The following is a 113,001-nucleotide window of genomic DNA, read 5'->3' as shown; positions in this document are numbered from 1 at the left end:
GGATGGTCGCCCTGCCCATCCCGGACGGGAACTCGATCATCCGCTACCGGGACATCGCCCATGACGGAGGCTCGCTCGGCGATCTGGTCGGCCAGCTCTCCCGGGGCAGGGTGACGCCGGACGACCGCGCCCATCTCGATCCTGACCTGATCGGCGCTATGCTGCCCCGGAAGCCCGGCTGGCGGCCCCTCTTCGGGCAAGCGGGCCAGGCCCAGGGGCATCTGCGCAACCAGGAGGTCGGGCCGGGGGATCTTTTCCTGTTCTTCGGGCTCTTCCGGCGCGTCGAGCCTCACAACGGAGCCTGGCGCTGGACCCCCGACTCCCGGCCCTGCCATGTCATCTGGGGCTGGCTGCAAGTGGCGAAGGTAGTGCCGGTGGACGAGGCCCGGTCGGGAGACTACGAGTGGGCGGCCTATCACCCCCACTTCCAGCGGGAGGGCGATCCCCACAACGTGGTCTACCTGGCGAGCCGGCGACTACGCCTCGACGGGCTGGACGAGGCGCTGCCAGGTGCCGGCGTCTTCCCGCACTTCTCGCCGGGTCGTCGGTTGACCGCTCCAGATGCCGCCAACACCTCCACCTGGCGGCTGCCCGCCTGGTGCTATCCAGAGGATGGCCGCACGCCGCTGACCTACCATGCGAACCGGCAGCGCTGGCACAGGCACGCCGATCACACCGAGTTGACCGCGGCGGCGCGCGGCCAGGAGTTCATCCTGGACGGCGAGGAGTATCCGGAAGCGGCGCCCTGGGCAGGCGACTTGATTCGCCATCGGTAGCCTCGTTTCCGGTCGGTGATCAGGCCGCCACCTCCCCTTCCATTGCGGCCTATGCCCTGCCCATCACCATGGCCGATTTCGGCGAGACACCCTGCGCCGCCGTTATCAGCCAGCGTCTGCAGGCCGACGCCACCGGTTGCGCCACGCTGACGGCTGCGTCGCGTTAGTCGTGCATATCGCGAAACGCCTCGATCACATACCCTCCCAGAGCCTCGCTGGCCTGGCCCGCGCCGCCCCGCTTCACCAGCTCCAGCTGGTAATCGCCGAGTGGCGGCAGCAGCTTCTTGTCGATCCGGCGCAGCGGCGGCCGGATCAGGGCCAGCGGGAAGGGCGATACCGCCAGGTCGGCAAGCATGGCGGCTTCCTGCCCGGCGCAGTGTTCGCAGGTGTAGGCGATCCGGTAGCTCACCCCGGCACGGTCGAGGGCGTCGAGGGCCATCCCGCGCCAGGCACAACCGTGGTGGGCCAACGCCACCGGTAGCGGCGAGCGCTGGGCGGCGATGCCGCCTTCGCGCCCGGCCCAGACCAGCGGCTCGCTGTGCACGACCTCGCCACGCACGCCTTGCCCCGGGTTGCCGGCGGTGACCAGCACCAGGTCGAGCTCGCCGGCATCCAGACGCGCCAACATCCCCGCGCTGCTGCCCACCACCACGTCGACCTGGACCGCGGGGTGCGAGCGGGCGAACTGCGCCAGTACACCGGGCAGGATGCGTGTGCCCACGTCGTCGGTGGTCCCGATGCCCACCCGCCCCTCCAGCGACGGCGCCAGGAACTGGGTCACCGCCTCCTCGTTGAGCTTGAGCAGCCGTCGCCCGTAGCCCAGCAGCACCTCGCCCTCCGGCGTGAGCCGTACCCGACGCGCCTCGCGTACGAACAGCGGCTGGCCGAGGGTCTCTTCCAGGCGCTTGATCTGCATGCTCAGGGCCGACGGCGTGCGGAACACCTGCCGGGCGGCGCGGGTGAAGCTGCCGCTCTCGGCGATCGCCACGAAGGTGCGCAGCACCTCGGTATCCAGCAGCGGCAGGGCCGCCCCGCCGGTCGGTAAGGATAGCTGTGTCATGGCCGAAACCTTTCAGAAATTCTTAATGCACAATGTAGACCTTTTCGTTTGATTGATCAAAAGACCGGGACCATGCTGTCCCCCAGAGGTCGCGACCCTCCCATCAACCCGACGCCATTACCGGTAGCCGCCCGCGCGGCGGCCCGTTGGGAGGTGCCAGATGAGCCAGTACGAACCGATTCGCCGCCCGAGAGTCGTCGCCGACAAGCCGGCGCCACCGCCAGCACCGGACTTCTATATGCCGGCCATGCCGCCCCTGGGGCTGATCACTGCCCTCGAGCACTGGTGGCACGTCTACCGCCGCCGGCGGCAATTCCGGCAACGTTTCCTGCCGCTGCTCGCCCACGACGACCATATCCTCGAGGACATGGGCCACCGCCGCGACGACATCCTGTGGACATCGCGCCTGCCGCTGCAGGTCGATGCGCTGAAGGCCCTCGAGGAGTGCCGGGTGCTACGCAAGGCCCAGCAGGGCCCTTTCTCCTTGCTCGACCTCAAGCGGAGTTGAGGCTTCAGGCCCCTGGCGAACCGCCGCCAGGGGCCTTGCCGCGGCCGCGAACCGGCCGCTATTCCATTTCCAGGCCATCGAGCAGCTTGCCGAGCAGCCTGCCCAGTGTCTCCTGCTCTTCCCGACTGAGGGCGGAGAGCAGGCGTGCCTCGTTCTCGACATGCAGCGGGACGAGCCGGTTCATCAGTTCCAGCCCCTTCTCCGTCAGCGAGACCAGGGTGCCGCGCCGGTCCTCGGGGTTGGGCGAGCGCTGGATCAGCCCGGCCTTCTCCAGGCGATCCAGCCGGTTGGTCATGCCCCCGGAGGAGATCATCAGCGCCTCGAACAGCTGCGTGGGCGTCAGCGCATGGGGCGTGCCGGCGCGGCGCAGGGTGGCCAGCACGTCGAACTCCCCCGCCTGCAGGCCGTGCTGCTTGAACAAGGCGTCTACTCGCCCCTTGGTGAGCAGCTGGCTGGTCTTCAGGTAGCCGACCACCTCCATGGGCAGCAGGTCGAGGTCCGGCAGCTCGCGCTGCCATTGGCTCACCGCCAGTTTCACTCTATTCATTGCCAACCACTTATCTCGATGCTAAGATACTTTTATCTTGATACGAAGATACTTGACGTAAAGATACTTTCCGACAAGCTATGGGAGAAGGGATGATGTCGAACGCAACACTGTCGCGCAAGGGTACGGATCGGGCCGGGATTTACGCCCTGGGCTGCCTGCTGCTGGTCGGCACCTTCCTGGCGCTGTCGCTGGTGGTGGCCAAGCTGGCGGACGGCGCGGGGGCGCCGCGGCTGACCTTCCTGATGACGGCCATGGCCGGGGCCGGGATCGTGCTGGGTACCATCGGGGCGCTGCAACATCGGTCGATGGCGCTCAACCGCCGTACCCTGGAGTACGCCGCCGTGGCTGGGGCGCTGTTCGCCGTGCCCAATGCCCTGGCCTTCCTCGCGGTACGTCATGTCGGCGCGGGCTTCATCTCGCTCAGCTTCGCCTTCCCGATCCTCGTCACCTGGCTGCTGGCCGTCTGGCTGAGCCTGGAGCGCCTGCGCGCCCTGCGGTTGCTGGGCGTGCTGCTGGGGCTCTCCGGCGGGCTGGTGCTGGCCGCGGCCAAGGCCGGCGGCGCAGGCGGTGCCCAGGGGTGGGTCCTGCTGGTGCTGGCCATGCCGCTGGTGATCGCGCTGGGCAACATCTACCGCACGCTGCGCTGGCCCGAAGGCAGCTCGCCGATCTTCCTGGCCGCGCTGATGATGCTCGGCGGCGCCGTGACGCTGGTGCCTTTCGTGCTGCTGCTCGAGCCGGATCAGCTGCCGGCGCTGTTCACCACGGGGGCCGTGTTGCGGCTGCTCGCGGTGGAGGTCACGGTGTTCTCGGTGCTCTACCTCTTCTACTTCGTGCTGCAGAAACTCGCCGGCCCCGTCTACCTGAGCCAGATCGGCACGGTGGCGGCGCTGGTCGGCACCCTGATCGCTGTGCTGGCACTCGGCGAGGCCCCGCCCCCCAACCTGGGCCTGGCCGCGCTGCTGGTAGCACTCGGCACCGTGCTCTTCCATCGCGGCGCCCGCGCCGCCTCCGTCCCAGGTGGCGCAACGACCACCTGATGGCGTCACGTCCCCCCGACCAAGGAGTCATCATGAGCCTTATCGAAGCCCTGACCTGGCGCTACGCCACCAAACGCATGAACGGCAAGCAAGTGCCCAGGGCACAGGTCGACAGGATCCTGGAAGCGGTGCGCCTGGCGCCCTCCTCCTACGGCCTGCAGCCCTACTCCGTGCTGGTGATCGAGGATCGGGCGCTGCGCGAGCGGATCAGTCCGGTGGCTTTCGACCAGCCGCAGATCACCCAATCCTCGCACCTGCTGGTGTTCGCCGCCTGGGATCCCGTCGAGGAGGCCCACGTCGACGACCTGATCCGGCTCACCGCCGAGACACGCGGCCAACACCCGGACGACCTGGCGGCATATGGGAGCACCATCAAGGGGGCCGTCGGCGGCTTTGCGTCGGCCCACGAGAAATTCCAGTGGGCGGCCAAGCAGGCCTATCTGGCGCTGGGAACAGCGCTGGCCGCGGCTGCCGCGGAGCGCGTGGACGCCTCGCCCATGGAGGGTTTCGACCCGGCGGGGCTGGATGACCTGCTGGGGCTCAGGGAGCAGAACCTGCGCAGCGTCGTGCTGATGGCGCTAGGCTATCGTGACAACGAAGCCGACCGGCATGCCGGCCTCGAGAAGGTGCGCTGGCCCCGGGAGAAGCTGTTCATCCACTTGCCACCTGCGTAGCGGTGGCGAGCCAACCACGAGGAGCGAGCGTGACGGAGGAAGAGTCACTGCAGCGGGCCATCGAGGAAGAGGTCGCCCTGGTGGTGTGGGGTGAGCGCCTGTGGCGGGAGCGCCTCCAGTTTCGCGATGCCCTGCGTGCCGACCCGGCGCTTGCCCGCCGCTACGCCGAGCTCAAGCGGTCGCTGGTCGATCGACATCGCCGGGACAGAGAGGCCTATACCGCGGCCAAGGGCGACTTCGTGCATGCGATACTCCATGGCTCACCGCCGCCCTCGGCACAGGCGTCATGCGGCGACTGAGAGCCAGGCACAAAGGGAGAAAGCGATGAGCCAACACCAGCACGACTACCGGGTGCGGGTCACCTGGACCGGCAACCAAGGCAGCGGCACCCGTGGCTACCGCGCCTATTCGCGCGACCACGAGATCGAGGTGGCCGGCAAGGCCACGCTGCAAGGCTCGGCCGACCCCGCCTTCCTGGGCGACGCCGCGCGGCACAACCCCGAGGACATGCTGGTCGCCTCCCTCGCGGCCTGCCACATGCTGTGGTACCTGCACCTGTGTGCCGATGCCGGCGTCATCGTCGAGCGCTACACCGACCAGGCCGAGGGCAGCATGGCCCTGACCGGCAACGGCGGCGGTCACTTCACCCGGGTGACGCTGCGCCCGCAGGTCGGTATCGCCGCCGGCAGCGACCCGGCGCTGGCCGAACAGCTGCACGAGCGTGCCCACCGGCTCTGCTTCATCGCCAACTCGGTCAACTTCCCGGTGCACTGCGAGCCGACCATGGAGCGGGCGCCGGCGCCTCGAGTGGCTGATGGCGACCCGTCACGGTGCTATCGTAAGCCCACCCTTGAGCCGTGATGGAAGGAAACGCTGCATGAAATATCTCGGAGCCCACGTCAGTGCCGCCGGTGGCCCCGATCAGGCCGTGCTGCGCGCCGTGGAGATCGGTGCCGACGCCTTTGCGCTGTTCACCAAGAACCAGCGCCAGTGGCACGCCAAGCCGCTGACCGACGAGGCCATCGAGGCCTTCCACGCGGCCTGCCGCGAGCACGGCTTCGGCCCGGGGCAGATCCTTCCCCACGACAGCTACCTGATCAACCTCGGCCACCCGGATGCCGCCGGGCTCGAGAAGTCCCGCGCGGCCTTTCTCGACGAATTCCAGCGCTGCGAACAGCTCGGGCTCACCCTGCTCAACTTCCACCCCGGCAGCCACCTGAAGAAGATCAGCGAAAGCGAGTGCCTGACCCGTATCGCCGACTCGATCAACCATGTGCTCTCCGAGACCCGGGGCGTCACGGCGGTGATCGAGAACACCGCCGGCCAGGGCACCAACCTGGGGTGGCGCTTCGAGCACCTCGCCGAGATCATCGACCAGGTCGACGACAGGTCGCGGGTCGGGGTGTGCATCGACACCTGCCACGCCTTCGCCGCCGGCTACGACCTGCGCACGCCGGAGGCCTGCACCGCCACGCTGGACGAATTCGCTGCCGTGGTCGGCTTCGAGTATCTGCGCGGCATGCACCTCAACGACGCCAAGAGCGAATTCGCCAGCCGCGTCGACCGCCATCACAGCCTGGGGCAGGGCAACATCGGGCTGGACGCCTTCACCACCCTCATGTGCGACCCGCGCATCGATGATATCCCCATGGTGCTGGAGACCATCGAGCCGGCGATCTGGGCCGAGGAGATCGCCTGGTTGCGGGCCCAACAGCTCGACGCCGCCTAGGCCTCCAGGCCTGATATCCCCTTCCCCGCGTAGATGCCCACCCAATGCTCAACCAGACGGTTGACAAGCCTTCGTCGGCGATCTATCTAAACCATATGGTTGAACAACAGACGATCGTCCTGGATCGGGTCTTCCATGCCCTGGCCGACCCGACCCGACGGGCAATGCTCAAGAGCCTCGCCTCGGGCGAGCGCAGGATCGGCGAGTTGGCCTCGCCCTTCTCGATGTCGCTCGCGGCCGCCTCCAAGCATGTGCGCGTGCTGGAACAGGCAGGCTTGATCCATCGCCGCGTGGAGGGTCGGGCCCACCTCTGCCGACTCAATCCGGACCCGCTCGCCGCGGCCGACGAGTGGCTGCACTTCTACGAGCGCTTCTGGAGCAAGCGCCTCGATGCGCTGGAGGAGGCCCTGAAAGCCGAGGATACCCACCAAGGAGCACCATATGGCGGACGATAACCACCACATCTCGGTCAGTGTCAGTCGGGATTTCGCCACCTCGCCAGAAAAAGTCTTCGACGCCTGGCTCGACCCGGTGATGGTCCAACACTGGTTCGCCCCCGGGCTCGGCGAGATGGTGCGCGTCGAGATCGATCCCCGCGTGGGCGGCGCCTTCCACCTCGACCAGCAGCGCGGCGATGAACTCGCCCGGCACTGGGGCACCTATGTCGAGTTCGAGCGGCCCAGGCGGCTGGTCTTCACCTGGTGCGTCGACGGCGTGGATGGCGAGGACCTGGTGACGATCGATATCGCCCCCCTGGAGGCGGGATGCCGCCTCACCATCACCCATCGCATGGATACCGGCTTCGCCGAGTATGCCGACCTCACCCGGCAGGGCTGGGGCATGATGCTGGAAGGCATGGCCCAGGGCCTGGCCAGCCAGTCGCAGCACGGCCAGCTGTTCGCGCCGGACAGCATCCGTTTCGAGCGCCTGCTGCCCGGCCCCATCGAGCGGGTCTGGGCCTATCTCACCGAATCCGACAAGCGTGCCCAGTGGCTCGCCGCCGGCAGCATGGAGCCTCGACCGGGCAGCGCCTTCGCCCTGCATTTCGACCACGCCGGTCTCTCGCCTCACCAGTCGCCGATCCCTGAGCGCTTCCGCCAATTCGAGGGCGGCTGCACCACCCACCACGAGGTCCTGCGCTACGAACCACCTCACCGACTGATGCTGAGCTGGGGAGGCGGCGAGGAACCGCCGTCCGAGGTGACCTTCGAACTCAGCGAGGAAGGCGACCGGGTGCGGCTGACACTGACCCATCGCCGGCTGGGCGATATCGATACCCTGGTCGACGTGGCCGGCGGCTGGCATACCCATCTCGCCATCCTGGCCGAGGTACTGGTGGGGCGTACGCCACCGCCCTTCTGGCCGTTGTTCGAACGCATGGAGGAGGAGTACCGATGGCGCATCACGTCACGACCCACCTGATGTTCGAGGGGACCGCCGAGGAGGCCATGACGCTCTATGTCGCCCTGTTCGACGACGCCGAGATCGCCCGGATCCGCGCGCTATGGCCCTCACCTTCACCCCGTCGATGTCGCTGTTCGTCGAGAGCGAAAGCGAAGCCGAGCTGGACGAGGCATTCGCGCAATTATCGTCAGGTGGAGAGGTGCTGATGCCGCCCGATGACTACGGCTTCAGCGCCCGCTTCACCTGGCTCAACGACCGCTTTGGCGTGTCGTGGCAGCTCAACCTGACCTGAATCGCCAGAGGAGGTCTCCCATGTCTGTCCCCCATCCACTACCAGCCATCGTCTCGATGGACGAGTGGCAGGCTGCACTCGAGCGCCAGATCGCCAAGGAAAAAGAGCTTACCCGCGCTCGTGACAGATTGAACGCCGAGCGCCGACGACTGCCGATGGTCGAGGTAACGAAGGCGTACACCTTCGAGGGGCCGTCGGGCCCGGCGACCCTGCTCGACCTGTTCGAAGGGCGTCGCCAGCTGATCGTCTATCACTTCATGTTCGGGCCCGACTGGGAGGCCGGTTGCGACGGCTGCTCCTGGATGGTGGATGCCATGAGCCATCCCGCCCACCTGCACGCCCGCGACACCTCGCTGGTGCTGGTCTCGCGGGCGCCCCTGGCAAAGCTGGAACGCTACCGGGCGCGGGCGCGCATGGGCTGGCGGCACCCGCCCTGGTACTCCTCCCAGGGCAGCGACTTCAACGTCGACATGGGGGTCACCACCGGCGACCGCGACGCCCCCGATGCCGACCGGGGCGAACGGCACGGGGTCAGCGTCTTCCTGCGCGATGGCGAGCGGGTCTACCGCACCTACTTCACCGGCAAGCGCGGCGTCGAGTACCTGGGCAGTCACTGGACCTACCTGGACCTGACGCCCTATGGCCGCCAGGAGACCTGGGAGGACTCGCCCGAGGGCTGGCCCCAGTCGGCGCCGTATGCGTGGAACCGACGCCACGACGAGTACGAGTCGTGAACGAACGCCCCAAGCACTACCCGCGGAGACAACTTGATCTACCCTGAATTTCACCTCACCGGGGTTTGCCCGGGGATGATTTGTCACGAACAGGGGTAGCATCACATGCAACCGCGTATCACGCTGATCACGTTAGGCGTCGATGACCTGGAGCGCGCGCTGCGCTTCTATCGCGATGGCCTCGGCCTGGAAACGCCCGGCATCGTCGGCGAGGAGTTCGAGGAAGGCGACGGGGCCGTGGCGTTCTTCGAGCTGCAGGGCGGGCTGAAGCTCGGGGTCTGGCCGCGCCGCTGTATCGCCAATGACGCGAACCTGCCGATGGGCGCGCCGAGCGCGACCGAGTTCACCCTGGCGCACAATGTCGCCTCCCGGGAAGAGGTCGATAGCGTCATGGAGCAGGCGAGAAGCGCCGGCGCCACGATCACCAAGCCCGCTCACGAGACCTTCTGGGGCGGCTATGCCGGCTACTTCCAGGATCCCGACGGCCATCTGTGGGAAGTGGCCTGGAACCCTGTCTGGGAAATCGAGGAGTGACGAGGAGCACGGAATCTCCATGAAGACCATTGGCTTGCTTGGCGGCATGAGCTGGGAGTCCACCGTCAGCTACTACCGGGCGCTCAACGAGGGGGTCAAGGCCAGCGAGTGACGGACACGCTGCGGATCACGTGGATCGACCAGATGGTCCCCAAGCGCGGCGATGACGCCGCTGCTGTCGAGGGCTTCACGCAGGAGCAAGGCACCGCTGTCGCTGGTGGTGCGCTGGCCGCTCAGCTCGACGCGGACAGAGCCATTGAAGGAGGGCGTCATGGTGGATACAGTTTCACCCCTAGCGGATGGTCCTCTTGAATCAGGTTCTTGGCGGAACGCACTGATTTCTCAAGAGAATACCATCCGCTATCTTCGTTTTCAGGCCACCCTCATGAAGGGGTGAGGGCACGACCACTGGCGCGGAATTTGACGTTGGGCATGGCGCAGTACGGGTGAATGGCTGTTTTGGCTACGTTACCATGCACGTCAGTGGGTTAGCAGCATTCCGGGGTGCCGGGTTCACGGATTCAGGATTTCATACAGCGAGCCAGAAAATACTGGCACTAATTTGTTAGTCGATAAAATCAGCACAAACCTTACATAACATTTCATCCACTCCATAGACCATAACATTATTTACAATCCGAAAGCTTTTGTAAGATAGCCCCACCTCCCTCTACTAAGCTGTATAGAGCACACACTGTGCTCCTGACTATTTTTCCTGAACTGCAACGCAGCGGGAGGTGCAGCATGATTTCCCCGAATCTTATCAAGAAGTTTGGCATACTCGGCGTTTCCATGGGCCTCATGATCAGTCCGCTGGCGTTGTCCGATGAGGTGGCCCTGCCGGCGGTGATCGTTATCGGCGAGGACATGATCACCCCCAGCTTCCAGAGCAATCCGGTCAATGATCCTCGAGACATAACCCAAGCGGCCTTTCGGGGTCCTGTGACGGCGAACGGTTTCGCTACGGCAGATCTTAGCCCAAGCTTCCGGAGCAATCCGGTCAATGATTTCCGATACATAACCCAAGCGGCCTTTCGGGGTCCTGTGACCGCGAGCGGTTTAGCTACGGAAGATCTTAGCCCAAGCTTCCAGAGTAATCCGGCCAATGATCCGCTCATGAATGGCTACGACTATTAAAAAAGACTCCATTTCACTTGATGACCTTCAGGGCCCCTACCTCTCGCAGGGGCTCTTTCATTGGGTATGTTCTGCTCTCACTCGGGATCGCTTTCCATCGCTTCGCGTCATCATCATGCGCTAGGTGTGATCTCTCGGTAGGTTGTTCATCCGAAGCCTACCCGGAAACTGGAGGAGCGACCCAAATCGAGGGCGATAAGCGTAGCATCCAGGATGGTTTCATTACCGATCTGGACGGTTCGCCGCCGGACGGCTGGCGATACTCGCTCACGGTGCAGGAAGACGGCTCGCCAGCGCCTCGGTGGAATGATCCCCTGGTTTCTGCACACCCTACGCCGCTGGCTGGGCGAGGAGGCCGGACGCTACGGACAGGTGTGAAGCCGACCAGCCCGTCGGTCGTTCGCCCAGTCGGCAGTCGATCCTCGGAGTGGGAGTCGCGGGCGACGAAACCAGCACGAACCTTACATAACATTTTACCCACCCCATAGAATACAATGTTATTTATAATACGAGAATTTTTTGTAAGATTCACTTCACCTCCCTCTACCAAGCTACATGGAACACACTCCGTGCTCCTGACCATTATCCTGAACTGAAACGAAGTGGGAGGTGCATCATGATTTCCACGAATCTTATCAAGAAGTTTGGCATTCTCGGCTTTTCCATGGGCCTCATGATCAGTCCGCTGGCGTTGTCCGATGAGGTGGCCCTGCCGGCGGTGATCGTTATCGGCGAGGACATGATCAGCCCCAGCTTCCGGAGCAATCCGGTCAATGATCCTCGAGACATAACCCAAGCGGCCTTTCGGGGTCCTGTGACGGAGAACGGTCTCGTTACGAAAGATCTTAGCCCAAGCTTCCGGAGTGATCCGGTCAATGATCCCCGAGACATAACCCAGCCTGCCTTTAGGGGGCATATAACCACCACTCCCGTCATGCTGAATAGCCCGAGCCAGCGGAATGACCCGATCAATGATCCGTTCATGAATGGCTACGACTATTAAAAAAGACTCCATTTTACTTGATGACCTTCAGGGCCCCTACCTCTCGCAGGGGCTCTTTCATTGGGTATGTTCTGCTCTCACTCGGAATCGCTTTCCATCGCGTCGCGTCATCATCATGCCTAGGTGTGATCTCTCGGTAGGTTGTTCATCCGAAGCCTACCCGGAAACTGGAGGAGCGACCCAAATCGAGGGCGATAAGCGTAGCATCCAGGATGGTTTCATTACCGATCTGGACGGTTCGCCGCCGGACGACTGGCGATACTCGATCACGGTGCAGGAAGACGGCTCGCCAGCGCCTCGGCGACGAACGCCAGGAAGGCGCGGATACGCGCCACCCGGCGCAGGTCGGGGTGGGTCAGCAGCCACAGCTCGGTGGCGAGCTCGGGAATCGGCTCGCCGAGGCGCGTCAGCGACGGCTCGGCGTCGGCCAGGTAGCAGGGCAGCACGGCGCGGCCCAGGCCGTCGCGCACGGCGGCCAGCATGCCGAGCAGGGTATCGACGCGGTAGCGGCAGTGGGCGTCGGCCCCCTTGTCGGCCATCCAGGCCTCCAGCGGCGCATAGCCCAGGTGGCGATCCGGCCCGATCCAGGCGGCGGCGTCCCCCGCCCCGTCGGCCCGGGCATAGATCGCCTGGGCGATGCTGCCGACCCGCCGCCCCACCAGATGCTCGGGTGGCGACGACGAGGGCCGCACCGCCACGTCGGCGTCGCGCTGGGAGAGGTTGAACAGCTGGTTGGAAACCGCGACCTCGAGCACGATGTCCGGATGGGCCCGACGGAAGTCGGCCAGGATCGGCGACAGCAGGCCGATCAGCAGGGTATCCGTGGTGGTCACCCGCACCGTTCCCGATAGCCGAAGGTCGCGCCCCACCAGGCGCCGTTCGGCACGCAGGACCTCGGCTTCCACCCGCGCGGCCGTCGCCGCGAGCTCCTCCCCCGCCACCGTCGGCGAATAGCCGGTTCGTGCCCGCTCGAACAGCCTGACCCCCAGGCGTCGCTCGATGGCATTGAGACGCCGGAACAGCGTGGCATGACTCAGCCCCAGCCGGCGTCCGGCCCCCGACAGCGACCCCGCCTCGGCGATCGCCAGCGCCACGCGCAGGTCATCCCAGCCGAGATGTTGTTCATTCATGCAAGCTCCACTTTCATGAATAGGGAATTACTGTTCCATATCGCAGAAGCTAGCCTGCGGGTTCAACCCCTGCGACAAGGAGATGACTCGCCATGCATGCCCTGATCGTCTACTGCCATCCCGAGCCCCGCTCCTTCAACGGCGCCCTGAAGGACGTGGCGGTGGAGGCTCTCGAGCGCCTCGGCCACAGCGTCGAGGTATCGGACCTCTACGCCGAGGGGTTCGACCCCGTCGAGCACCCGGCCCACTTCGCCGAGCGCGCCGAGTCGGAGACGTTCCTGCCACTGACCGAGCAGCGCCACGCCTTCAACGCCGGCACCCTGCCCGACGACGTGCGGCGCGAGATCGCCCGTCTGGAGCGTGCCGACCTGGTGATCCTGCAGTTTCCCCTCTGGTGGCACGGCCTGCCGGCGATGCTCAAGGGCTGGTTCGATCGGGTCTGCGTCTATGGCGGGGTCTACTCCGGGAGCATGCGCTACGATCGCGGGCGCTTTCGTGGCAAGCGTGCGATCTGTTCGGTGACCACCGGTTCGCCGGCGCCGGCCTTCACGCGGCACGGCCGCGGCGGCGACGTGGCGACCCTGATGTGGCCCATGCACTGCTCGCTCTACTACCTGGGCATGAGCGTGCTGGCGCCACAGGCCACCTACGGCGTCCAGGGCGGCGGGCTCAGCTACCAGGCGGAAGAGGACTTCCGCGCCCACCTCGAGACCGCGAAGGCGAACTGGGCCCGGCGGCTGGCCACCCTCGAGGAGGCCGCCCCGATTCCCTTCAGCGGCTGGGACGACTGGGACGAGCACGGCATGCTCAGGGACGAGCATCCGGCCCGGTGGCGCCCCTGAGCGGCACCGACCCACTGGCGGCAACGCATGGCGTCAGGTATGCAGCCAGACCCAGGGTGATGGCAGCAGCTGGGCCTGGTAGAACCGCTGAAGCTCCGCGAGGGTCAGGTCGGCGACGGCCTGCCGCAGCTGCCGGGGCCCCTGGAAACGGGTATCGCCCGCGGCCAGGCAGGACCAGTACAGCTCCACCCGATGGGCAGGCTGCCGCTGTTGCGCCCCCAGGGTCTGCAGCAGGCCCTCGCGGTAGTGAGCGAAGCGTTCGGGATCGAGCCCGAGCGGCGACCGGTCGGGCGCCGTCAGGAAGTGGCGTATCTGCCGTTGCAGCTCGGTGACCGACAGCGAGGGCGACTGCACCAGCAGGATCAGCCCCGGGCGGTCGTGCAGGGGCAGGTAGCGGGCCAACACCACATAGCCCAGCTGCTGTTCGACGCGCAGCCGGTGGAAGAAGGCATCGTGCAGCAGCGTGGACAGCAGACGATAACGGGCCTCCTGCAGCGGCGAGGCATCGGGGGCCGGCAGGTACAGCGCCACCGCGCTGTCGGGATGGCTCGCCTCGAGCCGATAGTGGTAGGCCTGCCCCGCCTGCAGCGGCATGACCGCCGGTGGCTGGCGCCTTGCCGGTGGCCGGTCACCGATCAACAGGCGCTCCTCCAGCACCGCGGCCAACTGCTGCGCTTGCGACCGGTCCAGGTTGCCCGCCATCAGGCCGTCGAGGCCCGCGGCGTCCAGCAGCTCGTGTCGGAAGCCCTGCAACTGCTCCGGCTGAACCGTTGCCAGCGTGGCCAGGCGCTCCTCTTCGCTGAAGCCGTAGCCCAGTCGTGCCGCGGGCAGTTGCAGCAGGCGACGGAACGCATAGTCGTGCCGCTGCTGGCGCCAGCGTGCCTGCAGCACCTGCCGGGCCTGGCCGAAGCGGACCGCCGTGATCGGGGTGCGGGTCAGGCAGCCCGCCAGCCGTTGCAGCAGCCTCTCGAGCTGCGCGGGCAACCCGCTGGCTTTCAGCGTGATGCCCTGGTGATGGCGACTCAGCGTCGCCTGCAGGCCGGCAAGCCGTGCCTGCTGCAGCTCGCCGGCCAGCTCCCGTTCCAGCCAGGCGATCAGCAGCTCGGTCAGGACGCTGGCGCTCAGGGTGGTCGCCGGCTGGGCCGCCACCAGGTTCAGGTACAGATCGGTTCGGGCGTCCACCTCCCGGGCGAGCGGCTGGTACCAGATCCGGCACGGCCCGGTGTCGCGAAGCAGGCGGGGCACGGGCGAGGCGTTCGTGTCCGGCGCGATAGGGGGTATCGCCATGACGAAGGGGTTGGGCGGCGGCAGCGTGAAGTCGGCAGTCTCTTCCCCCTCGACGCCCCCGGGGTCGGGCCTTCCCACGATCCGGTAGGGCGCCGGGAACCAGGGGCTCGTGCGCTCGGCCGGGGCCGCGGGATCGATCGTCAGCGCCAGCAGGTTGTCCGGGACCAGGTGGGCCAGGCAATCGTGGATCACGCGGGGCTGGAAGTCATCCAGCCGGTAGGGGCCGCGCAGGGCTTCCGCGACGGGATAGCGGTGGAGCTGGTGGGCCAGCGACTTGACGAACTCCATGCCAGACGCCGTTGCCACGCGCCGGAAGCCCTGGTCGGCCAGTACCTGTCGTTCCCGATGGCGCCAGGCGGCGATGCCGTCCGCCTCGATGCGCCGCAAGCAGGTGAACACCGCCGCCGTGATGGCCTGGGCGTGGCCCATGCCATCGGGGGTGAGGCTCAGCCTGATCTGGAAGAGCGCCTGTGGGCGGGTATCCAGCAGCACCGAACAGTCGATGTCCGTGAGCCACCCCCGCTCCATGAGCCGGTCATGCAGGCTGCCGGGGCCGCGGAACGCGAGCAGCTGCCCCAGGGACTCCCAGGGTTGCTGGTAATCGTCGGGCCGTGGGGCGGGCACCGGAAAGCACAGGCGCAGTTCATGGCAGCGATGCGTCGGCTGCAGCTCCAGCCCCAGGGGGAGACTCCCCGGCGGCAGCAGGGGCGGAGGGGCCGCCGGCTCCGGCATCGTCCCGGACGGAATGTCGGCGAAATAGCGACGTACCTGCCGCTCCAGGCTGTCCAGCGACGCCGGCCCGGCGACCACCAGTTGCAGGTTGGCGGCCGTGTAATGGCGTTCCCGGAAGGCCACCAGGGCCCGACGCAGCACCTCGGGGGCCGCCCCCAGGGTGTCCCGGTTGCCGGCGAGAAAACGGCTGGCGGGATGCGCCGGATCGAGCACCTGCTTGATGACGCCCAGGGTCCGCTGCTCGTCGTCCTGTAAGCGTGCCCGATACTCCGCATCGATCACCTCACGTTCCTGCTCGATGGCCGACATGCTCAGGCGCGGGGCGATGAAGAACTGGGCGAACCGGTCCAGGGCATCGGCCAGCCGCGCCGGCGGGATCTCGAAGAAGTAGCGGGTCTGATCGAGCTCCGTCGTGGCGTTATAGCGCCCGCCATGCCCCTGGATATAGGCCGGGAAATCCTCCGGCGCCGGGTACCTTTCCGTGCCCAGGAACAGCATGTGCTCCAGCAGGTGGGCCAGCCCCGCACAATCGGGAGGCTCCTGGCCGCTCCCGGCGCCGACGCTCATGGCGGCCGCCGCCTGGTCGGCGGCAGGATCGGCAAGCAGCAGGATCCTGAGCCCGTTTGGCAAGGTGAGGGATCGGCACTGGCGACGGTCGCCGGGTGGGGTATGGATCATCGAGGGCGGTTCCGGGTGAGGGGCTGGCGGCAGGCGATCGGCCGACGCTGTCGCTACCATCAACGGTACCACAGCCCCGGGAAGTGCTCGAACAGGGGCAGGAGCCCGTTCAGCGGCAGGATCGATCGCCGATGACCGCTGCCCATTCGCGCGCCAGCCAGCTTCCGGCACGCTCGATCTCGTCCTCGCATGCTCCGGCATAGCCCAGCACCAGGCCGGGGCGCCCCGGCCGGCGCAGGTAATAGCGCGACAGCGGCGAGAGCGTGACGCCCTGCCCGGCGGCCCTGGCGACCAGCGTCCGCTCGGTTTCCGGATCGTCGAGCCAGGCCACCAGGTGCATGCCGGCCTGGCCCTCGGAGAGCCTCAGGCCATGCGCCACCGCCGGCGCCAGGGCCTCGCGCAGCCGTGCCTGTCGCCGGCGATAGCAGTCACGCATGCGCCGCACATGGCGCGAGAAGTGCCCTTGGGCGATGAACTCGGCCAGTGCCGCCTGCATCGGATACTGCCCCTCGCGATGCAGGCGCGCATTGGCACGCCGGAACGGCACCACCAAGGGGTCGGGCAGCACCAGGTAGCCCAGCCGCAGCCCCGGATAGAGCACCTTGCTGAAGGTCCCGACATAGATCACCCGGGCCCCGTCGACCAGCCCCTGCAGGGCGGCGATCGGTCGCTGGCCATAGCGGAACTCGCTGTCGTAGTCGTCCTCGACGATCCAGGCGCGGTGGCGCTCGGCGACCTCGAGCAGCGCCAGGCGCCGCGCCAGGCTCATCGTGACACCGCTGGGATATTGATGGGAGGGCGTGACATGGATCAGGCGGGGCGAGGCGCCTCCGACGGGAGCACGTTCGACGCTCATGCCCTCGGCATCCACCGGCACCGCTTCCACCTCGAAACCGGCCGCACTGAAGCAGGCCTGGGCCCCATTGTAGCCGGGTTCCTCGACCCAGACCCGGTCGCCGACATCGCCGAGCATCCGCGCGATCAGTTCGAAGCCCTGCTGCGCCCCCTGGAGGATCAGCACCTGATCGGGGCGACAACGCACTGAGCGCGACAGCCGCAGATAGTCGCACAGCGCCTCGCGCAGCGCCGGCACGCCGCCCTGAGCCTGGTAATCCAGCCACTGGGTGGGTGTCGCATGCAGATGGCGTCGCAACAGCCGCTGCCAGAGCGCATGGGGAAAGCGATCGAGCGCCGGCACGCCGGGCGCGAAGGCCCCGAAGCGGTCGTCCAGGCTGGCGCAGAACTCGAGCAGGCGCACGCCACGCGACGACAGCACGGCCTCGCCCACGAGGGTCCGATCGGCCAGCGGACGCGTCTCGCCGGACTGGCTCGTCACGGACTCGAACGCCACATCCGCCACGAAGGTGCCGGCACCGGGACGGCTCTCCAGGAAACCTTCGGCGATCAACTGGTCGATGGCCGCCAGCACGGTATTGCGGCCCAGGCTCAGTTCGCGTGCCAGGCGGCGCGAGGACGGCAGCCGCTGACCGCTGACCAGTCGGCCTTCCTGCACCCAGCGGCGCAGCGTCTGGTAAAGCCGTTGCGCCAGCGGCGCCGAGGTCGGGCTGGCCAGTTCGAGCCCCAGCGCCTCGCTTACCCAGTCCGCTTCGTCACCGACAACCGGTTCCATGATTTTCCCGAAAATTGGTTCTTATCGAGGAACCAATATGCCGCCAGACTGAGCGACTGTCACCCCTCAGGAGGACCTTTCCATGTCGGTGCGTCATGCCAAGCTGCGCGATATCGAAGCCCTCGGCGAACTGCTCGACGGTTACCGGGTGTTCTACGACCAACCTTCGGACCCGGCCGGTGCCCGGAACTTCCTGGCGCACCGCCTGGGCCTGGGCGATTCCCACCTGCTGGTCTACGAAGGCGAGGACGGCGAGTTGCTCGGCTTCGTGCAGCTCTACCCGCTGATTTCCACCGTGTGCCTGGCCCCGCTGTGGCTGCTCAACGATCTCTTCGTCGCCCCCCGGGCGCGCCAGCGCGGTATCGGCCGAGCGCTGATGAACGCCGCCCGCGACCTGGCCCAGGCTAACGGCGTCAGGCACCTGAAGCTGGCCACCCAGATCGAGAACCGGGGCGCCCAGAGGCTGTACGAGTCGCTGGGCTGGCAGCGCGATACGGTGTTTCATCACTATGCACTGATGGTGGACGATCAGGTCCTCGAGGAGAATTGTTCATGACGGAGACGAACGCCTACGGCCAACCGGTAGGCCTCCCGGTAGCGGGCTGGCGAGGCGCCGCCTTTCCTGGTCCCGAGCCCATGAGGGGGCGCCTGGTACGGGTCGAGCCGCTGGACGTCGACCGCCACGCCAACGACCTGCATGCGGCGTTTCTCGATCCGAGCGACATCCCCGGCGAGGACCTGGAAGAGCGTTGGACCTATCTGGGCGGTCGCCCTTTCGAGAACATCGCCCAATACCGCGACTGGCTGGGCGGACGTGCGGCCAGCCGCGACCCGAGCTTCCATGCCATCGTCGAGAATGCCAGCGGCGAGGCGCTGGGCATGGCCGCCTACCTGCGTATCGAACCCGAGCAGGGTTCGATCGAGGTCGGCCACCTGCACTTCACGCCGCGCCTCAAGCGCACACCGGCCGCCACCGAGGCGATGATGCTGATGATGCGTCGCGCCTTCGCGCTCGGCTACCGGCGCTACGAGTGGAAGTGCGACGCGCTCAACGCCCCCTCGCGGCGCGCCGCCGAGCGCCTGGGCTTTCGCTTCGAAGGCGTCTTTCGTCAACACCGCGTGGTGGCTGGCCGCAATCGCGATACCGCCTGGTTCTCGATCCTCGACGGCGAATGGCCCGCGCTGGAGAGCGCCTTCACGCGCTGGCTGTCGCCGGACAACTTCGATGACCAAGGGCATCAGCGCACGGCGCTCTCCCGCCTGACCCGGGAGGCGCTGGCATGATGCATCTTCCTTCTTCCATGCAGATGCCCCTGGAGCAGGCCCACGCCCTTATCGAAGCATTCAGTCTTGGTGTCATATGCAGGCCATTCCACCGACTACCGAGGAGGAGTAGGGCTTAGTGCGCCATGCGTACCCTCAGCGGTGCCAGCGCCACGGCGCGCGGCTCGCCATCGAAGTCGTCCTGGACCAGCACCCGGGAACGCGCCTCCAGGTAACGGCCCGCGCCCTCGACCCGGGCGATCCGCTGCATGTCGCTCAACGCATCGATGAGCTGCGGGGTCAGGCGATCGAGCACCGGCCGGACCTCCTCGGCGAGATCCGGCGGATTGGCGAATGGTCCCCGTCCTTCCTGCACCCACCGAAGCTGAAGCCGACGCTGGATCTGCTTGCTGGCGTCGAACTGCTTCTCGAAGAACTCCCGGGCGAAGGCCTCGTCGACCCCGGCCTCGCTCGCCTCGTCCGCGACCCGGTCGAGGAGCTGCGCCTCGCGCTCCGGGGCATTGATGGCGGCCCCGGAGTTCCACTTGGCCCTGGCCACGACAGGCGCGACGTCGAGCCGCGCATCGATCAACGACAGCATCCGGTCAATGGCCACCTTGTCCTCGTCGACGGGCTCCGGCGGCTGCATCTGGCAACCCGCGAGGAGGATCAGGACGACCAGGGCGAGGGCATGGAGGGGAGAGAGCGACGAGGGACGCCTTCCTGTGCGGTAACGGAACATCGGGGCAACTCCCTTGCGAGTGGATTCAGAGCCATTGTGGCAAGAAATCACCGAGCCGGCCTCCTCCTCACCCGGGGTTGCATATCGGGTCGCCCAGCCCCGAAACGAGTGGTACCGCTCCCCCCATTTGACACCCCTACCCCCCCTTGCCCACCTTTCGGGTGATCGTCCCGCAACCACGACACGAGCTGCTGCCCCCGGCAGACAGCGAGGGGAGGATAGTGTCATGAGTCACTGGCTCGGTGTGGGTGACCGGCCCGTGCCGGTCTTGTCACTGCTGGTGTCATGGGCCGTTGCCGGCGCGGCATCGGCGGCATCGCCACCCCAGATGCCCCCGGGCGAAGGGACGCCGGGGCACCCCAATGAAAAGAGCCTCGGCATCTACGTCGGTAACGCCCTGACCGAGGACGGCGCCACCCTGCTGGCCGGCTTCGGCCATGAACCCTCGAGCCACTGGATCGAGATCGTGCCGCGCCAGACGCATCCGCAGGGGGCAACCTGGCGGGTCGGCGTAACCGATCAGGCGCGCATCCCGGGCGAGCTGATCGAGATCCCCCAGGCCGATACCACCTACAAGTACATCACCTCGCACTACTCGGAGTTCGCCGGCTTCCCGCCCCCGCTGACCAATGGCGGACTGAACGAGCATGGCGTGGCGGCGCGGGACATCTGGTCGCCGTCGCGTCCCGAACTGGTGGAAATGTCGGAAGCCGCGGCCGAGGAGACCCCGCAGCGCGGCCCGCAGTACAGCGACCTGGCCCGGGCGGCGATGGAGCGCGCCACCACCGCGCGCGAGGCGGTGGAGATCATCGGCGGCCTGATCGATGCGCACGGGTTCTCGACCTACGGCGGCAACTCGCACCTCATCGCCGATGCCGACGAGGGGTGGGTATTCATCAACTATGCCGGCGGCGAGGGGCTGTGGGCGGCAGAACGCCTGGGAGCCGAGACGATACGGGTGCTGTACCCGGGCTATATTCACGATTTTCCGGTCGACCATGAACGGCACGACGACTACCTGGCCTCCGACAACTTCATCGACTTTGCCCGCGAGCAGGGCTGGTGGGACGGCGAGGGCGAGACCCTCGACCTGCAGGAGGTCTACGGCCAGCCGTTCCCGGCGGAGGATCCGGGCGACACCTATCCGGCCTTCTATACCGAGGCGCGCCATCCGCCGGCACGGGAAGCGGAACTACGCAAGATGGCGCCGCTGAGCCTGGCCGACATGCTGGCCTACGTACGCGACCCGCGCTGGTCGACTGACTTCGCGGGCTACGGCCAGGTCGCCCACCTGCGTCCCGATGTCCACCCCGAGCTGCAGACCCTGTGGGTAGCCGTGACCAGTGCCATCACCACGCCCTTCGTGGCGATTCCCGTCGGCGCGGAAGACGTGCCACCGGAGTTCAAGCAGCACCGCTACATGACCAAGGACGCCGACTCGCACTTCATCGACCCGGACTACAGGCCGCTGGAGGCGACGCGCTATGCCACGCGCACCTTCAAGCGGCTGCTCTACCATACCTGCGAGCATCCGAGCGACTTCCTGCGTCCGGTGACCGGCGAGATCGAGGCCTTCAAACAGGGCCTGATCGAGGAGCGAGGCGGCGTCGAGCAGCATGCCGCAGGCCTGTTTGACGCGGGCCAGGATGAGCAGGCGCGGGGCCACCTGACCGACGACGTGGAGCGGCGGTTGCTGGAAAGCCTGGCGCTCGGCGAAGCCCTGGTCCGCACGGTCGAGCGCGCGACCCGCGCCCGGTACGGCATCCGCATGCCCGAAGGCGAACGGCCCGAGGGCGAGACGACTCCCGCCACCAGTCAGCCCATGGCCCGCCACGGCTGGGGCGCCATGATCCACTGCCATGACGCAACGCTCGACGACTACCCACGAGCCCATGGGGTCCATGACGAATATCGTGGGCCGACCCAGTGACCGCGACGGGGCCCGTCGCGGTGCCTGGCCCGCCCACGACTCGACGCCCCCTTACCCGCGCTGGCCGGTCTCCTCCCAGCCGCCGGCCAGCGCCTTGTAGAGCCCGACCAGGGCCGTGGCGGAGCGGGTATGGCTGCGCGCCAGGCTGTCCTCGGCCTCGAGCCGCGAGCGCTCGGCGTCGATGACCTCCAGGAAGTCGATGACCCCCACCTCGAAGCGCACCCGGGCCTGGCGCGCCGCCTCGGCGCTGGCCTCGGCGGCGTCGCTCAGGTGCTCGCGCTCGCGCAGCGCCTGGGCGTAGCGGGCCAGGGCGGTCTCGGTCTCCTCGAGCGCCGCCAGGACCGTCTGCTCGTAACGGGCCAGGTTGGCGGCGGCGTCGGCATCGGCGGCCGCCATCCGGGCGCGCACCCGCCCCGCATCGAGGAACGACCAGTCGATGCCGAGCGCGATCAGCCGCGTCTCGCTGTCGCGAGCGAACAGGCCGCCGCTGCTGGCCGCCTGGGTCCCCAGCAGCCCACCCAGGGTGAAGCGCGGATAGAGGTCGGCGGTGGCGACGCCGATGCGGGCGCTAGCGGCCTCCAGGCGGCGTTCGGCGGCGGCGATGTCCGGGCGCCGGCGCAACAGCTCGCTGGGCAGGCCGGTGGCCACCCGGCTCGGCAGGACCGGCGGCTCGGTCGGTGCCTCCAGCACCGCGACCAGTGCCGCGGGCTCCTTGCCCGCCAGCACGGCGATGCGGTGCATCGTCGCGGCGATCTCTCCCTCGAGGGCCGGAAGACGCGACAGCGTGCTCTCCAGCTGGGCCCGGGCGCGCACGCTGTCGAACTCGGTGCCGCGACCCGCCTCGAGGCGTGCGTCCACCAGCGCCAGCGACTCGCGCTGGTTGTCGGCGTTGGCCCGCGCGACCCGGAGCTGCGCCTGCAGCCCGCGTAGCCGGAAGTAGTTGTCCACCAGTTCGGCGACCACCACCACCTGCAGCGCGCGCAGGTCGGCGGCCGAGGCCTCGGCGTCGGCGCGCTGGGCCTCGACGCTGCGGCGCACGCGGCCGAAGAAATCCAGCTCCCAGAAGGCCGCCACGCCGGCATCGAAGCTGTCGCTGTCGCGGTCGGCGCGTGAGACACCCGGCATCTGGTCGGCGCTCAGGCGCTGATTCGCCACACCGCCTTCGGCGGTGACCGTCGGCCCCAGGTCGCGGCGGGATTGCCGCAGCAGGGCCCGACTCCTGTCATAGCGCGCCAGGCCGATACGCAGGTCGTGGTTGGCGGCCAGGGCCTCCTCCACCAGTTGCGTCAGCAAGGGATCCTCGAAGCGCGGCCAGAACTCGGCCTCGACCGGGTCGGCCGAATAGAGCGCCTCGTCGGCACGCACCAGCGCCTCGGGCGCCGGCAACTCGGGCGATCGATAGTCGGGGCCCACGGCGCAGGCCGTGAGCGTCAACAGCACGGGCATCAGCAGCTGGTTACGCACGGTATTCGCCCTCCGCTGGCAGGGATTCCCGGGACGGGGAAGCGTCACGCGTCACCAGCTTGCGCAGGGCGACGTAGAACACCGGGGTCAGGAAGAGGCCGAACAGGGTGACGCCGAGCATGCCGGCGAACACCGCCGTGCCCAGCGCCTGGCGCACCTCGGCGCCGGCCCCGCCGGCCAGCATCAGCGGCACCACCGCCGCGGTGAAGGTGATCGAGGTCATGATGATCGGCCGCAGGCGCAGGCGGCAGGCCTCCAGCGCCGCCTCGACGATGCCCCGGCCCTGCAGCTCGAGTTCGCGGGCGAACTCGACGATCAGGATGGCGTTCTTGCACGCCAGGCCGATCAGCACCACCAGGCCGACCTGCACGAAGATGTTGTTGTCGCCGCCGGTGAGCTTCACCCCGATCAGCGCCGAGAACATGCACATCGGCACGATCAGGATCACCGCCAGCGGCAGGGTCCAGCTCTCGTAGAGCGCGGCCAGCGCCAGGAACACCAGCAGGATCGCCAGCGGGAAGACCACCAGGGCGGCGCCGCCCTGGTTGACCTGCTGGTAGCTCAAATCACTCCATTCGAAGGTCATGCCGGCCGGCAACACCGACGGCGCCAGGCCCTCGACCACCGCCAGTGCCTGGCTGGACGAGAGCAGGCGCGGATCGGACTCGCCCATCAGGTCGGCCGCCGGGTAGCCGTTGTAGCGGATCACCGGATCCGGCCCGAAGGTCTCGCTGACATGGATCATGCTGCCGATCGGCACCATCTCGCCGTTGACGTTGCGGGTGCGCAGGCGATCGATGTTCTCGGCGTCCAGGCGGAAGCCGCCATCGGCCTGGGCGATCACCTGCCAGGTCCGGCCGAAGCGATTGAAGTCGTTGACGTAGGCCGACCCCAGGTAGACCTGCAGCGTCTCGAACAGGTCGGTCAGCGGCACCCCCTGGGTCTTGGCCTTGATCCGGTCCACGTGCAGGTCGAGTTGCGGCACATTGGACTGGTAGGAGGTGATCGGATAGCCCATCCCCGGCGTCTGCGCCAGGGCACCGCTGAGGCCGTCGACGGCATCCTGCAAGGCACCGTAGCCGAGGCCGGCGCGGTCCTGGACGAACAGCGAGAACCCCGAACCGGAACCGAGGCCGAGAATCGCCGGCGGCATGAAGGCGAAGGTGAAGGCCTCCTGCAGGGCGGCGAACTTGCCGTTGAGCTCGGCGTTGATCTCCTCGGCGCTGCGCTGGCGATCGCCGAACGGTTCCAGGCCGAAGAACACCGTGCCGGAGTTGGGCGTATTGGTGAACTGCAACGGGTTGAGGCCGGGGAACGCCACTGCCGCCTCGACCCCTTCCGTCTCCAGGGCGATCTCGGTCATGCGCCGGATCACCGCCTCGGTGCGGTCCAGCGACGCGCCCTCGGGCAGCTTGGTGCCGCCGATCAGGTACATCTTGTCCTGGGTGGGGATGAACCCCCCCGGCACCGCCTGGAACATCAGCCCGGTGGCCGCCAGCAGGACGACATAGACGCCAAACACCACGCCACGCCGGCGCAGGCTGCGCGAGACCCCGCCCTGGTAGCGTTCGGAGCTGGCGTGGAAGAAGCGGTTGAAGGGGCGGAACAGCCAGCCGAAGAGGAAGTCGATGAGCCGCGAGAAGCGATCCCGGGGGGCATCGTGGGGCTTGAGCAGCATCGCCGCCAGCGCCGGTGACAGCGACAGCGAGTTGATCGCCGAGATCACCGTGGAGATGGCGATGGTCACCGCGAACTGGCGGTAGAACTGGCCGGTGACGCCCTCGAGGAAGGCCATGGGCACGAACACCGCGCACAGCACCACCGAGATGGCGATGATCGGCCCGCTCACCTCGCGCATCGCCTGATGCGCCGCCGCCAGCGGCGCCAACCCTTCGGCAATGTTGCGCTCGACGTTCTCGACCACCACGATGGCGTCGTCGACCACGATGCCGATCGCCAGCACCAGGCCGAACAGCGTCAGGGTATTGATCGAGAACCCCAGCAGGTAGAGCACCGCAAAGGTACCGACGATCGACACCGGCACCGCCAGCAGCGGGATGATCGAGGCACGCCAGGTCTGCAGGAACAGCGTCACCACCAGCACCACCAGCAGCACCGCCTCGAGCAGGGTCTTGATCACCGACTCGATGGAGTCGCGCACGAACACCGTCGGATCATAGACGATCTCGTGTTCCACCCCTTCGGGAAAGCGTTCGGCCAGCTCCTCCATCTTCTCGCGCACCGCGTCGGACAACGCGATGGCGTTCGAGCCCGGCGCCTGGAAGATGCCGATCGCCACGGCCGGATCGTTGTCGAGCAGCGAGCGCAGCGAGTACTCGGCGGCGCCGAGCTCGAGCCGGGCCACATCGGAGAGGTAGGTGAGCTGGCCGTCACTGCCGGCCCGGACGATGATGTCGCCGAACTCCTCCTCGGTGGTCAACCGCCCCTGGGCGTTGATCGAGATCAGGAAGTCCGAGGCCTCCGGCGTCGGCGGCGCGCCGAGCTGGCCCGCCGAGACCTGCACGTTCTGCTCGCGGATCGCCGCCAGGATATCACCGGCGGTCAGCCCCCTCGCGGCGGCCCGGTCGGGATCGATCCACACCCGCATGGCGTAGTCGCCGGCGCCGAACAGCATCGCCTGGCCGACGCCGGGCAGGCGCGCCAGCTCGTCGCGCACGTGCAGCGCCGCGTAGTTGCGCAGATAGGTGCTGTCGTAGCGGCCATCCGGCGAGGTCAGCTGCGGCACCATCGTCAGGTCGGGCGACTGCTTGTCGGTGGTCACCCCCTGGCGCCGCACCTCCTCCGGTAGCCGGGCCAGCGCCTGGCTGACCCGGTTCTGCACCTGCACCTGGGCCGCGTCCGGGTCGGTGCCGGGACGGAAGGTCAAGGTCATCGCCAGCACACCGTCGGAGCCGGCCACCGACTTCATGTACATCAGGTTCTCGACCCCGGTGATCGCCTCCTCCAGCGGCGTGGCCACCGTCTCGGCAATCTCCTTGGGGTTGGCGCCGGGATAGACCGCCCGCACCTGGACGGTGGGCGGCACCACGTCGGGGTACTCGCTGACCGGCAGCAGCGGGATGGTGATCGCCCCGGCGATGAAGATCAGGATCGACAGCACCGCGGCGAAGATCGGGCGGTCGACGAAGAATTTCGCAAAATCCATGGCAGGACTCCCTCCCGGGGCGGACACAGGGGTTAGGGTGATCGCTGGAATCGTGACACTCAGCGCGTGGCGGCCAGCTCTCCGGCGGCGCCGGTCGGCCCGCGCATGTCGACGCTCTCGGCCGCCACCTGCATCCCCGGGAAGAAGATCCGCTGGGCACCGCGCACGACCACCCGGTCACCGAGCTCGAGGCCGGACGCCACCACCCGCAGTCCCTCGGCCATGCGCCCGAGCTCCACGTCGCGGCGCTGTGCCCGGCCCTCCTCGTCGACCACGTAGACGTACTTGCGGTCCTGGTCGGTCAGCACCGCCTTGTCGTCGATCAGGATGGCGTCGTCGGCACCGTTGCCGAGCAGCTGCACCCGGGCGAACATGCCGGGCGCGAAACGCCCGTCGCCGTTGTCGAGCACGGCCCGCGTCAGGATCGTCCCCGCCGCGGCGTCCAGTCGGTTGTCGACGAAGTCCACCTCGCCCTCGTAGGGATAGCCCACATCGGTGGCCAGCCCGACCCGCACCGGCGTGCGCTCGTCGCGGGAGCTCGTACGCTCGCCGCTGCGCGCCATGGCGTCGTACTGCAGGTAGGTCTGCTCGTCGCTGAAGAAGTGCACGTGGACCTTGTCCAGGGAGACGATGCTGGTCAGCGGCGTGGCCTCCGAGACCAGGTTGCCGACGGTCACCAGGGCCCGGCCGGTGCGCCCGGCGATGGGGGCCCGGACCTCGGTGAACGCCATGTTCAGGCTCGCCGTGTCGACCGCCGCCCGCGACGCCAGGATATCGGCCTCGGCCTGGGCCGCCGCCGCCCGGCGCTGGTCCAGCTCTTCGCGGGAGATGGCGCGGGTCTGGGCCAGGGTTTCCGCCCTGGCGGCCTCGCTGCGGGCGAGTTCGGCCCTGGCTCGCGCCCGTTCGAGATCGGCCTCGGCCCGTGCCAGCTCGGCCCGGTAGGGGCGCTGGTCGATCACGAACAGCACCTCGCCCGCCTCGACGCTCTGGCCCTCGGTGTAGTGGATGCTCTCGATGTACCCCGTCACCCGCGGGCGCAGCTCCACCGTCTCCACCGCCTCGATGCGGCCAGTGAACTCGTCCCAGAAACGCACGTCCTCGACCACCACATCGGCCACGCTGACCTGGGGGGGAGGCGGCGCCTGCTGCGCACTGTCCGCCTGACTGTCACAACCGGTCAGGAACAGGAGTCCCGAAAACATGGCGGTAACCATGAAAGTTCGCCCGGGACTCACGCGATGAAACATCTTGTGGACGTTCATGAGTGACCTCTATCGACTCGGAATAGCGGAATACTCCGCCGTTTATCATTGGGCCTGGCAGTTGAATTGCCGTGGACTCTATCCAGTCGATTGATGGGGTGGGAAATCGACAACCGGCAACCTGATGCAGTGCGTCACCATAAAGCCATATCGATAACTTGATTAGTCGGGTCGTCAGGGAAATACTGTCCCGTTGACGGAACAGTCACCGTGCAGCCGTTCCCCCACTCCTTTATTCCCTCCCCTGAATCTCCGAGCACGGCACAGGACAACGACGATGTTGCAGGATCTCAACGACGCCTTGATATTCGCCAAGGTCGTGGAACAGGGCAGTTTCATCGCGGCGGCCAATCAGTTGCACCTTTCCAAGACGACGGTCAGTCGCAAGGTACAGGGCCTCGAGCAGCGTCTGGGAGCCCGTCTCCTGAACCGTACCACCCGCAAGCTGAGCCTGACCGAGGCCGGTGCCGTCTACTTCGACTACTGCAATCGTATCGCCCAGGATCTCGGCGAGGCGGAGAGCGCCGTCCAGCGGCTCGAGGGCAGTCCGCGGGGCTGGCTGCGGATCACCGCGCCCTTCACCATGTGTACCGAGTTCACCTCGGTCCTGGTGCGGGAGTTTCGCGCGCAGCACCCCCAGGTGCGCATCGAGATGGTGCTCTCCAACGATCGCCTCGACCTGGTGGCCAACCAGATCGACGTCGCACTGCGGGTCGGCCCGCTGCCGGATTCCACCCTGGTCGCCCGTCCCCTGGCGCGCTACCGCTCCTTCGTCTACGCCAGCGACCGCTACATCGCCATGCATGGCGAGCCACGGGAGCCCGCGGAGCTGGCCCACCACCCTGCCCTGGCCAAGTCCACCGACCAGCGCGGCCAGCGCTACCTGTGGCAACTGCGCAAGGAGACGCGCCAGGAGGAGGTCGAGATCGACCCGATCGCCATCGCCAACGACCCCTTCGTGCTGCGCGGGCTGCTGGTCGAGGGTCAGGGGCTGATGCTGACCAGCGAGATCGTCGCCTGCCTGGGCCCGGAGGAGCAGCGACTACGCCGGGTGCTCGATGGCTGGGAGGGGCCCGAGGTGGAGCTCAATGCGGTATTCCCCGGCGGACGCCTCATCTCCCCCAAGGTGCGCACCTTCGTCGACTTCGTCGTGGAGCGCATGCGCATCGAGAGCCTGCCACCCGCCGAGCTGTGGCAACCGCCTGTCCGTCCCGAACCCGAGGTGTCGGCCGCCGCCGCAGACGAGACGGCCTGATCCGTACGGGCCCGCCACCTCTCATGCCCCCTTTCAGGCACGGGGCAGGGTGACGCTCACCTCAGTACCCTCCCCCGGCGAGCTGACGATCTTCCATGCCGCCCCGTGGCGCTCGCAGATCTCGCGTACGATCGACAGCCCCAACCCCGAGCCCTCGCCCCTGGCGAGACTGGCCCGGGTGCGGTAGAAGCGCTGGGTCACCAGCGGCAGCTCCTCCGCAGCGATGCCGACACCGCTGTCGATGACCGCCAGCCGCACGCCCTCCGGCCGCACATCGGTTTCGATGCGCACCCACTTCCCGGCCGGGGTGGCGCGCAGGGCATTGTCGATCAGATTCGATAGCACTCGGTCGATCAGGCCCAGGTCGGCGTCGACCCGGGGCAGCGAGGGATCGCAGTCCACCGTCAGCAAGATGCCCGCCTCGTGGGCCTGATGCTGGAACTTGCCGACGATGTCGTGGGCCAGCTCGGCCAGCGAGAACGGCTCGCGTAGCAGCGGTTTGTCGTAGGCATCCAGCAGCGCCAGGGTCGAGAGCTGCTGCGCCAGGCGGGTCAGGCGATCGGCATTGTCGAGGATCGCCGTCAGCATCCGCCGACGGCCCTCCTCCTCGACGGTTACCATGGCCAGCAACTGTTCGGCATAGCCGCGCAGTGAGGTCAGCGGGGTGCGGAAATCATGCGAGAGGTTGGCGACCAGTTCACGGCGCTGGCGATCGGTCTCGTGCAGTGCCTGGAGCTGGGCCTCGATGGTCCCGGCCATGTCGTTGAAGGCCCGGGCCAGGCGCCCCAATTCGTCGTCGCGGGGGGCGGCGATGCGCTGTCCGAAGTCACCGTCGGCGAAACGCTGTACCGCTGCGGTCAACCGCGAGAAGCGCCGGGTCAACAGGGCGAACCACACCAGGCCGAAGACTCCGGACACCAGCAGCGCCATCAGGCCGGCGACCACCAGGGTGCGGAGGATGGAACTGGTGCGCAGCATGGCGAACATCGAGGCGTGGCCGGCGTTGTCGAGGTCGGCGTACAGAAAGCCCGGGGAGTCACCAGAGCCGCCCTGCTCGCCGTGGCGAATGCGCGCCACGGAAAACACCCCGGGCTGCTGTCCGCAGGGCGACATCGCCAGCACCGGCAGCATCGGCTCGTCACCGAGCAGGGTCTCCAGCGCCCGGGTGTCCACCCGTCGCCCCAGGCCGCAGGTCGGCTCGGCGTAGTCGGCGATCACCCGTCCCCGCTCGTCGAGCACATACAGCGACAGCGAGGGGTTGATCGAGACGATATGCCGGGCCATGTCCCGGGCGGCGGCGCTGTCGGCGCCCTGATGCAGCGCTGGCTGCATGACCTCGGCGAGGTTCTCGGCCAGGTCGATCTCCAGGCGCTGCTGGAGCTCGCGGCCAAGCTGGTTGAACTGGCTGATGGCGATCCAGGCGGTGGCCACCGACAGCAGCAGCAGGCTGGTCAGATAGACCAGCGCGATGCGCGCATAGAGGCTGCGACTCAGGCGGCCGATGCGGCGTATCAGTGCCTTCATGGACGCTCGGCACCCGACGGGCCCTGGCCTTCCGGTGTCTCGCTGAAGCGATAGCCCACCCCCCAGACGGTCTCGATGAAGCGCGGCCTGGCCGGGTCGGCCTCGATCTTGTTGCGCAGGCGGTTGATATGGGTGTTCACGGTATGGTCATAGCCGTCGAATTCCTCACCCCAGACGTGGTCGAGCAGCTCGCCGCGGCTGAAGCTGTACCCGGGATGGCGGGCGAAGAGCGAAAGGAGCGCGAACTCCTTGGCGGTGAGCTGGATCGGCTTGCCATCGAGGTATACCCGATGCTCGCCGGCATCGATCACCAGCGGGCCGCAGACCAGCGGCGGGGTGGCAACGATGCCGTCACCGGTGGGCGCCTGGCGCTGGCCGCGGCGCAACAGGGCCTGCACCCGGGCCAGCAGGATCGGCATGGCGAAGGGCTTGGTGATGTAATCGTCGGCGCCGATCTCGAGCCCCACCACCACGTCGCGGATCGCGGCCTTGGCGGTCACCATCAGCACCGGCGTCAGGCTGTCGCGACTGCGCAGCCGGCGGCATACCTCCAGGCCGTCCATCCCGGGCAGCATCAGGTCCAGCGTCACCAGGTCATAGCGTACTCCCGCGGCCTCGGCGCCCAGCAGCGCCAGCGCCGCCTCGCCGTCGCGGACCCAGTCGCAGGCATACCCCGCCGCCGCCAACGATTCGGTAAGCAGCCTGCCGATCTCGGGATTGTCCTCGACACAGAGGATTCGATAGCTCATCGCCGACTCCCGCCCGTTGCCCCTGCCCACTCTAGAGCCACGCCCGCGCTCGAGCATCACGAAACCATCACGAAAAAAGATACCACGTCGTGATGGTTCCGTGATGAACCGCCGGCGGCGCCTGGCTAGCGTGAGCCTTGCCGCTGCGACATGACCGGTGGCGGCCCATCCCCGACTGGAGGAACAAACCGATGAATCATCCCAGGACCACACTGTTCGCCGCCCTGCTCGGCGCCGCCCTGCTGCTGCCGACCACCGCCCTGGCAGACGACCCCATGGAAGAGGACGGCATGGCGCAGGAGACCATGGAGGAAGAGACCATGGAGCACGACGCCATGGACGAGGAGGAGCCCATGATGGAAGAAGAATCCATGATGGAGGAAGACGACGAGATGATGGAAGACGACGACGCCATGTGAGACTCGGCCCCTGCCGGCCGGTGCATCCCGAATGATCGCCGGCCGGCCTCGCCCCGGGGAGGTACCCCATGCGATTCCTGACCATGCAATTCCTGAAACGCTCCTCCAGCTCCTCCGCGCCTGGTGCCGGCCAGGCGCCGGTGGTCATCCGGCGACACGGCGCCTTCACCCGCCTCTGGCACTGGGTCAATGCGGCCTGTCTGGTGGTGTTGCTGATGAGCGGCCTGCAGATCTTCAATGCCCACCCGGCCCTGTACTGGGGCAAGGATTCCTCGTTCGACGCCCCGGCGCTATCGATCCGTGCCGTGAGCGGCGGCGACGGCGAGCTGCGCGGTATCACCCGGGTCGGCGGCCATCGCTTCGATACCACCGGGGTGCTGGGCGTCTCCGGCCCCGCCGAGGCGCGCGAGCGGCGCGCCTTCCCCGCCTGGGCCACCCTGCCCGGCCCGCGCTGGCTGGCCGCGGGGCGCCAGTGGCACTTCCTGGCCGGCTGGATCTTCGCCCCCCTGCTGATCGCCTACCTGCTGTATCTGGTACTCAGCGGCCAATTGCGCCGTCGCCTGCTGCCGCGCCGGCACGAATGGCGAACCCTCGGTCATGTCGTGACCGAGCACCTGCGGCTGCGCTTTCCGCGGGGTGAGGAAGCACGCCACTACAACCTGCTGCAGAAGCTCGCCTACCTGCTGGTGCTGTTCGTCGTCATGCCGCTGGTCGTGCTGACCGGATTGACCATGTCACCGACCATGGATGCCGCCTGGCCCTGGCTGCTGGACGTCTTCGGCGGCCGCCAGAGCGCGCGTACGATCCATTTCCTGTGCGCCCTGGCGTTGGTCGGCTTCTTTCTGATCCATATCGTGCTGGTGCTCGTCTCCGGCGTCGTCAACAACCTGCGTTCGATGATCACCGGGCGCTATGTGCTGCCCACCGAGAAGGAGGCCCAGGATGACTAGTCCCACCGACCCGGCGCGCCGCCGCTTCCTGGCACGGGCCGCCCTGGCCGGCAGCGCCCTGCTGCTGACCGGTTGCGACCGGCTGTCGCGCAGCGACACCATGCGTCAACTGTCCGATGCCACCGGCTCGCTGACCCAGCGGGCCCAGCGCCTGCTGGCCTCCCGCGAGGCGCTGGCGCGGGAGTATTCGCCCGCCGACATCGCCCCGACCTTCCGCGCCAACGGCACCACGAATCCCCGCGACGAGGCGTACCGACGCCTGGCGGCCAACGGCTTTCGCGACTGGCGCCTCGCGATCGGCGGCCTGGTCGACACGCCGCAGACCTTCTCCCTCGACGACCTCAAGGCCATGCCATCGCGGACCCAGATCACCCGACACGACTGCGTCGAGGGCTGGAGCTGCATCGGCCAGTGGACCGGCGTGGTGCTCGGCGACCTGCTGGAGCGGGTGGGCGTTCGCGACGAAGCGCGCTTCGTGGTCTTTCACTGCGCGGACCGCTACCGCGGCGGAGATCCCTACTACGAGAGCCTGGACATGCGCGAGGCCTATCATCCGCAGACGCTGCTGGCCTATGGCCTGAACGGCGCCGATCTGCCCATCGCCAATGGCGCCCCGCTACGGCTGCGGGCCGAGCGTCAGCTCGGCTACAAGATGGCCAAGTACGTGATGCGCGTCGAACTGGTCGAGGGCTTCGCCCACCTCGGCCGGGGCCGAGGGGGCTACTGGGAGGATCGTGGCTATCAGTGGTGGGCGGGGATCTAGGTGGCTGCACCGGCCAGGCTCAGGATCCCACCCCCACCGCATCGTCTTGCTGCTCGACCGCCTCGCCGTTGATATCGAGCCCCAGGAAGCCGCCGGACTGGCGCCGCCACAGGGCGGCGTAGAGGCCATCGCGAGCCAGCAGCTCCTGATGGGTGCCACTCTCGACGATGCACCCCTCGTCGATCACCACCAGGCGGTCGAGCATGGCGATGGTCGACAGCCGGTGGGCGATGGCGATCACCGTCTTGCCCTCCATCAGCGTATAGAGCTGTTCCTGGATCGCCGCCTCCACTTCGGAATCGAGTGCCGAGGTGGCCTCGTCCAGCACCAGAATCGGCGCATTCTTGAGCAGCACCCGCGCGATGGCAATGCGCTGGCGCTGGCCGCCGGAGAGCTTGACCCCGCGCTCCCCCACATGGGCATCCAGCCCTCGACGCCCCTTGAGGTCCACCAGATCGTCGATGAAGGTATCGGCATGGGCCCGGCGCACCGCCTCCTGGACCTGCTCCTCGCTGGCTTCCGGGCTGCCGTAGCGGATGTTGTCGCGCACCGAGCGGTGCAGCAGCGAGGTATCCTGGGTGACCATGCCGATCTGCTGGCGCAGTGACTCCTGGGCCACCTCGGCGATGTCCTGGCCGTCGATCAGGATGCGCCCGCCTTCCAGGTCATAGAAGCGCAGCAGCAGGTTGGCCAGGGTCGACTTGCCGGCCCCGGAGCGGCCGATCACCCCCACCTTCTCGCCGGGAGCGATGCTCAGCGATAGACCGTCGAAGACACGCACCCCCTGACCATCGGGGCGTTCATAGCCGAACTGCAGTGTCTCGAAGCGGATCTCGCCATGCGGCACGACGAGTTCCTCCGCCCCGATGCGATCCTTGACCGCCGGCTCCCGGGCGATGGTGTTGATGCCGTCCTGCACCGTGCCGATATTCTCGAACAGCCCCGCCACCTCCCACAGGATCCAGTCGGACATGAAGCGGATACGCATCACCAGGGCGATGGCCACGGCGATGGCACCCAGCGAGATGGCCTGGAAATACCAGGCACCGATGGCCATGGTGGCGACACTCGTCAGCAGCAGCGAATTGAGCAGCGTCAGGCTCACCGACAGCAGGGTCGCCAGGCGCATCTGACGGTGCACGGTGGCCATGAACTGCTCCATGGCGTCGCGGGCGTAGGCCTGCTCGCGGCGGGTGTCGGCGAACAGCTTGATGGTCTGGATGTTGCTGTAGCTGTCGACGATGCGGCCGGTCATCCTCGCCCGGGCGTCGGCCTGGGCCATGGAGACCTCGCGCAGCCGCGGCACGAAGACCCACATGATGGCGATATAACCGGCCAGCCAGGCCACCAGGGGCAGCATCAGCCAGGGTTCGGCGTTACCCATCAGCAGCATGGCACCGGCGAAGTAGATGACCACATAGACCAGCAGGCCCAGCAGCTTCATTACCGTCTCGCGGATCGCCAGCGCCGTCTGCATCACCTTCTGCGACACCCGCCCGGCGAACTCGTCCTGATAGAACGCCATGCTCTGGCCGAGCATGTGGCGGTGCGCCAGCCAGCGGCCAATCATCGGGTAGTTGCCGAAGATGCTCTGGTGGGTGAGCAGTGACTGCAGCAGTACCAGCAGCGGCAGGCCGATCACCACCAGGGCCGCCATGCCTCCCAGGCGCCAGCCGTACTCGGCGAAGAAGCCCTCGCGCTCGGCGCCGGACAGCCAGTCCACCAACTCCCCCAGGTAGCTGAAGAACAGCACTTCGGCGGCCGACACCAGCGCCGTGAGCAGCGACATGGCCAGCAGCAGCGGCAGCACCGGGCGCGAGAAGTGCAGGATGAAGGCGAGCAGCCCCCGGGGGGGCGTCTCGGGTTTCCCCGCGGGATAGGGGTTCACCAGGGTTTCGAAGTAACGGAACATGACATCACCGATCATCAGGTCAGGCATTCACTCCGCCTTTCTCCCTATCACACGCCGCCGGGGAGACAGGCTCTTCTCTGCGCTACGAACCCAGCGGGCATGCTCGCTGGAGACATGCTCCTCCACCCGCTCGGCGAGCAATCGCAGCGCCTCCGCACGGCCCAGGTCGCGGTAGGGACCGGCGGCCGCGAGCAGCAGGAATTTCTCGTGTTTCAGATGTTCGGCGGTGGCACGGTACTGAATCCACAGCGGGCCGAACTGATTGATCTGTTCGGTGGCTTCGAGCACCGCGATCGAGGCACCGAGCAGAGCGGTCAGCCAACGGGCCAGCGGCGGATCCGCCAGCGAGAGCACCGGAATGGTGGCGGCGAATGCCACCTGCACCAGGCGCAGGATCTTGTGCCAGCGGCGACAATATCGGCTGCGCTGCCCGTACCAGGCGAGCTGGTCTTCCAGTCGGCACCACTCGGCGCGCCGCCGCAAGGCCTCGTCCGGCAAGGGCCCGTCGATGGCTGGCGAATCGCTGTGATCAGCGGGTTCGGTGTCGTCCACGGCCCCCTCCGGCGGCAATGGCCCCTGGGCGTAGAGGGGCAGAGGCACCCTCATCCGGCTAACGAGCCCCCTCTTCGGCTAAAGATAGCAGCCCGGTGTCCGCGGCATGGAGTAAGTGCAGGCGGGGTGCAATACTGGGTGGAAGAGAGTTCGCAAGCACGCCTCGAGCAGGATCTCCGCACTCCTCCACGATGGCGGCGGCGATTCGTCGCAGACGGGGCCCACCACCCAATGGGAGGCCGACCATGGCGGCTTTGCTACCGGGGATCTTACGCCGGCTGTCCGTGCTGCTGCTGGGGCTGTTCCTGCTCGGCGGCTGCCAGACCACCAGTACCGGCGAGGGAGTAGGCACAGGCCTGGGGGCCCTCATCGGTGCCGGGCTGGGTTCACAGGTAGGTAGCGGTTCCGGGCGGACCGCCGCCATGTTGATCGGTGCGGGGCTGGGCGCATGGCTCGGCAGGGAGATCGGCATCCGGCTGACCCGTGAGGATCAGCGGGCCATGAGCGCCGCGCTCGATCGCACACCAGACGGCACATCGGAGAAGTGGCGCAATCCCCAGACCGGTAACGAGTTCACCATGACGCCACAGGAGACCTTCGAGCGGGGCGACCAGCAGTGCCGCCACTTCGAGATGCAGGTCGTCGTCGACGGTGAGCCCCGCCGTACCGATGGCACGGCCTGCCGTCGGCCGGACGACCAGGAGTGGTCCACGGTCTAGCCGCCTGTCGGACTCAACGCTGAGCTACTCCGACAGGCCAGGTGAGTGCTAATGAACAGGGTCGATGCAGGACATCACCGGTGGAAGCGGTTTCTCGCCTGCCTGCTTGCCGCCGTGCTGGCGGTATCACCGCTGGCCGTGGCGCAGGACGACGTCTTCCCCGACGGCGACGGCCAGGACGATACCGGCACCACCGGGGAACCGTCGGGTAACGGCGGTAGCGACTGGACGGTACCGGCCATCGTGGCCGGCGCCGCGGCGTCCGCGCTGTTGATTCGCTGGCTGCGGGAGCGCCGCCAGGCCGTGCAGCCACCCAAGCCCACCAAAGGCGAGCGTGACATGCTGGTGCAGCTGCAGCAGCAAGGCCCGGAGTTCGCGCCCCGGTACAACACCAGTGCCTTCGCCGCCATCGGCATGGTGCGGGGCGGTTGGCCGTTCGTACTGGACTTCGCCCACCTGCAGCCGGTCATGGTCACCCTGCGCATCAGCGCCCGGGGGGTCCCCGATGTCTACACCCTGCGGATCCCCTTCGGTGCGGACGAGACGGGGCGCCATCGCCTGCAGTTCCAATTGCCGCCGGCGTTCGGCGACAGCGAGCGCCCCGCCGCCATCGCCGTGACCGCGACCGACATGAGCGGCGAGCGCATGGAGCCCTCGTTCCGGGTCCTGGCGCTCGGCTGCGGCCCCCGCGCCGTGGGCTCGGTGGCCATCGAGGAGGTGTCGTTCCTGCCCCGCCTGATTCGCGCCCAGGCGCGTGAGCAGGCCTCCTACCGCTTCTTCTCGCACTCCGAGTTTCCCAGTGCCGTGGCCGAGTTCATGCGCGTGGAGCCGGCCGATGACGGCGAGCGCCACTTCTTCGTCAACGAGGCACCGATCCCCGGTGGCGTGGCCGCCGGGCGCAGCATCGATCCACGGCAATGGGACGGACGCGACGCCGGCCAGCGCATCTCCACGGGGACGCATCGGCTCAAGATACGCGCCTGGGCGCCGACGGAAGGCTGGATCACCGCCTGGTCGGATTCGCGCGTCAAAGTGTCACCCTGATCCGCCCGCTGCGCTACTCCCCCGACCCGGCGAGGTCGGTCGCGAGCCGCCGCCAGGCCGCTGCCGACAGGACCTCCACTTCGCCGGGTGACGTCAGGCGGGTGCCGGTCAGCACCTGCTGTCGGCGGACCGGCCGGGACGGCGAGGCGTGGAAGGGGGGCAGGCGCCACAGGGTGGCACGATCGCCTGCGGTGACCAGCAGCCGGATCGCCGATGTCCCGAAGTCACTGTCGATCCCGGCCGGGGCAGGGCCGACCCCACGCAGGGCGGGGGTCAGCGGATGGCCGCTGACCGTGTCCCAGAGTTGCACGCGGCCCTCGGTCTGCCAGCTGAGCACCCGCTCCCCGCCCGGCACGAAGGCCGCGCCGGCAATATCGTCCCCGGGAGCCAGGGAGGCGAGCAGCGCGGCGCCGTCGGCCTCCCAGATGCGCACACTGCCGCCCCCCCAGCTCAGGACCCTGCCGGTGTCGGCATGCCGCCGGGCCCCCTGGGCTGCCTCGTGATGGAAGGCCCTATCGGCTTCGTCGCCGTCCTGCCCGGAAGTCTCCTGCACGGAAGAAAGATGAACGCCACCGTCGCCGGTGGTGACCAGCAGGCGTCCACCGTCGAACTCGGCATGGCGGACCAGCGCCCCCTCGAACAGGGTCCGCAGCAACACCGGCTCGCGTGCCTCGACATCCCAGAGACGCAGCCGCCGGTCCTCTCCCCAGGTGAGCAACCGCGCGCGCTCGTCGTTGACGAAGGCCGCGCCGCGCAGGCGGCACTCCGCCCCCTCAGCGTCTGGTTCGATCGGCACCGTGCGGGCACTGCCGACGCGCCACAGCCAGGCGGTACACCCCCGCTCCCCCCAGAACAGCAGGCGATCGGCATCGGGGCTCCACACCACCCCGGCCACGGGGCCGTCGCCCGCGGTCCCGCCCGGCGCCGCCAGGGCCCGGAAGGCGTCGTCCTCCCAGCTCCAGAGCCGCACGTCGCCGTGTACGCCCGCGGTCAACAGGCGGCGGCCTTGGGGGGCGAATACCGCGAGGACGGCCTCGGGATCCAGCCGCTGTCGATCCGGCACGGTATCGTCGATCGCTGACCATGAGTGGACATGCCCGTCGAGGGTGACGGCCCGGACCAGGGGCTCGTCCGCCACCAGGACGGCATCGAGCACCTCGGCCGGAAACCGCCGCGTCGCCGCCGCCTCGGTGGGCGGCGTCTGCCACCACCTCAGGCTGCCGTCGCTGCCTCGACTGAGCAGGCGCCGCCCATCCTCGCTGGCCACCACCTCCCTGACCGTCGCCGCATGGCGCAACGGAAGGCCCAGCGGCTCTCCGGTGAGGCTCGACCAGAGCCGGGCATCGCTGCCGCTCCAGGTCAGCAAGCGGTTGCCCCCGGCGAAGCGAGCGCCCGTCACGGGGGCCTCGAGGGTGGCCACCGGCTCACCGGTCGCGCCGTCCCAGAGGCGGGCCGACCCGCCGCCCGGATGCCAGGTAAGGAAGCGACTGCCCTGGACCAGGGGTGGGGCGAGTTCGTCCTCATGGCGCACCACCGCACCGACGGGGCGCTGCGTCTCGAGATCCCACAATCGCGCGGTGCCACAGGCGCCATGGTTCCAGACCAGCAGGCGACGCGCGTCGTCGAGAAAGCGTGCGCCGATGGCCCGCGGGCTGCAGCGCCCGCCCTCCGCCGCTGCCGGCTCGAAGGCCGGCAGCGCAGGCAGCCACAGGCGGCCCTCCCGGTTCCAGAGCACCACCTCGTGCGCCTGCCGACCGAGGGCGCCACCGAGGATATCGCCGGCATGGCGTGCCACCACCTCGGCGGCATCGACGCTCCAGACCACCGCCTCGCCACTGCGGGTCCACAGCAGCAGGCGCGCCCCGCCCGGCGAGATGGCCACCCCGGCCACCCCCGCGGCATGGCGCCATTCGCCCAGGGAGTCGCCACTCGTCAGGTCCCATACCCGCGCGTCACCGCCGCGGTGCACACTCACCGCCGTGACTTCGTCGACGCCACCGATCCAGACGCCTTCCACCGCCGGCGGGAGCGTGACCAGCAGGGCTCCGCTGCGCCGATCGCGAATCTCGGTGCCGCGCTCGCCACCCCGGAGGACGATTTGCCGCGTCCAGGGCTGCCCCCCGGGCGAGAAGGTCTGCACCGTGCGCCCGCCCGGGCCAAGGAGCGGCGGGGCGGCGCCGTCACTCCAGGACCAGGCCTGGTGGCCGCCGTCGCTGCCCCAGAGTCGCACCCTGTCACCGGCGTCATCGTCGCCATCGAAGGCGGCCAGCATCAGCACCGGACCGAGGTCCATCGCGCCCGCCAGGACCGGTCCGCTCCCCAGCCGTACGCCGGCCCAGTGGGCGCTCGCGGCGCGCGCCGGGTCGAGCGCCAGCTCCGCGGCCTGCATGAAGTGGTGGCTCGCCTTGAGGGGACGACCATCGCGATCGCGGGCGCTCACCCCATTGGCCCAGTGCAGGTCGGCCAGGCCCTGCCGGGTGATGCGTTCCTGCTGATGCAGCGACCAGGCGAACCATGACAGACCGATGACGCCCAGCAGCAGTGCCAGCCACGCGGCCGTGATCCAGCCACGTCTCATCCATTCCCGCCAGCGGCACGCCTGCAGGTAGTCCCTCTCCATGGCGTCGAGCCTGAAGGCCCCGGCCCCGGTGAGCGCCCGCGCCGCTTCCAGCCGGTTGCCACGGTGGACCAGCAGCTCGGCGGAACGGCCGCCGACGTCCCACTCGCTGGCGGCACGCCGCAGTCCGTCGCGAACCCGCAGTGCCTCGCGGTTGTCCTCCAGCCAGCGGTTGAGCCGCCGCCAGACCCGGAACAGCGATTCGTGGGCCACCTCCAGGGTGCGCACCCCGTGATGGCTGCCGGCGATCAGCAGGCGTGCCTGGATGAAACGCTCGAGCAGCGGGTGGCTCATGGCGGGCAGTGCCTCCCAGCGCACCGCCTGACGCGTATAGCGCCCCTCCTCGTCGAGTCGCACCAGATCGAACAGGGCGATGCGCAGCGCCTGCCACTGCTCCCGGGAAGGCGCGGCGGCGTCGAGGACCGCCTCGGCCGACCTGGCCACCGAGCCGTGCAGCCCGCCGAGGCGGTCGCGGTACTCGGCCAGGGTGAGACGCCCGTCCTCGCCACCGGCTTCCCACAGCTCACGCAGGGTGAAGGCCAGCAGGGGCAGGGCATCCTGGGTAGCGGTATCCGCCACCATGGCACGCACCAGGCCGGGCTCGAGCTCGAGCCCGGCGAGTTCCGCCGGCCCCTCGATGACCGCCGCGAAGCCCTCCACCGACAGGGGTTCCACGGTCAGCGGCTGCAGGGGGACGTCACGCCAGGCCGGGTGGTCCTGGAGGGCACCGAGGAAGTCGGAGCGCAGGGTGGCAATGACGAGCACGGGCGTGCCGGTATCCCGCAGGACGGGGTGCAGCACCCGCATGAGCTGCTCGGCCTGGGGCGAATCCGACAGCAACTCCTCGAGCTGATCGAGGACCAGCACCAGGGTCGAGTTCGCCCGCCCGGGCCGCCGCCGCAGCTCCCGCTGCACCCTCGGCAGCAGCTGGGACGCCGTCTCGGCACCGGGCGCCAGGGCCAGCACCTCCTCGGATACCCCACCGTCGTCGGCGAGCCCGGAGCGCAGTTGCGCCGTGAACTCATCCAGGGGGCGGTCGCGGGGCCGGATCGGACCGATCACCGTCCAGGCGTCGGGGACGGCCCGCAGCCGCGGCATGATGCCGGCACGCACCAGCGACGACTTGCCGCTGCCCGAGGCGCCCAGGAACAGCAACAGGCGCGGGCCGCCGAAGTGTCGCAACTGCTGGAGTCGATCCAGGGCCTGCTGGGTCTCGGCGTCGCGGCCGAAGAAGATGGCGGCATCGACCTCCTCGAAGGCCATCAGGCCGGGATAGGGGGGACGATGGCGATCCCAGTCGAAGACGCTGATCAAGCCCTGGCGCAACCGCTCATAGCCCGCTTCCGGCTCCTTGACCAGGTCGATCACCTGCAGCTCCGCGAGCTGGGGACGCAGCTTGCAGGGCGCGATGCGTACCGGGAAGATCCGCTTGCCGAGGGCACGGGCGTGACTCAGTTCGGCGAGACACCAGCACGACGCCATGGCGGGTTCGCTGCACAACACGATCAGGGCCTGGCAGGCACGCAAACGACGGTAAAGCTCTGCCTCCCAGTCGCGCCCGGGGGGAATGCCGTGCTCGGGATCGAAGTCCAGGAACAGCGAATGATGGCCGTGCCGTTGCAGCCAGTCGGCCATCTCGCGGGCCGCCGCGATGTCGGTGCTGCTGTGGCTGATGAAAAGCGTGCTCATCACCCAGCCCCCGTGTTCCGTCGCGATGCCGAAGGCGGCCTGCGCCAGCTGTCCCATCCCGTGGCAACCCCTCCGGCGGCAAGCGGGACAGGTCCTCCCTCAGCCCTCGAACGGTCGCGCCCAGACCTCGCTCGGCTCATGGCGCCGGAGAATCTCCTCCGCTTCGGGCTTCGAGGCGTCCGGAATGATCACCTTCACCTGGTTGGTCTCCTTGTCGAGAAACAGCTTCTCGCGTGGAAAGCCCTCGGACACCAGTTCATCGTACGCATTGGTGGCCTTCATGGAGCTGCCATAGGCAGCCGTGACGGTCTGAGTCATGACGTCCTCCAACAGACGGGCTGAGGCGTCGCAGGCGCCAACCGGCGCCGCGGCAAGAGGCGGGAGGGCCGGCCCCCCGCTTCGAACCCTCAGTATAGTGACTCCCGCTCTACCAGCCGGGTCTGCTCGCGCCGCCAGGTGGCCGGGGGCAGGCCGGTTTCCCGCCGGAAGGCGCGGCTGAACGCGGCCTCCGACTCGTAGCCGACCTCCAGGGCGATCGCGGCCACCGAGGCGCTCGATTGGCGCAGCAGCCCGGCGGCCACCTGCATGCGCCACTTGGCCAGGTAGTGCATCGGCGCATGGCCGGTAAAGCGCGCGAAGCGCTCGTGCAGGGCCGAGCGCGACAGGCCGATGTCGTCGGTGAGCTTGTCGATCGTCCAGGCATCGCCCGGCCGTTGATGCAGCAGCGCCAGGGCGCGGCCCACGTGGCGATCCCGCAGCCCGGCGAACCAGTTCGACTGTTCCTCCGTCATCTCCTCGAGATAGCGACGCATCATCTCGACGAACATCGCCTCGCTGAGCCGCTCGAGCAGCGCTTCGCCGCCGGGCCGCTTGTGGGTCGACTCCGACAGGGCAAAGCGGATGAAGTGAGCGATCCAGTCGTCATCGGCGCCGGCCCCGGCGCGCACATGGAGCAGGCGCGGCAGGCTGGCGAGCAGCGGGTTGAAGGGATTCGCATCGCAGCCGAAGAAGCCGCACACCAGGGTCGCACCGTGCCGCTCGCTCCCGCGATCCAGGCGCGACATCGACAGGGAATCGCCCTGCCGGCTGGCGAAGAACGGCAACTGCTCCGGTCGCGGCAACCCGTAAGGCGTCAGGTCCACCGTGCCGCGCATGCCCGGTTCGCTCGACATGACGTGTGGGTCGCCCCGCGGAAAGATCACTACGTCACCCTCGCGCAGGGCCACCGGCGACGCGCCGATCACCGAGGCCCAGCACTCCCCGTGGGTGAGGACATGGAAGGCCATCACGTGCTCGACCCCCGGCATGATCAGCGTGGCGACCTCGGCCGCCGGGGGCGACTCGCTCACCCAGCGGGCACTGCCCTCGACGTGATAGAACACCGCCCCTCGCAAGCGGACGCTGCGCAGCACCTGAGACAAGGTGTCCTGGCTCATGGCCGCCTCGCGGGTGGTGGGAAAGGGATAACGACTACCTGAACCAGTATTGCGGACGATCCACCGTGCCGCCATGACAAACCGGACTCCCGGTCAAGTGCCGAGGAGTTCCGGTCAGTCAGGCTGACGCGCGGCTCTTCATACTTTACTTCGCAACATCGCTCCTCTGCCCGTTGCGAGCGTGATCAACCAGGAGAACAACCATGCAACACCTGACCTACCAGACCCTCGACGGCAGCCGTGCCTCGCTATCGCCCGATGAGCTCGACGCCCTGACCCAGGGCATTCGTGGCGGGGTACTAACCGCCGCCGATGCGGACTACGAGCCGGCACGTCGCGTCTGGAACGGCATGGTCGACCGCCACCCGGCGCTCATCGCCCGCTGCCTCGGAGCCCAGGACGTGCGTAATGCGGTCGACTTCGCCCGCACCCACCGCATGCTGCTGAGCGTGCGCAGTGGCGGCCACCACATCGCCGGCAACGCCGTCGCCGACGGCGCCCTGATGATCGACCTGTCGCCGATGCGTACCGTGCGCGTCGATCCGGAGAGTCGCACGGCGCGGGTCGGCGCCGGCGCGCTGCTCGGCGACTTCGACCACGAGGCCCAGGCCTTCGGACTGGCGACGCCGCTCGGCATCAATTCCACCACGGGAGTGGCCGGTCTGTGCCTGGGCGGTGGCTTCGGTTGGCTGACCCGCAAGTACGGCATGACCATCGACAACCTGCTCTCCGCCGATGTGGTGACCGCCGATGGCCAACTGCGAGTCGTCTCGGCCACCCAGGAGCCCGAGCTGTTCTGGGCCATTCGCGGCGGCGGCGGCAACTTCGGCGTGGTGACCTCCTTCGAGTTCCGGCTCCACCCCGTCGGCCCCCAGGTGTACGCCGGCCTGGTCGTCTACCCCTTTGCCCAGGCGCAACGGGTCTTGCGGGCCTGGCGCGACTTCACCGCCGGCACGCCACGGGAGCTCAGCGTCTGGGCGGTACTGCGCCAGGCACCGCCCCTGCCCTTCCTGCCCGAATCGATCCATGGCAAGGAGGTCGTGGTCTTCGCCCTGGTCCACAACGGCGACCCCGCGGAGGGCGAGCGCCTGGCCGCCAGGGTGCTCGAATTCGGCGAACCGGTCGGCAGCATGCTCGGCACGCAGCCCTATGCCGGCTTCCAGACCGCCTTCGATCCCCTGCTGGCCCCCGGCGCACGCAACTACTGGAAGTCCCATAACTTCGCCGAGATCGGCGATGAGCTGATCGACGCGGTGATCCACGGCGCCTCGACCCTGCCCGGCCCCGAGTGCGAGGCCTTCATCGCCCAGCTCGGCGGTGCAATGGGCGAGGTCGCGGAGACGGACACCGCCTACGCCGGACGCGACGCCAACTTCGTGATGAACGTGCACGGCCGGTGGCAGGATGCCGCCGAGGATGACAAGGTGCGCGACTGGGCGCGCCGGGTATTCCGCGACACCGCGCCGTTCGCCACCGGCGGCGGCTACGTCAACTTCCTGACCGAGGACGAGGAGGGCCGCGTCGACAGCGCCTATGCCCAGAACTACACCAGGCTCCAGCAGCTCAAGCAGCAGTTCGATCCCGACAACCTGTTCCGCATGAACCCCAACATCACCCCCGCAGCGCTGGCCAGGACGGCATGACCCAGGGCCCGGGGCCCGCCCCCGTCGCGGGCGGGCCCCTTAGCCGGCCGGCAGCAGGGCCAGTGTCGCCCCTCCCCAGGCGATCAGTACGACACCCAGGGCGCGGCCGAGCCAGTGGCCGTGCGCCACGACCTTCTCCACCAGCACCAGCAGGGTGAGCCCGGCGATCCACAGCACGTTCATCACCCCGGCGACGAACAGCAGCAGCATGAGCATCCAGCAGCACCCCAGGCAATACAGGCCGTGCCGGAGCCCCATGCGGAAAGCCCCCCTCACCCCATCGCGCCAATGTCGCATCACGAAGCCGAGTGGCGACCGACACCAGCGCAGGCAGGCCTGCTTGAGCAGGGTCCACTGATAGACACCGGCGGCGATCAGGACCAGGCCGGCGACCGTGGCGCTCGTCGTCTGCATCATCGGTGACAGCAAGGCCGTCCTGTCGAGGGCCCATTGCAGGGTCGTGGCGCCGAGACTGAAGACCGTCCAGATGACCACATAGCCGAGCACGAACAGGCCGGTGGCGCCGAGGGCGCCGCCTCTCGCCTGGCGACGTCGGGCGATGGCCGCATAGAGCAGGATCATCGGCGCGGCGCTCGGCAACATCATGGCGAGCATCATCACCGCCCACATGAGCAGGACGAGCCCGAAATAGCCCGCTGACCAGGATGGCATCGGCTTCGCCATGTCGCCCATCGCCTGCATCTCGAGGCCCGCCCCCACCAGCAGATAGGCCCAGGCGAGCACGACCATCCCGACGAGGCCCGAGACGACGATGGCACACTCGCGGTGGAGCACGGCCTCGAGCGCCGTATCGCTCCTCCCGGATTCGTTGCGTTGGCGCATATCGCTACCCGCCCGCGGGCTTGACGGCCGCGGCGCCAAGCCCGACTGATCGTTGGCGACGTCACCCAGCGGTGGTTCACCCCCGGGCGTGGATCACCCCCGTCCCCGAGTGGCGGATCACGTTGAACTGTCCGTAGCTGTCATCCAGTTCCAGCTCGACGGCCCCGGTCGCCCGGGTCGAGGCACTGCCGATCTCGGCGATCTCGAACTCGATCCCGGCCGGGATGTCGATGCGGACGCGATGCTCCTCACCGGTCGCCGGGCTGATGATGGGCCGCCCGGTCGATTCCAGCACGCCGGGGATCGCGACCCTCGCGGTCCGCCGCTCGATGTCGATCTCGAGGTCGATCGGCTTGAAGAGCGGCTCGTGGATGCTGCTCGACATGGCATGGAATACCCACCAGTGGGTCTTGGCCTCCTCGGTTTCCTCGCCGTGAAGCACCGCGATCAGCGCCTGGCGCTGACGCTCGTCGGCGCGCTCGTCGATGATCGCCTGCATGGTGCCGTTGCCCTCGAAGATCGCCCCCGGCCATGCATAGAGCAGGGCCCAGCGCAGGCCGTCGAGGCTGGTGTCGCCGAAATGGCCCTGCTCGATCTGCCCCACTTCGAAGCCTCGGCAGTGGCCATGGGTAGGGCGCAACTCGAACTGGCAGGGGCAGTTGTAGTCGCAGTTGCAGTTGCCGAACGTGACGGATTCGATGCTCCAGTCGATCATGGCGTTGACCTCCCGACTCTGGACCCTGGGGGCATGGGGCGCGCCCGTGCCGATGTCGAAAGTGACCCGGTATGGAACGGGCACAGCGCTGCCCGGGCTTCCAGTATAGCGTCCCGTTCGGTGTCGCGAGTCACCGCGAAGCGAGCCCGGAGCGGTGCTGTCCCCGGCACGGCATAAACCCTGAATGCAAGTGAATAAGTACAGCCCCACAGCAACATCATGGGCTGAGGCAATAGACATCATCCGGGGTCCGACAGTGATCGGCCTATTGTCGTTGTCCGGAGACCTTCTTTTCAGTCGTATGCATCTGATACGGAAATCAGGAAGGGATGAACCCACGGGTAGGGTATGCCTTACAGGAATAGCATGACCACTGACCTTGCTGCTGTAAAACAGCTGGCCAAGAATCTTTCTCCCACAAAAACAATCAGATACTAGTTGAAGCAATTGATGTAAGTCATGAAATGGCTACCTTGCAGAGAATCCGCCCGTGGAAAGGTTACCATTAAGTTACACTTCGCCTAAGCCACCCCCCCAAGGGCGATACGGCTCACGACAGAATTTTCTCTCACATAAACAATCAGATACCAGTTGAGGCAATTGCCGTAAGTCATGAATTGGATATCTTGCAAAGAATCCGCTTGTGGAAAGGTTACCCTTCAGTCACACTTCGCTTAAGCCAACCCACCCAAGGGTGATATGGCTCCCGACAGCCCGGTGCCTGCACCGATTTGTCGGAAAATGAAAAAGGCAAACCCGTCGAAAGGCGGGGACGCAAAGTCACCGGTCTACCGGGCGTAACAGCCCCACGACAGCGGGACCGCCGACATCTCCTTTGGCTCCGAGCATGCTGTTTTCCATGCCCGCCCCCATCGCAGTGTTAACGGGTCCCCTGCCTGGTGTTAACTCAAGCCATCGTCGACGGTAAACAGCCGTGGCAATGGCTTACAGGGAATTGATCAATGAGCTCATCTGCTTTCATTCGCAAGAATTTTCGCCGTACCGCGCTGGCTTCCGTCGTTGCGCTTGGGGCTTTCGGGGCATCCAACAGCTTCGCCGCGGACGCTACAGCCACGGCGACGGGCACCGTCATCGAGCCCATCGCCATCACCAATGCTGGCAATCTCAACTTTGGCCAATTCGCCCGCGGCGACGGCGGTAGCGTGACCGTGGCCACCGATGGAACTCGAAGCACTACGGGACCGATTCTATCCACCACAGGTGATACCCCCGCCGCCGCCCAGTTCGATGTGACGGGTGCTGCTGATGCCACCTACAGCATTGCCTGGTCAGGTGATACATTGCTGACCGACTCGGTGAGTACTGAAACCATGGCGCTGGAAAAAATCAGTGATCTTACCGCTGGCGGTGCCACCACGGGTGAAGTGGCGGTGGGTGTCCTCGGCACCGGGGGCACCCAGTCCATCTATTTGGGTGGCACGCTGACAGTGGCTGCACTTCAGGCTGCCGGGACCTATACCGGCAGTGTGACGGCAACGGTAGAGTACAACTAACCGTTCACTGGCATGTCGAGCCGGGTGCCAGACCGGCGAAGACCAGGGTGGAGCCATGCAAAGCGCTTTCAGAGGCTCGACCGCTGGTTTGGCACTGACATTGGTTAGCGCCTGCGTCATTTCCGCCAACGTCGACGCACGCAGCGCGACCGGTCGTGTCAGTGCTTCCGTCACGGCTCCCGTCACCATCGGCGGTACCCTCCAGGTCGTCTCCACTAGCGCCTTCGTCAGCGGCACGACGGGGGATCTGATCATACGCCTTCCGGGAGCAGGCCCATCCGGGGTGGATGGGGAGGATGGTGGTCCTCGTCCCTCTGAAACATCCGTCTCCGTGGCCGTCGTGCCTGAGGGCTGCACTAAAGCCATCGGAAGCCTGGCCGACTGCCTCATGGCCAGGGCCGATGATGGGATGCTCGAGGGAGACCCGGTCAGCGGTCTTGGCGTCGAGGCTGTCGAGAGTGACCAATCCGGAATGACCGATGTCAGCGTCACTGTGCTCTACAACTAGACAACTAGGCCAACATCACCAGAAACCGGGGGCATTGCGATGAGACATGGTTGTCCAAGGATCACGGCTGGTGTTGTCCTGGCAATTCTTCTTTTGGCTGGCAAAAGCTGGGCGGTGGATATCGAGATCCAGAATACCCGGGGATTGTCGTTCGGCAGCTTCGTGGCCGGCAGTGGCGGTTCGGTCGCGGTCAGCCCCAGCGGCGTGCGCAGCGCGGGCGGCGATGTATGGCTGATCCCCTCGAGCGAGGGCCTTGCCGCCGAGTTTACGGTGTCGGGCGATGCCGAGGCGACCTATACGATCCAGTTGCCCGGCAACGATTTCGTGAAACTGACGGGCCCGGGCAGCGACATGGTCATCAACGACTTTACCAGTGCCCCTTCCGGGGCCGGCGGCCAGCTGAGTGCGGGCGGGTCCCAGGCCCTGACGGTCGGGGGAACACTCAACGTCGGCAGCGCCCAGGCACCGGGCGATTACGCCGGTACCTTCAGCGTGACCGTGAACTACAACTGATGCATCGCGAGCAACACCTCTGGATGGCGCCCATCATGCCTTGTGCCGTCCGGTGCTCCCGAAAAAAGCGATAAATGGATTCCGCAATGATCCCCGAGACCTTGCCCCAGAAAGCCCCAGCCATGACATTCCTGTGCCGCTTCACCCTGTGCGCCCTGCTGCTCGTGTTGCCGGCGAGCCAAGCGCTGGCCCAGTTGATGCTTTATCCGACCCGAATCGTCTTCGAGGGCAACCAGCGTTCGGCCCAGCTGGAACTGATCAACAATGGCAACGAGAGTGCCACCTATCGCATTTCCCTGGTCAACCGACGCATGAGTGCCACCGGCGGTTTCTCCGAAGTTGACGAGCCTTTGCCGGGTGAACAGTTTGCCGATACTCTGCTGCGTTACTCGCCGCGCCAGGTGACCCTCGAGCCCGGCGCCGGGCAGACGGTCCGCATCATGGTGCGCAAGCCTGCCGATCTGGCGGCCGGCGAGTATCGCTCGCACCTGCTGTTCGCACAACAGCCCGAGACCCGGGGCCGTCGTAGCATCGAGACCCGTGGCTCTGCCGCCGATGATGAGATAGGCATCCAGCTGACGGCGCTGATCGGCGCCTCCATCCCGGTGATCGTGCGTCATGGCGGCACAGACGTTAGCGTCTCGCTGACCCAGCTCGAGCTTCAGCGATCATCGAACGGGGCGCCGCTGCTTGCGCTGCAGATGGAGCGTAGCGGTACGCAGTCTGTCTACGGCGATCTGACCGTCAGCTTCACCTCGAGAAATGGTGCCGAACAGGTCATCGGCCGCGCCAATGGGGTGGCGGTCTATACCCCCAACCCCCTGCGCCGAGCGCGCATTGCCCTGCAACCGCCGAGTGGCCTACCCCTCAGCAATGGCACCCTGCGCGTCACCTACCGGGAACAGGCGGAGGACGGCGGCAGGCTGCTGGCCGAGGCGGTGCTATCGCTATAGTTTCCTGGCGCTATGCCGCACGGATATGAGATCCGCTACCGCCCACCGGGCCAGTCAGTTGGCCGTGCTGGCGTTATGGCTCGTGCTGCTGGCCTACGCCTCAGTCCTGCCGGCCCAGGAGCCGGCCAGGGAGCCGGAGTTCCTGCTGCTGGAAGTGCGCCTGGACCAGTCCGTACTGTCCGGCGCCATCCCTGCCTATGAGGCCGGTGAGCATACCCTGCTGCCACTGGGCGAGCTGGCAAGATTGCTGACCATCGCCATCCAGACCCAGCCCCGGGAAGGCTCCGCCAGCGGCTTTATCCTCAGCGAGGATCGCGGGTTCAGCCTGAACCTGGACAACGCCAGCGTTACCCGGGCCGGGAATACCGAGACCTTCGATCCGGCGCTGGTGCTGGCGGAACCGGACGATATCTACGTTGCGGTGTCCCTGCTCGAACACTGGCTACCGCTGGCACTCGAGATCGACCGTGCCAGCCTCTCCCTGCGCGTTCATGCCCTCGAGGCATTGCCCCTGCAGGCCCGCCTCGCTCGGGAACGCCTCGGGGATCGTGCCGGAACGCGTGGCGGCTATGAGGATCCCGGCTATCCCCGCCACGAGCAGCCGTACCGGCTGCTGAGCATGCCGTTCGTCGATCAGACGTTGACCACCGAACTGCGGCGCACCAATGGCAGCCCCCAGAGCGACGCGGCCTATACCGCTTACCTCACGGGGGATCTGCTGGGCATGGAGTCCTCGCTCTACTTTTCCAGCCGCCAACAGGACCCTTCGCCGGAAGTGCGGGCCACGCTCGGGCGCCACGACCCCGACGGAAACCTGCTGGGCCCGCTGCATGCCCGATCTTTCCGATTCGGTAGTCACTCGACCTCCAGCGTAGAAAATATCACCCGCGGTATCAGGGGCGAGGGGGTGACGTTGAGCAATCGCCCCCTGACACGGCCCACCAGCTTCGACCGCCAGGCGTTCGAGGGCGACTTGCCGCCGGGGTGGGACGTGGAACTCTATTACAATGATGCCCTGGTGGGCTTTGCGCGGCCCGATGCCGAGGGCCGCTATCGTTTCGACGACCAGCCCCTGAGCTATGGCCGCAATGACTTCCGGCTGATCTTCAACGGCCCCCTGGGCCAGACACGGGTAGAGCAGTACAGTTTCCCTCTGGATCAATCCATGGTTCGCCCCGGAGACTTCCAGTACAGCGTGACCGAGCACCGGGACGACGACGGGCAATCCCGAACCATCGCCCAGTTCGACCTGGGTCTCGCGCGCTCGCTGACCGCCTCGGCCGGGCTGATCCGGGCACCGGCGGGCGGGGACGAGGAACTCTATACCACCCTGGGGGTACGGACCTTCTGGCAGTCGCTGAGTCTCGGCGGGGGCGTTGTCCAGGCGAAGGACGGTGGTTCACTGGCCGAGCTCGGTGTCCAGACCCGTATCGGCGGCGTGGCCGTGGACGCGAGTCGCATCCACCTGACCGATTTCACCAGCGAGGTGTTTCCCGCCGACAGCGATCCCATTCGCAGCCATGATGAGCTTCGACTCAGCGGCTCCCTTCCGCTGACGTCTCGCTCGCGCATGCCCGTAACCCTCGCGGCCACGCGGGACGAGCGGGAGTCCGGCAGGGCCAATACCGAGGTCAGCGCCCGTGTTTCCGCTTATGTGCATCGCACGGCCCTCACCAACACCCTTCGCTGGCGCGCCTCCGGTGACATCGAGCACGCCACCGGCAGCCTGCAGGTCAGCCGCCGTGTTCGCGATATGAGTTTGCGCAGTCAGATCGATTACCTGCTGGGCTCTGAGCGTGACATCTCCTCGTTGGCGCTCTCCGCCGATAAGTATCTGGCAGACGGCTATCGCGGGACCCTGGGCATCGCCCACACCTTCGCGTCCCCCGAAACCCGTTATACCGCCGGCTTTACCAAAAGCCTGGGCCGCTTCGGGCTGGGCGTTAATGCCAGCTACGTCGACACGGGAGAGATCGCTCTAGGTGCGCAATTGTTTATTGCCATGGGCCGGGATCACCGGCGCTCCGACTGGCGATTCGATGCCCGGCCCATGGCGAACAGCGGCGCCGCTTCCGTGCGCGTGTTCATGGACGACGATCACAATGGCGTAATGGACGCCGATGAGGAGCCGCTGCAGGGTGCTGGATTCATGGTCAACGGCGGCAGGCACCAGGCCCGCACGGATGCGGCGGGCATTGCCCATATCGACCACTTGCCGGTGAAACAGCATGTCGACATCGGGATAGACACCTCGACGCTGATAGACCCGCAATGGGCGCCAGCGATCGAAGGATTGAGGCTGGTGCCGCGCCCGGGCAGCGTGGCCAGCCTGGAGTTCCCGGTGCGCATGACCACAGAAATCGATGGCACGGTCTATCTGCTGGAGGATGGTGTCGAGCGCGGTATCGGTGATCTGAAGCTGGAACTGCTGAACGACCAGCAAGAGGTAGTGGCCCGGACAACAAGCAGCTGGGACGGTTTCTATATTGTGCCAGGGGTAATCGCCGGCGATTACCGGTTGAGGCTCTCACCGCAGCAACTGCAACGCCTGGGCCTGACGGATACTGGCACAAGGGAGCTGACCGTGTCAGGCGATGGCTCCTTCATCAGCGGTGTCGATCTGAGGGTATTGCCATCATCGCCAACGGCGTCGACTCAGTACTCGAGGCAGGTCTTGCCGAAGTGACGGCCGGACTCCTGGTGGCGAAAGGCATCGGCGATCTCGTCGAGCCCGCCGGGGACCTTCAGTGTCACGACTTTCATTCATCGCCTCCTTGTCGTCCGGGAAGCGTCACCGTCTGCGCCTCGCCACCGTAGCCGTGTTCCTGGTCGCGCCCCTGGACGGTCACGCTGTCAATCTCGGCGGGAATCTCCACGCCGGCGAGCCGCCGGGTGAAGGGCTGCTCGCCGGCATGGTGGTGCAGCAGCTCGCGCACGCCGAGCTCCTCGTCGCCGGGCCCCAGCACGCGGAAGGCATCCGCGTAGCGCGACGGCGAGTCGTAGGGCGACGAGAGGGTCACGTCGAAGTCGAAGCTGTTCTCGCCGGCCTCGGTCACCTCGACCCCGACCACGTCGGGAAAACGCTGGGCCTCGTCGGCCGGGGCAAGGCCCGCCACCGAGAGCGCCAGGCCGGCCAGCATCACCTTCGCGGCTCGCATGGTGTCACCTCCTGATGGTGTGGTTCGTCTACCCTGCTCAGCGGTCGTCGCGCGCGTCAGGCTCCGCCCCCTGCCCACTCGTGCAGCTGCCAGTCGTTGTCGGTGATCGCCTCCCCGCCGTTCGGCGTGACCCGCACGGTGTCGCTCAGGCCGATGCCCCACTCGCCCGGCAGGCGCAGGCAGAGCGGCAGGTGGAAGACCATGTCGGCCGCGAACTCGCGGTGCTGGCCCCGGGCGATATAGCCGGTGCCCTCGACCCAGCTGGGCGGGAACTGGGCCCCCACCGCGTAGCCGAATACCCCGGAGTGGAACACCCGGTCGGCGTGGGGCGCCAGCACCGCCTCGGCGGCCCGGGCGGCGGCGTCGAAGCTATGGCCCGGGCGCATCTCGGCGCACAGGGCCTCGTAGATGGCGCGGCAGACATCGCGCAGCGCCTGCATCTCCGGGCTCGCCCGGCCGGCCACGGCGGTACGCATCATCGGCGCGGTGTAGCGCTGGAAGGCGGCGCCGAACTCCAGGAACACCGGCTCGTTCTCGGCGATCACGTTGCGCTTGTGGTTGACGTGGATGACGCTGATGCGGCGGCCGGCGGTGACGATGGGCTGCAGGCTCATGAACTCGCTGCCCGCGGCCAGCAGCGCCCGGCTGCCTTCCGCCGCCACGGCGTCGTCGGTGATGCCGGGTTCGATGATCGCGATCGCCGCCCGCAGCCCTTCGGAAGTGAGCCGCGCGCTCTCGCGCAGGCAGTCGAGCTCCGCCGGCGACTTGACGATACGGATGCGGTCGAGCAGTTCGCCGCCGTCATCGCGGAAGCGCCCGGCGCCGAGGCGCGCCTGCAGCTCGCGGATCAGCCCATGGCGCAAGCCGGTACCGAAGGCATCCAGGCCGATGGCATGAAACGGCGCCAGCGTCTCGGTCAGCGGCTCGATCACCTCCTCGATGCCCTCCCAGCGGTAGCCGAGGATCTCGTCCACCGAGGCGGTGACCACCGCCGGACCGGTCTCGATGGAGGGCACCTGCAGCACCAGGCGATCGGAGGAGACCACCAGGCAGGTGTGCACCGAGACCTCGAAGGTGTGGTAGCCGGTCAGGTAGAAGATGTCGGCGGGATCGGTGAGCAGCAGTGCCTCGAGCCCCGCCGCCCGCATGGCCTGGCGCACGCGCCGGCGGCGAGCCTCGAACTCGGCGGGGGAAAAGGGCAGCTCGCTTTCGGCGAGCTGCTCGGCGAGGGCGTGGCGATAGGCATGATGATCCATGACGCGCTCCGGCAAGGGGGAAGCCATCTCGGGAAGACTCTCGCCAGTGTAGCCATGACTCGCCCCATGCCGCCCGGACAGGGAGCAAAATATCCCTGTTCGCGTCCGGTGCGGTTTCGTAGAATCCAGCCTCGTGTTAGACGCAACAGGACAACGATATGGGTAGGGCCTTCCAGAACCGCAAGGAATCCATGGCCAAGACGGCCGCCGCCAAGACCAAGGTGTACAGCAAGTACGGCCGCGAGATCTATGTGGTCGCCAAGCAGGGCGGCACCGATCCCGCCGGCAACCTGAGCCTGCGCGGCCTGATCGAGCGCGCCAAGAAGGACCAGGTGCCCAGCCACGTGATCGACAAGGCGCTGGACAAGGCCAGCGGCGTCGGCGGCGAGGACTTCTCCCCGGCCCGCTACGAGGGCTTCGGTCCCGGCAACTGCATGGTCATCGTCGACTGCCTGACCGACAACCCCAACCGCACCTTCGGCGACGTGCGCGCCTGCTTCAACAAGGCCAAGAGCAAGCTCGGCACGCCGGGCAGCGTCAGCCACATGTTCGACCACTGCGCCATCCTCGCCTTCGCCGGCAACGACGAGGAAGCCACCCTCGAGGCGCTGATGGAGGCCGATGTCGACGTGACCGACATCGAGAACGAGGACGGCCTCATCACCGTCTTCGCCCCCCACACCGAGTACGCCAAGGCCAAGCAGGCGCTGCTCGACGCCTTCGGCGAGCTCGACTTCGAAATCGACGAGATCCAGTTCGTGCCCCAGACCATGACCCCGGTCGAGGGCGACGACGTGGCCATGTTCGAGAAGCTGCTCGACAGCCTCAACGACCTCGACGACGTGCAGAACGTCTTCCACAACGCCGAGTGCTAAGGCGACAACCGCTCGCCTTCCCGGCGGCCCGCCATCGGGCGCCGGGAAGGGTCTTCGAGGCCGCGGATGCGCCGGCCGAGGTCTACTCCCGGGCGGCCACGGGAATCATCAGGTGCTGATAGTCCGTCCCCTTCCACATCACATAGGGGCCGCCGCTGTGCGGATCGGTGGGGAAATTCTCCAGCAGTTCCGCCGGGGCAATCAGCATCAGGTGCGGTCCCTCCTCGATCCACTCGTTGTCATCGGTGGGCCCCTCGGCATAGGGATCGACATTGCTGGCGCCCTCATCACCCGACAGCATGTACGCCACGCCGATCGACTCGGCGGTGAACGGTTCCTCGTTCTGCCAAGCCTGCGCCCACTCCATCCATAGCTCGTCGAGACACATCGGCGCGGTGCCCGAAAGCACCGGCGGTGTCGGCATGCAGGTAAAACCGTTGGAGCCCTCCTGCAGGACATTGCCCTCCCAGTCGACCACCCTTGCCCCTTCCTGCATGCCCGGCCAGGCGGCACTCAGGGCATCTGCCTTCAGGTCCGTCTCGGCCAGCACAGTACCGGAACCGGCCAAGCTCATCAGCAGGATAGCCAGGGTGCCTGTGCCCGTGCCCACCCGTCCTTTCATACCCGTGTAAGTTTTCACCGCCTTCCCCTTCTCGTTGGTGGAGTGCCTGTCCACGAGTCCCTTCCGACCTAAGCGGCATCACCGCCCCGGTTCCCGACAAGCCCTCCTCGACCCTCCGGATGCCCGCCTGACCAACCCGCCGGGCAGGCAACATAGTACAGCCCCATCCCGCCGGCGCCTCCAGGAAAAGCGACGAAACGCGCCGGGTTCATGGGAAAAATCAGGCACGAGCATGAGGCGCTCGATGCACCGGAGCTCGGGCAATACCAGGTCCCGCGTCTGCACATCCGGTTCACCGCAGCCCCGCCTCCTCGCGCAGGAAGGCATCGATCCCCGCCGAGTAGTCCGGTTCGCTGTCGAGGGAACCTGTGTTGTGGCCGCCGCGGATCTCCAGCAGCCGCTTGGGCTCGCCGGCCGCCGAGAACACCGCCAGGCCCTCGCCGAAGGGAATGATCTCGTCCTCGCGGCTATGGATCACCAGCAGCGGCGCCGCGATGCGTGTGACGTAGGCTTCGGTGTCGTAGTAGAAGCGCACCAGCCAGCGCGCCGGGAGGAAGGGGTAGAGCCGCTGGGCAAGCTTGGGCACCGAGCGAAACGGCGATTCGAGGATCACCGCGGCCGGCGATGTCTCGCCGGCCAGGGTGCTGGCCAGTTCCGCCGCCACCGCCGCCCCCAGTGAACGGCCGAACAGCACGATCTCGCCGGGGTCATGGCCGGCCTCCATCAGCCAGCGCCAGCCGGCGCGGGCATCCAGCGCCGTGCCCGCCTCGGAGGGGCGGCCCTCGCTGCGCCCGTAGCCGCGGTAGTCGAGGATCAGCACCGAGAGGCCCAGCCGGTGGAACTGCCGGATCGACGCCAGCCGGTGGGAAATATTGCCGGCATTGCCGTGGAAGAACAGCAGGCCGCCGCGGGGCTCGTCCGCCGGTATCCACCAGGCGTCCAGGCCCACGCCATCCTCGGTCGACAGCGTCACCGGCTCCCAGGCCAGCCCCAGGTCCGCCGGGGTGCCGACATGCTCGCGCCCCATGTGCGGCAGGTAGAGCAACCGGCTCTGGAAGCCCCAGGCCAGCGACACCACCAGGGCATAGACCAGCACCAGCCCGACAAGAAAACGCAGCAGCATGGGACCTCCACTGGGGGCATGCCCTCAAGCTAGGAGCCGGAGGGGGCCGACAGGCGCCACGGTCAGCGCGGCCCGGCGTCCCGGTCGCAGCCCATCACCCCGCCCTTGGCCCAGTTCTCGCCGTCGACCTCGCTGAAGAACACCTGCACCGACTCCTCACTGGCACCATAGACCTCGGCGAAGGCCTCGGTGATACGCCGTGCGAGCTCGCGCTTCTTCTCGACGCTGCGGGGAAACTGCTGGATGGTGACGATGGGCACGCTCGGCTCCTCTCGTGAACGGTATGTCTGGAATCCGCCACGATAGCAGGAAACCCGCCGAGGGGGCGGATCTCCGAGGCGCCGGGGTGCGGCAACGCTCAGGGCTGGCCGATAAAGGCCCGGTAGGCCTCCCAGGCGTCCTCCACCCCCGCCTCCAGGAAGCGGGCGCCGTGCTCGATGCTGGCCAGCGACGGGTCCGAGCCCATTCGGCCGTCTGGGAAGCGGCGGCGGAACTCGTCGGCATCGCACTGGGCGCTGCCCGTCGGGGCGACCTGCGGCGACATCGGCACCTGCTTCACCGCTTCCGGCCTGGCGAACCAGGAGAGCGACACCTCCGAGGCGGTGGCGTGGCTGCCCTCGGCGTCGCCGTACAGCGACTCGGCCAGCTCGCGTCCCCGCCGCCCGGCGAACCAGTTGAACAGGGCCAGCTCGAGCTCGCCACTCTGGCCCTGCAGGCTGCGCTCCGCCTGGACCTCGGCGAAGGCCGCGTTCACGGTGGCGATGTTGCCGCCATGGCCGTTGAGGAAGAACACATGGGTGAAGCCGTGGCGCGCCAGCGAGACGATGGTGTCGCGCAGCACCGCGATCAGGGTGCTCGGCCGCAGGGTGAGGCTCCCCGGGAAGGCCAGGTGATGCTGCGCCATGCCGATGGCCTGGGTCGGCCCCACCAGCACGTCGTGCCGCTCGCCCAGCGACCAGGCGATCGCCTCGGGGCAGATCGCATCGGTGCCCACCAGGCCGTTCGGTCCGTGCTGCTCGGTGGAGCCGATGGGCACGATGATGCCCTTCGCGCGTTGGAGATAGGCCTCCACCTCCGGCCAGGTGGCGTGTTGCAGTCTCATGGGGCGGCTCCTCGATTGTCCGTCAAGCGATCCACCGATGATGCCAGATAGATGGACGCCGTGCCGGGTGCCGGCACGATGGCGCTACTCCGGAGCCTCCTCGTCGGGGGCGTCGCGGTACTCCATGCGCGACCAGAGGGGCCCCCGCAGGAGATCACACCCCTGCTGGCGCAGGTAATCGGCCTGCCCCCGGGTCGCCACGCCGCCGGCGATGACCTGCTGCCCCAGCTGGTGGGCCATGCCGATCATCGACCCGATGATCGCCTGGTGGTGGGGGGTGTCGAGGCAGCCGGCGATGAACGGCTTGTGGATCTTGATGGTATCGATCGGGAAGCGGTTGAGGTGCCCGAGGATCGAGTGTCCGCTGCCGAACTCGTCGACGGTCAGCCGCACGCCGAGCGCCTTGAGCCGCTCGAGCATGGCCGCGGCCCGTTGGGGAGCACGCATCAGGCCGCTCTCGCTCAGCTCGAGCTCGAGCATCTCGCCCGGCAAGCCGCTATGGTCCAGGACCTCGCCGACCCGGTCGACGATCTCGCCATCCAGCAGCTCGGCGGTCGAGACCTGCACCGCCACCCGCAGGTCGATGCCCGCCTCGATCCAGGCCTTGGCATGGCGACACGCCCTCGCCAGCACCCACTGGCCGATGATGGCCGCCTGCCCCGCCTCCTCGGCAACCGACATCCAGCGCGCGGATTCCATCGTGCCGAACTGGCTCGACTGCCAGCGCGGCTGTGCCGAGATGGCCACGACCTGGCCACTGCGTGCACTCAGCGTGGGCAGGTAGTAGAGCTCCAGCTCACCGAGCGGCAGGGCCTCGCGGAGTTCGCTACGCAGGGCGAGGCGATCGAAGTCGTCGTCGCGCAACTCGGGGGTGAAGACATGGTAGCGGCGACGACCGAGACGCTGGGCATGGCGCCGGGCGCGATTGGCATGACGCATCAGTTCGTCGACCGTACGCCCATGCTCGGGAAACAGGCTGATGCCGATACAGCAGCTCGCGACCACCTTGTGGCCACCCAGTTCGACGGGCTTGCTGGTCCAGTCGAGCAGGCGCTCGACGACCTTGAGCACCTCGTCCAGCGGCTCGATGCCCGGCAGCACCGCCATCATCTCATCGCTGCCGAGGCGACTGACGATCCCGCTGCCGCCCAGACAGCGCTTGATGCGCTGGGCGGTCTCGTGCAGGTAGTAGTCGCCCATCTCCAGGCCCAACGACTCGTTGATGGCCTGGAGCTGGTCGATGTCGACATGCAACACGGCCACCCTGCCCCGCTGGCCGGGAAGATCGGCGATGAGCTCCGCCAACCGCTGCTGGGCATGGCGGCGGTTCGTCAGGCCGGTCACCCCATCGTGAAGGGCGTGGTCGGCCAGCTCCATCAGCATCTCGCCGCACAACTCCTGCACCGCGGCCAGGTTCTGCTCGGCCTGCCGGCGGGAGGCGCGTTCGTGGTGGAGCGCCTGGACCTGCTGCTGCAGGCGGGAGACCTCGCGCAGCTGCTGCCGCGACTCCAGCCGGCTGTAGTGCTCGGCCGGCAAGACATGGGAGTGATGATCGCAGATGGCGTCGAAGGCCGCCTGATCCTCGGGCCGATCGAAATGCTGCATGGCATAGCCGCACAGCAAGGTCATCGGCAGGCGATGGCAGGCCGCGTGCCAGAGCGCCTCCAGCCGCACCGCCGCCTCGGCGTTGCCCCGGGCACACAGCAGGTTGACCAATTCGCCGAAGGCGCGGGTGGGCACGGGGCTGGCGGCCTCGATGCCGGCAAGCAGGTGCCGCTCGAACAGCGCCTCGACCGGCATGCCGTCGCGCATGATGGTCTCGAGGATGAGGTCGGCATCATATGCCTCGAGTTGCCCGCTCGACATGGCGGCGCCGGTGTCCAGGCCCGCGGCTTCCAGCCGTTGCAGCACGGCCGCCAGATGGGGTGGCGTCAACAGCACCAGCAGGCGTTCGCCGGCGTCGGCACCGGCCCGGAGGTAGTCGGCCACGACATCGGCAAGGAAGGTCTCGTCCGCGTAGAACTGGACGACATGATCATGAGGCTGGCACTGGGTCGCGACTTGCATGGGGTACTCTCACGGTGGCGAATCCCGCGCGATCAATCCAGCCGCCCTTTATTAGTGCTGACCATGCGACCTTGACCGATGCTGACGCGGAATCATTGCGACTCTCGTCAATAGCACGCCCCCTCGCCGGCGTCAAAAGCTGAATCGAGAATGCAATTTACATCAGGATCGGCGGGATGAGGCGTTGCCCTCGATCGGCGGGGAACGCACGACGAAGAGAAGGGGGGCACTTGCCCCCCTTCCCCGGTTTTGTCATGACATCATGGGCGTGACGGACTCAGGCGGTCTTCTTGCCCTCCTGGTGGGTCAGCACGAACAGCGACCAGGCGGCATCGCCACCCACCAGCAGACCCATGATGACGCTGTTCCACATCGCCAGCGTGACGCCGGCATACCCGAGCAGGAAGGGTGCGACGATCAGCGCAGCCCCCAGGGCAAGCAGGATCCACTCTTCCCACACCTGGGTCTTCCTGAGCACGGCGACGGCAAACACGATCACCGCGACGCCGATCAGCACCGGAACCCACATCACCATCCCGGCGTCGGTCATGGCATGCCCGAAGGCGAAGGGAGACGCCACCAACCAGGCACCGAACAACAACATCAGCCAATCACGCCAATGCTCCTTGATCTGCAAGGGTCTCATCTCGCCTACCTCCCAACCGATCACGCGGTTGACATCATCACGGGGCAGTCCGGGGGACTACGCAATTGTCATGGGGACGACCGCACGATTTTCAATCCCCCGGGGCAGATGCCGCCCCCTACCACCTGCCCGTTTGGCCCATGACGACGTCGAGCCCGGCAGCCGGAAGGACAAGCCAAAGGAGACTCACGAGCCGAAGGCGACACACCGGCCGCTGCCCGACCGGTGTGGCAAGGCTCACTCGGCGATGACGCTCAACCGGTAGTTGCCACTCTCGCTGTTGCCGTAGGTGCGGGCAACTGCCCGGTAGTCACCGGCCTCGAGGTGCGCCTGGATGCGCGCATCGAAGCCATCGCCACCATCGTCGTCGCTGAGGACGGTGCCATTCCCCTCCAGTTCGAGGTAGGCATCCAGCTCGCCGGACATCATGTCGAGGCGGTAGCGTCCCGCCTGCTCCACACGGAAGGCATAGGCATCCCGGACACCGGGCGCCAACCAGGCGCTGACCGGCTCGCCGATCTCCAGCTGCCCCTCGCTGGCCGGCTCGCCGGCGTCACCCAGGCTCGCCTCGAGCTCGAACAGGCCGCTGCCGTCCTGGCTGTAGCCGCGGGCGGTGACGGTATAGCGGCCCGGGGCCAGGTGCTGGTAGAGGCGGGCGTCGGTACCACCACCACCATCATCATCGCTGACCGATACGCCATCGCCGTGCAGTTCCAGGAAGGCATCGAAATCCGACGATCGCATGTCGAGGGTGACGGTGGCGGCGCTCTCCAGGATCAATTCGTACTCCAGCCCCTGGCCACTGAACCAGCCATGCAGCGGTTCATCGTGACTCAGTTCGCCGCCATTGCGCAGGGCACCGGCATCGGGCAGCTCCCGGGGTTCCACCGCGAGGGTGTACAGACCGCTGCCCTCGCCATAGGCGGCGCGCGCCGTCAGCCGGTACTCCCCGGGCTCGAGGAAGTCGGCGAGGCGTGCGTCCAGGTCGTCGGCGCCGTCGTCGTCCTCGCGCCGGTAGCCGTTCGGCCCCTCCAGCTCCAGGTAGGCATCCAGGTCAGTGGAGCGCATCTCGATCTGGTAGAGGCCGGTCTCCTCGATGGTCAGGGTGTAGGTGTCGGGCGCGTCCTGCAGCCAGCCGTCGTGGCGCGACGGCGCCGCCAGGGTGCTGATGTCGTCGAGCTCGAGGCGCCGACTGGTGACCTCGAAGGGGCCATAGCTATGGGCGTCGTTGCCGCTGACCACCAGGGTGTAGTCGCCGCTTTCGTCGATGCGGTGGCGCAGCGTGGGGGCCGCCTTGAGCAGTTGCTCCTGGTCGTCGTAGAGCGCCAGCACGCCCTGCAGGGCCCCGCCCAGCGCGATCTCGACCAGGGTGTCTTCCTCGAGCGGCAGCACGTAGCGCGCGAAGCGACTGCCATCCTTGCCGTTGAGCTCACTGCGCGAGGTGATCTCGCCGCGCTGGCGTTCCCCCAGTTGCAGCGGCGCCTCGACGGCGGCGGAGGTCGTGTCATCGCTCGGTGACGGGGAGTTCAGTTGCCAGCCGGCGAGCGCGCCGATGGCGACACCGCCCAGGGCGGTCAGAATCAGGGGAGAGACGGGAGTGGCCATGGAATCATCCTTGTTCGATGGCAAGCATCGTGAGGTTGACGAAGTGCCCGGTCTCGGGCGTAAGGATCATACAACCTCAATATTATAATAGGCTTTTGTACCGGTGTGACGAGAATCCTCCCACGGTCCTTGCGCACCGGCCCTACCCTTCATCCTCCTCGCTGCGCGCCAGCGCCGCCAGCCGCTCGGCCTGCTCTTCCCGGGCATCCTCGATCACCGCCAGCAGGTCATCGACATCCACCAGGCGGGTGTCATGGGCGAAGCAGCCGGTCAGCCGGCTCTCCGGGTGCAGCTCGCCCGACTCGTACAGCGCCCAGATCTCCTTGGCGTAGTCGGTCTCGAGCAGCTCCGGCGCGAAGCGGCCGAAGTAGGCGCGCATGTTGTCGACGTCGCGCTCGAGCATCATCGCCGCGCTGTTGTTGCCCGCGGCGTCCACCGCCTGGGGCAGGTCGATGATCACCGGGCCCCGGGCATCGAGCAGCACATTGAACTCGGACAGGTCGCCGTGCACCAGGCCGGCGCACAGCATGCGCACCACCTCGCCGATCACCCGGGTGTGGTGTTCGCGGGCCTCTTCGGCACCGAGGGTGACGTCATCCAGCCGCGGTGCCGCATAGCCCTCCGCATCATGGATCATCTCCATCAGCAGCACGCCGTCGACGAAGCCATGGGGCCGGGGCACCCGCACCCCGGCGCCTGCCAGCCGGTAGAGGGCGTCCACCTCGGCATTCAGCCAGGCCTGCTCCTGCTCCTTCTGGCCATAGCGGGACTTCTTGGCCATCGCCCGGCCCTGGCGGCTGTTGCGCACCTTGCGGCCTTCCTGGTACTGCACCGCCTGCTTGAAACTGCGCTGCTTGGCCTCCTTGAAGACCTTGGCACAGCGCAGCTCGCCGCCCGAGCGCACCACATAGACCTGCGCTTCCTTGCCGCTCATCAACTGGGCCACGACCTCGTCGATCAGGCCGTCATCGACCAGCGGCTGCAATCTCTTGGGTATCTTCATGCTCCCCCTTTCCCGTCAGCGGCTGACGCGCCGGGCGCGAAACGAGCGCCCCTTGAGTTTGCCCGTGCTCAGCTGGGCGAGGGCCGCCTTGGCGACCCCGCGCTGCACGGCCACGTAGGCGCTGCGCTCGAGCACCTTGATCCTGCCCACCTGGTCGCCACGCAGCCCCGCCTCGCCGGTCAGGGCGCCGAGGATGTCGCCGGGGCGTACCTTCTGCTTCTTGCCGCCGTCGAGCTGCAGCGTGGCCATGGGCGGGGTGAGCGGGTCCCGCTCGAGCACGGCGCGACCCGGCAGTGGCCCCTCCTCGAGGGCCTCGCCCAGGAACTCGCCGAGCCGCACCAGCCGGTACCCCTCCTGCTCGGTGACCAGGGTACAGGCCACCCCCGAGCCGCCGGCCCGGCCGGTGCGCCCGACGCGGTGCACGTGTACCTCGAGGTCGCGGGCGATCTGGTAGTTGAACACCGCGTCCAGGGCCTCGATGTCCAGCCCGCGCGCGGCCACGTCGGTGGCCACCAGGATCGACGCGCTGCGGTTGGCGAACAGTACCAGGATGCGGTCGCGGTCGCGCTGCTCGAGGTCGCCATGCAGTGCCAGGGCACTGAAGCCCGCCTCGCCGAGGGCCTCGGCGACCTCACGGGTCTCGCGCCGGGTGTTGCAGAACACCACGCTGGACTCGGGCCGATGGTGCAGCAGCAGCCGGCACAGGGCCTCGAAGCGCGCCGGCTCGTCCGCCACCCGGTAGACGTGCTGGCGAATGCTGGTCGCGTCGTGGACCTCGGCGATCTCCACCGTGGCCGGCTCGCGCATCAGGCCCTCGGCGATCGGCTTGATGCCGTCCGTGTAGGTCGCGCTGAACAGCCAGGTCTGCCGGCTGGCCGGCGTCTCGGCGACGATCGCCTCCATCGACGCCTGGAACCCCATGTCGAGCATGCGGTCGGCCTCGTCGAGCACCAGGGTCTCGAGCGCCGCCAGCGTCAGCGAACCCTTGCGCAGGTGCTCCTCCACCCGGCCCGGGGTGCCGACCACCACATGCGCCCCATGGGCCAGCGAGGCGAGCTGCGGGCCGAAGGGCGCCCCGCCGCACAGGGCCAGCACCTTGACGTTGGGCAGGGTACGCGCCAGCCGGCGGATCTCGCCGGCCACCTGGTCCGCCAGCTCGCGGGTCGGGCAGAGCACCAGCGCCTGCACCCGGAAGGTCGTCACCGACAGCCGCGAGAGCAGCCCCAGGCCGAAGGCCGCGGTCTTGCCCGAACCGGTCTTGGCCCGGGCGATCACGTCGCGCCCCGCCAGCATCAGCGGCAGGCTCTCGGCCTGGATCGGCGTCATGGCGTGGTAGCCGAGCGAGTCGAGGTTGGCCAGCAGCTCCGGCGCTAGCGGCAGGGAATCAAAGGAGGAATCGGACACGGAAATAGACCTGCGATAGAGGGCGGGAGCCGGGCGACAAGCGAGCGGTGGCGGGAGCCAGGAGGCGAGAGTCGGGGGAATGGCAAGGGAAGGCGGGCATGATAACAGAAAGGGCCGGAGAATACCGAGATATCGGTCAGGCAGCAGGGCTATCGCCGCTAGTTCGACGCTCGGGGCTGATCCGTCGACGGACGGCGACGAGGCGCTGCAAAGGCAGCGTCCCGTCGCCGCTAGAGCGCCACCGCCGTGCCCGTCACCACGATGCCGCCGGCCTGAGCCGCGACGACCCCGCCACCGGGGCGGGCTCGTCGCACGTCACTGGCTACAGGCGTCGCAGCCAGCCGTAGGTGGCCCCCAGCACCAGCCCGAACACGATATGCCCCAGCAGGGTGGAAATGGGCGCTATCAGGCCGAACCCCAGGCCGAAGAAGCCCGAGCCGGCCAGGGGGAAGACCGTGACCATCACCACCAGCCAGGCGATCACGCCGAACGCCAGCCCACGACGCGTATCGGTGCCGCCGGGCAGGTCGGACTCGAACAGGCCGAACAGCGTGCCCCAGATCAGCGTGCCGACCACGAAGTGAATGGTCCAACCCACGTAGATGCTGCTTGGCGTGCCCAGCGCGCGCTGGGCCGTCAGGTTCATGATCTCGATGGGGTTGTACCAGGGCATGAGCCCTGCCGACAGGCGCAGGATCAGGAACATCGAGATGACCAGCGTGGCCACCAGCCCCGCTACCATCCCATAACCCAGACGAGCAAGCATGGAACACCTCCCTGGAGGTCACAGTGTGATCACAGTATAGGCGGCTCACGCGAGCCGCCACGCCAGGCAACTACACTGCTTTCAGCAGCATGTGCAGGAGATGACCATGACCCATCATCCACACCCCCTGTCGCGTCGCACGCTGCTGGGCGGGATGCTGTCGGTGGCGGCCGCCGCGTCGCTGCCACCGCTCGGGGCGCTGGCACGGCAGCCGGGACCCCAGATGCGCGAGGTGCCGTCCACCGGCGAGCCGCTGCCACTGGTCGGGCTGGGGAGCTGGATCACCTTCAACGTGGGCGAGGACCCGCTGCTGCTCGAGGAGTGCACCGCGGTGATGGCGCAGTTCTTCGCCATGGGCGGGCGCATGATCGACTCCTCGCCGATGTACGGCTCGTCGCAGGCGACCATCGGCCACGGGCTGGAGGCGCTCGATGCCGTCGCCCAAGTCTACGCAGCGGACAAGATCTGGACCTCGAACCCCGCCGGCGGGCCGGCCCAGGTCGAGGCGTCGCGCCGTGACTGGGGCGTGCCGCGCTTCGACCTGCTGCAGGTCCACAACCTGGTCGCCTGGGAGGCGAATCTCGAGACCCTCCTCGGGATGAAGGCGGCCGGCAAGGTGCGCCATGTGGGCATCACCACCTCCCACGGCCGGCGCCACGACGGCGTCGAGCACATCATGCGCGACGCACCGCTGGATTTCGTCCAGTTGACCTACAACGTGGTCGACCGCGAGGCCGAGCAGCGCCTGCTGCCCCTGGCCAGGGAGCGCGGCATCGGCGTGATCGTCAATCGCCCCTTCCGGCAGGGGCGGCTGACCGAACGCCTGGCGAGGGAGCCACTGCCGGCGTGGGCAGCGGAGATCGGCGCCGAGAGCTGGGCGCAGTTCATCCTCAAGTTCATCATCTCCCACCCGGCGGTGAGCTGCGCCATTCCCGCCACCACCCGCGTGGACCACGTGCGGGAGAACATGGCCGCCGCCGGCACGCCGCTGCCCGACGACGCCTTGCGCCGACGCATGGCCGACCACGTGCGGGCGCTGTGAGTGACGCCAGGGTAAGGAGGGCGAGATGGGGTTGAGCGAGTGGCTGAGCTACCGCCCCGAGGACCTCCTGATGTTCTCCCTGCGGGTCTATGAGCGGCTCTTCGAGCTGCACAACCAGGCGCTGTGGCCCATGCAGCTGCTGGCCCTGGGGCTGGGCGGTGCGATGCTGTTCGCCCTGCTGCGCCCGCGCCCCTGGGGCACCCGCCTGATCGCCGCCCTGCTCGCCGTGGCCTGGGTGTTCGTGGCCTGGGCCTTCCTGTGGCAGCGCTATGCCCCCATCAACTGGGGGATCCGCTATGTCGTCCCGCTGTTCGTGTTGCAGGCGCTGCTGCTGATCGCCCTCGGCATGTTGAAGGGCGGGCTCGGCCTGCCGGCACGGTGGAGCGTGCCGCGCGGCCTGGGGCTCGCCCTCTTCCTCCATGCGTTGATCCTGCACCCGCTCATGGCCCTGCCCGCCGGGCGCGGGCTCCAGGGTGCCGAGGTCCTGGGACTCACCCCCGACCCGCTCGCCATCGCCACTCTGGGGATGGCGGCCATGGCCTCCCCGGCGCAGCGGGCCTGGCCGCTGCTGGTCATTCCCGCCCTGTGGTGCCTGGTGAGCGGGACCACCCTCGCGACCCTGGGTGCAGCGGGCGCCTGGCCGCCGCTGCTGGCCGTGGGCCTGGCGCTGGTGGCCCGGCTATGGCCGCGAGGCTCTCCCACGGCATAGGGCAGGCCGGCGGGGCGCGATCATGCCAACCGGAACAGCGGCCACAGCCCGAACCACAGCACATAGCCGAGCGAGGCGCCCATCAGGCCGTCGATGCGCCCGGCCGGGCGGTCGTCCCGGAGGTGCCGGGTCAGCAGCCAGGCCAGCCAGGCGCCATGGGGAACGACCACCCAGGCGATGCCGGCGAAGGCCCCCGCCGCCAGCCCCATCGCCTGCCAGGCCAGGGCGCAGGCGGCGGCGAGCAGCGTGCCGGCGAGCGCCACCCGCAGCGCTCCTTGCTTCCCCAGGCGTACCGCCAGGGTACGCTTGCCGGCGCCGGCATCGGCCTCGAGGTCCGGAATACCCGACAGCGTGATGGAGGGCAGGATGCCCAGCAGCAGCGGCAGGCTCAGCAGCCAGGGCAGTGGATCGCGCCAGTCCCCGCCGAGAAACAAGACGCCACACAGCATCACGCCGATGCTGTGGGTGACCGCGACATCCAGCTCGCCCAGGCCGCGATAGCTGAGCTTCAGGGGCGGCGCCGTGTAGCCGATGGCCAGGATCGCCAGCGCCCCCAGCACGGCGACAACCGTGACCGGGGTCGCCGGCGTCACGCCCAGCAGCCAGGCCGTGCCACCCACCAGGCCCAGCAGCGCGGCGAGGATCCCGGCCTTGACCTCGCCCAGGCTCAACAGGCCCTCCACCAGGATGCGGGAGCCACCCGTGAAGGTGCTGTAGAAGCGGTTGGCACGGTCGGTGCCCAGGTCGACCACCTCGTTGATCAGCACGGTGGCCACCTCCAGCAGGAACAGGCAGAGGTAGCCGAGCCAGAACACCGGGTTGCCGAATACGCCCCCGGTCGGCGCGGCGGCCAGCGCCCCGACCGCATAGGCCACCCAGGTCATGGGATAGAACTGCAGCCGCAGCGCCCGCAACCAGGCGCCGGCCTTGTGTCTCAGGCGCTCCGCCGGAGTGATCCGACCCTGCGCCAGCCGCCGCCCCTGATGGTGGGCGCGGGCCAGCCAGGCCTGGCGCTGCGCCGGAGAGGCAGCCTTGACCGAGCCGAACACCAGCGAGCGCACCGGGCGTATGCCGCAGAAGCCCAGGGTCGCCCGCGCCAGGGCATTCCTGCCCGGCTCGCGATAGAGCAGTCGATGGATCAGCGGCGGGGTATCCATGGTGGTGATGAGCTGTGCCGAGCGCCCGGTCAACAGCCCCTGATAGCCGATCCCGCCCTCGCAGGTCCGGAACGCGAACCCCGGGGCCATGATACGGTCGAGAAACCCCTTGAGCAGTGCGGGCGCCCCGCCCCACCAGGTGGGATAGACGAACACCAGATGATCCGCCCAGGCGACGAGCTCCCGTGCCTGGCTCAGGTCGTCCTCGAGGGGCTGGTCGTTGGGCGACGAGGTACGCACATGGGGGTCGAACTCCAGCGTCGCGAGGTCCAAGCGGCGCAACTGCGTGCCCGCCGCACGGGCCCCTTCACAGAAGGCATCCGCCAGGGCACGGCAGAGGCTGTCACTGCGCGGATGCCCGAGGATGACCAGTACCTTGATCGGCTGCCGAACCTCTGCCTCGCTGCCGGCCGGCTCGTCGTTCGTCCTGAACGTTGTCATACCGTTACTGTGTCATCGTGTTATCTTGCGGAGGTGGAGAAGCCCATGCCCGTCATCGAGCACGAGGCCGAGATCGCGGCCAGCCCACGGGAGGTGTTCGCCCTCGTCGGCCGAGTGGAAACGTTTGCCGACTACAGCGACGCCATAGACACCATAGTTCGCCTGGGGGAGCGTCGCTACCGTTGGCGGGTGCATATCGCCGGCGTGCCGCTGGACTTCGATGTGGAGATCACGGAGTTCACGCCCCCCGAGCGATTCGCCTGGCGCTCGGTGACCGGCGTGCCCAACCACGGCGAGTACCGGCTGACGCCCATAGAGGGAGGCACCCGCATCCACCTGACGCTGGAGTACAGCGTGCCACCCCCGCTCGAGAAGGCCGTCAACGCCGCCGCCAAGCCCCTGCTCCACAAGCTCGGCGGCGACATCATCGGCCAGTTGGAGGCGCATCTGGAAGCACGGCAGCACCCCCCGGAATAGTGTCCCACCGTGACGTATCGTGTCGAAGCAACCACCACGGGTTATGCTCAGGCGGAAAGCGCCATGACAATGATCGACACGCAGGAGAGCCCAGATGGCCGATATCACGCCCCGGCTGACATCCGTCAAGGATCGGATCACCGAACTGGCGAATCTCGCCGGCAGCGACCAGGCCGAGAAGGCCCGTCAGCTCGCCGCGGAACTGAGCGCAGAGCTCGACCGCGCCATGGAAGAGGCATCGGCCCCGCAAGTCAACGCCTCAGACCGGGGCCGCCCCCTGCCCAAGGCGCCACGGCATGAAGTCGGGCGCTGCCCGGTCTGTTCGCTGCGCACCTTTCACTTCGAGAAGGGTTCGGTCAGGGCGAACGCCGATGCCGAGAGCGGCTACGAGGCGTTCTTCCGCTGCTTGAGCTGTGCCTATGAGGGGTGGGTGGAGATCGACTGATCACCTGTCGCCCCGGGCACGCCGGCCTACCGGCCGGCATGTGTCACGCGGGCAAGGTCACGGCCTCGCCTCAGGCCCGGCAGAAGGGCCAGACCTGATAGAAGTGCCGACAGCGGAACTCGGCTTCACAGGCGGCCAGCTGGGCGCGATAGCGACTCGCCTGGGCACCGACCTGACTGGCGGCCCGCATCACCCGGGGCTTGTTCCGGTAGGTGCCGCGTCGATAGCCACCGGCCCCCTCGTGGTAGGCCAGGTAGAGGCGTTCGGGGTCATGCAGCGAAATGCCCAGCTGCCGGTGCGTGCGCGCGTTGTACCAGCCGATGAAGTCGGTGGCGTGCTTCATGTGGGTGCGGCGTGCGAACGTACTGCCGGCGTCGGCCTTGTATTCCCCCCACACCGGGTCCTGGGCCTGGGCATAGCCACGGGCAGACGAGGGGCGGGGGCCGGGAAAGATCCACAGGATGCGTTTCCTCGGCGGGCGAACGTGGCTGCGGAACGACGATTCCCGCTTCACGAAGGCCATCTGTGTGGCAATCGGGGTGCCCCATGTCTCCTGGGAGTCACGAGCGTAGTCATACCATTGCGGCTGTTCGCGAAATATCTCGCAGATATTGCCCTGATCCTGCGGCGGCGACGGTGCCAGCATCGCACAGCCGGTGGACAGCAGACCGAGTGCCGCGATCAGCAACCACCGCCCTGCCCGCGCTCCATGGCCGAAACCCCCTCGCCTGCCCCTGTGCCAATCGATCGATACTCCCACCTGGCCCCCTCCCTAGCTGCCGCTGACGTTGTGCCCTGCATGATACCGCCCCGACAGGATACAGGTTCGTGCATCCAAGCGCGGTGATAGGGGCATCGAGCCGAGCAGCGCCGGCCCGATACCGATGGCCGGCTTTCACGCTGCTTGCACTATCCCGGCTGCGGAAAGCCTGTATGATGATCTGGCAAGACATTTATCTACGGACTACGGAGCAGAAACCACGATCGATCATTCTTTCAAGCCAGCACGGGAGGTTCTCATGAAGGTCTACAAACCTGAATGGCAGTGCACGTTTAGCGTAAACGAAGGCGTGGAAGAATCGGCCAGCTGGAAAGCGCGTATCGCCTGGCGCATCCGGGAGTTCGCCGACAGGCTGGACGGTGGCGGAAGAACGATCAAGATTGACTGCAACGTCTCCCCTCGAGTGAGCCGCCAGGATATCGATACCTGCCTGGGAAAGGGCTTCGAAGTGACCCAGGGCCTGCTCCTGCAACTGGCCCATCAAGCCGCCTGCGAGGACGTCATGCGTCACGCCAAGGCAGAGCTTTTCGAGGAAGAGCACCAGCGTTGAGGGCATGACGTTTCCGGCAGTTACCGCACCCCATTCGGCCCCAGGCTGGATGGGGTGTTTTCATGTCGCCACCCCGATATCCATGACACCCCGTCCCTGGGCCGCCTCGCCACCCGGACCTGGATTCCGGCACGACCAGACGCCAGCGGTCTCCCGCGTTGCATCGGAAAAGTTGCAACGACGACACATATTGAGGAATCTCCGGTCTATGGGCCGGCATCAAGGAGTTCGGTGGTGAGATCGGGGTGACGTTGCTTCATACCCTGGCCGGGACATCACCGATGCCTGCCTCACGCTCGCTCTGCCTGTCCCCATTTCCGGGCTTCTGCCCCGGTCTGGCAAGGGGCAGGCACTATGATTAGGCAAGGGAATGGCCTTTTTTCCGCCAGGAGGTGTCTCGCATGCCGAAAACCAGGAACAGGCGTCACAAGCCGACCGGGCCCTCGAGCAAGCCCCACTCCCACGCCGGCAAGAGGCGACGGCATTTCCGCCCTCGCCACCTGGTGCGCGGTCTCCTGATCGCCCTGGCCCTCCTCGCCGTACCGGCGACCTGGCTCATTCTCGAGGAGCGCGACGCCCGGGCGCTGGCCGACCTGAGCGTGATCGGCAGCGGCGAACCGGTCGCCGTGCAGGTGTTCGATCAGCGCCGCTCGGCAAGCCGTCGCCTGCGCGACAACGCCGAGCGGGCGCTGGCGAATATCGAACACCCGCCCGCCTGGCGCGTGGTGAACATCAACACCACCCAGGGAGCGCGCTTCGCCGGTGAGCAACTGGTCGACGAGGTCACCATCGTGCTGTTCGATGAACAGGGCCAGCGCACCGACGTCATACGCGGCGTCGCCAGCGTCGGCGAGTTGGAGACCGCGTTCACCGGCCTGCGGAGCCGAACGGTGCGTCGCACAGAACGCTGAAGGTCCGCCTCTCCCCGCTCGGCACTGGCGCTATTTCACCTCCATCAGGTAACTGGTCAGCTTCCTGATCAGCCCGTGCTCCATGAGGAAGACATCGCAGAATGCCAGGTTCAGGACGTCGCCCCCCTTCTTCCTGGTCTGCACCTTGCCTTCCGCGACGACGACGTCATTCTCTTCCACCAGCCGGGTGACGGTGATGACCGGGCTGCCTTCGAAGGCGTCGTTCTCTATTTCCCCATCGAACGCCGCCTTGCCGACGAGATGAAACGCCCCCGGTAGCTCCCACTCGACGTCATCGGTCAGGCAGGCAAGAATCCGCTCGTGGTCGGAAGCGTTGAAGCCGTCGAGGTACTGCCGAACGGTGTCCTTGTTGTTGCTCATTCAATGTGACTCCTCCTCTTGCCCCTCCAACTCGGCGAGCGCCCGATCCACCAGGCCGGGCCACTCACCCGGGGCGAGTTCCTGGAAACCGGCCTCGCCGGTGAAGGCGCTGGAGAAGACCACGTCGGGTTCGAGGGTCTTCAACAGCCGCAGGCTTTCGGCCAGCGTCTGCCGATCCTCCGGGGTATTGTGGCCGGGGATGAAGCCGGCGCGCCAGCCGCCATCCTTGGTGCGGTAGAGGGTATCGCCGGTGAAGAGGTAGCGCTTGCCGTGGGCGGAATCCACCAGGAAGCAGGTGCTGCCGGGGCTATGGCCGGGGGTGGGGATCACCTCGATGATGTCCAGGTGCCGCTCGCGCGTGTCGAACAGGATCTCGGGGGTGCGCACGCGGGCGAAATCGTCACGCTCGGCAAGGTGGCCGGCCAACCTGGCGCCGAAGCGCTCGTGGACCAGCGTCAGGGTCTCCCCCACCTCGTCACGGTGGCTCAGGTACTGATAGGCCACGCCGCCCAGCTCCGCCATCCGCTCGATCTCGTGGCGGTGGCCGGTATTGTAGAAGAGCACGTTACCCGCCTCGCGAACGAGCAGGTAGGCATGCACGGTGAGCCCCGGGAAGGGGCTCTCCACTTCGGTCTCCCAGACGTCTGGCTGTACACGCTGCATGGTTTACACCCCTCTCGGTCGAGCGATACGCCACAGCCTAGAACCTCAAGCGAGGTTTAGATCAAGCCAGGGCCGCGCGGATCCGGGCGGCGGCGTCCGCGAGTTCCTCGGCCTCCGCCTGGGCCAGGCCCTCCACGCGGATATCCTGCATCCGGTCGAGCGGTACCAGATGGAGATGCACGTGCGGCACCTCCAGGCCGACGATCAGCATCCCCACCCGCTCGCAGGGGAAGGCGCGCTTGAGCGCCTTGGCGAGCTTCTGCGACACCGCCATCAGGTGGGCGGACAGCTCGGCCGGCAGGTCGTCCCAGTGGTCGATCTCCTGGCGGGGGATCACCAGCAGATGACCGGGCTTCATCGGGTTGAGGGTCATGATCGCCACGCACTGCTCATCCTCCCAGACGAAGTGCCCCGGGAGTTCGCCCTGGATGATGCGGGTAAAGATAGTTGCCATGTCGACTGTCTCCTCTCGGAACACCCCAAGATGCCACAGCTGGCGGGGACAATCTCGCAGGAGTCGCAAGAGAGGAAAAGCGACCGGATAACGGCCGTCAGGGGCTGTCCCCGAGGACATCGCCCACCGCGACTGCGCGAGACGCTACGATGGCACCATTGCCGCTCGTGACCCCGGGCATGACCAGGGCGTCGTGCGGTCGATCCGGCGCCCGACGGCCACGGCGCGCCGTTTCACGAACCTCCTCGATCAGTCGACAACATCCTCGATCTTCACGCCGGGTTGCCGGCGGCGGCCATGGCGGTTACCATGCTAACGCCCACCGGCACCTCATCGCTTCGATGAACGCGCGATCCGCCGCACGAGAACCCTGAGGTAACTCCATGGGAAACCGCTTCCGCCCGATTCTCACCTGCTGCCTGGCAGGCCTGCTGGCGGCCGGCCTGGCCGGCAACGCGCAGGCCCACGACACGACCGCCGAGACCCAGCAGGGCATCGCGTCCTTCTACAGCGACAGCCTCCAGGGCGCCCGCACCGCCAGCGGCGAGCCCTTCGACCAGCAGGCCCTGACGGCGGCCCACCCGGACCTGCCCTTCGGCACCAAGGTACTGGTCACCCGCCCGGACACCGGCCAGGAAGTGGAAGTGCTGATCAACGACCGCGGCCCCTTCGTCAAGGGGCGCATCATCGATCTCTCCAAGCGCGCGGCGCGCAAGCTCGGCATGCTCCACCGCGGCACCGCCCCGGTGCTGGTCACCCAGGTGAATTGAGCCCCCCGACGGACGTCTGACGCACCCTCGCCGGCGGCTTCGCTACTGGCACCGCTCAGCGCTGCTGCTGCTCGGCGGCCTGGGCGCGCAGGCGCTCCTCCTGCTCGCGCAACTCCGGCGTGAACTCCTCACCGAAGTCGTCGGCCTCGAACACCTGGCGGATCTCGATCTCGGCTTCGGTGCCGGGCATCGGGTTCGGGCAACGCTTGACCCACTCGATGGCCTCCTCCTTCGACTTCACCTGCCACAGCCAGTAGCCGGCGATCAGCTCCCTGGTCTCGGCGAAGGGGCCATCGATGACGATGCGCTCGTCGCCCGAGAAGCGCACGCGCGCGCCCTTGCTGCTCGGCTGCAACCCTTCACCGGCAAGGAGAATGCCGGCGTTGACCAGCTCCTCGTTGTACTTGCCCATCGCCTCCAGCAGCTCCTGGCTCGGCAGCTTGCCGGCCTCCGAATCGTCGCTCGCCTTCACAATGACCATGAATCGCATGTTCGTCTCTCCTCGTGTTGGGCCGTTCCCTTCCTTGTCGAACGGATCGGCCGGCAATCGACAGGTGGCTTCACCGACCGCAGCGGGGCACCGCACCGCCGGGGGGACACGGTCGATCCTGGGGGACTGTCCCTCTTATCGGGCGGCTGACACCAAACGGCAGCGGGCCCGCCACCCTCAAGGTAGCGGGCCCGCTTCACCATCGCCCGATCCGGCTGCCGGCCGTGGCTTACCTCATGGCCTCAAACATGTCCTGGGTCTTCGTTGCGAAGTCGCTGGCGTCGTGGCGCTCGTGGAGCTGCATCGACGGTTCCCCGAAGGTACGGTTGACCATGCGCCCGCGCTGCACCGCCGGGCGAGCGTCGATCTCCTGCGCCCAGCGCTGCACGTGCGCGTACTCCTGCACCTGCAGGAACTCGCCGGCGTCGTAGAGCCGACCCAGCGCCAGCTGGCCGTACCAGGGCCAGGTGGCGATATCGGCGATGCTGTACTCCTCCCCGGCGAGATAGGGCACCTCGGCCAGGCGGCGGTCGAGCACGTCGAGCTGGCGCTTGGCCTCCATGGCGTAGCGGTCGATGGCGTACTCGATCTTCTCGGGCGCATAGGCGTAGAAGTGGCCGAAACCGCCCCCCAGGAAGGGCCCGCTGCCCATCTGCCAGAACAGCCAGTTCAGGGTCTCGGTGCGCTTCGCCAGGCTTCCGGGCAGGAATTCACCGAAGCGCTCGGCGAGATAGAGCAGGATCGAACCGGACTCGAAGACCCGGATCGGCTCGGACGCGCTGCGGTCGACCAGCGCCGGGATCTTCGAGTTAGGGTTGATCGCGACGAAGCCGCTGCCGAACTGGTCGCCCTCGCCGATGCGGATCAGCCAGGCGTCGTACTCGGCGTCCTGGTAGCCCAGGGCCAGCAGCTCCTCCAGCATCACCGTGACCTTGACCCCGTTGGGGGTGGCAAGCGAATAGAGCTGGAAGGGGTGCTTGCCCACCGGCAGCGCCTTCTCGTGGGTGGGGCCGGCGATGGGCCGGTTGATGCTGGCAAACTCCCCGCCGTTCGCCTTGTCCCAGGTCCAGACCCGCGGCGGGGTGTAGTAGGTCGCTTGACTCATGACAGCTCCTTCTAAGGTAGTGACGCGGTCCCATGCCGAGCGTCATGTCGGATGGGCCCTCTCCGTTCAGTCTGACAAACGATAGCCTGATAATGTTTCAGCCGCGACCCGAGGCGGCCAAGCGCCGCGCCGGATACCCGCGTGCCCGGGGGCGGCCGGCCCCGCCCACCACCAGGTAGCGCCTCACCCCCGCCTCGCGTACCGCACCGACCAGGGTATCGGCATCGCTGGTGGCAAAGTGCACCGCGCTGATCACGGCATCGTGGCCGCGCAGTGCGTCGGCCAGCCCCACCCGGTCGTTGGCATCCCCCATCCCCCTGGGCATCGCCTACGGCCTGCTGTTCGACTACCTGGTACGCGGCTTCCAGAGCGCCGGCGCCGGTGGGGAGTGACGGTCGGAGAAATTGGGGTCTGTCACCGTTTGCGACAATAGTTGTATACAAAACATGTTGACCATGTGGTCAACCTGGAGCTATATGTGACGACAACCAGGCTACGACTCAGCCGCCAGTTCGGCTGCCAGCTCGCCACCCAAGGGCAGACGATGGCTTCGTGACCCTCCTCGGGGACTGCACCGGTGGGCGAAACACTCACGAGCGCCGTCGTGAAATGGCGCGGTAGCGCGACCGTCGAGGGGCTCACCGGAGGCTTGTAGACCGCAAGCGGAGGGAGAGAGATGCAGTATCCGATTTTTTCCAGAAACGACCTGAGCGGCTTTTGGGCGCTGTTCGCCGATACCCTGGCCAATCTGCTGATCATATCGGGCGTGTGCCGGTTCGTGTTCAACATGCCCGAGGCGATCGTCTTCGGGAGGATCCTGCCCGGTGCGGCGATTTCCATCATCATCGGCATCGTCGTTTACGTGTATCTGGCCCAGCGACTGGCCCGCAAGGAAAAGCGCACGGATGTCACGGCGCTGCCCTATGGCATCAGCACGCCGGTCATGTTCGTCTATCTGTTCGGGGTGATCGGCCCCATCTACTGGAGCACCAATGACCCGGTGCTCGCCTGGCAGGTGGGTATCGCGGCCGGGGTCGTGGGCGGCCTGGTCGAAGTGGCCGGGGCGGTGACGGGGCCCTGGCTGAAGCGGGTCACACCACGCGCCGGCATGCTGGGCACCCTCTCGGGCATCGCGCTGGTGTTCATCGCCACGGTGGCCCTGGCCCGCATCTACGAGAGCCCGATCGTCGGCTTCACGGCATTGGCTTTCGTGCTCTGGGGCATGGTGGGCCGCTTCAGGCTCCCTTTCAACCTGCCGGCCGGCCTGACCGCCCTCGTCGCCGCCACCCTCGTCGCGCTGGCGCTGGGGGAGTCGGAGATCAGCTTCGAAGGGGTAGGGCTCTACGTGCCGCTGCCGTATGTCGGCGACCTGATGGTCGGCCTCCAGCATCTGTTTGCTCATCCCGAGCTGTTCGCCGTGCTGATCCCCGTTCAGATCTACAACTTCATCGAGACCATGAACAACGTGGAATCGGCCGAGGCCGTGGGCGACCGCTATCCGGTGGGGGTCTGCCAGGTTACCGATGGCGTCGGCACCATGCTCGGCGGGCTGTTCGGTTCGCCCTTCCCCACCACCGTGTACATCGGTCACCCTGCCTACAAGCGCATGCATGCGCGTTCCGGCTATGCGTTGGGCGTGGGCATCGTCTTCTTCATCGGTTCCCTGTTCGGGCTGGTGGCCTTTCTCGGTAACTTCATTCCGGATGCCGCGGTGGCCCCGATCCTGGTCTTCGTCGGCATCTCCATCATCGCCGTCTCGTTCCGCTCCTGTGAGCCGAAGCACCATGTGGCGGTGGCGATCGCCTTTATCCCCCACGTCTCCAACATCGTCATGGTGAAGTGGGGGGCCGTGCTGAACTCTCTGCGCGATATGGGTCTCGAGAACGTGCCCGGCCTCATGGACGACACCTTCGTCAGCACCATGATCGGCCAGGGAGCCCACGTGGTCGGTCAGTCCGCCCTGGCCAACGGCGCCATCGTCAGCGGCATGCTGTGGGGCGCCTTCACCGCCTTTCTGATCGACCGCAAGCTTCGTCAAGCGGTGATCGTCGCGGTCGTGGCAGCGGTGCTGAGCAGCTTCGGCGTCATTCATGACTCCGAACTCCATTGGCCGTCCCTGAGCTCGCCGATGCTCTGGGGCTACCTGATCCTCGGGGCCATACTGCTGGTGCAGTCGCGACTCCACCTAGTCCAGGAGGAAGAAGAGGAATTCGGGCCCGAGACACTTCCGACCACCGATGAATCGGAGGGCAGAGGAACTCCTTGAGCAGCTGCGCTACGGGTTCGCCGCGTGAGGGGGCGAGGCGTGTGGCGCATCTCGAATTTCAAGGATTTCTCCAGCATCGGTGGGACCATGGTGTCCGGGCGCTGGCACCACAGGGGGCACCCCGTCGTGTACCTTGCCGACTGCCCGGCCACTGCTCTCCTGGAGGTGCTCGTGCATTTCGAGCTGATTCAACCCCCTTCAGGGTACGCGGCTTCCAGAGCGCCGGCGCCGGTGGGGAGTGACAGTCGGAGAAAGCGGAAGACCAGCCGGTTCACCGGACCGCCCGGCTTCGCCGCACCGAACTGACCTGCCCGCGACAGGCGGTCAGGCCGTCGCCGCGAAGGCCGGATGGAAGGCCACCTGCGCCTGGGGCCCTTCATCGCCCCAATCGAGGGCCATGAAGTACTCCGGCGGCACGCCCGGCAGGATGAGCCCCGGCAGAGAGCGGAAGCCGAAGCGCTGGTAGTAGCCGGGGTCCCCCAGTAGCACACAGCCCCGGGCGCCACGCTCCCGCAGGCGCGCCAGGCACGCCGCCACCAGCGCCGAGCCGATGCCCCTGCCCTGCCACGCCGGCAGCACCGATACCGGCCCCAGCCCGAACCAGCCCGGTGAGCCGTCCGACAAGGTGACCGGCGACGCCGCCACATGCCCCACCACCTCGCCGTCGCACTCGGCGACCAGCGACACGCTCAGCGCCCCCGCCGCGCGCAGCGCCCGCACGATATGCTGCTCGGTATGGCTGCTATGTGGCGCCTCGCGAAAGGCCGCCACGGTGACGGCCTCGATGGTCTCGGCGTCGTGGGGCGTTTCGAGGCGGATGACGGGATGCGGTGTCGTCGTCACGAGATAGACCTCCTTACCGGCAGGTGTCCCATTCCCTCAGGCCATGAGGGTCTGTCCCTGAAAGACTCCCGATTTCCACTGGCCTAAGCGTAGCCGAACGCCACTCCGCCGCCGCAGGCCGTCCACACTGCTAACAGCAAGCCCTCCCGGGGTGCCCATCTTCCTGGAATCCCACCCCCTGTCGCGTCGGAGACTGCTCGGCGGCCTGCTGGCCCTTGCCGTCGGCGCCATGCTGCCGCCTGTCGCCGCGCGTGCGGGGGTTCGTCGACTGGGTCAGCGAGATCTACGAGGAGACGTTCGGGGCGCACCTCGCCTCCGCATCAGGCGTTACGGAAGACTTTCCTGAAGAGGGCCATTCCGGGCCAACGGCCCGCCGCGTGGCCAGCGAGGGTCAGTGCGACGCCCACGCCGATCAGTATCGCCGAGGCGAGGTCGCGGGTACCCACCGCCTCGTTCAGTGCGACGGCTCCCAGGCCCAGGGTCACCAGCGGAATCAGGGCCGGGAGGGTCGCGCCCACGACCGGCCCGAGCAACTCCCTGGAGCGGTTGAAGGCGAAGACCGCGACGACGCTGACGAGCACGCCCTGGAATACCGCCTGCATCACGATGTCGGGCATCGGGGCGACGGGCAGTTGCTTGGGCAGGGCCGCGACGTAGACCGGCAGGTAGAGGATGGCGGAGCCCACGGCGACGATGGCGGTCGCGTGCAGGGCCGGGATGCCGGCCCGGCGGACGACCAGCGCGTACCCCGCCCACATCACTCCGGTGAAGATCAGGATCAGATGGCCGACCGACGCCGTCTCTGCCCCTGGCAGACTCGCGAAGAAAGACGCACCGACCAGGATCGCCACGACCCCGACGACCCGTGCAGGGCCGATCCTGTCGCCGAAGAGCCTCCAGCCCAACAGCACGGAGACGACCGCCATTATGCCGGGATTGAGGGAGCCGGCCGCCGATGCCGGCGCGGTTTGCAGGCCGAGCGAGATAAGCAGGATATACGGCGCCCCGAAGCCGGCCACCATGGCCAGGACTCCTCCCGCACCCAGCCGGTCCAGGGCAAAGCCGCGCCGGCAGATGACCGGCGCCAGGACCAGCGCGGCGACACCGACGCGAAGCGCGGTCAGGTCGTAGGCATTCAGGCTCGTCGTCACGCCGAGCCGCAACATGACCAGCGACCCGGACCAGATGGCGATGGCGGTCGCGGCCCAGACAAGACCGAGCACGCGCTCTTTCGGTAACGGCGACATGGCCACTCCTTTCGGCTTCGTTTCCGATAGGAGAGTAGGCTTTGACCGATGTTGAGGAAAACGATATGTTTTCACTCAATGGATCAGGATATCTCAACCAACCAGCCGAGCGGCGATCCGCATCCCGCCACCCGGACGCTCAATCTAGACGCCGCCCGAACCTTCGTTGCGATCTGCGAAACGGGGAGTTTTCGGCGCGCCGCGGCGCGCGTGAACCGCTCGCCCTCGGCGGTCAGCCTTCAGGTCGGCAAGTTGGAAGAGCAGCTCGGCGTCCGGCTGCTGCATCGCGATTCACGCCGCGTCCGCCTGACCGACCAGGGAGAAGTGCTGCTCGGCTTCGCGAGGCGTCTGGTCGGGATCAGCGACGAGGCGATGGCGGTGTTCCACGGCTCACCGTTGTCCGGGAGCTTGCGTCTCGCCGCCCCGCATGATCTCGGTGTTTCTCTGGTGCCGGGGCTGCTCCGACGTCTGGCCGAAACGCATCCGCGGATTCGCGTGGACGTCCGGCTCGACTCCAGTGAAACGGTGCAACGTCTCTTCGTGGAGGGCGATGCCAATCTCGCCCTGTTCAACGAGGCAAGCACGCCGCAGATCCCGGCGCGGGATCTCTTTTCCGAAGAGCTCCGCTGGTTGATGCGGGATGGCGGCCGTGCCGTGGAGCAAGACCCTCTGCCGCTCGCCGTGGCCCAGATGGGCTGTGCCTGGCGCGACGCCGCCCTCGGCGCGTTGGAGGGAGTTGGGCGCTCCTACCGTGTCGCCTACTCCAGCGACACCTCGATGGGCCAGGTCGCGGCCCTGCGCGCGGACCTCGCGGTGGCGGCCCTGCCCGGCTCGTTGGCCGACCGCGATCTCGTCGAAGTCCCGGAGCATTGGAGGCTACCGGCGCTGGGGCGGACCCATATCTATCTGGCCGATGACGGCAGCGACACGGCCAAGGCGTTCGCCGCGCTGATCACGCCCGAGCTACGCTCTATCGCCTAGACCCAGACACGGCCGGCCGCCTCGGCCGGCCTCAATCCTCGTCTTCCCGTCGCCGGTAGATCGGTACCTGCCCATGGGCGGGCTCGAACCCAGGCACCTCCTCCGGCAGCGCCTCCTTGTTCCCCAGCACGAGCAGGCCCCCGGGGAGCAGGGCACGATACAGGCGACGGCCGATGTCGCGCTGCAGCTCCCGGTCGAAGTAGGTGAACGCCAGGTGGCGGCAGGCGATGAGGTGGAAGCGCCGAGCCGGGAACTCCCCGCGAACGTCGCGACGCTCCAGCTCGACGGCCCGGCGGTACTCGCGCTTGAGGCAGTAGTGCACGTCACGGCGCTCGAAGGCGGCGCCTTTCAGCGGCCGGGGAAGGTCCTTGAGGGCGCTGGCCGGGTAGCAGGCCTGCTCGGCGCGAGCGAGCTGGTGCGCCTCGATATCCGAGGCCAGGATCGTCAGGCCGAGCCCGGGGAAGCGCGACTGGAGGCGCTCACGCCAGAGGATGGAGAAGGTGTAGGGCTCCTCCCCGGCGCCGCATCCCAGGCTCCATAGCGTCAGGGCAGCGGCGCCCTCCTCCCGGGCCCGCCGGGCCAACTCGGGGAGAAAGCGATGTTCGAGCAGCTCGAAGACCCGCCTGTCGCGCCAGAAGCGCGAGATGGTGATGGGCAGGCAGCCGTCGAGCACCTGCCACTCCTGCGGATGCGCGTCCAGGTACTGTCGGTAGTGGCCGACGTCCTCGATGCCGAGCTCGTCCATGCGCTGCTGCACCTTCCGGCATACCTGGCGACGGACCTTGCGAAACCCCCGCCAGCGCATGTTGAGGCGGGGCAGGGCCCACTGCAGCAAGTCGACGCAGTCCTGATCCTTCATGCTTGGCCGCAGCAGGCCTTGAACTTGCGCCCGCTGCCGCAGGGACAGGGCGTGTTACGGCCGGGCTTGAGTCGGTGGACGGCGGGATTGCCATCGAGATAGAACCAGCACCCCGCCTCGCGCACGAAGCGCGACGACTCCTCCAGCACCGACCAGCGCCTCCCCTCGCGGAAGGTGGCGCGGAAATGCACCCATCCCCGCTCGCCCTCCTCGCCGCTCTCGAGCACCTCGAGACGCTTCCAGGTGGTCGCGGCGTCCGCTTCCAGGCTCGACGGTCGGGTGCTCGGGTGCCAGGTCGCCAGCAGGTAGTCGGCGAGGTCGAGCACGAAGGCACTGTAGCGCGAGCGCATCAGCGCCTCGGGGGTCGGCGCCGGCTCGCCGGCATGATAGCGCCCGCAGCAGCCGGCGAGGGGCCGGCCGCTGCCGCAGGGGCAGGCTGTGCGGTCGGGCTGTGTCATGCAAACCTCGTGTGGTGGCTCCCACTCGTATAGGGCATCCGTTGCCGCAAGAGCAAGCCGGTTCACCGGAATGAGAGAAGGTCAGGGGCGGCAGGCCAGGCAAGGGAGAAGCGGTCACGAGGCCAGCACGTCGAAGCGCTGGATCTCCTCTGGCGGCAGACGACGGGTCTCGCGAGCGACGTTGGCCTGCATGCTGACTCGGGCCATCTCACGCAGGGCCTCATCGATAGCCTTGTGCTGGTGGGTACGGAACCACTCCAGCACCTCGGCCAAGTGCCAGAGTGAGGCGCGCCCCTCATGCAGCGGCAACGGAAAGGTCGCCAGGTGTGACTGCAGCAACTTGCGCATATTCTGGCGGCTGAACGCGAACAGCTCCGCGATATCCGTCACACCTACCAGGTCGGGCCCGGCTTCGATCAGGCGCGCCTCTGGTATGGCACGCTTCACATCCGCCATGGCGCTGGTGATCGCCTCATGGGCCGAGGCCGCTTCACGTGAAAACGCCAGGGCCAGCCGGCCCTTCTGCCCGAGCCCGACAAGCGCATCGTCACAGCCCGCCTCAAAGAGGCGGGTTTCCAGCGTCTCCATGTCGAGCGCGTCAGGAACGGCAAATTTCAGGGAAAAGTCGTAGTGGGTCATGGTTTGTCGTCCTCCTCGGAGGATGGGCCACCCGTACAGTTGTCGACGACACGGCGTGCTCCACACGCTCACGATACAGAACTCGCCACAGCGGCATTCACCAAGGCAGCCTCGACTTCCTTCTTGCTATGGCGAGAACGTGTCATCCAAGCTCCAGACGCCAGCAAAGGGTGCATCTTGAATGGTTGTCATCTGACAACCTTGCACACCGTATCATCATGATTCGCGCCCGTACCAGTTGAAGCAGTAGTCGGTCTTGGTGATAGCGGCTTCACGCTGTGTTGGGAGCGAGGCGCCTGGCAGAGCGCCACCGCAGTAGGGACAGTGGCTGATGCCAACTGCAGCACACCAGAGCGTGTCCCCCTCTGCTTCCAGATAGGCCGATTCTTCCAAATCCTGCTCGGTGGCCGTGCGTTCGATGTACAAACACCAACGCCATTCGCTGTCCGGCAAGATGTCAGCGGCAAGGGCCACGTACACCCCATCAGCCGGCATGGTGTAGCAACGGTGTTCCGTCGTCTCCATCGCCATGGTCTTCCTCAAAAGAAATCATCGGTGAAAGCCAGATCGATGACCACCTGGTAGCGCTCAAGCTCGGCGCCCAGGTCCTTGTCGCGTATCACTAGGAAGCAGTCGCGCTGGCGGTCGAAGTCGCAGTGAAATAATGGAGAAGCAGCGGTGCCAGGCAGAAGGAGAGCCAGAGTTCCAACGGCATAACGCGTTCCTCGTGCAACGCTCAGTGGGCCATGTCCGTGACGATCGGCAAATGAACATGATCGTGAAGGATCACTGCCGCCACATAGTAAAGCAACACGGCCATCAGCCAGTTGAAGCGGATGAGCAGGCGCCGGTTGGTGCTCCAGCGGCCGGCGTGCCGTCCGACAGTGTGACCGGCGACACCGCCACATGGCCCACCAGCTCACCATCGCGCCCCTGAGCAAGTTTGCACTCCACATCCACGTTCTCGCGCAGGGTGGCGATAACCTCCAGGGAGTCGATTTCAAGCATCACCATCTTCCTTGGTCAGCAGAAGGAAGTGCTCGATCAGGCGAATCATCAGGATCTTCTGATCCGGCAGGCTCTCCGCCACCAGCAGCGCCAGCGCCACCAGGGTATTGTCGTTGATCAGCTGCTCCACCGGCCGTGCCAGCAGGTGCTGGTTACGGCGCAGGTACCAGAGGAACAGGAAGGAGCCGCAGCGCTTGTTGCCGTCGGCCAGGGGATGATTCTTGATCACCAGGTAAAGCAGGTGCGCGGCGCGGCTGGCCACATTAGGATAGAACAGCTCGTCGCCGAAGCCCTGTTCGATGGTCGCCAGCGCCGAGGCCAGGCCGTCGCCTCGCAGCTGTCCGAACAGGCCGGTAGCCTCGCCCTTGGCGATCAGGGTTCGCTTCAGGTCGGCGATGGCCGCCAGCGCCTCGTTCAGCGCCAGCGGGCGCATATCCGGCTGGTTGATATTCACCTCGTCCAGGTCCTGCTCATCGTAGCCCTGCAGCAGGCTCCAGGAGCGAGCGTAGTCGCTGATCACCCGGGCCACCGCCTCGCCCTCGGCAGACACCAGGCCCTGATTGGCCAGGGTGCGGCTGAGCAGGTCGACCGCCTGCTCGAACTCCACTCCGCGCTCTTCCAGCCGCCGCTGGTTCAGCGTATAGCCCTGCACCAGGTGCTCCTTGAGCACCCGCGTGGCCCACTGGCGAAACTGCACGCCGCGCTGGGAATTGACGCGGTAGCCGACGGAGATGATCACGTCCAGGTTGTAGTGGTCGATATCACGCCGGACCTGGCGCTTGCCCTCCTGGCGAACTATCCGGAATTTCCGGATGGTTGCCTCCCGCTCCAGCTCTCCTTCAGCGTAAAGGTTGCCGATATGCTCGCTGACGGTGCGCACGTCCTTGTCGAACAGCTCGGCCATCTGCGCCTGGCTAAGCCAGACAGTCTCCTGGTCCAGGGCAACCTCAAGCTGCGCCTGGCCATCCGCGGAGGTGAAGAGCTGGATGCGGGAATCAATCATCGGGCAGCGCCTTCCTCAGCCAGATCCCGGCCAGATTGCCGCCTTCAGGATTCTGGGTAAAGGCCGAGAGTCGATAGAGGGTGCAGGTCATCATGAAGGCCTCGCGTAGTGGATCTTGCTCGTATAAGGCAGCCGTTGCCGGAAGAGCAAGCCGGTTCACTGGTCGCCCCTGATGATCAGGCCGTTGCCGCAAAGGCCGGATGGAAGGCCACCTGCGCCCGGGGCCCTTCGTTGCCCCAATCGAGGGCCATGAAGTACTCCGGCGGCACGCCCGGCAGGATGAGCCCCGGCAGAGAGCGGAAGCCGAAGCGCTGGTAGTAGCCGGGCTCCCCCACCAGCATACAGCCCCGCGCACCACGCTCCCGCAGGCGCGCCAGGCACGCCTCGACCAGCGCCGAGCCGATCCCCCGACCCTGCCACGCCGGCAGCACCGACACCGGCCCCAGCCCGAACCAGCCCGGCGTGCCGTCCGACAGCGTGACCTTTGAGGCCACCACATGGCCCACCAGCTCGCCATCACATTCGGCGACCAGCGACACGGCAAGCGCCCCCGCCGCGCGCAGCGCCCGCACGATATGCTGCTCGGTATGACTGCTATGCGGCGCCTCGCGGAAGGCCGCCACGGTGACGGCCTCGATGGCCGCGGCGTCATCGGGCGTTTCGGGGCGGATGGCGAAATGCGGTGTCGTCACGGCTTGGACTCCTGGCAGGCGACAGCCTTCAGCATGGCTGATGGGCGGACCTATAGGACCCGAGGGGCTGTCCTTCATTTTCCCTCTGGCGGGGAGCTCCAGACCTTTGGCGGAAAGCTCCGGACCTTTGACGGGAAGCTCCGGACCTTTGGATGACCTAAGGGACATGGCCGCACCCGTGGCGGTATGCGCCAAGCATTCGGTCCCTCATTTCCCCTACGGATCGGACCTCAGCCAGCCCGTCCAGCAATCCGCACCATCGCCTGTTCCAACTGCAGGTGACCGGGTTTCCGCTTGCTTCCGGAGCGCTGAGCCAGGTTATGCAGCTTGCGCCGCCCCCCCCCGGCAGGTCCAGCGCATGAGGCAAACCGAGCAAACCGAAGTCCGGCTGCTCGGCTTCCATGGAACGCAGGAATGCCTCAGAGGACTCGTCCAGCCAGCCGGCGACCTAATCCAGCAACTGCGCCCGGCTCTGTAGCAGTTGCTCCGCGCTCACCGGTTCCGACGTCATTCCGCGGAAGTGCGTGTTGAATATCGCCTCGAAGTCCATCGGCTCCCGTGGAGCCAATATCTCCCAGGCCGGCTTGGGGCTGCAGGTCAGGTAGACGAGGAAGGTTCGCCAGAGCATCCCGTCCGCCCTCTCGTCCTCCAGTAGCTGGCCGACATCGAAGAGGTCACGGGGATGTTGGCGCGACAACGCGGCGGCCAGCTTGCCCGCGAGGTCGGCGAAGTCGAGCACCTGTACGGATGCGAATCCGAACGCCTCCTCAACCTTGGGCCTGACCACCATCTGTCGCACCGGGTGTACGGTGCCACGCATCACCGGCGTGGTCTCGATCTGCACACGCGCCCGGCCACGGCTGACCACTAGCCGTGTCGCCACACGTCCGCCTTCGCCCGCTGACGACTGCACCTGCAGATGCCAGGGTCGGGCGCGCAGCACATCGGCCAGTTGCGCCAGCGCTGCCTCGATCTGGGCCGCATCAGCGGCATAGTCCTGCACCGGGAGCCAGGTCAGGTCGATGTCCACCGACAGTCGGGGAAGATCGTGCTCGAACAGATTGATGGCCGTCCCACCCTTGAGCGCGAAGCACGGCTCTCGGGCCAGCACTGGCAGGATGTCGACCAACAACTGCACACGATCGGTGTAACGCTTATCCCAGGTGCTCATCCAGGTCTCCGGGCAGGGTGATCTGGTAGGTCGGATGCAGGCGCCCCCCGGGCACCAGGGCACGCTTGCCTCGCCCCAGGTCCACCCCATCGAGCGGGACGTGCGCCAGCCACACGTGCCGATGCCGCTCGGCCAGGGCCAGGAACAGGCGCTTGGCCTTGATGCTCTGGCAATGACGCAACATCAAGGCCACCTGCTGCGGTCGCAGCGTGGTCATGGCCTGCATCAAGGCATCCACCTCGTAGACCAGGGCGGCATCGGTGACGCCGTCGCACAACTCCAGCATGGCCCGCTCGGGCGTGGAACAGACCAGGCCCTGGGTGCCGGACCCCACTTCGTGTCGAAACAGCCCGTATGCCCGCAGCTCATTCTCGGAGGCCTCGGCCATGGAGGCCGGTGCAGGCAGGTCGAATGACCCACGACCAAGAAGCTGGAAGCCCTCGTTCAGGGGCAGCTTGCCCACCCAGCCGGGCAACCGCGCCGAGCCAAAGAGGCTGACCGCCGCGGCCTCGCCCAGGCGCAGGTAGTGTTCATGCCCCTGCAAGGCGAGCGCAAAGCGCCCGCCTATGTGCAACGACAAGCCCTCCCGGCACTGCAGGCTGCGAACCACCCCCTCCCACTGCAAGCGGCCGCCCGTGCGCATGTAGACACCCCGTGCGGGCGACACCAGCCAGCCGCTGGCCACATAGCGCGCCACCAGGCTGTTGGAGTAGCCATGTGACCTCAGCCACCGGCTGGAGACCAGGTCCGTATCGCCCAGTTCCGACAGAAGAAGGTTTATCTTTCCTGAATTTTGATCACTCATGGTGCTCAAAATACACTTTCTACAAACCCCTGCCAAGATCATCAGGTTTGAGAAAGTGAAAAATTGATCACTTTGAGTGCTCTTTTTACATCATAGTCAAACCTTCCACGCTCGGTGGGCGGCTCGGCGCTACCGGGCAGTTGGCCGACTGACGCCGGGCCCCTCAGGGGCGACGCATGGCGGCGATCAGGGCGCTTGCCCCGATCAGGCTGCCGGCACCGGTGCGGTGCAGGATACGGCGAAGCCGGGCACTCAGCAGCCGGCCGCCGGTGGTGGCCAGGAAGGTGTAGGCGAGATCGCTGAGCACGCCGATGGCCAGGAAGGTCGAGAACAGGATGGCCAACTGCGGCAACAAGGGCTGGTTCGGCGTCACGAACTGGGGCATGAAGGCCATGAAGAAGGCCAGGCTCTTGGGATTCAGCGCGGTGACGAGAAAGGCCTTGGCCGTGCCGAGCCGGATATCCGTGCCCGAAGGCTGCAGATCGCCCAGTCGGCCGGCCTCGCGCCACATCTTTATGCCCAGGTACAGCAGATAGGCGGCCCCGATCCACTTCAGTACCTGGAAGAGTTCGGCGGAGGTCATCAGGAGTGCGCCCACCCCGGCGAACGACAGGGTCATGGCCAGCAGGTCACCCACGAAGAAGCCGGGCAACATGGCCAGGGCGGCTCGCCGCCCACGGTTGACCCCGGTGGCGACCAGCAGGGCCACGGCGGGGCCGGGGGAAACGATGATCAACAGGGAGGCCAGGCAGAAGGAGAGCCAGAGTTCCAACGGCATAACGCGTTCCTCGTGCGACGTTCAGTGGGTCATGTCCGTGACGATCGGCAAATGAACATGACCATGAAGGATCACTGCCGCCACATGGAAAAGCAACACGGCCATCCGTCGGCCGGCCCCCCGATGATGCGTTCACGTCGAACCACCGTGGATGGAATGGAGGCTCTCGGAATCGGGGCCGTCCCTCAGGTTCTGCGCCTGAGATCACGCAAGTGTGGGCAACCGCTTACATACGCGTAAGAGATGTGTGGCGATCGCTCCAACGGGTGGCACGGCCATAGACAAGGCCCATAAACTCGCCACATCGCGATGGAGCAAGGAATCTCCCATGGATCTAGCGAAGATCGGCGACAAGGTGGCCTGCTCCTGCAAGGGCGAGCCGCATCGCATCGTTTCCGGTGCGTCCATGGCCCAGGTGGATGGCATTCCCATCGCCGGGGAAGGCGTTTCCGCCTGGCCAGAAGATGACTTCGAGCCCATCGGCCATGTTACCTTCACCCTGCCCATGCCGCCCCGCCGCCTGACGCTACAACTCATTGGCGGCTACTTCTTCTTCAGTGGCTCGGGGCACCTGGCTTCCGGCACGTCAGAAATCGGCTTCGAGATCGAGGTAGAAGCGCAGTGAAGAAAATCCTACTCATCTCGATTGCCGCCCTGCTGCTCACCGCCTGCTCACCGGTCAACGGCGAGCCACCGGCACATTACCTGGAGCGCGCCGGCGCCGCCCTCGTCGAAGCTCGCGGCGATACGCAACAGCTCGAAGAAGTGCTCACGATCTACGAGGAAGGACAGGAACAACACCCCAACGATCCCGCGTTGCCCAACAGCCGTGCACAGCTCCTCGCTGCCTCGGCCGGTATGAGGAAGCCAAGGACGACCTGGATGAGCTGCAGGAAGGGGAATTACACAAGGAAGGAATGCTGATGCGCTGCATGGTGCATGAGCGCCTGGAAGGAGCCACGGCAGAATGAAGTGGTCCAATGCTGGAAGAGGTATTAGAGTTGGAGAGGCAGACGCTAATTCGGCAGTTTCTACCCTGATTGAGTGACCACACCCAGCCCTTAGAGTAGGTCAAGGACTTCCCCATGTTCTAGAGGTGATACTCTGAGTGTCCCGCCATTGTTACTGATACTAAGGAAGCCTGCGCCGCCAGATCGAATGGCCCTCGGCCAAGAAGCTGGAAGCGCTCGTCAAAAGCAGCTTGCCTTGCCATGGGTCACCTCGTCTCAGTGTACTGCCTTATCGAGGTGTCCACTGATGCTGGGCAAGATCAATGTGCCCTAAGCCACCGGCTGGAGACCAAATCAGCATCACCCAGTCCTGACAAAAGCAGGTATAACTTTACTGAACTTTGATCACTTGCCATCGGTGGCATCCCGCCCTGACGAGCGCTGGGCTAGGCCCGCGTCTTGATCTACCGCTGTATCATGTACTACAACAATAAGCGACCACACAAGTCATTGGTCTATGCGCCCCCCGAGCACACTCGCATTAGTCGCGTAAAGTGTGCAGAAATCAGCGGCGGGCATTACAATTCTTTGCCTACCTTTCCACTAATTAATAAATAACGCACTTAAACAAATAAGACAATGGACTACTATATATGACGGACTTTCTCTCTCCGAACGAACGTTCGCAAAGGATGTCAAGCATTAAGAGCAAGGACACTAAGCCTGAACTAGCCTTGCGAAAGGTGCTACATAGACTTGGCTTACGCTATAGGCTGGACGGAGCAGGTTTGCCCGGCAAGCCAGATCTAGTGTTCCCTCGCCATAGAGCCGTGGTTTTCGTCCACGGCTGCTTCTGGCATAGACATGCTGGATGCAAGATAGCCACGACCCCCAAAAGCAATACATCTTTTTGGGTAGAAAAATTTAAAAAAAATATGGAGCGCGATGCACGTGTGTCGGTTGAGCTGGAGGAATTTGGCTGGAGAGTATTCGTAGCTTGGGAGTGTGAGCTTAACTCCATCAAGAAGGCCGAGCTGACTGGCGAACGATTAGCGAAAATGATTAGAAACTCAAATAGATAACCTTTTCGCCAGGCCAATAACCATGCGACAACAACTAAGCCCTCTAGATCACATAAGCTGACAGAACGAAAAACACACCTCGACTCCCAACCCCATATAGAAAAATATTATCAGCCAACCCCGGCAGCCTAAAAAAACCTATTAAATATGACAGCCAGCATTGAATGAGAAGCTCTTGATAAGAGTTTCTCCTAACATCGACCCGGCGACCAGCATCTTGACTGGAAAAGAATACCAATACGACTCTGACCCACAGCGTCGAGATCATTATCCAATTAAGAAAACATCCTTCGGGAAAAAGTGACCCCAATGATGCCAACCAGCGCTATAACCAACGTCAACAAGGAAGCGATGGGGCTAGCAGGCGTCCGTATCCTTAACCAATTGTGGTAGGACCTGATAGCTGCGTGTCTTTTGTTAAGCAGAGATAGCTCTGATAGGCATAGCGGGCATATCAACAGACTTCCACACTCACCTCTACGCCACGACACTCCCAGGCGGAGGTTCCGTATCATTTCCCAGCATGCTAAAGTCCGGAGGAGCCAGATCTTGGGTTAAGAAAGCCTTGCGCGACAATAACCACTAGCGGATGGCTCCTGCCTACAGCTCAATGCATTGCGCGGCCTTCACTCTTTACAACAAGCTGGACAACATCTTTCAGACTATGGTACATCTGACTTGTATCAAACATTATCTGCGTGCCGACTTTTCGGGCAGAACCTTATCAAGCCATCTCATTTACTTGTGACGGAGATGGCTGTTGATTGCCTTCTACCTTTCTTTCGGATTGGGTAGGTGCACCACATTGCCTTAAGAAGAGCATTTCCCCAATTGCGTTGGCGAGCAAGGGGGGGACAGCGTTTCCTACCTGAGTATAACGTGGGCATTCTTGTTTTCTATTCTTTCCTCCAGTAGTATATTTTCCTTTAAAAGAAAACCAATCGGGGAAAGACTGAAGTCTTGCATTTTCTCGCACGGTAAGTATACGAGGCTCACAATAATGTAAAATATCATCTGGCAGAGTTGTAATGGTTGATGCAGGCTTATCTGGATGTAAAACTGTTGTTGAGTGCTTTTTTGTTCCCACTAATTTTCGCTCGTACTGCGTCATAGTGCGCCCAGGGCGACAAGTAGCTTGCACCTTCTTAAAGTATTCAATAGTTTTTTTCTTATGATTTGCAAGACGAAGGCTATTGGGCGCCTTGCCATTTGACCACTTTCTCATTAACTCTATATATCCGACCTGAATCAAAGGGGCTTGATACTCAACCTCCTTAAATCCCTTGACACCAGAATCCAAATTTTCTACAAGCGACCTCCCGGCTGTAAGCAAATCCCCAATCGCCTCTCTTACTGTTATTTTCTTGTCACGAGGCAATCCATTCTTATTCAAGAAATCCTCTTTATACAGCCGAAGCTCCTCCAATAGGCCTGGCTTTCTTATTGACCCTCCATCATCGCACTCACAAATAAAAAGATAGCGCATGCGATTCTGAGGAACACCATAATCAGAGCAATTAACCAACCCCCTTGAGACTGAGTAACCAAGTTCTTCCAAAGATTTCTCTACACTATCTGCATAAGACGGAGAAACATCTTTCTTTAACTCTCCTTCTACCCCCTCAATATCTTCGAACCGCATATCGTATCCTGCTACATTCTCAATAACGAGATAGCGTGGTTTCAACATCTCAATTAGGGTAAGATACTGCTTAGTCATTTGGTTTCGGGGGTCTGAAGGGTCACGACGCCCAGCTGTAGAAAAGCCTTGGCATGGGGGACCTCCTACAATGATGTCTATACTTCCTCGTAGCCCCTCAAGGTAGGGCGAGTAGCCATCCAATAGTTCTTCACATGTCATGGATGATTTTGGCAACCACTCAGGCCAATCAAAACCAAACCTCTCGCCGTCTATAAGATTGTGACGGAATGTTTCAAATGCTAATGGATTTTTCTCTACGGCAAAAACACCTTGGCACCCAGCCTGAAGAAGGCCGAGGGAAAGCCCTCCGCAACCTGCGAAGACATCAGCAAACCGAAGGGGAGTAGGTATCGCGTCCATTTCTCAAGGGCTATCCGTTGATATAATATAAAGGCCAAGTAATTTCCACTCAAGCCGCTGTCTGGCCCTGTGGGTACTGCTTCAAGTGTTCAAAAAACCCCAAAAGAGTTACTCAACTAGGCGGGCGAAATCAGGGAAATTCGAAACCATATCAATCAATTGTCGACTAAAATGACTTTCCTTATCGGCAAGCTGGATCACTAGAGTGTCGATTGGTCGAGTAAGCGCTACCATCCCCCATTGCCAGGCCTCTCGCTCAGCGGCCATACCAAGATCGACGAACCCCTCATGTTCCTCCTCGGTCAGCTCTATCTTCAGTTTCTGTCTCGCCGCCCAGTCTAGAAACTCATCGAATCCGTCGAGCACTACCGTCCAGCCCTCAAGGCCCCGGCAGGAAGCATACTGGACTACCCTCGCCTTGTCAGCCGAGCGAGGAAAATCTAGCCGAGACCGGGGGTCAACCCCGTCCCAGCACGGTTGCCCCCAGCCCTCTAACAAGCGAGCCATATCGCTGTCTCGCCTGCCACCCGCCTCGTTCACTCGCGTCGGTGGGACGCAAAAAAGCATATCGACCGCAGAGTTTCCATCGGCGTGCAGGGCCGCGACGATCTCGTCATGAAGATCCTTTGCTTGTCCGTAGGGCCTGCAAAGCACGATCACTTCGCCGCCGCCGGCTGCTGGGTTGGGCTCGGCCTCCCATCCCATGCCCGTCACCTTAGCCAAGGCGTCGACGAAGAGCGAGAGGTTGCGCTTGAGCCGCAAGCAAGTTGGTAATGGGAGGGTCTTGCACGCTTCACGTGGCAGTCCGGATTTCCAGTTGGCGCGCTGACCGCGAGTGAGTTGGTCAACGCCGTCGGCCACGCATAGGCGCGTTGGACTATAAAGCTCCTTCAGGAGAGCCGTCTCTCCTTCTGGCCAGTCCTGCCCCTCGTCCACGAAGATCTGGTCAAAGTCAAAGGCATCGGGATCGGAAGCCACGATCTCCTCGATGTCATCCCGCCTGACCGCGCCCTCACAAAACATTTCGACAGCCGAGGCGCAGAGCTCTGGGTATCGCGCGTAATCGAGTTCATCCCCATCGATGAGGTGAAGCCGCGCAAACCACTTGTAGAGAAAAGACATCACAGTGCCGATACGGATCCCACCCTCCTCCACGGAGGCGGGAATATTCATGAGCGCCGTGAGCCTACGCATGTCAGCTGCTAACGCGTGATTGTAAGTAAGGATGAGCGACCTCTTTCCTTCCTGCCGGAAGATTTTCCAGGCAGCCTGTAGAATCAGGACAGTCTTGCCGGTACCGCCGTAGCCACGAACGAAGACCGTTCCCACACCGAGGGTCGCCAAGACCTCGTCAACTGCTGGATTAATGCTCATCAGTCGTTCCATGCGCTCCCGGTCTAGCCGCGTTGGAATCGTCACCCTGAAGATAGGAGCGGCTAGGACCCTTTCCATGTTCTCGCGGCGCCCCGCCGACAGTACCCCTTGCCCCCTCCGCTCGAGAAGCCTCGACGAGGTCGACGCTGCAGTTAAAAGCTGGTGCCCGTTAAAGCCCGTGGCAACCGCGCTCGGGGCCGTGATCGAGGCTAGGCTTGGGAAAACCATACAGCGGCGCGCGAATACGTCGACGTGCATGTCGGCGAGGTAGTCCTTAACCGCATGCATCTGGCTCACATTCTGGTCCGTAGCGCTCTTCCACTTCAACGACCCGTCCCGTGAGTAACGAACTTCAACTTGATCATCGATGATCCTGACAAAGTTATCGGCATGATCCTTTACCTCGATCGCAATTACGAAGCTTTCGACAAGAATTGGTTGAGCATTCAGTCGGTTCCCTGAGCTACCGCGAATCACTCGCGTTGGCCTAAAATATCTTTGCCTCGCCAATCTCCCGGCCAGCACGATGTCTATGTCTTGCACCTTGTAGCCAGCTAGCTTAGTGCTGACCGCGATCCGGATATCATCCTGCTCGTGGGGCGTCGTCGAGACACCCGGCCACAGAGCTTCTAGCGCGTTGCGGACCATGACGGCAACACGGTACTCGCTCGTTCCCTCGGCTCCAAATAGCTCGATCATGCGGCCTCCAGCATCTTGATCACATAGGCCTGCGGATGAAGCACAAGGTCACGAACATCAACAAATTCCACCACTAGGCCGGCCCCGTGATTCGCTTGGAGCTCGAACTTGGCGTTGACTTGTCGATCGTGCGCCAAACCTTCCCGCGTATGCCAGAGCGGGTGGGATAAAACGAGGGAAAGGCGATTGCCGACGGTGACGGCGATCAGGCTATCAGCTTGCTCGACGCGTACACTGCCGCCATCTGCGTTGCAGAGCTCCGCAAAACGCTGCCCGATCTCATCTGCCCTTCCTAGCCACCTGCCAGTATCTAGCGATTCGCCAAGGACAAGCTCCACCATGTCAAGTGCAAGACGCCAGTCGAGCGCAGCATGCAGGAAACGGTTATTGTAGTTCCTTAGGCAATCGGGACAAGATTTATCGCAATCGGCATGCGCTGGGGCTGTCCAGTTCTCCTTCACTTTCTCGTAATGACTGCGGATAAGCTTCTCGAGCCGATCCGACCTACAGATATAGCGGCTGTAGCCAGCTCCGTTCTCTAGAGAATCAGCCACATATATCTGCCGAGTAATGCAGTTGTCCATTCGCCATCTCTGTGTACCCACCTTGAGTTCGGCTGGGTCAACATCGAGGTCAACTGCCGCCGCGTTTTTCAAGAACTCCGCGAAGGAGGTTAGGGCCGGGCCTGCTGCCTTCTGGCCTTCCACATCCAGCACCCCGTTGTATCCGACACCGGGTAAGTTATTCGGTAGAAGTGTCATCACGTCGGTGCGGAAGACCGCGCCTATTGCCCCGACGGCCTCAGGGTCCCCGGTCAAGTTCTGGTAAGGCGGCGCGTCCCTGTAGAGATGCTCATCGTTCACGACCATTGCCTGGATCTTGCGACGGAATTTGAAGAGCTCGCCGCTGGGACCAGTGTTCACGAGAGCAATAGGCTTGTCTGAAGTGCCTACGACTCGCAAAGGACCGAGATCAAATCCGTTGTCGTAGTCCGGTTCGAACGCCAAGACAGGTGGCTTCAGGGCAGGACCACGTTGCCGTTGCCCATCGTAATCCCTTGGTTCACCTGGCGACGTCACAAAGCCCTTTGGCTGGTAAAGATCGAAGGGTTCCGCAAACTGGCTGCATACAGTACAGGTCTCGACAACGTCTTGCATGATGTTGGCGCAGTCGAGATCGCTGCATTTCGAGAAGCGCAGGGCTTGGCCGAGCGGGTCCGGATCGCTTTGTATGCGCCCCCCCACCTCTCGCATCAGCTCGAAGCCGCACACGGTGTGAATCTGCTTATCCTTGGGAACCTCCGAGCCGGGTGAGAACGCCCAGACTGCGTGGTCGAGAGGCCGGTCACTCAGCACCATGTCGTCGAGCCGAGCGCCGTTCTTGGAACGGAAGAGACTCCGCACCTGGGATGGAAAGCCGAACATCGGCAAGACCCCGGCTGTAGCAAGTCGCTCACTCAGCTCAGACTGGATGTAACGACTATTGGCCACGACTTCCGAAACCTTGCCTGCCAGTTCTTCTCGGCAATAGGTTTCGATCGCCCACACCTCGTCCGGCTCTAGCGGCGCGCAATAGCAAAGCGCATTGACCACGGTCGTGACTTCGTCCGCATGCGCAAGCCAGTCCGCAACATGAACCTTGTAGGTGCTCTCCCATTCGGGAGCCAAACCAAACGCCCCATGAGTCGAGGCACTTCTGCCTGGAGGTTCGGTTTGCGAGCCAAAGGCTCGGCGTAGGGTCTCAGCTGCGGCCACGCGTTTAACGATCTCAGGCCGAGAGAGGTCGAGGTAAGGCTGCGGGGGAGTATCGCCCGTTATCCGTTCAGGATTGGCATAGTAGAAATCATCGTGCGAGCCACCCCGGCAGATCGTCAACGCGTAGGAGAAACTTTGGCCAGCCCGGCCCGCGCGACCCACGCGTTGCTGGTAGTTAAAGCGCTGCGGCGGCATGTTAGCCATCATCACGAGTTCGAGCGAGCCGATATCTACCCCCACCTCCATCGTAGTGGTGACACTCAGGACATCAATACCGTGGACCTCAGGCTTCTCTCCCTCGAGGAAGGCCTCCTTGAACAGTCGCTGCCGTCGCCGCTGTTCCTTGAGAGGTTTCGTCTGGCCAGTAAGCTCTTCGACGTTGAGGCGATGCGCTGGCTCACTCGAAAGCCAGCGGTAGTAGTCCTCCTCTGGTTCCGCGATCGAATCGAAACCGCTCGTGATACAGTGTGCCGAAGTACACGCAGGCAACTTAACGTTAGCCGAGACCCGCGAGCATTTCTTGCACCGCGAGAGCCCGCCGGATATCGGTCGGAGCTCAAGCTTGAGGCTCGAATGACGATCGACCCGTAGCACCCAGCTCTCGTTGATGATCTCGTAATCTCGCAGGAGTTCTCCGATCGCCTCACCAAACTCATTTGCCTCCCGGCTGACGAGGGGGGCAACCTTCTCAAGGTAGCGACGAACAGGCGCGGGGATTTTCATCGAGGACTGGCTGCTACCTCCGCCGGTAAAGAGGCGCGCCTGCCCCAGAAGCCGTGTGATGTTTGCCAGAACCTCGTGTGCCCGCTCCGGAGAAAGACGCAGGCGTACGGAATAGTCACCTGAGGGAGCAACGTAGGCCATGCCGAGTGTCTCGAGATCGCGCCCGCCCGCGTCGAAGAGCGCCGCAGCCAAGAGCGCGGAAAGATCGGACCTTGCTATCTCTCGACCTTTGCTTTCTACATCAGGTTCCAATTGCTCAATGCCATCTGGCCTTGTTAGGTCAAAGAAACGCCACCAGGGTTCACCTTCGATCTCTTGCCGAGACGCATCGGTTCCACGCGGGTTTTCTCCGAGCTCGAGGAGTCGATTCATTACACGGGATACGAGTGCGCTCCAGCTCACCGCCTTGGAGTTGACCACTTCTTTTTCGAAACGTGAAACGAGTTTTATCTGATCGGAATTCGCCAGATCCTGATGAATCAGGAATAGCGCCATACGATCGTCCTCTCCGCGATCCAGAATTACACGGGCAATCTCCTCTTCCTCGGCACTAAGTGATTCTTCTCTTTGAAGCTTAGTGGCAACAGTCTTCGCCTCGTCGAGCGTGAATACAGCCGTGGGTTCGAGTGCCTGGAAAACGAGTTGCCTCAGGAGGGAGCGGAAATGGTTGAGCTCCAGGCCGGCAGCAACATCTGCCGCGTCGTCCCGGCTATCCGTGAAAGCGATCATTGGTGCCGCCCGGCTCGCTGTGCCGAGTTTAGTAGCCGCGCGGTCTGCGATGATCTGTGTCGTGACGTTAAGACCGGTCCGGAGACCGCGTATGGGACTATTCACGCGGCTTCCAGAGAAGAAGGACTTGAGAATCCGGTGCTGGCTTCGCTTGGACTCGCAGGCCGGGCACCTCTCTGGTAGAGCTGGCGCATTCACGCCACTTGGCACTTGGAACATTGTCCCTGTCACTTGGTCGCCCGGCATGGCCTTGGCAAGGTGGCCGTAAAGCGGCTTGTAGCAGGCATCGACTAAGCCGAATTGCTTTTTCTTCTTTGTGGCTGGGTCCATATGCCCCCACGACGCATCTCCCTGCGGCGTTACTCTCTTGCCAGGCCAGTACCACCGGAACTTAGAATGTGGTCGCTCATTGACAAGGCCAGGCCCGGTTTCTGAGAGACCAGTCGGCCCAGACTCAAGAAAGGTTTCTCCTTCCTCGCTACCATTAGAGCGTGGCGTCACATAACCACCGAGGTAGGCCTCGCCACAATCGTAGCAGTACAGGAGCTCAAGCACTTGCCCGCCGCATCCACACTTGATGGCTGGGTGCTTGAAAAGCTTTCCGATATGCCGATCCTTGTGACGATAATGCTCTTCTACCTGATCGCATGTTGTGTTGGAACAGGCCCAGATCCCCTGAATCTGGCGCAGGAACATGTGCGTCCGGAACGATGGCAAGGGGGCCTCGTGAGATTTGGAGACTTCCCGGTCGGCAGCGCGCAGGACAGCGTCAAAGGCGAGCTGGCTGGCATCCTCTCCGAACAGAGCCTCCTTGACCCTAGAGATGCGCACCGGCGCGCCCGCTCCCGCCTCGAGGATTGCAGCTCCGAGCGTCTCGCGCGGCGGCACCTGCGCGATAATCGAGTCGAGCGCTTTCTCGTCACCCTTTACGGCGGCTTCGGCGTATTCGAGGATGTCTTCTTCCTTGATTGGGAGATCGTGTACCGGCATGCGCGGTTCACCAGGATAGACCGCGAAAGTCTTGCGATCCACGCCGAAGAATTGCTCAAGGTATTCCCTGCCCTCTTCTCCGTCGAGCGAGGCGCTCGTGCCGAGGCAACGTAGCTGGGGGGAGCCTGGTTCGAGACCCAGCCTGAGAAGTAAGTTGCGCACGACGAGGGCGACCTCGGTCCCAGCTGTGCCGCGGTAGCCATGTAACTCATCGACAACTAGTGAGAAGTGGTTATCCTCGGAGGCCGCGAGCCATTTCCGTGTCTCTTCGAATATCCGCGCCTCGTGGCCGCGCATAAGCATAACGTTCAGCATCGAGATATTGGTGATGAGGATATCAGGTGGAGCATCGATCATGTCCCAACGTGTAAGCATTTCGCCACGATAAGGATCTTGGAACTGACCTCGAATCTCCTCATCGCGGTTGGCAAGGCTAGCCGCCTCCTGCGCGATCCTCCGGATTTCCTGCGCCACGTTACCCACCTCGTGGCGATCTCTTGCATTCAGCCTCCCATCCGGAAAGAATGTGCCGCCCGGTGTCGCACCTGTGTACCGACCAAAGTAGAAAAGCGGTGCCCCGTGGATGTCACAGGCTCGCCCTGCTGCGCGCCGCAGTCGTGAAACCTGATCTTCGACGAGGGCGTTAGTCGGATAAAGCAGCATCGCACGAACGGCGGGCGATGGGCCCCCACTGACCCGTGAGCGCATTCCAGACCATTGATCCTCCTGCGACCAATGGCCGTTCCACCATGGATGGATTCCTCCAGTACCTACTCCGCGGAGGCGCTCCGCCAGCAGCCGCGCAATCACGGGGACAAGAAAACTCTCTGTTTTCCCTGAGCCAGTTCCGGAGGTAACCACCACGTTTCGCTGTATTGCATCGTTCGCGACGAGAGAGGTAACGAGGGACTGGGCCTGATGCCTGCGAAGCTTGTAATTCTCGCCAAAGACTACACGGCCCAGATGTTCCTCGACGCCGGCTGGAAGACTCGCCCTCTTGCAAGCCTCGGCGATCGGCACTTCGGAAGGGTACGCCAGCACGGCCTCGAGTAGTATTTCCTGTGCTGTAAAACCGGGGTTGTCGAGGAGGTCGCGGCGTTCCCGCATGATCGGCCTCGTCGCGCATCCAGAACGCGCTGTCATAGTACTTGTGGTAGGCTTCCTGAATATAATTCAGAACCTCTGCCGGTGTTGTCTTACCCATACTTACTCCTCTCCCTCGTAGAGCTTCTTCATGATGACAAGCCCGACCTCGGGTGGTACTCCCCGGTATATGCTTCTGCCATCTGCTCGTTCCGGTAGGCGCCCACTCGCCGTGACGAGTGCTCGAGCATAGAGCCCTGGCGGCTCACAACCGAGCGCACTGGTAAGGACACCCTTTACAGGATCGTAGCTGTGGAGCTTCACGCCATTTCTACGCGCATCGAGTGCCTTCGCCACGGCGAAGCCAGTTTCTCTGGCAACTCCCGCCAAGTCCCTGTAGAAAAAACGGCTTCCATGCAAGTCGACCTTGTAGGCACCGGGGCTCGCAGTGCCGTCCGATCGTTCCCAGCGAGCACGCACTGGGTTGAACCTGAAGGCAGCTTCACGCGCTTCGAGATGAATGACTGGCGCATCTTCCAGATATGACCAGAGCCCCGCGAGATTCGCCGCAATCTTGGCACCAGTTGACCGGGATATCATCGGTGCGCGTCCATGCGGATCGCGCACATCCCTTGCAAGATTTTCTAGCAGCTCGTCAGAGACATCGTCCCAGCGATGAACAGGCAGCGATCCCGTGTTGCTAATCGGCGAATAGCGGCCTCCCCCCGCGGTCAGAATTCGATCGATCAATGCGATGAAATCGCTCGAGTGGAAACCAGCGAGATAGCAACTGGAAGCACCTACTACCACGAGGGCCGGGGGTGCGACTTGCCATTCGCTGATCCTTCCGGGTCGATCCTCGATCGTGTCGATATGTCCTAGAGCAAGCAGCTCCGATGCCAATTGTGTGGGATACCAAGGCTCTTCATGCAAGAGGCCGGCTAAGCGCTGGAAGGTGTGCCACCCACCACTCCCGAGGTAGCAGAGACCATCGAGCACGATACTAGGTGAGCCCGGAACCTCACTTTTGATTACCGGCACGGTTTCGATTGGCGCCTTCCTGCGCGTCGCCCCGCAGTCTATCCCGTTCATCCCCCAGACATTGCGTTTCGCAACCTTTCGGGAACGGGAGAGAGTTTGAAGGCCGCATGTCTTACAGTGCATGCGCTTGGCCTCATATCTGTCGTCCCCCTTTTCAAAGGGCTCGACCTCCCAGCTGTGGTATCCACGAATAACGCAGGATTCTGGTGCTTCACTAGAGCGCCCCCCCCCTGTCTTCCATGCGACTTGGCTTTCTATCTCGGCCTCGCCGACAGGGATCTCTTCACAAACATGTAAAATTCCATCACGGTCATCCGGTTCTCCCCCTTCAGACAACTCGCCAAGAATAGTAGCTCCCTTCAGCCCTACCGGATCATCCGTTAACCTAGCGATTTTCTGGGCTGAGAATGATAAGTAGCCTTCCTTAGAAAGGAGATGGGAGAGTTGCTGCCGCCCAAGTGGACGTGGCGTGTTGGCTGAACGAAACGACAACCCCGCCTCGGAGAGCTCGGTTGCAGTTGTAATAACAACAGCGCGCGCATTAGCGCCTTCTAGTTCATCGCCAGGCTCGAACCCTGTTTCCATGAAATCGCCCTGCGCCTCGGCCGTACGTAGGATCTTGTCGGCGAGCCCAAGGGTTTCAAGGACGAGTAACAGCTTGGAACCTTCGCGGTCAGAACGCGCCTCGACTCGCGGGGGCCAGTCGGCATGCCAAACGCTCGGGCCGAGCTTTAATCCCCCAACCGCGGCAACCGATGCCTGGCCGCTGATCGGGTTCAATCCATAGAGGCTCTCGTGGGCGTTATTGACTGCGCGTATAAACTCCACTCCCCGAAGGATAAACCAATCCTCGGGAATTCCCGGAATCCCCCCCGGACGTAAAACTGTGTAACCTGGCCGAGCGCACTCAGCGAGGTGACCCTCTACCTTCTCGATCCAAGACTTGTGGCACATTAACGCGTGCTCATAGAAGAGATTAGCGCGCTGCACCTCTCGATAGCCCGGATCATCTTCAGAGCGGGAAAAGACTATTATAGGCTTAGCCGTGTAGGTGTATTGGATCCCTGTTAACTCTCCGACAAAGACCGCCGATCCAAGAAGAAGGCAGTTAATATCAATATCGCTAACAGGCCCAAGGAAGCGGAAGCCTGGCTCGGTTTCCTCTATGAGACGTAGCTCTCCATCCAGACCATCAAAGGCACGCCGGACCACTATGTTGGACACACTATTAAGCCGCAACGGTTCCGTGCTAGCGTTTCCTACCGCATGGAGCACTAGCGAGGCACGCCTTCTTGGGAAACCGGAAAACTCAAGCTTCCATTGAAACCTAGCCCGACCGGGACCCTCGCGGGTGACTCGCCCCCCCGGCGACCAGGCCTTGAACTCGTCAAGTGCTGCGGCCACCACCCTGTCACGGAGATCCGTGACTGCCCAGATCTTCTTCATCCAGGTCGTTGGACCCTCACCGCACATCCACTCGTGCAGGTACAAGAGCATTTCGGCTTCCGAAACTTTCTCGCCTGGAATGAGATGCATTTTCTCGAAGAGCCTAGAAAAACGCTGCCGATCTCCGTCACGCACAAGTGCCTGGGAGAGAGCATAGCTTGCGTACTTCCAACTATTAACCTGCTGAGCAGTCGGCCTACCAAGCTCATAGTCGTTCTCAGAAAGCCAAATATTTAGTGCTCGCCAAAACTGTCGTGTCGCCTTGGCATGCTGCTTAAGCTTCCCTTGATGAGTGAGGCTTGAGACTTCCAGCAAATCGAATAACCTTTGCGTGTAGTTGTTGGCTGAAAAATTTTCATCGGCACACATACGTTCCGCAGCGATTGAAAATGCACAAAGAAGGGCTGTAAACGGTGGAGGTTCTTTACGTCCTTTCAGGCTCCAATCCTGTAGCCACGCTAATTGCTGATGGTACGGATCGGCCTTGTCAAATCTCAGAGTTTCTGCAACACTTCTACCAACAAAATCTCCGATTTTTTTTGGTTCAATATCAAGCTTCGCCGCAATCCACTCCTTGGCATCTCCTTCAAGATCAAGGTAAATAGGCATCATTGCGAAACGCCCATAAAAAAAATACGCGTTCAAGGCATTATTAACGCTCGCATATTGATTTGATAGCATAAAGTGGCCCCTCAAAATCGTACCAGCGCTTAGCTCTGATCATGCCGACTAGGAAAGCCTCATCATTAATAAGAAACGTCGGCAGTACAGCAGGGAGTTCAAGGCCAATGGCGACTATCGCCGACCTGAAGAGTGACGAAACCATCTCGAAACTGGCCGTCCGCTTCGAGTCCATGGAGCTCCAGTGGAAGTACGAGCTGATAGACAACGCCACCGGCAAGATGTCTGCACATCCACCGGCCTAACTAGATGTGGGCGACAAGAGCTGGAGCGCTACTTCGCCTGATACAATCGGGAGCGATCACATCATGGGAATGGGCGATGATACACCTGAACTTCCCTCAACAACTGACCCAGCCGGCCTGACGCCGATGAAGCCCAACCTGTGCTTATATTGCCTTTCAGCTGATCCGAAGGATGGGATCTACTTCAAACCTACAAGAGATCACAGCTAGCGAAAAGGAGGTAAGCACATCGGCTACAATTTTAGGAAGCAGGCACGCTACCGCCCGGGGGTAACATCGTTTCCCTGAGACAGTCCTTGTCTGCGTATTCACTCCTTCTGCTTCTATCGGCAGCCGTCTTTGCGGCCTTAGCCCCAGTACACAAGACTACGTAACAGATTGCAAAGAAAAAGGGCCTACCCTTTGGTAGGCCCTTGCTCTCGGTCAGCTCAGCTGCGTCAGGCGTTCTTCCTAGTACTACAGTCGTAACTGAATAAGCTACAATGCATGTCATTGATATGGAAGCGATCACACGGTGAAGGATGCAAGCGCAGGCTCTCTCAGTCTCAGCATTGTTGGATGACCTTGCGGATCGATTAGGCCCGCTCTTTCCACGTTCGGAAACGCGCGCTCGCGCACTACGTTACCTCCAGGGGCTGCTCAGTCAGTGCGAACGAAAGAATGGCTGGCACCTCGCCGAGTGGCTCGGGGATGCGTCCCCGGATGGAGTGCAGTACCTGTTGGATCGAGCCCGTTGGGATGCGGAGGCGGCACGCGATGTCCTCCGCCAATGGGTCACCGATACGCTGGGCTCTCCTGAAGGTGTCCTGATCCTGGACGAGACCGGCTTTATCAAGAAAGGTCAGCACTCGGCTGGTGTGCAACGCCAGTATAGTGGCACCGCCGGCCGTATCGAAAATAGTCAGATCGGGGTCTTTCTGCTCCACGCCAGTCCGGCAGGGCATGCCTTCCTGGATCGAGCCCTTTACTTGCCCAAGTCCTGGACACAGGAGCGTGAGCGTTGTCGGCGTGCCGGGATTCCCGATGACGTCGAATTTGCCAGCAAACCAGAGCTCGCCCGCCGCATGCTGGAGCGCGCGCTGGACCAGGGGATACCGGCCTCCTGGGTGACGGGGGATACCGTCTATGGTGGCAACCGCAGCCTGCGCCCCTGGTTGGAAGAACGCTTGCAACCATTTGTTTTATAAGTGTCTTGCAACGAACCCCTGTGGTGGAAGAGCTTCCAGTACACGCGAGCTGACGAGATCGCGGCGACACTACCGGATGATGAATGGCAGACATTGGCCGCTGGCTCGGGCAGCAAGGGGGAACGCTGGTACGACTGGGCCTTGGCGCCCCTGATGAGGCTGCAGCCCTCGGAAGAGGTACGTCGTTGGGGACACTATCTCCTGATCCGACGCAGTCTCTCGAAGCCGGATGAGCTGGCCTATTATGTGGTCCATGCTCCCTGGACTGGGCGTTGATCGAGACCCTGGTTCGGGTAGCGGGTCAACGCTGGAAAATCGAGCAAGGTTTTCAGACGGCCAAGGGAGAATGCGGTCTGGATGACTATGAAGTGAGGCGATGGGGAAGCTGGCATCGCCACATCACCTTGTCGCTGTTGGCCCATGCCTTACTGGTGGCGATTCAGCAGGCGAGCCAACAGCAAAAAAAACTGTGTCCGACAGGATCCAGTGGACACTCCCCGAGCTCAGGCGGCTGATAGCGCGATGGCTATGGCAAGGACAACAAGCCTTGTCACATGCGCTTCACTGGTCGGATTGGCGACGAAAGCATCAGTATCGGGCTTGGCAGTGCCACTGTCGGCAGCAGCAAGCCCGGATGGCAATAGATGAACGATCATTGCAATAGTTACGACTGTAGTACTAGCCCCTCCTCACTCCCACTCGATCGTCGCGGGCGGCTTGCTGCTGACGTCGTAGGTGACGCGGGAAACGCCGCTGAGCTCGTTGATGATGCGGTTGGAGACCTTCTCCAGCAGCTCGTAGGGCAGGTGGGCCCAGCGGGCGGTCATGAAGTCGATGGTCTCCACGGCGCGCAGGGCGATGACCCATTCGTAGCGGCGGCCGTCGCCGACCACGCCCACGGACTTCACCGGCAGGAAGACGGCGAAGGCCTGGCTGGTCTTGTGGTACCAGTCGGCCTTGTGCAACTCCTCGATGAAGATGGCGTCGGCCTCGCGCAGGATGTCGGCGTACTCCTTCTTCACCTCACCGAGGATGCGCACGCCGAGGCCCGGCCCCGGGAAGGGGTGGCGGTAGACCATGTCGTAGGGCAGGCCGAGCTCCAGGCCCAGCTTGCGCACCTCGTCCTTGAACAGCTCGCGCAGCGGCTCGACCAGCTTGAGCTTCATGGTCTCGGGCAGGCCACCGACGTTGTGGTGCGACTTGATCACGTGGGCCTTGCCGGTCTTGCTGGCGGCGGATTCGATCACGTCGGGGTAGATGGTGCCCTGGGCCAGGAAGTCGACGCCCTCGATCTTGCTGGCCTCGTCGTCGAACACCTCGATGAAGGTGTTGCCGATGATCTTGCGCTTGGCCTCGGGGTCGGCCTCGCCCTCGAGCTTGCCGAGGAACAGCGCCTCGGCGTCCACGCGGATCACCTTGACGCCCATGTGCTGGGCGAAGGTCTCCATCACCTGGTCGCCCTCGGCCTTGCGCAGCAGGCCGTTGTCGACGAACACGCAGGTCAGCTGGTCGCCGATCGCTTTGTGCAGCAGCGCAGCCACCACCGAGGAGTCGACGCCGCCGGAGAGGCCGAGCAGCACGTGGCGGTCGCCGACCTGGTCGCGCACCCGGGCGACCTGGTCCTCGATGATCTGGGCCGGGGTCCAGAGGCGCTCGGCGCCACAGATCTCCAGCACGAAGTGCTCGAGGATGCGCTGGCCCTGCAGGGTGTGGGTCACCTCGGGGTGGAACTGCACCCCGTAGAAGCGCTTCTCCTCCCAGGCCATGGCGGCGATGGGGCAGCTCGGGGTCGAGGCGGTGACGGTGAAGGTGTCGGGCACCCGGGCGACCTTGTCGCCGTGGCTCATCCACACGTCGAGCAGGCCGCGGCCGGTCTCGCGGTCGACGTGGTCCTTGATGTCCTTGAACAGCGCGGTCTCCTCGTCGACGCGCACCTGGGCGTAGCCGAACTCGCGCTTGTGGGAGCCCTCGACGGCGCCGCCGAGCTGCTCGGCCATGGTCTGCATGCCGTAGCAGATGCCCAGTACCGGCAGGCCCATCTCGAACACGCACTGCGGGGCGCGCGGCGAGTCGAGCTCGATGACCGACTCCGGGCCGCCGGCGAGGATGATGCCGCTGGGGTTGTACTCGCGGATCTCGGCCTCGGTGATGTCGAAGGCGCGGATCTCGGAGAAGACGCCGATCTCGCGCACGCGGCGGGCGATCAGCTGGGTGTACTGGGAGCCGAAGTCGAGGATCAGGATCTTGTGGGCGTGAATATCGGTCATCTGGCCTTTCCCGTGAGAGGTAGACGGCCCGGAAACAGGAAAGCTGGAAGCGGCGCGGCCACTTCCAGCTTCAAGCTTCCGGCTTCAAGCTTGGGTTAACCCGCGCGGTAGTTAGGGGCTTCCTTGGTGATCTGCACGTCGTGGACGTGGGACTCGGCGAAGCCGGCGCCGGTGATCTGCACGAACTCCGGCTTGGTGCGCATCTCCTGGATGTCGATGCAGCCGGTGTAGCCCATGGAGGCGCGCAGGCCGCCCATCAGCTGGTGGACGATGGCGCTCATCACGCCCTTGTAGGGCACGCGGCCCTCGATGCCTTCCGGCACCAGCTTCTCGGCGCCTTCGCTCTTGTCCTGGAAGTAGCGGTCGGCGCTGCCCTGGCTCTGGGCCATGGCACCCATGGAGCCCATGCCTCGGTAGGCCTTGTAGGTGCGGCCCTGGAACAGCTCGACCTCGCCCGGGGCCTCCTCGGTGCCGGCCAGCAGGCCGCCGACCATCACGCAGCTGGCCCCGGCGGCGATCGCCTTGGCCAGGTCGCCGGAGAAGCGCACGCCACCGTCAGCGATAAGCGGGATGTCGTAGGGCGCCAGCGCCGCGGCGACATTGGAGACCGCGGTGATCTGCGGCACGCCGACGCCGGCCACCACGCGGGTGGTGCAGATGGAGCCGGGGCCGATACCCACCTTGACGCCGTCGGCGCCGGCCTCGGCCAGGGCCTTGGCCGCTTCGCCGGTGGCGATATTGCCGCCGATCACCTGGATCTGCGGGAAGTGCTCCTTCGCCCAGCGCACCCGGTCGACCACGCCCTTGGAGTGGCCATGGGCGGTATCGATGATGATCGCGTCGACGCCGGCCTCGGCCAGGGCGGCAATGCGGTCGGGCGTCTCGGGGCCGGTGCCCACGGCGGCGCCGGCCAGCAGGCGGCCGTCGGCGTCCTTGGCGGCGTAGGGGAAGGTGCGCGCCTTCTCGATGTCCTTGAAGGTGACCAGGCCGCGCAGGTGGAACTGGTCATTGACCACCAGCATCTTCTCGACGCGGTGCTCCTGCATCTTGCCCTTGATCACGTCGAGCGGGGTGCCCTCGGTCACGGTGACCAGGTGGTCGCGGGGGGTCATGATGTCGTAGACGCTGTCGCCGTGGTTGGGCTGGAAGCGCATGTCACGCTGGGTGACGATGCCGACCAGGGTCTCGCCCTCGACCACCGGGAAGCCGCTGAAGCCGTGCTCGGAGGCCATGGCCAGCAGGTCCTCGAGCTTGGCCTTGGGGCCCACGGTGACCGGGTCCTTGACGATCACGCTCTCGTGCTTCTTGACCTTGCGCACCTCCGCGGCCTGCTGGGCGATGCTCATGTTCTTGTGGATGATGCCGATGCCGCCTTCCTGGGCCATGGCGATGGCCAGGCGGGCTTCGGTCACGGTATCCATGGCGGCCGAGACGAGCGGGATGTTCAGGTAGAGGTTGCGGGTCAGGCGGGTCCGCAGGCTGACGTCCTTGGGCAGGACCTCGGAGTAGCCGGGTACGAGTAAGACGTCATCGAACGTAAGAGCTTCTTGGGCCATACGTAACATAATCGGCAACACCCATTTTGAGCAGATGGGAAGACGGGGGCGTGGAGAAGTTAATCAGCCATTATAACGGCTAGGGGACCGGGGCGGCAATGTGGTGTCGTGGCCTTCGGGATCCCCTCATCTACCCTGCAGGGCCTGCCCCCCTGCCTCGGCGGCCGCGCGCTGCGAACGTCGCGCGAATTCGCGCTGCCAGCGAGCCATGAAGGCGTCGCGGCGCTGGGGATCGACGAAGGCCAGCAGCGAGGCATTGAGCGGAATGGGGTAGAGACGGTCGCCGACCTGATCGCGCAGGCGCTGGGCGGTGTAGGGGCCGACCACGTCGGGACGCACGCTGAACAGCGGCGTCTGGCCGGCGAGCACCCGCTGGCCGTCGCGGCTGAGCAGGAAGTCGAGGAAGGCCTCGGCGGCCCGCGGCTGCGGCGCGTCGCGATGGATAAAGGCCATGCGCATCATCACCAGCGAATAGTCCTGGGGCACCTGGACGACGACCTCGGGGTGCTCCTGGGCCCACACCATGGCGTAGGAGCCCAGCAGGTTGTAGCCCAGCCAGTAGCGCCCCTCGCTGATCCCCTCGAGCATGGCCCGGGTATTGGCTTCCAGCACGGCCTCGGCGTCGCCCATGGCGGCGACCAGGTCCCAGAAACGGGTGGTGTAGCGGGCGTCCTGCTGGAACAGGGTATACCCCACGCCGCTGCGCGAGGGGGAATAGGTCGTCACCCGGCCCCGTAGCAGCTCCAGCTGCTCGGTCAACAGGGTATGCAGGTCGGCATGGGTGGCCGGCGGCATCATATGGCGCGACAGGTCGAGGCGGTAAGCCATGACGATCGGCTCGAAGGTGAAGCCGAACACCTCGTCACGCCACTTGGCCCACTCCGGCCAGCCCCGCGCGGCGGCGGAGTCCAGCCGCCGCGCATAGCCTTCGTTGACGCGCGCCATCTGCCACGGCATGGCCGAGCTGATCACCACGTCCGGTGCCGGCTCGGCCTGGGCGACGCGCTCGTCGACCTCCAGGGTGGAGCGATCGCGGAAGTCCAGGGCGATGTCGGGATGCGCTTGCTCGAAGGCTTCCAGCAGCGGCGCGACCACCTCGCGGTCCAGCGCCGCCTCGACCACCAGCGGCGTCGCCGCCCCGCCCACCGCCGGCGCCAGCAGCAGGCCAACCAACAGCACGCTACGGCAGTGCGCGATCATGGCGTCTCCTCCGGTGACAGGGGGAAGCGCAGGCCGACCCGGAGCCCGTGCGGCTCGCGAGCGGCCAGGCTCAGGCGGGCGCCATGGCGCCGGGCGATGGAGTCGACGATCGCCAGGCCCAGGCCGGAGCCGCGGGTGTCCTGGCGCCCGCCACGCTCGAAGGGTTGGTGCAGGCGCTCTCGGACCTCCGGGGCCACGCCGGGCCCGTCGTCCTCGATGAACAGCTCCACCTCGTCGGCCTGGCGCACCAGGCCCAGGGTGATCATGCTGCCCGGCGGCGTGTAGCGCAGCGCATTGTCGATCAGGTTGCCGAGCAGCTCGCGCAGCGCCCAGGGCTCGCCGTGGATGAACAACGACGTGCCGGGCAGTTCGGCGAGCCCCAGGTCGTGATCCCCGGCGACATCGCGCTCGGCCCAGTCGAGCACGGTCTCGCGCAGCAGCGCCGCCAGGTCGAGGCGGCGCATCTCGCTGCCATCGGCGACATGGCGCAGGCGCGCCAGGCTCAACAGCTGGTTCGCCAGGCGGCTGGTGCGTTCTGCCCCACCGTGGACCGCCGCCAGCGCCCGGCGCCATTCGTCGGGCCGGGGGCTCTTCAGCGCCAGCTCGCTGGTGCTCTGCAGCCCGGCCAGCGGCGTCTTGAGCTGATGGCTGGCATCGGCGGTGAAGCGCAACAGCGCATCGCGGCTCTCGCGCTGGCGGGCGAACAGGGTATCGAGGGTCTCGGCCAGCTCGCGCATCTCCTCCGGCACCCGGGCATCGAACGGGCGCATGTCGTCGGCCTCGCGCTGGCGCAGCAGCTGGCGCAGCCGGCGCATGGGCGTCAGCGCCACGCGCATCGCCAGCAGCATCAATAGCCCGGCCAGCAGCACCATGACCAGGAAACGGGTCACCGCGCGCTCGAACAGCTCGCCGGCCAGCGCCTCGCGCCCGGCCAGGGTGTGACCGACCCAGATCTGCACCGGGTCCTGGGTTTCCCAGCCGGCCGAATCGAATTCCCGCCCATGCAGGCGCCAGCCGGCGCCGGGGGTGTCGGCATTCGTCCACACCGGCCGCTCGGCCACCTGCTCGCGCCCGTCGGCCGGGATGGGGAAATCCAGGTTGGTCGAGACCCGCTGTCCGTCGGCATCGAGCACCGCGTAGAAGACGCGTTCCTGATGGCGGGTGGCGAGGATCTGCAACGCCGCGGCGGGAATCTCCACCACCGGCCGGCCCTCCTGCCATTGCACCGCCTCGGCGATGGTCAGCGCCGCGGCCTCGAGCTGGCTGTCGTAGGCGCGCTCGGCGGCACGCTGGGAGCTGACGTAGGCCTCGATCAACAGCAGCGCCCCGAGTGCACTCACGGTGACCAGTAACCATACCGCCAGGCGCGATTTCAGGGTGCCGTCGACCTCGATCACCGCGGCTCTTCCTCGAGACGATAGCCCAGGCCGCGGAAGGTGCGGATGCGCAGCCCACTGCCCTGCAGGCGCTTGCGCAGCCGGCTGATGTAGACCTCCAGAGCGTTGGAGCCCACCTCGCCGAAGCCGAACAGCCGGTTCTCGAGCAGCTCGCGCGGGGTGATGCTGCCGGCATGCAGCAGCAGGCCTTCCAGCAGGCGCAGCTCGCGACGCGGCAGATCGAGAGGCTCGCCGTTCAGTGCGGCGACCCCCGAGGCCGGGTCGAAACACAGTGCGCCCAGGCTCAGGCGGTTGTCGATGCGCTGCTGGCTGCGCCGCAACAGGGCACGCACCCGCGCCTCGAGTTCGGCGAGCGAGAAGGGCTTGGCCAGGTAGTCGTCGGCGCCCAGGTCGAGCCCGCGCACCCGGTCGTCGACGCCGTCGCGGGCGGTGAGGATCAGCACCGGGGTGGTGTCGCCGCGCTCGCGCAGCTCGCCGAGCAGCGTCAGGCCATCGCCGTCGGGCAGCCCCAGGTCGAGCAGGATCAGGTCGAAGGCATCGTGGCGCAGCGCGGCGCGAGCCTCGGCGCAGCGGGCGAAGGCCTCGACGGTGTTGCCCAGCGGGGTCAGGGCGTTGTCCAGCGAGCGGGCGATGAGGGGGTCGTCCTCGACGACAAGCAGGCGCATGCGACCAAAGTCTCACAGTGTCGGGGATGAGATGACAGGTTGATGAAAGGTCGCGCGCCTAGCATCGCTCCTGTCATCGACGGTGATGATGAAAACAAGAGAACAGGAGTTCGCCATGAAGATCAACAAGGCTTTCCGTCACTGCTCTGGCCTGGCTCTGCTGGGCTTGCTGTTTACCGGCGGCGCCCAGGCCCAATCCAATTCCACCGAGTGTATCGCCCCGGCCAAACCGGGTGGTGGCTACGACCTGACCTGTCGTCTGGCGGCCAACGGCCTGCAGGAGACCGGGCTGATCGACAGGCCGATGGTCGTCAGCTATATGCCGGGCGGTATCGGCGCCGTGGCCTACAACCACGTCAACGGCGTGCGCAAGGACGATCCCAACCTGATCGTGGCGGCCAGTACCGGCGCGGCGGTCAACCTGGCGCTGGGCAAGTTCGGCGAATACGACGCCGACGAGGTGCGCTGGGTGGGTGCGCTGGGCGTCGACTACGGGGCCATCGTGGTCAATGCCGATGCCCCCTGGCAGAGCCTCGATGATCTGATGGACGAGTTGCGCGACAACCCGGGCGAGATCGCCTTCGGCGCCGGCGGCACCGTGGGCAGCCAGGACTGGATGAAGGCGGCACTGACCGCCAAGGCCGCCGACGTCTCCCCGCAGAGCCTGCGCTACGTGGCCTTCGAGGGCGGCGGCGAGGCCCTGGCGGCGCTGCTCGGCAATCATATCCAGGTGTTCACCGGCGACCTCTCCGAGCTCAAGTCGCAGCTCGAGAGCGGCAAGGTCCGCGTGCTGGCGGCCCTGTCCGAAGAGCGCATGGACGGGCCCTACGCCGAGATCCCCACCGCCGCCGAACAGGGCTATGACGTCCAGTGGCCGATCTGGCGCGGCTACTACATGGGCCCCAATGTCGACGACGCGGCCTATCAGGCCTGGGTCGAGCGCCTCGCGGCGCTGGCCGAAGAGCCGGCCTTCGCCGAGCTGCGCGAGGCCCGCGGGCTGTTCCCGATGTCGCGCTTCGGCGATGACTTCGACGGCTACGTCAAGCAGCAGGTCGCCGAGTTCAAGTCACTGGCCGAAGAAGTGGGACTGGCGCAATGACGGTTCCCGGACGTCGGGCCGCCGACCGACTGCTGGGGCTCTGCCTGCTCGGTCTGGCGGCGTTCGTCGCTGTCCAGGCCCTGCAGCTGGAAGTGCCCTTCAGCTATGACCCCGTCGGGCCCAAGGCCTTCCCGCT

106 protein-coding genes, 4 pseudogenes and 1 riboswitch (2 of these 111 cut by a window edge) are annotated in these 113,001 nt (G+C 65.7%); of the genes and pseudogenes, 50 read left to right on the top strand and 60 right to left on the bottom strand.

All coding sequences use genetic code 11. The features are described 5' to 3' along the window. Nucleotides 1-776: the 3' portion of a hypothetical protein gene (locus tag CR157_RS08700; RefSeq protein ID WP_110283145.1), read on the top strand. 76 nt of this gene lie to the left of the window's left edge; only the last 776 of its 852 coding nucleotides appear in the window; its start codon lies off the left edge, out of view; it ends in the stop codon at nt 774-776. Nucleotides 777-939: 163 nt separating this feature from the next. Here the strand turns inward: CR157_RS08700 and CR157_RS08695 are convergent, their stop codons facing one another. Continuing rightward, nucleotides 940-1,836 (bottom strand): LysR substrate-binding domain-containing protein, encoded by an 897-nt coding sequence (locus CR157_RS08695; protein WP_110283144.1) that lies wholly within the window; start codon nt 1,834-1,836, stop codon nt 940-942. Between the two features lie 160 nt (nt 1,837-1,996). On the opposite strand from CR157_RS08695, the gene CR157_RS08690 reads away from it, so the two are divergent. Further along, nucleotides 1,997-2,344, top strand: a complete 348-nt coding sequence (locus tag CR157_RS08690; protein WP_110283143.1) for a hypothetical protein — start codon at nt 1,997-1,999, stop codon at nt 2,342-2,344. A gap of 58 nt (nt 2,345-2,402) precedes the next feature. Here CR157_RS08690 and CR157_RS08685 read toward each other — a convergent pair whose 3' ends face one another. Next, nucleotides 2,403-2,891: a MarR family winged helix-turn-helix transcriptional regulator gene (locus CR157_RS08685; RefSeq protein ID WP_110283142.1), complete on the bottom strand. Its 489-nt coding sequence runs from the start codon at nt 2,889-2,891 to the stop codon at nt 2,403-2,405. Nucleotides 2,892-2,986: 95 nt separating this feature from the next. Between CR157_RS08685 and CR157_RS08680 the strand changes: the two genes are divergently transcribed. The 12 genes and pseudogenes from CR157_RS08680 to CR157_RS08630 all read left to right on the top strand — a co-directional run. Further along, the gene (locus tag CR157_RS08680) at nt 2,987-3,931 is read left to right on the top strand and encodes a DMT family transporter (RefSeq protein WP_110283471.1); all 945 of its coding nucleotides are present in this window, start codon (nt 2,987-2,989) and stop codon (nt 3,929-3,931) included. A gap of 32 nt (nt 3,932-3,963) precedes the next feature. Beyond that, on the top strand, nt 3,964-4,605 hold the full coding sequence (locus CR157_RS08675; RefSeq protein ID WP_181422013.1) for a nitroreductase family protein: 642 nt from the start codon (nt 3,964-3,966) through the stop codon (nt 4,603-4,605). A 29-nt stretch (nt 4,606-4,634) separates the two neighbouring features. Further along, nucleotides 4,635-4,904, top strand: a complete 270-nt coding sequence (locus tag CR157_RS08670; protein WP_258364111.1) for a GrpB family protein — start codon at nt 4,635-4,637, stop codon at nt 4,902-4,904. A gap of 25 nt (nt 4,905-4,929) precedes the next feature. Then, complete coding sequence (locus CR157_RS08665) at nt 4,930-5,466, top strand: OsmC family protein (RefSeq protein WP_110283140.1); 537 nt, start codon at nt 4,930-4,932, stop codon at nt 5,464-5,466. Between the two features lie 16 nt (nt 5,467-5,482). Further along, a complete protein-coding gene (nfo, locus tag CR157_RS08660; protein ID WP_110283139.1) occupies nt 5,483-6,334 on the top strand; it encodes a deoxyribonuclease IV in 852 nt (283 codons plus the stop codon). A 95-nt stretch (nt 6,335-6,429) separates the two neighbouring features. Then, nucleotides 6,430-6,789, top strand: a complete 360-nt coding sequence (locus CR157_RS08655) for an ArsR/SmtB family transcription factor (protein WP_110283469.1) — start codon at nt 6,430-6,432, stop codon at nt 6,787-6,789. Beyond that, a complete protein-coding gene (locus CR157_RS22815) occupies nt 6,776-7,756 on the top strand; it encodes an SRPBCC domain-containing protein (RefSeq protein ID WP_219999913.1) in 981 nt (326 codons plus the stop codon). The genes CR157_RS08655 and CR157_RS22815 overlap by 14 nt, the downstream gene beginning before the upstream one ends. Then, nucleotides 7,729-7,788: pseudogene (locus CR157_RS23310) on the top strand (hypothetical protein); the annotation flags it as partial. The gene CR157_RS22815 and the pseudogene CR157_RS23310, both read left to right, overlap by 28 nt. Nucleotides 7,789-7,838: 50 nt before the next feature. Beyond that, complete coding sequence (locus CR157_RS22810; RefSeq protein WP_219999912.1) at nt 7,839-8,030, top strand: VOC family protein; 192 nt, start codon at nt 7,839-7,841, stop codon at nt 8,028-8,030. A gap of 20 nt (nt 8,031-8,050) precedes the next feature. Then, nucleotides 8,051-8,764: a DUF899 domain-containing protein gene (locus CR157_RS08640; protein ID WP_110283138.1), complete on the top strand. Its 714-nt coding sequence runs from the start codon at nt 8,051-8,053 to the stop codon at nt 8,762-8,764. A 105-nt stretch (nt 8,765-8,869) separates the two neighbouring features. Further along, nucleotides 8,870-9,298 (top strand): VOC family protein, encoded by a 429-nt coding sequence (locus CR157_RS08635; protein WP_110283137.1) that lies wholly within the window; start codon nt 8,870-8,872, stop codon nt 9,296-9,298. 19 nt (nt 9,299-9,317) lie between these two features. After that, nucleotides 9,318-9,398: pseudogene (locus CR157_RS08630) on the top strand (aspartate racemase); the annotation flags it as partial. On the opposite strand, the pseudogene CR157_RS08625 reads toward CR157_RS08630, so the two are convergent. Further along, nucleotides 9,398-9,571 (bottom strand): annotated as a pseudogene (locus CR157_RS08625) (transposase); the annotation flags it as partial. The pseudogenes CR157_RS08630 and CR157_RS08625 overlap by 1 nt on opposite strands. A 471-nt stretch (nt 9,572-10,042) precedes the next feature. Here CR157_RS08625 and CR157_RS08620 point away from each other — a divergent pair. Continuing rightward, nucleotides 10,043-10,435 carry a hypothetical protein gene (locus CR157_RS08620; protein WP_110283136.1) on the top strand — a complete coding sequence of 131 codons (393 nt, stop codon included), beginning with the start codon at nt 10,043-10,045 and terminating at the stop codon, nt 10,433-10,435. Between the two features lie 616 nt (nt 10,436-11,051). Beyond that, nucleotides 11,052-11,438 carry a hypothetical protein gene (locus CR157_RS08615; protein WP_110283135.1) on the top strand — a complete coding sequence of 129 codons (387 nt, stop codon included), beginning with the start codon at nt 11,052-11,054 and terminating at the stop codon, nt 11,436-11,438. 266 nt (nt 11,439-11,704) lie between these two features. Here the strand turns inward: CR157_RS08615 and CR157_RS08610 are convergent, their stop codons facing one another. Then, nucleotides 11,705-12,568 carry a LysR family transcriptional regulator gene (locus CR157_RS08610; protein WP_110283134.1) on the bottom strand — a complete coding sequence of 288 codons (864 nt, stop codon included), beginning with the start codon at nt 12,566-12,568 and terminating at the stop codon, nt 11,705-11,707. Nucleotides 12,569-12,660: 92 nt separating this feature from the next. On the opposite strand from CR157_RS08610, the gene CR157_RS08605 reads away from it, so the two are divergent. Next, complete coding sequence (locus CR157_RS08605; RefSeq protein ID WP_110283133.1) at nt 12,661-13,410, top strand: NAD(P)H-dependent oxidoreductase; 750 nt, start codon at nt 12,661-12,663, stop codon at nt 13,408-13,410. A 33-nt stretch (nt 13,411-13,443) separates the two neighbouring features. On the opposite strand, the gene CR157_RS08600 is transcribed toward CR157_RS08605, so the two are convergent. Both CR157_RS08600 and pdxR read right to left on the bottom strand, forming a co-directional pair. Then, on the bottom strand, nt 13,444-16,107 hold the full coding sequence (locus CR157_RS08600) for an insulinase family protein (RefSeq protein WP_181422012.1): 2,664 nt from the start codon (nt 16,105-16,107) through the stop codon (nt 13,444-13,446). A 109-nt stretch (nt 16,108-16,216) separates the two neighbouring features. Further along, a complete protein-coding gene (gene pdxR, locus CR157_RS08595; RefSeq protein WP_110283131.1) occupies nt 16,217-17,737 on the bottom strand; it encodes a MocR-like pyridoxine biosynthesis transcription factor PdxR in 1,521 nt (506 codons plus the stop codon). 82 nt (nt 17,738-17,819) lie between these two features. Here pdxR and CR157_RS08590 point away from each other — a divergent pair, with 82 nt between their 5' ends. Both CR157_RS08590 and CR157_RS08585 read left to right on the top strand, forming a co-directional pair. Further along, nucleotides 17,820-18,293: a GNAT family N-acetyltransferase gene (locus tag CR157_RS08590; RefSeq protein WP_110283130.1), complete on the top strand. Its 474-nt coding sequence runs from the start codon at nt 17,820-17,822 to the stop codon at nt 18,291-18,293. Continuing rightward, nucleotides 18,290-19,021, top strand: coding sequence for a GNAT family N-acetyltransferase (locus CR157_RS08585; protein ID WP_110283129.1), 732 nt, complete (start codon nt 18,290-18,292; stop codon nt 19,019-19,021). The genes CR157_RS08590 and CR157_RS08585 overlap by 4 nt, the downstream gene beginning before the upstream one ends. A gap of 115 nt (nt 19,022-19,136) precedes the next feature. On the opposite strand, the gene aroQ is transcribed toward CR157_RS08585, so the two are convergent. Next, the gene (gene aroQ / locus CR157_RS08580) at nt 19,137-19,742 is read right to left on the bottom strand and encodes a gamma subclass chorismate mutase AroQ (protein WP_110283128.1); all 606 of its coding nucleotides are present in this window, start codon (nt 19,740-19,742) and stop codon (nt 19,137-19,139) included. 226 nt (nt 19,743-19,968) lie between these two features. Between aroQ and CR157_RS08575 the strand changes: the two genes are divergently transcribed. Further along, a complete protein-coding gene (locus CR157_RS08575; protein ID WP_219999911.1) occupies nt 19,969-21,672 on the top strand; it encodes a C69 family dipeptidase in 1,704 nt (567 codons plus the stop codon). Between the two features lie 51 nt (nt 21,673-21,723). On the opposite strand, the gene CR157_RS08570 is transcribed toward CR157_RS08575, so the two are convergent. From CR157_RS08570 to CR157_RS08560, 3 genes are read right to left on the bottom strand one after another with little or no spacing between them, the layout of a single operon-like run. Further along, nucleotides 21,724-23,136, bottom strand: a complete 1,413-nt coding sequence (locus CR157_RS08570; protein WP_258364110.1) for an efflux transporter outer membrane subunit — start codon at nt 23,134-23,136, stop codon at nt 21,724-21,726. Further along, on the bottom strand, nt 23,129-26,302 hold the full coding sequence (locus CR157_RS08565; RefSeq protein WP_110283127.1) for an efflux RND transporter permease subunit: 3,174 nt from the start codon (nt 26,300-26,302) through the stop codon (nt 23,129-23,131). The genes CR157_RS08570 and CR157_RS08565 overlap by 8 nt, the downstream gene beginning before the upstream one ends. Before the next feature lie 59 nt (nt 26,303-26,361). Next, the gene (locus CR157_RS08560) at nt 26,362-27,504 is read right to left on the bottom strand and encodes an efflux RND transporter periplasmic adaptor subunit (RefSeq protein ID WP_258364109.1); all 1,143 of its coding nucleotides are present in this window, start codon (nt 27,502-27,504) and stop codon (nt 26,362-26,364) included. Nucleotides 27,505-27,841: 337 nt separating this feature from the next. On the opposite strand from CR157_RS08560, the gene CR157_RS08555 reads away from it, so the two are divergent. Further along, nucleotides 27,842-28,819 (top strand): LysR family transcriptional regulator, encoded by a 978-nt coding sequence (locus tag CR157_RS08555; RefSeq protein ID WP_110283125.1) that lies wholly within the window; start codon nt 27,842-27,844, stop codon nt 28,817-28,819. 33 nt (nt 28,820-28,852) lie between these two features. On the opposite strand, the gene CR157_RS08550 is transcribed toward CR157_RS08555, so the two are convergent. Beyond that, the gene (locus CR157_RS08550) at nt 28,853-30,343 is read right to left on the bottom strand and encodes a sensor histidine kinase (protein WP_110283124.1); all 1,491 of its coding nucleotides are present in this window, start codon (nt 30,341-30,343) and stop codon (nt 28,853-28,855) included. Then, entirely contained in the window at nt 30,340-31,092 is a 753-nt protein-coding gene (locus tag CR157_RS08545; protein ID WP_110283123.1) for a response regulator transcription factor, read from the bottom strand. Before CR157_RS08545 ends, CR157_RS08550 begins: the two co-directional genes overlap by 4 nt. Before the next feature lie 191 nt (nt 31,093-31,283). On the opposite strand from CR157_RS08545, the gene CR157_RS08540 reads away from it, so the two are divergent. From CR157_RS08540 to CR157_RS08530, 3 genes are all read left to right on the top strand, one after another. Then, nucleotides 31,284-31,511 (top strand): hypothetical protein, encoded by a 228-nt coding sequence (locus CR157_RS08540; RefSeq protein WP_181422011.1) that lies wholly within the window; start codon nt 31,284-31,286, stop codon nt 31,509-31,511. 68 nt (nt 31,512-31,579) lie between these two features. Continuing rightward, nucleotides 31,580-32,461 carry a cytochrome b/b6 domain-containing protein gene (locus CR157_RS08535; RefSeq protein ID WP_258364108.1) on the top strand — a complete coding sequence of 294 codons (882 nt, stop codon included), beginning with the start codon at nt 31,580-31,582 and terminating at the stop codon, nt 32,459-32,461. Next, complete coding sequence (locus tag CR157_RS08530; protein WP_110283121.1) at nt 32,454-33,224, top strand: molybdopterin-binding protein; 771 nt, start codon at nt 32,454-32,456, stop codon at nt 33,222-33,224. Before CR157_RS08535 ends, CR157_RS08530 begins: the two co-directional genes overlap by 8 nt. Before the next feature lie 19 nt (nt 33,225-33,243). Here CR157_RS08530 and CR157_RS08525 read toward each other — a convergent pair whose 3' ends face one another. Both CR157_RS08525 and CR157_RS08520 read right to left on the bottom strand, forming a co-directional pair. Beyond that, nucleotides 33,244-35,163, bottom strand: coding sequence for an ABC transporter ATP-binding protein (locus CR157_RS08525; RefSeq protein WP_373681013.1), 1,920 nt, complete (start codon nt 35,161-35,163; stop codon nt 33,244-33,246). Next, the gene (locus tag CR157_RS08520) at nt 35,164-35,688 is read right to left on the bottom strand and encodes a DUF4231 domain-containing protein (RefSeq protein ID WP_219999910.1); all 525 of its coding nucleotides are present in this window, start codon (nt 35,686-35,688) and stop codon (nt 35,164-35,166) included. 245 nt (nt 35,689-35,933) lie between these two features. Here CR157_RS08520 and CR157_RS08515 point away from each other — a divergent pair, with 245 nt between their 5' ends. Together CR157_RS08515 and CR157_RS08510 are read left to right on the top strand one after the other, a co-directional pair. Beyond that, on the top strand, nt 35,934-36,407 hold the full coding sequence (locus CR157_RS08515) for a glycine zipper 2TM domain-containing protein (RefSeq protein ID WP_181422010.1): 474 nt from the start codon (nt 35,934-35,936) through the stop codon (nt 36,405-36,407). Between the two features lie 51 nt (nt 36,408-36,458). Then, a complete protein-coding gene (locus tag CR157_RS08510; protein WP_110283118.1) occupies nt 36,459-37,451 on the top strand; it encodes a hypothetical protein in 993 nt (330 codons plus the stop codon). 13 nt (nt 37,452-37,464) lie between these two features. Here CR157_RS08510 and CR157_RS08505 read toward each other — a convergent pair whose 3' ends face one another. From CR157_RS08505 to CR157_RS08495, 3 genes are all read right to left on the bottom strand, one after another. Then, nucleotides 37,465-41,814: an nSTAND1 domain-containing NTPase gene (locus CR157_RS08505; protein WP_110283117.1), complete on the bottom strand. Its 4,350-nt coding sequence runs from the start codon at nt 41,812-41,814 to the stop codon at nt 37,465-37,467. Between the two features lie 42 nt (nt 41,815-41,856). Next, nucleotides 41,857-42,075 (bottom strand): hypothetical protein, encoded by a 219-nt coding sequence (locus CR157_RS08500; RefSeq protein ID WP_110283116.1) that lies wholly within the window; start codon nt 42,073-42,075, stop codon nt 41,857-41,859. 89 nt (nt 42,076-42,164) lie between these two features. Further along, entirely contained in the window at nt 42,165-43,193 is a 1,029-nt protein-coding gene (locus CR157_RS08495) for an AraC family transcriptional regulator (protein WP_110283115.1), read from the bottom strand. A 203-nt stretch (nt 43,194-43,396) separates the two neighbouring features. Here CR157_RS08495 and CR157_RS08490 point away from each other — a divergent pair, with 203 nt between their 5' ends. Further along, entirely contained in the window at nt 43,397-44,836 is a 1,440-nt protein-coding gene (locus CR157_RS08490) for an FAD-binding oxidoreductase (protein ID WP_110283114.1), read from the top strand. Nucleotides 44,837-44,875: 39 nt separating this feature from the next. Here CR157_RS08490 and CR157_RS08485 read toward each other — a convergent pair whose 3' ends face one another. Together CR157_RS08485 and CR157_RS08480 are read right to left on the bottom strand one after the other, a co-directional pair. Further along, nucleotides 44,876-45,679: a DUF2182 domain-containing protein gene (locus tag CR157_RS08485; RefSeq protein ID WP_110283113.1), complete on the bottom strand. Its 804-nt coding sequence runs from the start codon at nt 45,677-45,679 to the stop codon at nt 44,876-44,878. A gap of 76 nt (nt 45,680-45,755) precedes the next feature. Continuing rightward, nucleotides 45,756-46,394, bottom strand: coding sequence for a DUF1326 domain-containing protein (locus CR157_RS08480; protein WP_110283112.1), 639 nt, complete (start codon nt 46,392-46,394; stop codon nt 45,756-45,758). 739 nt (nt 46,395-47,133) lie between these two features. Further along, nucleotides 47,134-47,222: riboswitch (cyclic di-GMP riboswitch) on the top strand. A gap of 134 nt (nt 47,223-47,356) precedes the next feature. Here CR157_RS08480 and CR157_RS08475 point away from each other — a divergent pair. From CR157_RS08475 to CR157_RS08455, 5 genes are all read left to right on the top strand, one after another. Continuing rightward, on the top strand, nt 47,357-47,908 hold the full coding sequence (locus CR157_RS08475) for a DUF4402 domain-containing protein (RefSeq protein WP_110283111.1): 552 nt from the start codon (nt 47,357-47,359) through the stop codon (nt 47,906-47,908). 55 nt (nt 47,909-47,963) lie between these two features. Continuing rightward, nucleotides 47,964-48,416, top strand: coding sequence for a hypothetical protein (locus CR157_RS08470; protein WP_110283110.1), 453 nt, complete (start codon nt 47,964-47,966; stop codon nt 48,414-48,416). 114 nt (nt 48,417-48,530) lie between these two features. Then, nucleotides 48,531-48,929, top strand: coding sequence for a DUF4402 domain-containing protein (locus CR157_RS08465; RefSeq protein WP_181422009.1), 399 nt, complete (start codon nt 48,531-48,533; stop codon nt 48,927-48,929). A 122-nt stretch (nt 48,930-49,051) separates the two neighbouring features. Next, a complete protein-coding gene (locus tag CR157_RS08460) occupies nt 49,052-49,882 on the top strand; it encodes a fimbrial biogenesis chaperone (RefSeq protein WP_219999909.1) in 831 nt (276 codons plus the stop codon). 244 nt (nt 49,883-50,126) lie between these two features. Continuing rightward, entirely contained in the window at nt 50,127-52,568 is a 2,442-nt protein-coding gene (locus tag CR157_RS08455; RefSeq protein ID WP_181422008.1) for a hypothetical protein, read from the top strand. Nucleotides 52,569-52,641: 73 nt separating this feature from the next. Here CR157_RS08455 and CR157_RS08450 read toward each other — a convergent pair whose 3' ends face one another. Together CR157_RS08450 and CR157_RS08445 are read right to left on the bottom strand one after the other, a co-directional pair. Next, nucleotides 52,642-53,040, bottom strand: a complete 399-nt coding sequence (locus tag CR157_RS08450; RefSeq protein ID WP_110283107.1) for a hypothetical protein — start codon at nt 53,038-53,040, stop codon at nt 52,642-52,644. Nucleotides 53,041-53,096: 56 nt separating this feature from the next. Continuing rightward, entirely contained in the window at nt 53,097-54,296 is a 1,200-nt protein-coding gene (locus CR157_RS08445) for a M24 family metallopeptidase (RefSeq protein ID WP_110283106.1), read from the bottom strand. 158 nt (nt 54,297-54,454) lie between these two features. Between CR157_RS08445 and CR157_RS08440 the strand changes: the two genes are divergently transcribed. Continuing rightward, the gene (locus tag CR157_RS08440) at nt 54,455-55,171 is read left to right on the top strand and encodes a YebC/PmpR family DNA-binding transcriptional regulator (RefSeq protein ID WP_110283105.1); all 717 of its coding nucleotides are present in this window, start codon (nt 54,455-54,457) and stop codon (nt 55,169-55,171) included. 82 nt (nt 55,172-55,253) lie between these two features. On the opposite strand, the gene CR157_RS08435 is transcribed toward CR157_RS08440, so the two are convergent. The 10 genes from CR157_RS08435 to CR157_RS08390 all read right to left on the bottom strand — a co-directional run bounded on the left by CR157_RS08435 (nt 55,254) and on the right by CR157_RS08390 (nt 65,509). Then, nucleotides 55,254-55,781, bottom strand: a complete 528-nt coding sequence (locus tag CR157_RS08435; protein ID WP_219999908.1) for a hypothetical protein — start codon at nt 55,779-55,781, stop codon at nt 55,254-55,256. A 304-nt stretch (nt 55,782-56,085) separates the two neighbouring features. After that, complete coding sequence (locus CR157_RS08430) at nt 56,086-56,916, bottom strand: alpha/beta hydrolase (protein WP_110283103.1); 831 nt, start codon at nt 56,914-56,916, stop codon at nt 56,086-56,088. 62 nt (nt 56,917-56,978) lie between these two features. Next, nucleotides 56,979-57,176, bottom strand: coding sequence for a tautomerase family protein (locus tag CR157_RS08425; RefSeq protein WP_110283102.1), 198 nt, complete (start codon nt 57,174-57,176; stop codon nt 56,979-56,981). Nucleotides 57,177-57,274: 98 nt separating this feature from the next. Continuing rightward, the gene (locus CR157_RS08420; RefSeq protein WP_110283101.1) at nt 57,275-58,018 is read right to left on the bottom strand and encodes a creatininase family protein; all 744 of its coding nucleotides are present in this window, start codon (nt 58,016-58,018) and stop codon (nt 57,275-57,277) included. A gap of 84 nt (nt 58,019-58,102) precedes the next feature. Further along, nucleotides 58,103-60,085: a putative bifunctional diguanylate cyclase/phosphodiesterase gene (locus tag CR157_RS08415; RefSeq protein WP_110283100.1), complete on the bottom strand. Its 1,983-nt coding sequence runs from the start codon at nt 60,083-60,085 to the stop codon at nt 58,103-58,105. 277 nt (nt 60,086-60,362) lie between these two features. Further along, nucleotides 60,363-60,731, bottom strand: a complete 369-nt coding sequence (locus CR157_RS08410; protein WP_110283099.1) for an SPW repeat protein — start codon at nt 60,729-60,731, stop codon at nt 60,363-60,365. 237 nt (nt 60,732-60,968) lie between these two features. Further along, nucleotides 60,969-62,336 carry a hypothetical protein gene (locus tag CR157_RS08405; protein WP_110283098.1) on the bottom strand — a complete coding sequence of 456 codons (1,368 nt, stop codon included), beginning with the start codon at nt 62,334-62,336 and terminating at the stop codon, nt 60,969-60,971. A 142-nt stretch (nt 62,337-62,478) separates the two neighbouring features. Next, a complete protein-coding gene (locus CR157_RS08400; protein ID WP_110283097.1) occupies nt 62,479-63,339 on the bottom strand; it encodes a PA4780 family RIO1-like protein kinase in 861 nt (286 codons plus the stop codon). 15 nt (nt 63,340-63,354) lie between these two features. Next, nucleotides 63,355-64,743: an ATP-dependent RNA helicase DbpA gene (dbpA, locus tag CR157_RS08395; protein ID WP_110283096.1), complete on the bottom strand. Its 1,389-nt coding sequence runs from the start codon at nt 64,741-64,743 to the stop codon at nt 63,355-63,357. Nucleotides 64,744-65,065: 322 nt separating this feature from the next. Then, nucleotides 65,066-65,509, bottom strand: a complete 444-nt coding sequence (locus CR157_RS08390; RefSeq protein WP_146218661.1) for a DUF6789 family protein — start codon at nt 65,507-65,509, stop codon at nt 65,066-65,068. Nucleotides 65,510-65,615: 106 nt separating this feature from the next. Here CR157_RS08390 and CR157_RS08385 point away from each other — a divergent pair, with 106 nt between their 5' ends. Continuing rightward, nucleotides 65,616-66,551, top strand: coding sequence for an aldo/keto reductase (locus CR157_RS08385; protein WP_181422007.1), 936 nt, complete (start codon nt 65,616-65,618; stop codon nt 66,549-66,551). A 25-nt stretch (nt 66,552-66,576) separates the two neighbouring features. Then, nucleotides 66,577-67,260, top strand: a complete 684-nt coding sequence (locus CR157_RS08380; protein ID WP_219999907.1) for a DUF6064 family protein — start codon at nt 66,577-66,579, stop codon at nt 67,258-67,260. 20 nt (nt 67,261-67,280) lie between these two features. On the opposite strand, the gene CR157_RS08375 is transcribed toward CR157_RS08380, so the two are convergent. Next, entirely contained in the window at nt 67,281-68,858 is a 1,578-nt protein-coding gene (locus tag CR157_RS08375; RefSeq protein ID WP_258364107.1) for an NAD(P)H-dependent oxidoreductase, read from the bottom strand. Between the two features lie 45 nt (nt 68,859-68,903). Between CR157_RS08375 and CR157_RS08370 the strand changes: the two genes are divergently transcribed. Together CR157_RS08370 and CR157_RS08365 are read left to right on the top strand one after the other, a co-directional pair. Continuing rightward, complete coding sequence (locus CR157_RS08370) at nt 68,904-69,335, top strand: SRPBCC family protein (protein ID WP_110283094.1); 432 nt, start codon at nt 68,904-68,906, stop codon at nt 69,333-69,335. 94 nt (nt 69,336-69,429) lie between these two features. Next, entirely contained in the window at nt 69,430-69,780 is a 351-nt protein-coding gene (locus CR157_RS08365) for a hypothetical protein (protein ID WP_110283093.1), read from the top strand. Nucleotides 69,781-69,850: 70 nt separating this feature from the next. Here CR157_RS08365 and CR157_RS08360 read toward each other — a convergent pair whose 3' ends face one another. Then, nucleotides 69,851-70,468: a transglycosylase SLT domain-containing protein gene (locus CR157_RS08360; protein ID WP_258364106.1), complete on the bottom strand. Its 618-nt coding sequence runs from the start codon at nt 70,466-70,468 to the stop codon at nt 69,851-69,853. A gap of 331 nt (nt 70,469-70,799) precedes the next feature. Between CR157_RS08360 and CR157_RS08355 the strand changes: the two genes are divergently transcribed. Beyond that, nucleotides 70,800-71,111, top strand: coding sequence for a hypothetical protein (locus CR157_RS08355; RefSeq protein WP_110283092.1), 312 nt, complete (start codon nt 70,800-70,802; stop codon nt 71,109-71,111). 401 nt (nt 71,112-71,512) lie between these two features. Further along, nucleotides 71,513-72,022, top strand: coding sequence for a hypothetical protein (locus CR157_RS08350; RefSeq protein ID WP_110283091.1), 510 nt, complete (start codon nt 71,513-71,515; stop codon nt 72,020-72,022). A 30-nt stretch (nt 72,023-72,052) separates the two neighbouring features. On the opposite strand, the gene CR157_RS08345 is transcribed toward CR157_RS08350, so the two are convergent. From CR157_RS08345 to CR157_RS08335, 3 genes are all read right to left on the bottom strand, one after another. After that, nucleotides 72,053-72,403, bottom strand: a complete 351-nt coding sequence (locus tag CR157_RS08345) for a nuclear transport factor 2 family protein (protein ID WP_110283090.1) — start codon at nt 72,401-72,403, stop codon at nt 72,053-72,055. Further along, the gene (locus CR157_RS08340; RefSeq protein WP_110283089.1) at nt 72,404-73,066 is read right to left on the bottom strand and encodes an MBL fold metallo-hydrolase; all 663 of its coding nucleotides are present in this window, start codon (nt 73,064-73,066) and stop codon (nt 72,404-72,406) included. Nucleotides 73,067-73,127: 61 nt separating this feature from the next. Beyond that, a complete protein-coding gene (locus tag CR157_RS08335) occupies nt 73,128-73,520 on the bottom strand; it encodes an HIT family protein (protein WP_110283088.1) in 393 nt (130 codons plus the stop codon). Nucleotides 73,521-73,903: 383 nt separating this feature from the next. On the opposite strand from CR157_RS08335, the gene CR157_RS08330 reads away from it, so the two are divergent. Next, nucleotides 73,904-74,290: a septal ring lytic transglycosylase RlpA family protein gene (locus tag CR157_RS08330; protein WP_110283087.1), complete on the top strand. Its 387-nt coding sequence runs from the start codon at nt 73,904-73,906 to the stop codon at nt 74,288-74,290. A 55-nt stretch (nt 74,291-74,345) separates the two neighbouring features. On the opposite strand, the gene CR157_RS08325 is transcribed toward CR157_RS08330, so the two are convergent. The 3 genes from CR157_RS08325 to CR157_RS08315 all read right to left on the bottom strand — a co-directional run bounded on the left by CR157_RS08325 (nt 74,346) and on the right by CR157_RS08315 (nt 76,198). Beyond that, entirely contained in the window at nt 74,346-74,780 is a 435-nt protein-coding gene (locus CR157_RS08325) for a YciI family protein (RefSeq protein ID WP_110283086.1), read from the bottom strand. A gap of 229 nt (nt 74,781-75,009) precedes the next feature. Then, a complete protein-coding gene (yghU, locus tag CR157_RS08320) occupies nt 75,010-75,885 on the bottom strand; it encodes a glutathione-dependent disulfide-bond oxidoreductase (protein WP_110283085.1) in 876 nt (291 codons plus the stop codon). 97 nt (nt 75,886-75,982) lie between these two features. Then, a complete protein-coding gene (locus CR157_RS08315) occupies nt 75,983-76,198 on the bottom strand; it encodes an NAD(P)H-binding protein (protein ID WP_258364105.1) in 216 nt (71 codons plus the stop codon). 363 nt (nt 76,199-76,561) lie between these two features. Here CR157_RS08315 and CR157_RS08310 point away from each other — a divergent pair, with 363 nt between their 5' ends. Both CR157_RS08310 and CR157_RS23305 read left to right on the top strand, forming a co-directional pair. Next, nucleotides 76,562-78,151: a xanthine/uracil/vitamin C permease gene (locus CR157_RS08310; protein WP_181422006.1), complete on the top strand. Its 1,590-nt coding sequence runs from the start codon at nt 76,562-76,564 to the stop codon at nt 78,149-78,151. A 24-nt stretch (nt 78,152-78,175) separates the two neighbouring features. Beyond that, nucleotides 78,176-78,457, top strand: a complete 282-nt coding sequence (locus CR157_RS23305; protein WP_110283084.1) for an RES family NAD+ phosphorylase — start codon at nt 78,176-78,178, stop codon at nt 78,455-78,457. A gap of 18 nt (nt 78,458-78,475) precedes the next feature. On the opposite strand, the gene CR157_RS08300 is transcribed toward CR157_RS23305, so the two are convergent. Beyond that, complete coding sequence (locus tag CR157_RS08300; protein ID WP_219999905.1) at nt 78,476-78,994, bottom strand: GNAT family N-acetyltransferase; 519 nt, start codon at nt 78,992-78,994, stop codon at nt 78,476-78,478. A 320-nt stretch (nt 78,995-79,314) separates the two neighbouring features. After that, on the bottom strand, nt 79,315-80,241 hold the full coding sequence (locus tag CR157_RS08295) for a DMT family transporter (RefSeq protein ID WP_110283083.1): 927 nt from the start codon (nt 80,239-80,241) through the stop codon (nt 79,315-79,317). Between the two features lie 78 nt (nt 80,242-80,319). Here CR157_RS08295 and CR157_RS08290 point away from each other — a divergent pair, with 78 nt between their 5' ends. Then, on the top strand, nt 80,320-81,222 hold the full coding sequence (locus tag CR157_RS08290; protein WP_110283082.1) for a LysR family transcriptional regulator: 903 nt from the start codon (nt 80,320-80,322) through the stop codon (nt 81,220-81,222). A gap of 31 nt (nt 81,223-81,253) precedes the next feature. On the opposite strand, the gene CR157_RS08285 is transcribed toward CR157_RS08290, so the two are convergent. The 10 genes from CR157_RS08285 to CR157_RS08240 all read right to left on the bottom strand — a co-directional run bounded on the left by CR157_RS08285 (nt 81,254) and on the right by CR157_RS08240 (nt 88,635). Continuing rightward, nucleotides 81,254-82,057, bottom strand: coding sequence for a CheR family methyltransferase (locus CR157_RS08285; RefSeq protein WP_181422005.1), 804 nt, complete (start codon nt 82,055-82,057; stop codon nt 81,254-81,256). 20 nt (nt 82,058-82,077) lie between these two features. Further along, nucleotides 82,078-82,539: a YchJ family protein gene (locus CR157_RS08280; protein WP_110283080.1), complete on the bottom strand. Its 462-nt coding sequence runs from the start codon at nt 82,537-82,539 to the stop codon at nt 82,078-82,080. Nucleotides 82,540-82,653: 114 nt separating this feature from the next. Then, the gene (locus tag CR157_RS08275; protein WP_110283079.1) at nt 82,654-83,178 is read right to left on the bottom strand and encodes a helix-turn-helix transcriptional regulator; all 525 of its coding nucleotides are present in this window, start codon (nt 83,176-83,178) and stop codon (nt 82,654-82,656) included. Between the two features lie 216 nt (nt 83,179-83,394). After that, nucleotides 83,395-83,709, bottom strand: a complete 315-nt coding sequence (locus CR157_RS08270) for a hypothetical protein (protein ID WP_110283078.1) — start codon at nt 83,707-83,709, stop codon at nt 83,395-83,397. A 288-nt stretch (nt 83,710-83,997) separates the two neighbouring features. Continuing rightward, on the bottom strand, nt 83,998-84,186 hold the full coding sequence (locus tag CR157_RS08265) for a hypothetical protein (protein WP_110283077.1): 189 nt from the start codon (nt 84,184-84,186) through the stop codon (nt 83,998-84,000). After that, nucleotides 84,179-85,189 (bottom strand): virulence protein RhuM/Fic/DOC family protein, encoded by a 1,011-nt coding sequence (gene rhuM / locus CR157_RS08260; protein WP_110283076.1) that lies wholly within the window; start codon nt 85,187-85,189, stop codon nt 84,179-84,181. The genes CR157_RS08265 and rhuM overlap by 8 nt, the downstream gene beginning before the upstream one ends. Nucleotides 85,190-85,365: 176 nt before the next feature. Further along, the gene (locus CR157_RS08255; protein WP_258364104.1) at nt 85,366-85,881 is read right to left on the bottom strand and encodes a GNAT family N-acetyltransferase; all 516 of its coding nucleotides are present in this window, start codon (nt 85,879-85,881) and stop codon (nt 85,366-85,368) included. A gap of 448 nt (nt 85,882-86,329) precedes the next feature. Beyond that, nucleotides 86,330-87,052 carry a nucleotidyl transferase AbiEii/AbiGii toxin family protein gene (locus tag CR157_RS08250; RefSeq protein WP_258364103.1) on the bottom strand — a complete coding sequence of 241 codons (723 nt, stop codon included), beginning with the start codon at nt 87,050-87,052 and terminating at the stop codon, nt 86,330-86,332. After that, on the bottom strand, nt 87,036-87,857 hold the full coding sequence (locus CR157_RS08245; protein ID WP_110283074.1) for a type IV toxin-antitoxin system AbiEi family antitoxin domain-containing protein: 822 nt from the start codon (nt 87,855-87,857) through the stop codon (nt 87,036-87,038). The genes CR157_RS08250 and CR157_RS08245 overlap by 17 nt, the downstream gene beginning before the upstream one ends. A 163-nt stretch (nt 87,858-88,020) precedes the next feature. Then, the gene (locus CR157_RS08240; RefSeq protein ID WP_110283073.1) at nt 88,021-88,635 is read right to left on the bottom strand and encodes a LysE family translocator; all 615 of its coding nucleotides are present in this window, start codon (nt 88,633-88,635) and stop codon (nt 88,021-88,023) included. A 328-nt stretch (nt 88,636-88,963) separates the two neighbouring features. On the opposite strand from CR157_RS08240, the gene CR157_RS08235 reads away from it, so the two are divergent. The 3 genes from CR157_RS08235 to CR157_RS08230 all read left to right on the top strand — a co-directional run bounded on the left by CR157_RS08235 (nt 88,964) and on the right by CR157_RS08230 (nt 90,667). Beyond that, nucleotides 88,964-89,260 carry a hypothetical protein gene (locus CR157_RS08235; RefSeq protein WP_110283072.1) on the top strand — a complete coding sequence of 99 codons (297 nt, stop codon included), beginning with the start codon at nt 88,964-88,966 and terminating at the stop codon, nt 89,258-89,260. Further along, entirely contained in the window at nt 89,257-89,559 is a 303-nt protein-coding gene (locus CR157_RS22210; protein WP_146218660.1) for a hypothetical protein, read from the top strand. The genes CR157_RS08235 and CR157_RS22210 overlap by 4 nt, the downstream gene beginning before the upstream one ends. A 679-nt stretch (nt 89,560-90,238) precedes the next feature. Then, the gene (locus CR157_RS08230; RefSeq protein WP_110283071.1) at nt 90,239-90,667 is read left to right on the top strand and encodes a very short patch repair endonuclease; all 429 of its coding nucleotides are present in this window, start codon (nt 90,239-90,241) and stop codon (nt 90,665-90,667) included. A gap of 724 nt (nt 90,668-91,391) precedes the next feature. On the opposite strand, the gene CR157_RS08225 is transcribed toward CR157_RS08230, so the two are convergent. From CR157_RS08225 to CR157_RS22205, 4 genes are all read right to left on the bottom strand, one after another. After that, on the bottom strand, nt 91,392-92,729 hold the full coding sequence (locus CR157_RS08225) for a DNA cytosine methyltransferase (RefSeq protein WP_110283070.1): 1,338 nt from the start codon (nt 92,727-92,729) through the stop codon (nt 91,392-91,394). A 108-nt stretch (nt 92,730-92,837) separates the two neighbouring features. Next, a complete protein-coding gene (locus CR157_RS08220; protein WP_110283069.1) occupies nt 92,838-94,802 on the bottom strand; it encodes a DNA/RNA helicase in 1,965 nt (654 codons plus the stop codon). Then, a complete protein-coding gene (locus CR157_RS08215; protein WP_219999903.1) occupies nt 94,799-100,105 on the bottom strand; it encodes a DEAD/DEAH box helicase in 5,307 nt (1,768 codons plus the stop codon). The genes CR157_RS08220 and CR157_RS08215 overlap by 4 nt, the downstream gene beginning before the upstream one ends. A 99-nt stretch (nt 100,106-100,204) precedes the next feature. Further along, nucleotides 100,205-103,249: a hypothetical protein gene (locus tag CR157_RS22205; protein WP_146218659.1), complete on the bottom strand. Its 3,045-nt coding sequence runs from the start codon at nt 103,247-103,249 to the stop codon at nt 100,205-100,207. Between the two features lie 107 nt (nt 103,250-103,356). On the opposite strand from CR157_RS22205, the gene CR157_RS22570 reads away from it, so the two are divergent. Together CR157_RS22570 and CR157_RS08210 are read left to right on the top strand one after the other, a co-directional pair. Continuing rightward, on the top strand, nt 103,357-103,494 hold the full coding sequence (locus tag CR157_RS22570) for a hypothetical protein (RefSeq protein ID WP_181422004.1): 138 nt from the start codon (nt 103,357-103,359) through the stop codon (nt 103,492-103,494). A gap of 521 nt (nt 103,495-104,015) precedes the next feature. After that, nucleotides 104,016-105,196, top strand: a pseudogene (locus CR157_RS08210) (IS701 family transposase). Nucleotides 105,197-105,370: 174 nt separating this feature from the next. Here CR157_RS08210 and guaA read toward each other — a convergent pair. From guaA to CR157_RS08185, 5 genes are all read right to left on the bottom strand, one after another. Then, nucleotides 105,371-106,948: a glutamine-hydrolyzing GMP synthase gene (guaA, locus tag CR157_RS08205; protein WP_110283068.1), complete on the bottom strand. Its 1,578-nt coding sequence runs from the start codon at nt 106,946-106,948 to the stop codon at nt 105,371-105,373. A gap of 95 nt (nt 106,949-107,043) precedes the next feature. Next, nucleotides 107,044-108,513, bottom strand: a complete 1,470-nt coding sequence (gene guaB, locus CR157_RS08200; RefSeq protein ID WP_110283067.1) for an IMP dehydrogenase — start codon at nt 108,511-108,513, stop codon at nt 107,044-107,046. A 117-nt stretch (nt 108,514-108,630) separates the two neighbouring features. Beyond that, nucleotides 108,631-109,704 (bottom strand): ABC transporter substrate-binding protein, encoded by a 1,074-nt coding sequence (locus tag CR157_RS08195; protein ID WP_110283066.1) that lies wholly within the window; start codon nt 109,702-109,704, stop codon nt 108,631-108,633. Continuing rightward, a complete protein-coding gene (locus CR157_RS08190; RefSeq protein ID WP_110283065.1) occupies nt 109,701-111,101 on the bottom strand; it encodes a sensor histidine kinase in 1,401 nt (466 codons plus the stop codon). The genes CR157_RS08195 and CR157_RS08190 overlap by 4 nt, the downstream gene beginning before the upstream one ends. Beyond that, nucleotides 111,098-111,766, bottom strand: a complete 669-nt coding sequence (locus CR157_RS08185; protein WP_110283064.1) for a response regulator — start codon at nt 111,764-111,766, stop codon at nt 111,098-111,100. Before CR157_RS08185 ends, CR157_RS08190 begins: the two co-directional genes overlap by 4 nt. 115 nt (nt 111,767-111,881) lie before the next feature. Here CR157_RS08185 and CR157_RS08180 point away from each other — a divergent pair, with 115 nt between their 5' ends. Next, on the top strand, nt 111,882-112,865 hold the full coding sequence (locus CR157_RS08180; RefSeq protein ID WP_110283063.1) for a Bug family tripartite tricarboxylate transporter substrate binding protein: 984 nt from the start codon (nt 111,882-111,884) through the stop codon (nt 112,863-112,865). Beyond that, a protein-coding gene (locus CR157_RS08175) for a tripartite tricarboxylate transporter TctB family protein (RefSeq protein WP_110283062.1) crosses the window boundary here: on the top strand, nt 112,862-113,001 show its 5' portion. Its footprint extends 322 nt past the window's final position; the window shows 140 of its 462 coding nt (coding positions 1-140); the start codon lies at nt 112,862-112,864; the stop codon falls past the right edge of the window. The genes CR157_RS08180 and CR157_RS08175 overlap by 4 nt, the downstream gene beginning before the upstream one ends.

It is taken from the genome of Halomonas sp. LBP4, from assembly GCF_003202205.1.
Taxonomy (GTDB): Bacteria; Pseudomonadota; Gammaproteobacteria; order Pseudomonadales; family Halomonadaceae; genus Halomonas; species Halomonas flagellata.
Note: the sequence above shows the minus strand (reverse complement) of the source record. Positions and strands in the feature narration are given on the sequence as shown.

Coding starts and splice junctions, on each gene's coding strand:
- CR157_RS08680 (WP_110283471.1), top strand. CDS start 2,987: ATGTCGAACGCAACACTGTCGCGCAAGGGTACGGATCGGGCCGGGATT.
- CR157_RS08185 (WP_110283064.1), bottom strand. CDS start 111,766: ATGCGCCTGCTTGTCGTCGAGGACGACCCCCTCATCGCCCGCTCGCTG.
- CR157_RS08635 (WP_110283137.1), top strand. CDS start 8,870: ATGCAACCGCGTATCACGCTGATCACGTTAGGCGTCGATGACCTGGAG.
- CR157_RS08280 (WP_110283080.1), bottom strand. CDS start 82,539: ATGACACAGCCCGACCGCACAGCCTGCCCCTGCGGCAGCGGCCGGCCC.
- CR157_RS08540 (WP_181422011.1), top strand. CDS start 31,284: ATGAATCATCCCAGGACCACACTGTTCGCCGCCCTGCTCGGCGCCGCC.
- CR157_RS08215 (WP_219999903.1), bottom strand. CDS start 100,105: ATGCGGGAACGCCGCGACCTCCTCGACAACCCCGGTTTTACAGCACAG.
- CR157_RS08195 (WP_110283066.1), bottom strand. CDS start 109,704: ATGATCGCGCACTGCCGTAGCGTGCTGTTGGTTGGCCTGCTGCTGGCG.
- CR157_RS08550 (WP_110283124.1), bottom strand. CDS start 30,343: ATGAAGGCACTGATACGCCGCATCGGCCGCCTGAGTCGCAGCCTCTAT.
- CR157_RS08605 (WP_110283133.1), top strand. CDS start 12,661: ATGCATGCCCTGATCGTCTACTGCCATCCCGAGCCCCGCTCCTTCAAC.
- CR157_RS08420 (WP_110283101.1), bottom strand. CDS start 58,018: ATGAGACTGCAACACGCCACCTGGCCGGAGGTGGAGGCCTATCTCCAA.
- CR157_RS08525 (WP_373681013.1), bottom strand. CDS start 35,163: ATGCCTGACCTGATGATCGGTGATGTCATGTTCCGTTACTTCGAAACC.
- CR157_RS08400 (WP_110283097.1), bottom strand. CDS start 63,339: ATGAAGATACCCAAGAGATTGCAGCCGCTGGTCGATGACGGCCTGATC.
- CR157_RS22810 (WP_219999912.1), top strand. CDS start 7,839: ATGGCCCTCACCTTCACCCCGTCGATGTCGCTGTTCGTCGAGAGCGAA.
- CR157_RS08695 (WP_110283144.1), bottom strand. CDS start 1,836: ATGACACAGCTATCCTTACCGACCGGCGGGGCGGCCCTGCCGCTGCTG.
- CR157_RS08350 (WP_110283091.1), top strand. CDS start 71,513: ATGCCGAAAACCAGGAACAGGCGTCACAAGCCGACCGGGCCCTCGAGC.
- CR157_RS08315 (WP_258364105.1), bottom strand. CDS start 76,198: ATGGGGGATGCCAACGACCGGGTGGGGCTGGCCGACGCACTGCGCGGC.
- CR157_RS08675 (WP_181422013.1), top strand. CDS start 3,964: ATGAGCCTTATCGAAGCCCTGACCTGGCGCTACGCCACCAAACGCATG.
- CR157_RS08385 (WP_181422007.1), top strand. CDS start 65,616: ATGACCCATCATCCACACCCCCTGTCGCGTCGCACGCTGCTGGGCGGG.
- CR157_RS08500 (WP_110283116.1), bottom strand. CDS start 42,075: ATGACTCAGACCGTCACGGCTGCCTATGGCAGCTCCATGAAGGCCACC.
- CR157_RS08180 (WP_110283063.1), top strand. CDS start 111,882: ATGAAGATCAACAAGGCTTTCCGTCACTGCTCTGGCCTGGCTCTGCTG.
- guaA (WP_110283068.1), bottom strand. CDS start 106,948: ATGACCGATATTCACGCCCACAAGATCCTGATCCTCGACTTCGGCTCC.
- CR157_RS08235 (WP_110283072.1), top strand. CDS start 88,964: ATGGATCTAGCGAAGATCGGCGACAAGGTGGCCTGCTCCTGCAAGGGC.
- yghU (WP_110283085.1), bottom strand. CDS start 75,885: ATGAGTCAAGCGACCTACTACACCCCGCCGCGGGTCTGGACCTGGGAC.
- CR157_RS08220 (WP_110283069.1), bottom strand. CDS start 94,802: ATGATCGAGCTATTTGGAGCCGAGGGAACGAGCGAGTACCGTGTTGCC.
- CR157_RS08545 (WP_110283123.1), bottom strand. CDS start 31,092: ATGAGCTATCGAATCCTCTGTGTCGAGGACAATCCCGAGATCGGCAGG.
- CR157_RS08460 (WP_219999909.1), top strand. CDS start 49,052: ATGACATTCCTGTGCCGCTTCACCCTGTGCGCCCTGCTGCTCGTGTTG.
- CR157_RS22815 (WP_219999913.1), top strand. CDS start 6,776: ATGGCGGACGATAACCACCACATCTCGGTCAGTGTCAGTCGGGATTTC.
- CR157_RS08430 (WP_110283103.1), bottom strand. CDS start 56,916: ATGCTGCTGCGTTTTCTTGTCGGGCTGGTGCTGGTCTATGCCCTGGTG.
- CR157_RS08310 (WP_181422006.1), top strand. CDS start 76,562: ATGCAGTATCCGATTTTTTCCAGAAACGACCTGAGCGGCTTTTGGGCG.
- CR157_RS08560 (WP_258364109.1), bottom strand. CDS start 27,504: ATGTTTTCGGGACTCCTGTTCCTGACCGGTTGTGACAGTCAGGCGGAC.
- CR157_RS08655 (WP_110283469.1), top strand. CDS start 6,430: ATGGTTGAACAACAGACGATCGTCCTGGATCGGGTCTTCCATGCCCTG.
- CR157_RS08405 (WP_110283098.1), bottom strand. CDS start 62,336: ATGGCCACTCCCGTCTCTCCCCTGATTCTGACCGCCCTGGGCGGTGTC.
- CR157_RS08565 (WP_110283127.1), bottom strand. CDS start 26,302: ATGGATTTTGCGAAATTCTTCGTCGACCGCCCGATCTTCGCCGCGGTG.
- CR157_RS08245 (WP_110283074.1), bottom strand. CDS start 87,857: ATGAGTGATCAAAATTCAGGAAAGATAAACCTTCTTCTGTCGGAACTG.
- CR157_RS08640 (WP_110283138.1), top strand. CDS start 8,051: ATGTCTGTCCCCCATCCACTACCAGCCATCGTCTCGATGGACGAGTGG.
- CR157_RS08510 (WP_110283118.1), top strand. CDS start 36,459: ATGAACAGGGTCGATGCAGGACATCACCGGTGGAAGCGGTTTCTCGCC.
- rhuM (WP_110283076.1), bottom strand. CDS start 85,189: ATGATTGATTCCCGCATCCAGCTCTTCACCTCCGCGGATGGCCAGGCG.
- CR157_RS08355 (WP_110283092.1), top strand. CDS start 70,800: ATGAAGGTCTACAAACCTGAATGGCAGTGCACGTTTAGCGTAAACGAA.
- CR157_RS08275 (WP_110283079.1), bottom strand. CDS start 83,178: ATGACCCACTACGACTTTTCCCTGAAATTTGCCGTTCCTGACGCGCTC.
- CR157_RS08375 (WP_258364107.1), bottom strand. CDS start 68,858: ATGACAACGTTCAGGACGAACGACGAGCCGGCCGGCAGCGAGGCAGAG.
- CR157_RS08445 (WP_110283106.1), bottom strand. CDS start 54,296: ATGGATCATCATGCCTATCGCCACGCCCTCGCCGAGCAGCTCGCCGAA.
- CR157_RS08370 (WP_110283094.1), top strand. CDS start 68,904: ATGCCCGTCATCGAGCACGAGGCCGAGATCGCGGCCAGCCCACGGGAG.
- CR157_RS08265 (WP_110283077.1), bottom strand. CDS start 84,186: ATGCTTGAAATCGACTCCCTGGAGGTTATCGCCACCCTGCGCGAGAAC.
- CR157_RS08290 (WP_110283082.1), top strand. CDS start 80,320: ATGGATCAGGATATCTCAACCAACCAGCCGAGCGGCGATCCGCATCCC.
- CR157_RS08365 (WP_110283093.1), top strand. CDS start 69,430: ATGGCCGATATCACGCCCCGGCTGACATCCGTCAAGGATCGGATCACC.
- CR157_RS08615 (WP_110283135.1), top strand. CDS start 11,052: ATGATTTCCACGAATCTTATCAAGAAGTTTGGCATTCTCGGCTTTTCC.
- CR157_RS08620 (WP_110283136.1), top strand. CDS start 10,043: ATGATTTCCCCGAATCTTATCAAGAAGTTTGGCATACTCGGCGTTTCC.
- CR157_RS08585 (WP_110283129.1), top strand. CDS start 18,290: ATGACGGAGACGAACGCCTACGGCCAACCGGTAGGCCTCCCGGTAGCG.
- pdxR (WP_110283131.1), bottom strand. CDS start 17,737: ATGGAACCGGTTGTCGGTGACGAAGCGGACTGGGTAAGCGAGGCGCTG.
- CR157_RS08335 (WP_110283088.1), bottom strand. CDS start 73,520: ATGGCAACTATCTTTACCCGCATCATCCAGGGCGAACTCCCGGGGCAC.
- CR157_RS08475 (WP_110283111.1), top strand. CDS start 47,357: ATGAGCTCATCTGCTTTCATTCGCAAGAATTTTCGCCGTACCGCGCTG.
- CR157_RS08250 (WP_258364103.1), bottom strand. CDS start 87,052: ATGAGCACCTGGGATAAGCGTTACACCGATCGTGTGCAGTTGTTGGTC.
- CR157_RS08535 (WP_258364108.1), top strand. CDS start 31,580: ATGCGATTCCTGACCATGCAATTCCTGAAACGCTCCTCCAGCTCCTCC.
- CR157_RS08380 (WP_219999907.1), top strand. CDS start 66,577: ATGGGGTTGAGCGAGTGGCTGAGCTACCGCCCCGAGGACCTCCTGATG.
- CR157_RS08225 (WP_110283070.1), bottom strand. CDS start 92,729: ATGGACGCGATACCTACTCCCCTTCGGTTTGCTGATGTCTTCGCAGGT.
- CR157_RS08480 (WP_110283112.1), bottom strand. CDS start 46,394: ATGATCGACTGGAGCATCGAATCCGTCACGTTCGGCAACTGCAACTGC.
- CR157_RS08485 (WP_110283113.1), bottom strand. CDS start 45,679: ATGCGCCAACGCAACGAATCCGGGAGGAGCGATACGGCGCTCGAGGCC.
- CR157_RS08600 (WP_181422012.1), bottom strand. CDS start 16,107: ATGATCCATACCCCACCCGGCGACCGTCGCCAGTGCCGATCCCTCACC.
- CR157_RS08555 (WP_110283125.1), top strand. CDS start 27,842: ATGTTGCAGGATCTCAACGACGCCTTGATATTCGCCAAGGTCGTGGAA.
- guaB (WP_110283067.1), bottom strand. CDS start 108,513: ATGTTACGTATGGCCCAAGAAGCTCTTACGTTCGATGACGTCTTACTC.
- CR157_RS08530 (WP_110283121.1), top strand. CDS start 32,454: ATGACTAGTCCCACCGACCCGGCGCGCCGCCGCTTCCTGGCACGGGCC.
- CR157_RS08575 (WP_219999911.1), top strand. CDS start 19,969: ATGAGTCACTGGCTCGGTGTGGGTGACCGGCCCGTGCCGGTCTTGTCA.
- nfo (WP_110283139.1), top strand. CDS start 5,483: ATGAAATATCTCGGAGCCCACGTCAGTGCCGCCGGTGGCCCCGATCAG.
- aroQ (WP_110283128.1), bottom strand. CDS start 19,742: ATGTTCCGTTACCGCACAGGAAGGCGTCCCTCGTCGCTCTCTCCCCTC.
- CR157_RS08490 (WP_110283114.1), top strand. CDS start 43,397: ATGCAACACCTGACCTACCAGACCCTCGACGGCAGCCGTGCCTCGCTA.
- CR157_RS08610 (WP_110283134.1), bottom strand. CDS start 12,568: ATGAATGAACAACATCTCGGCTGGGATGACCTGCGCGTGGCGCTGGCG.
- CR157_RS08440 (WP_110283105.1), top strand. CDS start 54,455: ATGGGTAGGGCCTTCCAGAACCGCAAGGAATCCATGGCCAAGACGGCC.
- CR157_RS22205 (WP_146218659.1), bottom strand. CDS start 103,249: ATGCTATCAAATCAATATGCGAGCGTTAATAATGCCTTGAACGCGTAT.
- CR157_RS08665 (WP_110283140.1), top strand. CDS start 4,930: ATGAGCCAACACCAGCACGACTACCGGGTGCGGGTCACCTGGACCGGC.
- CR157_RS08340 (WP_110283089.1), bottom strand. CDS start 73,066: ATGCAGCGTGTACAGCCAGACGTCTGGGAGACCGAAGTGGAGAGCCCC.
- CR157_RS08470 (WP_110283110.1), top strand. CDS start 47,964: ATGCAAAGCGCTTTCAGAGGCTCGACCGCTGGTTTGGCACTGACATTG.
- CR157_RS08240 (WP_110283073.1), bottom strand. CDS start 88,635: ATGCCGTTGGAACTCTGGCTCTCCTTCTGCCTGGCCTCCCTGTTGATC.
- CR157_RS08295 (WP_110283083.1), bottom strand. CDS start 80,241: ATGTCGCCGTTACCGAAAGAGCGCGTGCTCGGTCTTGTCTGGGCCGCG.
- CR157_RS08330 (WP_110283087.1), top strand. CDS start 73,904: ATGGGAAACCGCTTCCGCCCGATTCTCACCTGCTGCCTGGCAGGCCTG.
- CR157_RS08495 (WP_110283115.1), bottom strand. CDS start 43,193: ATGAGCCAGGACACCTTGTCTCAGGTGCTGCGCAGCGTCCGCTTGCGA.
- CR157_RS08390 (WP_146218661.1), bottom strand. CDS start 65,509: ATGCTTGCTCGTCTGGGTTATGGGATGGTAGCGGGGCTGGTGGCCACG.
- CR157_RS08690 (WP_110283143.1), top strand. CDS start 1,997: ATGAGCCAGTACGAACCGATTCGCCGCCCGAGAGTCGTCGCCGACAAG.
- CR157_RS22570 (WP_181422004.1), top strand. CDS start 103,357: ATGGCGACTATCGCCGACCTGAAGAGTGACGAAACCATCTCGAAACTG.
- CR157_RS08410 (WP_110283099.1), bottom strand. CDS start 60,731: ATGAGACCCTTGCAGATCAAGGAGCATTGGCGTGATTGGCTGATGTTG.
- CR157_RS08450 (WP_110283107.1), bottom strand. CDS start 53,040: ATGCGAGCCGCGAAGGTGATGCTGGCCGGCCTGGCGCTCTCGGTGGCG.
- CR157_RS08415 (WP_110283100.1), bottom strand. CDS start 60,085: ATGCAAGTCGCGACCCAGTGCCAGCCTCATGATCATGTCGTCCAGTTC.
- CR157_RS08590 (WP_110283130.1), top strand. CDS start 17,820: ATGTCGGTGCGTCATGCCAAGCTGCGCGATATCGAAGCCCTCGGCGAA.
- CR157_RS08505 (WP_110283117.1), bottom strand. CDS start 41,814: ATGGGACAGCTGGCGCAGGCCGCCTTCGGCATCGCGACGGAACACGGG.
- CR157_RS08685 (WP_110283142.1), bottom strand. CDS start 2,891: ATGAATAGAGTGAAACTGGCGGTGAGCCAATGGCAGCGCGAGCTGCCG.
- CR157_RS08345 (WP_110283090.1), bottom strand. CDS start 72,403: ATGAGCAACAACAAGGACACCGTTCGGCAGTACCTCGACGGCTTCAAC.
- CR157_RS08325 (WP_110283086.1), bottom strand. CDS start 74,780: ATGCGATTCATGGTCATTGTGAAGGCGAGCGACGATTCGGAGGCCGGC.
- CR157_RS08270 (WP_110283078.1), bottom strand. CDS start 83,709: ATGGCGATGGAGACGACGGAACACCGTTGCTACACCATGCCGGCTGAT.
- CR157_RS08230 (WP_110283071.1), top strand. CDS start 90,239: ATGACGGACTTTCTCTCTCCGAACGAACGTTCGCAAAGGATGTCAAGC.
- CR157_RS08515 (WP_181422010.1), top strand. CDS start 35,934: ATGGCGGCTTTGCTACCGGGGATCTTACGCCGGCTGTCCGTGCTGCTG.